The following is a 115,343-nucleotide window of genomic DNA, read 5'->3' as shown; positions in this document are numbered from 1 at the left end:
CAACAGGAAGTAGAGTTGGAGTTATAAATGGATTATCTGTATTAAGTACAGGTGAGTATTCATTTGGTAGACCATCTAGGATTACAGTAACAACAAGTGTAGGAAGTAAAGGTGTAATTAATATAGAAAGAGAAGTAAAAATGAGTGGATCTATACATGATAAAGGTGTAATGATTTTATCAGGATATTTATCTGAAAACTTTGCACAAGAATCTCCATTATCAATGAATGCATCTATATGTTTTGAACAAAGTTATGGAGGTGTTGATGGAGATAGTGCATCAGGAGCAGAGTTATACGCGATTTTATCGTCTTTATCAGGAATACCTTTGAAACAAAATATTGCAGCAACCGGTTCTATAAATCAAAAAGGGGAGATTCAAGTAGTTGGTGGAATTACGGAAAAAATAGAAGGTTTTTATTTTACATGTAAGCAAAAAGGATTAACAGGTATTCAAGGTGTTATAATTCCGCAAAATAATAGTAGAAATATAGTATTGTCAGATGAAGTAACAGATGCAGTTAATAAAGGATTATTTCATATATATACAGTTAATAATGTTGAGGAAGCAATGGAGATACTTACAGATGTGAATTTTAATAAAATTAAAGAATTAGTTAAAAATCGTTTAGATAGCTTTAATCAAATAAGAAATTCAGTAAATAAATGATTTATACTGTAAAATTAAGGGTAATATATAAAATAAAAAAGCAGGAACTGTAAAGTTTTTGCTTTTTTTATTTGTAATAGATTAGGAAATTTGATAGATAATATAAATAATAAGTTAAATTAAAGGGGAATAAAACTATGAAAGATGTAAATGAAATATTAGATAAACTAGAGGAATTATATCCTGATGCAAAATGTGAGTTAGATTATACAACTCCATTTGAATTATTAATAGCAACAATATTGTCAGCTCAATGTACAGATATAAGAGTTAATATTGTTACAGGTAAAATGTTTAAAAAATATAATACACCATATGATTTCAATAAATTAAGTGTTGATGAAATTATCAAAGAAATAAAAACATGTGGATTATATAAAAGTAAGGCAGAAAAAATAAAGCTAACATCCAAAATTATATGTGAGGAATATGATGGACAAGTTCCAAATACATTTGAGGAACTAGTAAAACTTCCTGGTGTAGGAAGAAAAACAGCTGGTGTTGTATTAAGTAATGCATTTAATGTACCTGCAATAGCTGTAGATACTCATGTTTTTAGAGTTGCAAATAGAATAGGAATAGTACATACTACTACTCCAGAAAAAACTGAATTTGCACTTATGAATACTATACCAAAACAAAGATGGTCACACTCTCATCATTTATTAATCTTTCATGGAAGGAGGATATGTAAAGCTAGAAAGCCAGAGTGTGGTGATTGCCATATAAAAAGCTATTGTGACTATTATAAAGAAGGGAATGACAACCTTGAAAAAAAATAAAATTATATCATTATTAATAGTAGCTATATTTTTTTTAGGAAATATAAAGTTAGTACAAGGTTTTGAAAGAGAAGGTAAAATTCATAAAAATATATATGTAGAGGACATAGACTTATCTAACTTAAGCAAAAAAGAAGCGAAGGATAAAATTACTAAAGTAATAAATGAAAATAATGAATTAATTTTAAAGTTTAGTGAAGGCAATTATAATATAAATAAGAATGATTTAGGTGTAAGTTATATGGTAAATGAAGCTATTGATGAAGCCTATAATGTATGTAAGGAAAATAAATTCCTTGAAGATATTAAAGTTAAAATAAATTTAGATTTAGGTAAGAAAAAAATAATAACCTTAAAATATAATTATGATGACCAAAAATTAAATGAATGCATAGAGAATATTGGTAATGAATTATATATATCTCCAGTTAATGCTACTATAAGGGTAGATAATGGAAAATTTGTAAAAACAAAAGAAGTATATGGGAGAAATATAAATAAAGATATTTTAAAAGAAAAGTTTATACAAAGCTTTGAAGATATTTATGTCAATTCAATAGATATACCAGAACAAAACATTGAACCAAAATATAAAGAAGATGAGTTATCTAAAATAGATACTGTATTAGGAACTTATGAAACATATTTTAATCCTAAAGTTATAAATAGGGTTGAAAATATAAAAATTGCATCAAATGCTACAAAAAATATACTTATTGGAAAAGATGAGGAATTTTCTTTTAACTCTATAATTATAAAATCTAAAGCAGCAAAGGAGATGAAGGAAGCTCCTGTAATTATAAATGGCAAAGTAGAAAAAGGATTGGGTGGAGGAATTTGCCAAGTATCTAGTACTATATATAATGCAGCACTTTATGCGGGTATGAATATAACTAATGTAAAAAATCATAGTATACCAAGTGCATATATTTCAAAAGGAAGAGATGCTACAGTATCACTAGGTGATATAGATTTTAAATTTAGAAATAAATTTAATACACCTGTCCTTATTTATAATGAAGTTTTTGATAATAGAATAGTTTCTACAATTTATGGAAATAAAGAGGATAAGAAAGAAATAGAGATAATAACAGAAGTAACAGAAACTCTTCCAAATAAAACTATTGAGAAAGAAAGTAAAGATTTATATGAAGGAGAAAGAGTTGTAGAACAAGATGGAAGGATAGGATATAAAGTTAGTACATTTAGGATATATAAATCTGAATCCCAAGAAAGAAAAGAGCTTATATATAATAGTTTTTATCCTCCTATGGATAAAGTTATAATTAATGGTTCAAAGAAAAAAGAAGAACATAAACAACCACATTATAAGGGTTTAAATATATTTACGGAATATGTATAATTTCTAATAGTAAGTAATAGTGTGATTATAAATATTTTCTGATATAATAATATTTAGAAAATAAAACCAAAATCAAAGTTTAAATAAAAAGTTTTTAAATTGGCTAGGAGGATTAGTATGTCATTAAATATAGTTTTAGTAGAGCCAGAAATACCACAAAATACTGGTAATATATTGAGAACATGTGCAGCTACAGGATCTACATTGCATTTAGTTAGACCATTAGGATTTTCGTTAGAAGATAAATATTTAAAAAGAAGTGGGTTAGATTACTGGGATATAGCAAATATTCAGTATTATGACAGTTTTGAAGAAGTAAAAGAAAAAAATCCAGATGGTGTATTTTTCTATTCAACAACTAAAACAAATAATTTCCACTCAGATATGAATTTTGTAGAAAATTCATTTTTAGTATTTGGTAAAGAAACGAAAGGATTACCTGAAGATTTATTAAAGGAAAATCCAGAAACTTGTATGAGAATACCTATGTTAGATCATGAAAGAGCAAGATCGTTAAACTTATCAAATGCAGTTGCGATAGCTGTATTTGAGGCTTTAAGACAAATTGGGTATCCAAATATGAAGTAAATTTAAAATATAGAATGTAAAGTATAATTTGATGAGGGGGTATAATGTATAATGAGTAACTTAAAAATTGTATGTGATAGTTTATCTGATATATCTATAGAATTGGTTAATAAATATGATATAGAAGTAATTCCACTTACTGTAATTATAGATGGAAAAGAATATAAAGATGGGATAGATATTGCAAAAGAAGAATTTTATAAGAGATTAAGAAAAGAACACATATATCCGAAAACATCTCAAGCTACTTACGCTCAATTTAAAGAAGTTTTTACAAAGTACGTAAATCAGGGGAAAGAAGTACTTTATGTTGCAGGTTCATCTACTGCAACAGGAACGTATCAAAGTGCTAATATGGCTAAGAATGATATAGATGGAAAGATTTATATGTATGATTCACAAAGTTTTTCTTATGGAATAGGTGTTTTAGTTGTAGAAGCAGCTAGGTTAGCAAATGAAGGTAAAACTGGAGAAGAGATAATTCAAAGGCTTCAAAATTTAAGAGAAAAATCCTATTTATTATTTTCAGTAGATACATTGGAATATCTGCAAAAAGGTGGTAGGATATCGTCAACAAAAGCAACTATAGCAAATATATTAAATATAAAACCTATATTAGATGTAAAAGATGGACTTGTATCTCCTGTAACTCAAGTTAGAGGTAAAAAAAATGTTGTATCTAAGATGATTGAACTGATAAAGGAGAATTGTGGTGATGACTTATCGGATCAAGTTATTTACATAGGATATAGTGATGATGAAAAAGAAAAATTAAAATTAATAGAAGCTGCAAAAGAAGAATTAAATCCAAAGGATATACAATTCTTTATGGTTGGTACTTGTATAGGTTCACACTCAGGTCCAGGAGTAACAGGAATTTTAACTTTTAAAAAATAAAATGTAGAATATATAAAATAGATGGTCTTAAAATAAATTATATTTTGATATCATCTATTTTAATTTTTTATAGAAAATATATAAATGAATTATAATTATTACTATTAAGAATATATAAAAGTTAGAAAAATAACTAAAATAATAAATAGTATGTAATAAAGGGCATAAAAACACATACTAATTAGACTTCTAACTATTAAGTGCAACACATATTTACAAAAAAATTAAAAAAAATACATAAAAAGTATGGCTAAAAAAGAAAAAATAGTGTAGAATGGAGTTAATTATTACATATATAGAATAATTTGGAGGAAATTTATGAAACTTAAAAAATTATTAGCACTAGGTTTAACTACAGTTATGACTGCTGGATTACTAGTAGGATGTGGTTCAAATTCAGGAGATGCTGATGCATCATCAGAAGATAAGGTATACAAAATAGGAATGATAACAGATACAGGTGGAGTAAATGACGAATCTTTCAACCAATCTGCTTGGGAAGGTCTTCAAGACTTAAAGAAAGAATATGGAGATAAGGTAGAAGTTAAGTATTTAGAATCAACTCAAGATGCTGACTATACACCAAATGTTGAAACATTTGTAGATGATGAATATGATTTAATAGTAGGTGTTGGATATAAATTAGAAGATGCAATAAAAAGCGCTGCTAAGTCTTATCCAGAACAAGAATTTGCTATAATAGATGCTGTTGTAGAAGCTGACAACGTAAACTCTTTAACATTTGAAGATAATGTATCTTCATTCTTAACTGGATTAGTAGCAGGTAAGATGACTGAAACTGGTAAAGTTGCATTTATAGGTGGTATAGAAAGTGATTTATTACGTACATTTGAGTATGGATACAAAGCTGGTGTCTTAACTGCAAACCCAGATGCTACAGTATCATCTCAATATGCAAACAGCTTCTCAGATGCTGCTAAAGGGAAATCAATAGCTAACCAAATGCACAGCGACGGAGTTGATATAATATTTACAGCTGCTGGTGCAACTGGAACAGGTGCAATAGAGGCTGCTAAGGAAAATAATAAAAAAGCTATAGGTGTTGACTCAGATCAATATAACTTAGCTCCAGACAATATGTTAACATCAGCTATGAAAAACATAGATGTTGCAATATTCAACTTATGTAAAGATATGGTAGAAGGTAACTATGAAGGTGGAAAAGTTATAGTTAATACATTAGCTACTGGAGGAGTTGGTATAGCTCCAACTAGTGATAAAAATGTAGCGCCAGATGTATTAAAATACGTAAATGAAATGGCTGAAAAAATAAAGAGTGGAGAAATAAAAGTTCCTTCAACTAAGGAAGAATTTGAAGCTCAATTTGCTCAAAACTAATTAAATAATTTATATAAAGAAAAAAACTACCCTAAGTTTAGGGTAGTTTTTTTCTTTATATAAATTATTGGATAAAAGAATTATAAAATGAGAAACCTACAATTATACATAAATTTCTTTCAAGGAGGTATAAGTATGAAATTAAAAAAACTGTTAACCTTTACAACATCTTTAATTTTATCAACATCTATGATGGTTGGGTGTAGCAACAAAGGTAATGAAAGCTCATCAGGTAATTCATCAAATGTTATAAAAATCGGAATGGTAACAGATACAGGTGGAGTAAATGATGAATCTTTTAATCAATCAGCATGGGAAGGTCTTCAAAGACTAAAAAAAGAATATGGTGATAAAGTTAATGTTAAATATCTTGAGTCTAAACAAGATGCTGATTATACTCCAAATGTAGAAACTTTTGTAGATGAAGAGATGGATTTAATAATTGGAGTTGGATATAAGTTAGAAAATGCAATTAAAGAAGCTTCTAAAAACTATCCAGATAATAACTTTGCTATAATAGATACACAGGTAGATGCAAAAAATGTAGATTCATTATTATTTGCAGATAATGAGTCATCATATTTAACAGGATTAATAGCAGGTAAAATGACTAAAACTGGAAAAGTAGGATTTATTGGAGGTATGGAAAGTGAAGTAATAAGTAAATTTGAATATGGTTATAAGGCTGGTGTGTTGGACTCTAATCCAGAAGCTAAAATATCCACTCAGTATACAAATAGTTACACTGATTCAGCTTTAGGAAAATCAATAGCAAACCAAATGCATACAGATGGAGTAGATGTAATATTTACAGCAGCAGGTGCATGTGGAACAGGAGCTATAGAGGCAGCTAAAGAAAATAATAAAATGGCAATAGGTGTTGATCAAGATCAAAATAAACTAGCACCCAAAAATGTAATTACATCTGCTATGAAAAATGTAGATGTAACAGTATATAATATATCAAAAGATTTATTAGAAGGAAAATATGAAGGTGGAAAAGTAATAGTAAGTACTTTAGAAACTGAAGGTGTTGGAATAGCACCAACTACAAAAGATAATGTTCCTCAGGATATATTAGATTATGTCAATGAAATTAAAAACAAAGTAAAATCTGGAGATATAAAAGTTCCAGCAACTAAGGATGAATTTGAAAAAACATATCCTAATAATAAATAGATAAAAAGCTTTCTTACTTTATGATTATTAATAAAATAATTATTTTGTAAGAAAGCTTATTTAATTAATAAGTTAATTAGAATACAGACTATTTATTATATGAAAAACTTATTGTTTATTATTTTTTATATGAAATTTAATTAAAAATAATTATGTAATTAAATTTAATCATAATGAAACAAATAGATTAGGAGTTTTATGGATAATATATAAGTATATACAATTATATTTACTAATTTTGTAAATAGTATATAACAATGATAAAAGAGAGAGGCTAAATTAATTAAAATAATTTAAATAATGTGCATCTTTTAAATAAAATACAAAAAAATGTCGAAAAAAGTTTGTTATATGAATTATATTTTAGTATAATAAAAAGTGCTGATTAGTAAATAAGGAGGGTAATAAAGAGCGATGAATAAAAGTAATGTGGATTACAGTCAAAAAGTTGTTGAGATGAAAAAGATAACTAAAAAGTTCGGAAACTTCGTGGCAAATGATAATATAGATTTGACTGTACATAAAGGAGAAGTACATGCTCTTTTAGGAGAAAATGGAGCAGGAAAATCTACACTAATGAATATATTATATGGTTTATATCATCCAACTTCTGGAGAAATACATATAAATGAAAAATTAGTAAATATCGATAACCCAAATGTAGCGATTGAAAATGGGATAGGGATGGTTCATCAACACTTTATGCTTGTTCAACCATTCACAGTAGCACAAAATATAATACTAGGTACTGAGCCAGTTAAAGGTTTAGGTGCTGTAGATATGAAAAAAGCTACTGAAGATGTTAAAGCATTATCGGAAAGATATGGACTATATGTAGATCCAAATGCAAAGGTTGAAGATATAACTGTAGGTATGCAACAAAGAGTAGAAATATTAAAAGCCTTATATAGAGGAGCTGAGATATTAATACTTGATGAGCCGACTGCTGTTCTTACACCTCAAGAAATAAATGAGCTTATGCAAATTATAAGAAATTTAACTAAAGAAGGTAAATCTGTAATAATAATAACTCATAAGTTAAAAGAAATAAAAGCAGCAGCTGATTACTGTACTATAATAAGAAGAGGTAAATATATAGATACAGTTAAGGTTTCAGAAACAAGCGAAGATGACTTAGCAGCAATGATGGTAGGTAGAGAAGTAAACTTCAAAGTAGATAAAGATGAACCTAAGTTAGGTGATGTTGTTTTATCAATTGAAGATTTAGTAGTAAGAGATAATAGAAATATAGCAGCTGTTGATGGATTATCATTAGAAGTTAGGGCTGGTGAAATACTAGGTATAGCAGGTATAGATGGTAATGGACAATCTGAATTAGTAGAAGCCCTTACTGGACTTAGAAAATCTGAATCTGGAAGTATAAAAATAAATGGACATGAAGTTATAAATAATAAGCCTATAGAAGTTTTCAAAAAAGGTATAAAAAATATACCAGAAGATAGACAAAAAAGAGGTTTAATATTAGACTTTACAATAGCTGAAAATACAGTATTACAAAATTATAAGGATCCTAGATTCTCTAAAAATGGAATTTTAAATAAATCAGCTATAGAAAAACATGCAGAAGAAATAATAAAAAGGTTTGATGTAAGACCTACGGATTATACTACAAAAGCGAGAGCTTTATCGGGTGGTAACCAACAAAAAATAATAATAGGTAGAGAAGTTGACAATATAGAGGTTTCAAGAGCAGCAACAAAAGAGCCACAATTATTGATAGCAACTCAACCAACTAGAGGTCTAGATGTTGGGGCGATAGAATTCGTTCATAGTTCTTTAGTTAAACAAAGAGATGAAGGAAATGCGGTACTTTTAGTATCTCTTGAATTAGATGAAGTTATGAATGTATCTGATAGAATCGCTGTAATATACGAAGGTAAAATTGTAGGTATAGTTGATGGTAAAGATGCAGATGAAAATACATTAGGATTTATGATGGCAGGAGGTGCAGAAGATGAGCAATAATAAGATTAAGAAAAAATCTGCTGCCAATAATGCTATTCTATTCTCACTAATATCAATAGTATTAGGTTTAATAGTTGGAGCAATAGCATTATTAATAGCTGGATTCAACCCAATTGATGCATATTCAGCTATGATAACAGGTGTAATTGGTAAGCCTAAATTCATAGCTTGGACTATAATAAGATCGACTCCGCTTATATTAACAGGTCTTTCTATTGCATTTGCATACAAGACAGGATTATTCAATATAGGAGCAGAAGGTCAGTTTATAATAGGTGCATTATTTGCAACTATAGTAGGTGCGGGTATTGAATTACCAGCAATAATACACATCCCATTAACTCTTTTAATAGCAGCAATAGCTGGTGCAGTTTGGGGTGGAATTGCAGGATGGTTAAAATCTAAATTTGGAATAAATGAAGTTATAGCTACAATAATGTTAAACTGGATAGCATTCTATTTAAGTAACTACTTAATAAGAACTAGCTTCTTAGCTCAAAATAATAGTGAAACTTCAATTAGTATACATGATAGTGCAAGCATAGGTATAGACTGGTTAAAAGGTTTAGTAGGTCCAGCTACTTCAGTAAACTGGGGAATAGTTATATCTATAGTAGTTATATTAATAGTATCATTCATATTATTCAAAACAACTTTAGGATTTGAATTAAGAGGTGTTGGACATAACATGTTTGGTGCAGAATACGGTGGAATAAACGTAAATAGATCTATACTACAATCTATGGCCATAGCAGGTTTAATAGCAGGTCTTGCTGGTGCAATACAAGTAATGGGTGTATCTCATAACATATCAGTATTAGCAGCACAAGAAGGTTATGGATTTGATGGTATAGCAGTAGCATTAATCGCTAATAGTAATCCAATAGGAGTTATATTCTCTGGATTATTATTCGGAGCATTTAAGTATGGAGGAACTAAAATGCAAGCCGTTGGAGCTCCTTCAGAAGTTGTAAGTATAGTTATTGGATCAATAGTTTACTTTATAGCATTAAGTAGTGTATTAAAAATGTTATATGATAAAATGAAAGAAAAAAGAAGTAAAGGGGGTAATGCATAATGCAACAATTAGCTTTAATAATCAGTACAACTTTAATGTACTCTACACCCCTTATATTTACAGCATTAGGTGGAGTATTTTCTGAAAAATCAGGTATAGTAAATATAGGTCTAGAAGGTATGATGGTTATGGGTGCATTTGCGGGTGCAGCATCAGGATACCTTTTAGGAAATCCATGGTTAGCGTTTATAATTGGTGGACTTGCAGGTGGATTATTTGCTCTAATCCATGCTATAGCAACAGTTAGTTTTAATGCAGACCATACAATATCAGGTGTTGCTATAAACTTACTTGCACCAGGGGTAGCATTATTTGTATCAAAAATAATGTTTGATGGAGCAACAATGACTCCAACAATACCAATGGAAAATAAGATACCAAGACCATTAAATGGATTATTTGAATCAGGAAGTATCTTAGATACTATATTTAACTCATATGCTACAGTTTATTTAGCATTTATATTAGTTTTTGTAGTATGGTATGTACTATATAAAACTAAGTTCGGTCTTAGAGTGACAGCGGTTGGGGAACACCCAGGTGCAGCAGATACTTTAGGTATAAATGTTACTCGTGTTAGATATGCTGCAGTTATAATATCTGGTATACTAGCTGGATTTGGTGGAGCATCCATGAGTTTAGCTGTTGTTTCATCATTCAGACCAACATTAATATCTGGTCAAGGATATATTGCTATGGCAGCAGTTATATTTAGTAAATGGAGACCACAATGGGCGATGGTAGCTTGTTTATTATTTGGTTTCTCAACTGCTTTAACTGTTTTCTTTGGAAATCCAGAATTACCATTTGTTATAAATGAAAACTTATTATCAATGATACCTTATATAGTAACTTTAATAGTACTAGTATTATTTGTTAAGAGTTCTAAGGCTCCATCAGCGCTTGGAAACCCATACAAAAAAGGTGAAAGATAATTAATATAAAACTCGTTATTTGTACAATATAGTACATATAGCGAGTTTTTTTATTATAAATAAAAGAGAATAAATATAGTTTAAAAATACTATTTATTGAAATAATAAACTATAAGATAAGATTTTATTATTAGCTAATCCTCTTTTATATAGTTAGAAAGGGGCGATACATTTGACCAATAAAGAAATTCATATAAGTTTCTCACCTCATCCTAGGATTAAGGCCCAAGAAATTTTGGAATCTAAGGAAGTAGATAAAAATGTGAGTTTAAATGGAGGTATGGTAGAATTAGTAATCAATCTTGATATGAAAAATGATATTGACTTAGAGGAGATAGGACAGGAAATTACCGATTTAATAATATGTATAGTAAAAGATAAATACTTAAAAGAATATATAGATAAAAGATACAAGGATAGTTATTTAAATGAGCTTGATATTATATATCAATATTCATTAGAAGTCTTTAATCGAATGGAAAATTTAATTAAAGATAGTATTCTAACGAAAGTATCTAATTATTTAAAATATGAAAATTACATAAATATAGAAGGTTTTTTAAAATTTAGGTTAAAAGAAGTTATTGTGTATTTATCTTCTATAATAGAAATTGCAATAGAGGAATATCAAGAGGAAAAAGACCAAAGTGAGTTTATAAATGTGCTAAAGTATTTTGTAGATATGCAAGATACTAAAATAGATTTACTTGTAGTGAATATATTAGAGGATAAAACATTTAAATTGTATGATAGTCAAGGTAAAAAAATAGATAATCTTGATAATGAAGACATTATAAATATGGTTATAAAAGAAGAGTTAAATTATGAAGATTTTTTAATAAGCACATTACTAGCGCTTTGTCCTAGAAAAATAAAGATACTAGATTATTTAAATGATAACTCGTCTAAATTGGTAATTGAAACTATAAAATCTATCTTTGAAGAAAGAGTTAGCGTTATATCAAAATATAAATAGTTATATATATTGATAGTAAAAAAATTCTTTTTTTAATTTATCATAAGCTTTATAATTGTATATATCTAAAATAAATATACAACATTATAAGGAGATTTTTATGAGCAATATATTAAAAGTGATGCTATTAGCAAGTATTGGTGGAGTTATTGGATACATAACTAATGTTTTAGCTATAAAATTAATATTTAGGCCAATACAACCTATAAAAATACCGATATTAAACTTTGAAATAATAGGTCTTATACCGAAAAGAAGGAATGAAATATCTAAAAATATAGGTGAAATAATTCAAGATGAGTTTTTATCTATGGATGAGATACTAGAGAGTATAATGACCGAAAATGATAAAGAAAAAATTATAGAATACATAAAAGAAAAAATAAATAATATAGCACAAGAAAAAATGTCTTTTGTACCATTTCCAATAAGAGGAATGATAGAAGGATATATTATGGATGCAGTTGACTCAGAAGTAAGAGTTGCTATAAATGAGTTAAGTGAAGAAATGATAAATAAAGCGAAAGAACGTATAAATATACAAGAAATGGTAGAAACTAAGATAAATGAATTAGATCTATACGAGCTTGAAGATTTAATTATAAGAGTTGCTAAAAAAGAATTAAAACATATAGAAGTATTAGGATTAATATTAGGATTTTTAATAGGGATAATACAAGGCATTATCGTAATATTCATATAAAATATTAAGGTTGATACAAATTTTACTATCTGATATAATAGTGATAATAACTCAAGATTATTGCTAAGATAAGGACGAGTAAAGTAGAACTAATTTACAGAGAGGAAGGGTCATCGGCTGTAAGCCCATCTAAATATAGCTATTTGAAAACTACCTTTGAGCAGAACTTATTAGCATAAATTTATGTGAAAGTGTTCGGTTGACAACCTTATAGTCAACAAGAGGATTTATATTATTGTTATAAATCAACTTGGGTGGAACCACGAATTAATACTCGTCCCAATATTTTTATTGGCGACGAGTTTTTTTAATATATAAAATAAATAGGAGGCACTAGGTATGATAAAGATTACATTAAAAGATGGATCTGTAAGGGAATTTGAAAATGAACTTTCAGTTATGGAAATAGCTAAATCTATCAGTGAAGGATTAGCTAGAGCAATAGTTGCAGCTTCTGTAAATGGTAGAGTTGTAGGACTTGACTACATAGTAAAGGAAGACTGTGAATTAAACTTATTTAAATTTGAAGATGAAGAAGGTAAAGATGTATTTAGACATACATCAGCTCATATGTTAGCACAAGCTATAAAGAGATTATACCCAGAAGCTAAGTTTGCAATAGGACCAACTGTTGAAAATGGATTCTATTATGATATAGACTTAGAACACAGATTAATTAATGAAGATTTAGAAAAACTAGAGAAAGAAATGAAAAAAATAGCTAAAGAAGATGTAGCTATAGAAAGATATGAATTACCAAGAGAAGAAGCTTTAGCTTGGGCTAAAGAAAATTCAGAAATATATAAAGAAGAACTTATATCAGAATTACCTGAAGGGGAAGTAATATCATTCTATAAGCAAGGTGATTTTACTGATTTATGTAGAGGACCACATTTACCTTCAACTAAGAAAGTTAAAGCTGTTAAGTTATTAAGTGTTGCAGGTGCATACTGGCGTGGAGATGAAAAGAATAAAATGCTTCAAAGAATTTATGGTATATCTTTTGAAAAAAATAAAGATTTAGAAGAATACCTACACATGTTAGAGGAAGCTAAAAAGAGAGACCACAGAAAATTAGGTAAAGAATTAGATTTATTCTTTATACCAGAAGAAGGTCCAGGTTTCCCATTATTTTTACCAAAAGGTATGGAACTTAAAAATGAATTATTAAAATTCTGGAGAGAAATACACAGAGCAGATGGATACCAAGAAATAGAAACTCCAATAATATTAAATCAAAAGCTATGGGAGACTTCTGGACACTGGTTCAACTATAAAGAAAATATGTATACTGTAGATATAGATGACCAACAATTTGCTATAAAACCAATGAACTGTCCAGGTTCACTAATATACTATAACTTTAAACCACATTCATATAAAGAATTCCCAATGAAAGTTGCGGAACTTGGTAGAGTTCATAGACATGAATTATCTGGTGCATTACATGGACTTATGAGAGTTAGAGCATTTACTCAAGATGATGCTCATATATTCATGTTGCCAGAACAAATAAAAGATCAAATAAAAGGTGTTGTAGATTTAATAGATAGAGTTTATAAGACTTTTGGATTTGAATATCACTTAGAGTTATCTACTAGACCAGAAAACTCAATAGGAAGTGATGCAGACTGGGAGATAGCTGAAAATGGATTAAGAGAAGCTTTAGAAGATCTTAACTTATCTTATATATTAAATGAAGGTGATGGAGCATTCTATGGACCTAAAATAGACTTCCATTTAAGGGATTGTTTAGGTAGAACATGGCAATGTGGAACAATACAATTAGATATGCAGTTACCTCAAAGATTTGACATAACTTATGTTGGTCAAGATGGTGAAAAGCATAGACCAGTAATGATACACAGAGTTGCTTTTGGAAGTATAGAAAGATTTATAGGTATATTAATAGAACACTATGCTGGTAAGTTCCCAGTATGGTTAGCGCCAACTCAAGTTAGAATACTTCCTATATCAGATAAATATAATGATTATGCTAATGAAGTTAAAGATACTTTATTTGCAAAAGGTATAAGAGTTGAAATAGATGATAGAGCTGAAAAAACAGGATTTAAAATAAGAGAAGCACAACTTCAAAAAATACCATACATGATAATAGTAGGAGAAAAAGAAGAAGCGGATAAGACTATATCTGTAAGATCAAGAGATAAAGGCGAAATAGGAGCTGTATCTGTAGATGAATTCGTTAACACTATAACTGAAGAAGTAGTAAATAGAGTAAATGTAGAACAGTTTTAATTTAATAAAATAAAAATAAAAATCCACTGATATGTAACACTATATCGGTGGATTTTTTAATTAATATTAATTTACGATTTCTTTTTTTATTAAAGATTGTAATTCTTCATGAGTCATAGTCTCCTTGTCATGAAGATACTTAGAAACTATATGTAAGTCATTTATATTATTGTTTAATAGATCTAGAGTTTCCTTATAACAATCCTGGACTATACTATTTGCTTCTTTTTGAACTTGTTCGGATAAAATTGTTTTGATATTTCCATCAATAGTCATAAATCCTAATTTACTCATTCCATATTCACATACCATTTGGTTTGCTATATCTGTTACTTTTTTCAAATCATCCTTAGCACCTGTGGATTGATGATTAAATATTATTTCTTCTGATGCTTTTCCTGCTAATAGAATTTTTATTTTACTCATTAATTCTTCTTTAGTATAAATATATCTATCCTCATCAGGTAGTTGGAGAACATATCCAAGTGCTTCTCCTCTTGGAACTATTGAAATTTTTTGAATAGGACAAATTCCTAAAATATTGCTGACTATAGCATGACCAGCTTCATGATAAGAAACTATTTCTTTTTCTTTTGCTATTAAAGTAGAATTTTTAGATTCTAATCCTGCAATAACTCTTTCTAAAGCTTTATCAAAATGAAGAGCAGTTATAATAGGGCTATTGTCTCTTACAGCAAATATAGCGGCCTCATTTGCAATATTAGATAAATGAGCACCATTGAAACCATGAGTTTTTTTTGCTAGAAGCTCTAAATCAACAGATGCATCTAAAGGTTTATTATTAGTATGAACTTTTAAAATTTCAAATCTAGTGTGGAAGTTAGGTGATCCTATATGAATATGTCTATCGAATCTTCCTGGTCTAAGTAAGGCTTCATCTAATAAGTCAAGTCTATTTGTAGCTCCAACAACTATTACATTAGAATCTTTATTAAAACCATCCATTTCTACTAAAAGTTGATTTAATGTTTGATCTTTTTCATTATTACTCTCTAAGTGTCTTTTTGCTCCTATGGCGTCTATTTCATCAATGAAAATAATACTTGGTGCTTCTTTTCTAGCTTTTTCAAATAAAGTTCTGACACGTTTTGCACCAACACCTACATATTTTTCAACAAACTCAGAACCTGTTACGTTAAAAAATGATGAATTAGTTTCTCCAGCTACTGCTGATGCAAGAAGTGTTTTTCCGGTACCAGGTGGTCCGTAAAATAAAACACCCTTAGGTATTTTAGCACCCATTTTTTTGTACTTATCTGGGAACTTCATAAAATCCACTATTTCAAACAACTCTTCTTTTACTTCGTCAAGTCCAGCTACGTCTAAAAAAGTGGTTTTAGGTTTTGTACTATTTGTATCTTCGTTTTGCGTATCCTTTTCTATTTTTGTTTGTGCAAATACAGGAACAGGATTATTAAATTTTTTAAAGAAATTATTTAACATTTTCATAGACATACACCTCAGATAATAAAAATTATTAATTTATTTTATATTTTCCATAGTTACTAATATTTATTATTTAAATTTTTCCATAAATAAATTATTTATGTGATATTTTTAAGTATAGCCACAAATTGTATAATAATTACTCAATTAAGCAAAATAATAATATAATATAAATAGTAAGTTATAATAATCATTAAATAAAATTAAAAATAAAAGTTAATATATTCTTGACACAATAAAAAATATGTAGTATATTATATGAAGTAGTTAAGAAAAAACAAAGAAGAAGTCCGCTTCTCACCTTGCAACGCAAGTTCGTAAGGTCAATATAAGTTTAACCTTTATTTATAAAGAGGTTATGATTATTATGACTTATATTAGCGGATGATTTAAATATCATTCGCTTTTTTTAATATATATATAAAATTTTGGAGGTGTCCTACCATTAGCAAAGAATTGTCAATGAATGATCAAATAAGAGATAAGGAAATAAGAGTTATCTCAGAAACTGGAGAGCAACTTGGAATAATGTCATCTAAAGAAGCTCAAATATTAGCAAATAATAAAAATTTAGATTTAGTTAAGATTTCACCAAATGCTAATCCACCAGTTTGCAAAATAATGGATTATGGAAAATATAAATACGAACAAGCGAGAAAAGAAAAAGAAGCAAGAAAAAACCAAAAAACAATAACAGTTAAAGAAATAAGACTTAGACCAGGTATTGAATCTAATGACTTACAAACTAAGGCTAACAATGCTATAAAATTCCTTAAAAAAGGAGATAAAGTTAAAGTTGAACTTAGATTCAGAGGTAGAGAATTAGGACATAAAGATATTGGTAAAGAAGTAATGCTTAAATTTATAGATATAGTAAAAGAGTTTGGAGAACCAACAAAAGCCCCAGCATTCGAGGGGAATAATATGGTTGTAATTATAGATCCAAAAAAATAGATAATTAACTGAGAGGAGGAATTTATCATGCCAAAAATGAAAACTCATAGAGGTGCTGCTAAAAGATTCAAGAAGACTGGAACTGGAAAGTTAAAGAGAGCTAAAGCTTTCAAAAGACATATACTAACTAAGAAAAATGCTAAGACTAAAATGAACTTAAGAAAGTCTGCAATAGTTAGTGAAGGTGATGCTAGAAGAATAGCACAATTATTACCATACTAAGATTTAAAACAAAAGACAAAAAATAGATTAACGTAAAGATTATTAAAGGAGGTCACGACGATGGCAAGAGTTAAAAAAGCTATGAACGCTCGTAAAAAGCATAAAAAAGTATTAAAACTTGCAAAAGGATTTATAGGATCTAGAAGCAAATTATATAGACCAGCAAATACTTTCGTAATGAAAGCATTAAAGAACGCATATATAGGTAGAAAGTTAAAGAAGAGAGACTTCAGAAAACTTTGGATACAAAGAATAAACGCTGCAACTAGAATGCACGGATTATCTTACTCAAGATTCATGAACGGATTAAAATTAGCAGGTGTTGAAGTTAACAGAAAGATGTTATCTGAAATGGCTATACAAGATCCTCAAGGATTCGCTCAATTAGTAGAAGTTGCTAAATCAAAATTAGCTTAATTATACGATAAAACGGTAAACTGATATGAAGTTTACCGTTTTTTTATGTAATTTTTTAAGTTTGAATAGAGAATATTATAAATAAAATGTGTATAATATTATTAAGCAAAATAAATGATAATTAAATCAAATCCTCCTATTATTGTTTTTAGGTTAAATTTGGAATATAATAAAATAATGGTTACTAAAGCGTACTTATATAAGGAGGTCAAGAAATTGAAGTCGTTATTAAAAAGGACTATGGGTTACATAAATAATTTAGATCCTGCTCAGATAATGGTAATGGGATTTGCAGCTGTAATATTATTTGGTGCTTTTTTATTGAACTTACCAATAGCAACTAAAAATGGAGAAAGTATAGGATTTTTAGATGCAGTATTTACAGCTACATCTGCAGTGTGTGTTACAGGACTAATTGTAGTAGATACAGCAACATATTGGAGTCATTTTGGTCAAATAGTAATTATAACATTAATACAAGTAGGTGGACTAGGATTTATGACTATAGCCACTATGTTTGCACTTTTAACAAAGAAGAAAATTAATTTAAGAGAAAGACTACTGATTCAAGAATCTTTAAATCAAAGAGATTTATCAGGTATGGTAAAGTTAACTAGATATGTAATATTGATAACTCTTTTAATAGAAGGTATAGGTGCGATTCTATTATCATTTACTTTTATACCACAATTTGGATTAGGTAGAGGTATTTGGTATAGTATATTTCATGCCATATCAGCATTTTGTAATGCTGGATTTGATTTGATGGGTTCTGTTAGTGGACCATTTACATCTTTAACATCATATGTAGATAATTTTATGATAGTTATGACTATATCTATGCTTATAATACTAGGAGGAATTGGATTCCCAGTAATGCTAGATGTGATAAATACTAAGAAATTATCAAGATTGAATATGCATTCAAAGATTGTTTTAGTAACAACATTAATACTTATTGCTATTGGGACAGTATTTATATTTATTGTAGAATTTAATAATCCTAAAACTCTAGGACCATTAAGTATTTTTGGCAAAGCTTTAGCAGCGTTCTTCCAGTCAGTTACAGCTAGAACAGCTGGATTTAATACAATAGATTTGACCTTAATACAAGAAAGTAGTTTATTTATAATGATAATACTAATGTTCATAGGAGCATCTCCAGCATCAACTGGTGGTGGTATAAAAACTACTACGTTAGCATCTCTAGTTATAACAGTTAAAAGCTTTATATCTGGAAAGGCTGATATAGAAGCTTATGAAAGAAGAATAAGTGCTTCAGTTGTAACTAAGGCTGTAGGAATATTCTTTATAGCCATATCACTTGTAGTACTTGGAACTTTAGCACTATCGCTAACTGATCCAGGATTTACTTTAGTTGAATGTGGATTTGAAATAGTTTCAGCAATAGCTACAGTAGGTTTAAGTACAGGGGGAAGCCCTAATTTAACATCAATGGGTAAAATAGTAGTAATGATAGCTATGTTTATAGGTAGAGTTGGATCTTTAACTATTTTTGTGGCATTATTATCAAGAGGAGCTAAGAAAAAGCCACCAGTTAGATATCCAGAAGGAAAAATAATAGTAGGATAAATTATACATATTGAGAGGATAAAATCATGAAACAATATATAGTTATTGGTTGTGGAAGATTTGGTGCATCTGTAGCTACTACAATGCATCTTTTAGGTCATCAAGTTATGGCTATAGATAAAGGTGAAGAAATAATTCAAAATATATCAGATAAAGTTACTCATGCAGCAATTGTTGATGTGACTGATGAAGCTGCTCTAAGATCCCTAGGACTTGGAAATTTTGATGTTGCTATAGTTGCTATAGGTTCGGATATAAGGGCATCTATAATGGCTACACTTATAGCTAAAGAGATGGGTGTAAAGCAAATTGTATGTAAAGCAAAAGATGAATTACAAGCAAAAGTACTTTATAAAATAGGAGCTGATAGAGTTGTATTTCCAGAGAGAGATATGGGAGTTAGAGTAGCTCACAACTTAGTATCAGATAATATATTAGATCATATAGAGTTAGATCCAGAATATTCTATAGTAGAAATTGTTACTCCAAATAAATGGGTAGGAAAAACATTAATCGAGTTAGATTTAAGAGCTAAGTATGAGATAACAGTTCTTGCTATAAAATCTGGTAAAAGGATAAATGTAACACCTTCTCCTCAAGAAGAATTAAAGGCTGGGAGTATATTAGTTGTAATTGGACAAAATAATAATATAAGTTCTATTGCTTCAGAAAATAAGGACTTGATTAGGAGAAGATAATAATCATGACAGTTATGATAAGCAGTAAAGATAATGAAAAAGTTAAATATACAAAATCGTTGCTAAAAACTAAAAATAGAAATAAAGAAAATAAATTTATAATAGAAGGATATAGAATCTTAACCTTAGCAATAGAATGTAATGCAGATTTAGATTATGTATTTATTAATGAAGATTTTGAAAATAAAAAAGAGCATTCTCAATTTTTAGATGTTCTTAAAAATAAAAATATAAAAATATATAAAGCTACAAATAAGATATTTAATGAATTAGTTGACACAGAAAATACTCAAGGTATTTTAGCTGTTGTAGGTTTTAAAAATAGAGATATAGATAATAATATAGAAGATTCGCATAAATTTGTATTGATTTTAGATAGAATACAAGATCCAGGTAATATGGGAACTATAATTAGAACAGCAGATGCAGCTGGTGTAGATGCAATAATAAATTTAAAAGGATGTGTAGATATATACAATCCAAAAGTTATACGCTCAACTATGGGGTCTATTTTTGATATGAATATAATACAATCAACACAAGAAGAGGCTCTTAGAGTTTTGAAAAATAATAATTTTGAAATTGTATCGAGTTATTTAAATACAGATAATTATTATAACACTGTAAGTTATAATAATAAGGTAGCATTAGTTATAGGAAATGAAGCTAATGGAGTTAATGATGAACTAATAAGTATCTCAGACACATTAGTTAAGATACCGATATATGGAAATGCAGAATCTTTAAATGCAGCTATAAGTTCAGCTATATTAATGTATGAGATAAAGAAATCTTTAGTATAGAATATTGTAAGTATATATATTGATATGTTATAATATTGTATCAGTATATACATAAAATATAATTCAAATACAGTGAAAGAGAAAAGTATTTTAGATTAACTTAGTATAGAGATAAGTACCTTGGCTGGAAGTACTTTCTAAGTATTTAAAAGAAGTTCCCTCTGGAGTTTTAAAGCTGAATTAATAGTAGGCTTTAACGTTAAAACGCGTTAAGTTTATACGAGGTGGTTTAGAATATTAATTTTCTAAGCTACTAGGGTGGTACCGCGAAATTATAACCTTTCGTCCCTAGACAGGGATGAAGGGTTTTTTTTATATTTAAATAAGAAAAATTGAAAGGGTGATAAATAGTGCAAGAAAAATTACTTAATCTAAAAGATATCGCTTTAGGTGAAATACAAGATGCTTCTACTATAGAAGAATTAGAAGGTTTAAGAGTAAAATACTCAGGAAAAAAAGGTCAATTAACTGCTATCATGAAAGAAATGGGTAAATTATCGGCAGAAGAAAGACCTGTTGTAGGTAAAGTAGCTAATATAGTTAGAGAAGCTATTGAAGGTGGGATAAACACTAAAAAAGAAGAAATAAAAGCAATAGAAAAAGAAAAACAATTAGCTAGCGAAGTTATAGATGTTACAATGCCAGGTAAGACATTTACAGTTGGTAAAAAACATCCTATAAGCCAAATAATAGATGAAGTATCAGAAATATTTATGGGACTTGGATTTTCAATAGCGGAAGGTCCTGAAGTTGAGACAATAGAAAATAACTTTGATGCATTAAATGCTCCAAAAGACCATCCATCAAGAGATATGAGTGATACATTCTACATAAATAGTGAATTATTACTTAGAACTCAAACATCTCCAGTTCAAGTTAGAACTATGAAGAGTCAGGATTTACCGATAAAAGTAATATCTCCAGGTAGATGTTTTAGATTTGACTCTCCAGATGCTACACATTCACCAATGTTCCATCAAATAGAAGGATTAGTTGTTGGTAAGAATGTTACAATGGCACAGCTTAAAGGAACTTTAGATAACTTCGTTAAGAAACTATTTGGAGAAGAAACTAAAACTAAGTTTAGACCACATAACTTTCCATTCACAGAGCCAAGTGCAGAGGTTGATGTTACATGCTTTAAGTGTGGTGGAGAAGGATGTGCAATGTGTAAACAAGAAGGATGGATAGAAATATTAGGAGCTGGTATGGTTCATCCAAACGTACTAAGAAATTGTGGAATAGATCCAGAAGTATACAGTGGATTTGCATTCGGTATGGGTGTAGAGAGAATTGGTATGCTTAAATATGAGATAGATGATATAAGATTATTATTTGAAAATGATATGAGATTCTTAAATCAATTTTAATTAGGAGGTAGATAATATGTTAGTATCTTTAAAATGGCTTAGAGATTATGTTGATATAGATATGGACACTAAAGAGTTTGCTGACAAAATGACTATGACAGGAACTAAAGTGGAAAAAGTAGATTTCTTCGGAGAAGAAATAGAAAATGTTGTTGTTGGTAAAATACTAGAAATAACAGAGCATCCAAATGCTGATAAATTAATTGTGACTAAAGTTGATGTAGGAACTGAGGTTATACAAATAGTAACTGGAGCTAAAAATGTATCTGTAGGGGATTTTATACCAGTTGCAAGAATAGGTGCGAAGTTACCTGGTGGAATAAAAATTAAAAAAGGTAAACTAAGAGGAGAGCTTTCAGAAGGTATGATGTGCTCTGCTGAAGAATTAGGAATAGATGAGCATTTTGTAGCTGAACATAAGAAAAATGGAATATACATATTAGATCATGAAGATTCTTATGAATTAGGAAAAGATGTAAAAGAAGTAATGGGAATAAATGATGCTTTAATAGAGTTTGAATTAACATCTAATAGACCTGATTGTAGATCTATGATAGGTATAGCTAGAGAAGCTGCTGTAACTATAAACTCTAAATTAAAGTATCCAGAAATAGTTGTAAAAGAAGAAGGACAAGATATAAACTTTGATATAAAAATAGAAAATGAAGACTTATGTAATAGATATTGTGCAAGAACAGTAAAAAATGTAAAGATAGGTCCATCTCCATATTGGATGCAAAGAAAACTTATAGAAGCTGGTGTTAGACCAATAAATAATATAGTAGATATAACTAACTATGTAATGATAGAACTTGGCCAACCATTACATGCATTTGATTTAAGCAAATTAACTACTGGTAAAATAGTTGTTAAAAATGCTCAAGATGGAGAAAAGTTTACTACTTTAGATGAAGTTGAAAGAACTCTAGATAAAGATATGTTAGTTATAACAGATGGAGAAAAATCTTTAGCACTTGCAGGTGTTATGGGAGGACTTAACTCTGAAATAGATGATAATACTACAGAAGTTTTATTAGAAGGTGCAAGCTTTAAGAGAGAAAATATAAGAGCAACATCTAAAAAATTAGGTCTTAGAACTGAAGCTTCAGGAAGATATGAAAAAGGAATAGATACTAACCTTGCAAAAGAAGCTGTAAATAGAGCTGCTCAATTAATAGAAATGTTAGGTTGTGGAACTGTTGATAAAGGAGTAGTAGATATATATCCAACTAAGCCAGAAGTTAAGAAATTAGTAGTTAATCCACAAAGAATAAATAAATTATTAGGTGTAGAAGTGCCTATGGATCAATTTGTAGGAATATTAGAATCTTTAGAATTTAATTGTAACTTAGTTTCTAGTGAAAAATTAGAAATAGAAGTTCCAAGCTTTAGATTAGATATGGAACAAGAAGCAGATGTATTTGAAGAAATCGCAAGAATATATGGATTTGAAAATATACCTTCAGCACAATTAGAAGGAAATGCTACTGCTGGAGTTAAAACTGCTAAACAAAAGTTCATGGATAATGTAAAAAATACTGCTACATCTATAGGATTAAATGAAATATTAACTTATTCATTTGTAAGTCCAAAAGGAGTAGATAAAATACAACTTCCAGAAAATGATCCAAAGAGAAGCTTTGTAACTCTTATAAATCCATTAGGTGAAGAAACTTCAGTAATGAGAACTACAATGATGCCAAGTATGCTTGATGTTTTATATACAAATATATCTCGTAAAGTAGACAGTGCATGTGCATTTGAATGTGGTCACACATTTACTCCACAAAATGGATTACCTAAGGAACATAATCATGTATGTATAGGAATGTATGGCAAAGATGTAGATTTCTTTGCATTAAAAGGTGCTATAGAGGTTATATGTAAGAGTGTTGGATTTAAAGATTATGAAGTAATACCAGAAAAAGAAAATTCAACATTCCACCCAGGAAGATGTGCAAGATTAGAATATAATGGAATGTATGTAGGTACATTTGGAGAGTTACATCCGAATGTAATAGAAAACTATAGTTTAGGTCAAAGAGTTTACATAGCTGAATTAGACCTTGATGTAATATTTGAAAATAGTAGCAATAATATAGTTTATAGCCCATTACCAAAATTCCCATCTACATCAAGAGATATAGCTTTAATAGTTAAAGATGATGTATATGTAAAAGACATAGAAGATATAATAAAATCTAATGGAGCTGGACTTGTTGAAGCTTATAAATTATTTGATGTATATAAAGGTGCACAAATAGAGGAAGGTCATAAGTCAATAGCGTATTCTATAACATATAGAAGTAAAGAAAAAACATTAACAGATGAAGATGTGGCTAAAGTGCATGACGTAATACTAAAAGAATTAGCAGAAAAATTAAATGCAAATTTAAGATCAAACTAACTCATCTGTATAGGGGGGATTAGTGTGAATAATGTTAATAAAGTAACTGTGAAAATTCAAGGTGTAGAGTATCCAATGGTTGGAGATAAACCTGCACATGAGATGATTAAAGTAGCAAGCTATGTTGATCAAGAAATGACAAAAGTTGTAGAAAGTAACCCTAAATTAAGTACAGTTATGGCTGGAATAGTTACTGCTATAAATATAACAGATCAACTGTTTGAATGTGATAATTATAGTAGTGAATTAGCAAAAGAAAATGATGATTTAAGACGTAGAGTAGATCAAACTGATGAGGGTCTTAAGTTAGAAATAAAAAAATTACAACTTCAATTAGACAGTAGAGATAAAGAAATTACTGAAAAAGTATCTAAAATAGAAAGTTTAAATAAATTAATTGAAGAGAAAAATAAAGCGTTAGAAGCAAAAGAGGCTGAAATAGATAACTTAAGTATTTCAACAGAAGGATCTCAATCAGAAGTAGAAAATTATAAATCAGAAATAGAAGATTTAGAAATGCTACTTAAAGGAGCAGAAGAGAGAGCAAAAATTGCAGAAAGCTTATCATCAGAGTTCCAAAATAAAGCATACAAGCTACAATTAAAGTATACTGAATTAGAAAATGAATTGAAATATTTAAGAGCTATGAGATAGTTAGAAATTAGGGGATGTCTAAAATGAGTTAAATCATTCAAAGGCATCCTCTTTTAATTTAAAAATTTAAAGTAAAGTTTATATGTTTTTAATGTATACTTAAGTGGGTATAAAACTTTATTAGACTTAAAAATTAAAATATAGGAAAATAGAAGATACTATTAATATTATAAATTTCCTTGAAGGAGGATCAAAATGAAAGACATAGAATTACTAGCACCTGTTGGTTCCTTTGAAGCTTTAAAGGCAGCTGTACAAAATGGAGCAAATGCGGTTTATTTAGGAGGAAAAGATTTTAGTGCAAGAGCATCTGCAAATAACTTTGATAGAGATGAATTAAAAGAAGCTGTTAGATATGCACATATAAGAAATGTACAAGTTTTTGTTACTGCAAATACATTAATCAAGCAAGATGAAATTGAAAGCTTTGTAGAGTATGCTAAATTTTTATATGATATAGATGTAGATGCAATAATACTTCAAGATATAGGAATTGCAAAATTAATAAAGAAATTACTACCAGATTTTGAATTACATGCAAGTACACAAATGGTAGCACATTCACTAGAAGATGTTAAATATCTTGAAAATGCAGGATTTGATAGAGTTGTACTAGCTAGAGAATTAACGGTAGAAGAAATAAAAGAAATTTGTGATAATACAAGTGTTGATATAGAGGTATTTGTACATGGAGCATTATGTGTATGCTATTCAGGGCAATGTTTAATGAGTAGTATGCTAGGAAATAGATCTGGAAATAGAGGTAGATGTGCACAACCTTGTAGACAAAAATACGAATTAATTGATATACACACAGGAGAAGTAATAAATAGCAATGGAGATTACTTGTTGAGTCCAAGAGATTTAAGTACAATAGAAGAAATAGATAAGGTAATAGATGCAGGAGTTCACTCTTTAAAAATAGAGGGTAGAATGAAAAGACCAGAATATGTCGCAACAGTTATAAGTAGTTATAGAAAGACTGTAGATAACTATTTAAAAAAACATAAAGTAAATGTTTTAGATGAAACTATTAATGATTTATATACTATTTTTAATAGAAAATTTACAAAAGGTCTTATACTAGGTGAAGTAGGTAAAGGTGTAATGAACCCTGAGATTCCTAATAATCAAGGTTTATACGTAGGAAAAGTTTTAGACTTTAATAAAAAGGCTAAAAGGCTAAGATTAAAGTTAGAAAATACCCTTAAAAAAGGCGATGGTATAAATCTAGGAGGAGGAACTATTGGTAGAATAATAAAAGAGGGTGAAATAACTACAATAGCTCATAAGGGAGATATAATTGAATTAGATTTTGTTGGAGAAGCAAGAAAGCATCAAGTAGTATTTAAAACTTCAGACAGTGAGCTTATGGACAGGGTTCAAAGTACGTTCCAACAAGATAAGGAACTAGTGAAAAGCAATATAGATGCCAAGTTAACTATAAAATTAGGTCAAAAGCCAGTATTAACCTTCATAGATTCAAAAGGAAATAAAGCTTCTATAGAAGGCTATAAAGTTGTAGAAGAAGCTATGAAGGTAGCTTTAAGTAAAGAGAAGGTAGAATCTCAGATTCAAAAGCTTGGAAACACTCCATATCAATTAAATAAAATAAATACAATTCTTGATGAAGGTGTAAGTTTACCAATAAGTATAATTAATCAAATGAGAAGAGATTGTATAGATTTATTAAATGAAGAAAGAGTAAAAGTAAAAGATAGAAAATATAAACATGAAAAAATATCATATAGACCAGTTAAGGTTAGAAAAGATGTAAAACCAAAGCTTAGAGTAAAAGTTAAAAACTTAGAACAATTAAAATCTGCATTAGAATGTGAAATAGATGCAGTTTATTATGAAGATATATTAACTTTAGATAAAGCTTTAGAAATGGGGATTAAGTATAATAAAAAGGTTATATATTCATCCCCTAGAATAATTAGAAATAGAGAATACAAGAGTTTAGAAAAAGCTAATAAATTAAATTTAAATGAAGTACAAGTAGGTACATTAGGTGGAATAGATTACTTTAAAGGTAAGAAATTAAGTATAGATTACTTCTTAAATGCATTCAATAGTGAAACAATAAACCATTTTAAAAATGAAGGTGCGCAATCTCTATGTATATCTCAAGAGCTTAATTTACAAGAGATAAAAGAAACTCTACAATATACTGATATGGAAATTGAAGGTGTAGTATATGGATATGCAACCATGATGGTAACTGAATATTGTCCAATGGGAGTTTTAGTTCGTGATTGTAAAAAAGATAAAAGAGCAGCTAAATGTAATCAAAGTATATATGCATTAAAGAGTTTTAAGGGAGATATGTTCAGAATATCTCAAGATATATTCTGTAGAAGTACAATATATAATTCAAATGTTACTTGCATGTTAGATAATTTAGAAGAGATAATAAAATGTGGAATAGATGTGTTGAGATTAGATTTTACACAAGAAAATGGGCGAATGGTTAGAGATATTATAGAAGCTCATACAGAAGTACTAAATAATAATTATAGGTTGGGAGCAAAGGCAACTAATTTATATAATTATTTAGATTCAAAAGGAACTACATCGGCTCATTACTATAAAGGTGTAGAATAAAGATATGAAAAAAATTATATTAATAACTGGTTTATTACTGTTGATAATAACATTAATATCCACAATAGTATTAAAAAGTATATCATCAAGAGATAATAATACACAGTTTGCAGAGAAAAAAGCTGAAGATTTAAATCCAATATCAAAAGAAAGTGCAATAAAAGTATTAAAATCTGAATTCGGTGATGGTGTAATGAATACAATAGAAGATATAGAGGAAGAAAATGATAATTATATCATAGATGTAAATATTAATTTAGGTGCTTCAGAAGAACATACCCACACAGAAGAAGAGTTATCAACAGAAGAAGTAAGTATATCAGAAGATGGAGAGCATATAATCAACTTAGGTATTCACAAAATTAACAAATACACAGGTGAATTAGTATATAACAATTAAACATAATAAATTAATTAAAAATCAATTTATTATTTGGTAAATAAAAAATAGATTCAAATATATCTGTTTTAATGATAAATTTGAATCTATTTACTTAAATATTAATTAACGAATTGATTTTAATATTTCTAATAAGTAATTCCATGTATTTTCAGTAGATTTTATATTTAAATGTTCATTAGGAGTATGAACATCAAACATATCAGGACCTAACGATATAGCTTCAGCATTAGGCATTTTGTCTAATAATAATCCACACTCAAGTCCTGCATGAATTGCCATTATTATAGGTTTTTTGCCTGTTAATTTTTCATAAGTTTCAACACAAATTTTTTCAAGTTCAGATCCCTTTGCATATTCCCAAGCAGGATAATCACTTTCAACAACAAACTTACCACCTAAAGAGTTTGTTAATAAATCCATTCTATTTAAAATGTCATCCTTTAAAGTACTAACAGAACTTCTAACTGCACTTTCAAATAATATTTCATTATCGTTATTAACTACAACACCTAAATTAGTAGAGCTTTCTACAAGACCGTTTATATCCATACTCATAGTTTGAATTCCATTTGGAATTAGATTATACATTTTGATTATTTTATCTTTTAATTCATGCGTGAATACTTTATCAACGTTTGTTTCTTTAACTTCTACAATAAGTCCTGGATCAGAAGTACTAAACTCATGCTTAAATAAACTTTCTATTTTTGATATTTGATTTTTAGTTTCATCAAGTAAGTTTTTATCAATTACTATTACACATTCTGCCTCACGAGGAATAGCATTGTTTTTAGAACCACCATGAATATTAGCTAAATCATAATCAACCTTTAATAAATTTAGAAGTCTACCTAATAATTTATTTGAATTAGCTCTTTGTTTTATGATATCCATACCAGAGTGACCACCTAAAAGTCCTTTTATATCTATTGATAGACCTACTTTATTATCTGAAACTTGAGTATATTCAACTGGTAATGTAGTTTTAGCTGTAGCTCCACCAGCGCAGCTTACTAATATATATCCTTCTTCTTCAGAATCTAAGTTTAATATATACTTAGATTTAAGTTTAGAACTATCTAAATTCATAGCACCAGTCATACCAGCTTCTTCATCTACAGTAACTAAAAACTCTATTTCAGGATGCTCAATAGAATTATCAGCAAGTACTGCCATCCCCATAGCTACAGCAATACCATTATCTGCACCTAAAGTAGTTCCACTAGCGTATATCATACCATCTTCAATTCTTAATTTTAAAGGATCTTTAGTAAAGTCATGAACAGTATCTTTATTTTTTTCACAAACCATATCCATATGACCTTGTAACATAACACAAGGAGCATTTTCATATCCCTTAGTTGCAGGTTTTCTTATTATTATATTTAAATATTCATCTTGAATTGTCTCTAATCCTAAATCCTCCCCAAATTTACGAAGAAAATCACTTATTCCTTTTTCGTTTCCAGAGCCTCTAGGTATTTGAGAAATCTCTTCGAAATATTTAAATACTAATTGAGGTTTTAAATCTTGTAAAACTTTTTCCATAAGATAGAATCTCCTTTATTATAATTTGTATTAAAATACTTATTTTAAGTTAATAATTAAAAAAATACGCTACAAATAATACATGTTTATGTATAATATATAAATAGCTATATAAATAGTATAATACAAATGTACATAAAATAAACGATATAAAAAGAAAGAAAAAATAAAGGAGGAAGTATGAATCAAAAATCATTAAGAGTTTTAGAGTTTAACAAAATTGTTGACATATTAAAGACAAAAGTTTCATCTTCTTTAGGTTTAAAATATATAGAAAACTTAACACCAAGTTCAAATTATGAAGAAGTTAAATATATGCTAGAAGAAACTAGCCAAGCACAGGGAATACTTCTAAAAAGAGGTGGAATAGCTTTAAATGGAATACATGATATAGAAGATAAAGCAAAGAGAGCAGAAATAGGTGCATCTCTAGATCCTGGAAGTTTAATTAAAATAGCAGATACTTTAAGGGGTTCGAGAAATTTAAAAAATACACTATCAAGTAGTGAAGAAGAAGAGTTCAATTATCCAATAATTCAAGGATTATCAAATTCTTTATATGCTTATAGAGATGTAGAAGATAAAATTTATAATGCAATTATAAGTGAGATAGAAATTTCTGATAATGCTTCAACAGAGCTTAGAAATATTAGAAGGAGAATAGTTCAAAAGAACCAATCTATAAGGTCTAAACTAAATTCTATTATTACATCAACTACATATCAAAAGTACTTACAGGATGCAATAATATCTGTTAGAGGAGATAGATTTGTTGTTCCTGTAAAAGCAGAATACAGATCATATGTGTCTGGAATTATTCATGATCAGTCATCATCAGGAGCAACTTTATTTGTAGAGCCTATGAGTATAGTAGACATGAATAATGAACTTAGACAATTAAGGTTACAAGAACAAGAAGAAATAGAAAGAATATTAGCAGAACTATCAGCAATTGTAGGTGAAATTAGTCATGATATAATTTCAAATCAAGAAATACTAGGAAAATTGGATTTTGCATTCGCAAAAGGTAAATTATCTATATCTATGAAAGCTGTTGAGCCTAATTTAAATAATGATAAATATATAAATATAAAAGCAGGAAGACATCCACTTTTAGATGCAGAAACTGTTGTTGCTAATAACATTTACTTAGGAAGAGAGTTTCATACATTACTTATAACAGGACCTAATACAGGTGGTAAAACTGTAACTATAAAAACAGTAGGTTTATTTGCTTTAATGACTCAAAGTGGACTTCATATACCAGCTAACTATGGAAGTAGCATGTGTGTATTTGATAATGTATTTGCAGATATTGGTGATGAACAAAGTATAGAACAAAGCTTATCTACATTTTCTTCTCATATGACTAATATAGTTTCTATACTAAGAGATGTAACTGAAAATTCATTAGTTATATTTGACGAACTAGGTGCAGGAACTGACCCAATGGAAGGAGCTGCTTTAGCTATTGCAATATTAGAAGATGTAAAGATGGCTGGTGCAACTTGTATAGCTACAACTCACTATACAGAGCTTAAAAACTATGCTTTAACAAAAGAAGGCGTAGAAAATGCTGCAGTTGAATTTGATGTAGAAACATTAAGTCCAACATATAGGCTTCTTATGGGGATACCAGGAAAGTCAAATGCATTTGCAATATCTAAGAAATTAGGTTTAAGTGATTATATAATTTCAAGGGCTAGAGAATTCATAGATGATAGCAATATAGAATTAGAAGATGTTCTTCAAGAAGCAGAAAAAAGTAGGCTTAAAGCTATTGAAGAAAGAGAAGAAGCAGAAAAGCTAAAATTAGAAATAGAAAAAGTTAAGAAAGAGTATGATGAACGATTAGAAAAAATTATATCTCAAAAAGATAAGATGATAGAACAAGCTAAATCTGAAGCATTTAGAATAACTAGAGGTGCTAAAGAAGAAGTTGATAGTATAATAAAAGAGCTTAGAGCTATGGAAAATGAAATGGCTTCTAAAGAGAAAAATCGTAAAATAGAAGCTCTTAGAAAAGAATTAACAAACTCTATGGGGGCACTTCAGCCAACTGTTGAAAGTATGATAGTTCCAAAAGTTGCAAGTAAAGAAATTAAGAACTTAAAACCAGGAGATGAAGTTAAAGTAATAACTTTAAATCAAAATGGTAGTGTAATATCTGTTGATGATAAGAAAAAAGAAGCAGTAGTTCAAATCGGTATAATGAAAATGACTTTACCATTTAAATCATTACAAAGAGCTAAGGCTGAAGCAAAAACTACCGTAACAAAAGGAACTAGAAATATAATTAAGTCTAAATCAGGTAGAGTTAAGAGTGAAGTTGACCTTCGTGGTATGACATTAGAAGAAGCTATAATGGAAGTTGATAAATACTTAGATGATGCATGTGTAGCAGGGCTTGAATATGTTACAATAATACATGGTATAGGTACGGGAGTACTTAAGTCTGGGCTTCAAGATGTACTTAAGAAAAATAAACATGTTAAATCTCAAAGACCTGGTCAATATGGTGAAGGTGGAGCAGGTGTAACCATAGCTGTATTAAAATAATTTAAAAAGAGGTTTTTAATTATGATAATAGTATCAGCATGCTTATTAGGTATAAATTGTAAGTATAATAATTTAAATAATGATAATCAAAAAGTAAGAGAATATTTAAATGGAAAAGAATTTGTAATCGCATGCCCAGAACAGTTAGGAGGACTTAGTACACCTAGAAATCCTTCTGAAATTATTAATATAAGTAAACAAGAGGTTAGCAGATGTAAAGTTATTAGCAATAAAGGTGAAGATGTAACTGAAAACTTTGTAAAAGGTGCTAAAGAGACGTTAAAAATTGCGAAACTATACAATTGTAAAGAAGCCATAATGAAGGATGGAAGTCCTTCATGTGGCTCTAAATATATATATGATGGTAGTTTCACGGGAAAAAAAATTCTTGGTGAAGGAATTACATCAGCATTACTTAGAAAAAATAATATAAAAGTAATTAGTGAAAACGAACTATAATGGCTAAATATCTTGAAAAAACTCAAGATTTGATTTACCATAAGAAGATAAGAGAAAGAGAGAGGAGCAATGACATGCAAGATTTCAAGGTAGCAATAGGAAATTGCCTTAAAGAAAAGATAGACGATTTATCTTTAGAAGAAATATTAGGACTTATAGAAATACCACCAAATAAAGATATGGGTGATTATGCTTTCCCATGTTTTAAATTAGCTAAGGTATTTAGAAAAGCTCCTAACATGATAGCAGCAGACTTAGCAGAAAGTATAGAAGCAAAAGGAGATATAGCAAAAGTTATGCCAATGGGCGGATACGTAAACTTCTTTGTTAATAAGTCTCAATTAGCTACTAATGTTATAAATGATGTATTAACTCAAAAAGATGCATACGGAAAATCAAAATTAGGTGAAGGTAAAACTGTAGTAATAGATTTTTCATCTCCTAACATAGCAAAGCCATTCCATATAGGGCATATAAGAACAACTGTTATAGGAAATGCTTTATATAAAATATACGATTCACAAGGATATGATACTGTAAGAATAAACCACTTAGGAGATTACGGAACTCAATTTGGAAAACTTATAGTAGCATTTAAATTATGGGGAGATAAGGATGCAGTAGAAGCTAATCCAATCCCAGAACTATTAAAATTATATATAAGATTCCATGACGAAGCAGAAGAAAAGCCAGAGATGGAAGATGAAGCTAGAGCATGGTTTACAAAATTAGAAAATGGAGATCCAGAAGCTAAAGAATTATGGCAATGGTTCAGAGATGAAAGTTTAAAAGAATTTGCTAGAGTTTACGATTTATTAGATATACAATTTGACTCTTATAATGGAGAAAGTTTCTACTCAGATAAAATGGATACTGTAATAGAAACTATAAAAGAAAAAGGATTATTAAAAGAATCTCAAGGTACAAATGTTGTTGATCTAGAAGAATATAACATGCCACCAGCACTTATAACAAAAAATGATGGATCTACATTATATATGACAAGAGATTTAGCTGCAGCTGTATATAGAAAGAATACATATAATTTTGATAAGTGTATATATGTAGTTGGTTCACAACAATCATTACACTTCCAACAATTATTTAAAGTTTTAGAACTTGTAGGTTTTGAATGGGCTAAGGATTTAGTTCATGTTCCATTTGGAATGGTTGCATTAGAAGAAGGAACTATGTCTACTAGAAAGGGTAGAGTAGTATTCTTAGAAGATGTTTTAAAACAAGCTATAGAAAAGACTAAAGAAACTATGTTAGCTAAAAATCCAGATGCTAAAAATGTTGATGAAATAGCTAAGCAAGTTGGAGTTGGAGCAGTAGTATTCCAAGAATTATCTAATAGTAGAATAAAAGATTATACTTTCTCTTGGGAAAGAACATTAAGCTTTGAAGGTGAAACTGGACCATATGTTCAATATACACATGCTAGATGTTGTGCAGTTTTAAGAAAAGCTAATGAAGAAGTAAGTGCAGATATAGACTATAACTTATTAACTAACGAAGATAGTGTTGAAGTATTAAAGACTATAGCATCATTTAATAATAGTATAGTATCTGCTATGAATAGAAATGAACCACATATAGTAACGAGATTTGTTTTAGATTTAGCTCAAGCATTTAATAAATTCTATCATGACAATCCAATATTAGTAGATGATGTTGAGACTAGAAAAGCTAGACTTGCTTTAGTTGCTGTAACTAGACAAACTCTAGAGAATGGACTTAAATTATTAGGAATGCAAGCACCAGAGAGAATGTAATTAGTGTTTTAGTGCTTGTTATAACGGAGGCGTTCGGGCTGATATAATATATCCAAAGCATGCAGCTGAAAATGCTGAAAATGTAATTGGATATATTTATATCAGCCCTTCGCTACGTTATAAAATATACTACTTTAAGTAAATAATAAATAAAGTGAGAACATATACACTTATTTGAGAGCGTTGTTATAAGGTATATTATGAATAATTGTTGATAAGAATAATTATTATAAGGTATTACGAGGAGTGTAATATTTATGAAAGATAATATTATAAAAAAGTGTTATTTATCGGCTTTCGATGTAAATGATAAAAATCTTAGAGATTTGATTATTGTGAATACTAAATGTTTAGTAGATGATGGGAAGAATAGATGTGTTTTTGTTGATGTTAATAGACTAAAAGATGAGTTGATTTACTTTAAGTTTTATGGTGAAGCTTTAAGTTACAACTCTATTTTAAACTTGATATTACCTGTAATACTTGCTAATACAAATATTGATAGATCTCAAGATGAGTCTATTTCCTTAATCCAGAAATATGCTAAGTACTTTAAAAAAGAAATTAAAATGTTTGATTTTATATTAAGTGCTGTTATTTATAATGGTGTTATACATAGTTTGATTGAAAATAAAAATATAGAATATGAAGAGTTATTGCAAAGCGCTAAGGAGAGAATAATAGGGCTAGCTATAAATTTAGAAAAACCTCAAATGATTAAGTTTCAAATGAGTAGAATTAATACATTACAAATTATAGATAAATTTATAGATGGAAAATATGAAGATTATGATGATAATAATATAGTTTCTACAATTTTAAATATATTATATGATATTTATATTGAAGATAGACAGCCTGTTAATGATGGTATTATGAGTATAAAAAAATCTATATTATCTATTCTAGGAGTTGAAAGTGACCTAAATATAGAGAATATAGATTTTATTAATTCAATGTCTGAATACATAACAAAATTAAGGTTATATAAAATCAATAAAAAGATATACGATAAAACATCTGACCCTAGAAGCTTAATTAAATTAAATGAAAATGATGTTTATGTAGATCCTATATTTAACCAAATTCAGGTTGTTTCAAAAGAATTTAGTGAAAATATACTTAGCGTAAAGATAAAAGCTAAATCTGGAATCTATACATTAAAATTTAAAAAGTCTTAAAATTAATTATTAGCTTCTAGATAATTTATGAAAGCTTCTTCTGAAGTCTCAGTTAAGAAGCATAACTCTTTTACTATACTATTTCTAAGTTCAATAAAATCATTAAGGTTTGTATTTTCAGTAGTAAATTCTAGTGCTTTTATTATAAGCAATAAGTCCCTTTTTGATAATGAATTGATAGATACGTGGTCGATTAATTCCATAATAAACTTCCTTTCTTAAATATATAGTAACTAATAAACTAATATTCTACAAAATGTAATAAAAACCCTTTTAAAAAGTAGAATTTTGATAGTTTATATAAATTATTTTAACTTAAATAGCAAATAAAATATAGACAATATTGATAAAGAGGTGAAATATTTGAAAATATTATTAACCACATTAAATTCTAAGTTTATACATACAAACTTAGCAATTAGATATTTAAAAGAATTTGTAAGAGATTTAACTTCAGTAGACATAAGAGAATATACAATAAATAATGATTTAGATTATATATTAAAGGATATATATAGAAATGATTATGATATTGTACTTTTTTCGACATATATATGGAATGTATATGATATAGCTAAAGTTTGTGAAAACTTAAAAAAGGTAAAACCGAGCATAAAGATAGCTTTAGGTGGACCAGAGGTAACTTATGATAGTACTGATGCTATGAAGAAATATCCTTTTATAGACTACATACTATGTGGAGAAGGAGAATTGGTATTTAGAGATTTAGTAGAATATTTTCTAGATAAAAGAAAAATAGAAGATGTAGAGGGTATTGTATATAGAAATAATGATGAGATAATAACTAATAAACCTAAAGCATTATTGCAAAACTTAGATGAGATACCAAGCCCTTATGAAAACTTAGATCCAAAAGAATATGAAAATAGAATCGTTTATTATGAAACATCAAGAGGGTGTCCTTTTAATTGTCAATATTGCTTATCTTCAACACTAAAAGGATTAAGATATTTTAGTATAGATAGAGTAAAAAGAGATCTAAAGAAATTAATCGATGCTAGAGTTTCTCAAATTAAATTTATAGATAGAACATTTAATGCTAACAAAAAGTTTGCTCAAGAGATCATGAAGTTCCTTATGGAGAATGATAATAACTATACAACATATCATTTTGAAGTTACAGCTCACTTATTAGATGATGATACTTTAGAGTTTTTAAAAGATTGTAAAGAAGGATTATTCCAGTTTGAAATAGGGGTACAATCTACTAATCAAAAAACATTAGATGCAGTTGGAAGAAGAGATGATTTTAAAAAATTATCTTATGTTGTTCAAAAAGTTGCATCTTATAGAAATATACACCAGCATCTAGATTTAATTGCAGGTCTTCCTTATGAAGATTATGCTAGTTTTGAAAACTCATTTAATGATGTATTTAATTTAGGTATAGAGCATCTACAATTAGGTTTCTTAAAAATGATAAAAGGTACAGGTGTAAGAAATACAGCTAAAGAGCATGGATATAAATATAAAGATTATGCACCATATGAAATTTTATATAATGATTATATAACTTATGACCAAATATTAAAGTTAAAAGATATAGAAGAGATATTAGAGAGATACTACAACTCTAAAAACTTTGTATTATCAATGAGATATATAATAAAGAATTTTTATAGTAAAAGTCCATTTAAATTCTTTGAAGAGTTTGCAACATATTTTGATAAAAATGGATATTTTGACATGGCACAAGGAAAAAATCAATTATATAAGATATTATTAGATTTTTATAATGAAAAAATAAATGTAAATAATGAACTATTTAATGATATACTAAAGTACGATTATATATCATTAGGAAAGACATCTAATTTACCACAATTTTTCAATAAGGTAGAAATGGAAGATTTTAAAAATAGATGTCATATATTTTTACAAGATCAAGACAATGTGAAGTTATATCTACCTAAGTTTGAAGATACTCCAGCCAAGTTTATGATAAAGTATGTTCATTTTGAGCCTTTTAATTATAATGTAATAGAGTTAAAAGAAGATATACATAAAAATATACAACCTAATGAAAATGTAATTTTATTTGTATATGATGACAAAAAGATTTTTGAAAAGTCAAAATCATATAGTGTAATGATTTAGGAGGTTAATATGAAGTTTAGGATTGAAAAATATTTATTAAAAAAAGCAGATGAATTAGCTTTCATAACAATAAAAAATGATGGAGACTTTAAGCTACAAGGCTATACACTACCAAGTGGAGGACTTGATGTACCTATAAAAAATGAGGTACTTGTAAAAGGTATAAAAGAAAATACTGCTCAAGAAGGAATAAACTCAATGTCTATAGCAGATGCTATGATATACATTATGGGGATTGATAGTAATTTTAAGTATAATGATGAATATAGAAAGTTTCTTAAAGCATTAGAACAGAATATAAACTTAGATTTAAAAGCTTATATGGGATATATGTCTAGAAAATATTTTGAAATTGGTGAAAGTACAGATTCTTTAATATATCTAAAAGCACTTATAACAATGTTCCCAGAAGATTTAGAAGGAATGTATCACTATGCTATAGTATGTCAAGAACTAGCACAACAATATCAAAAAGACTCAGATAATGATGGAATGAATAATTTCTTACTTGAAGCATTAGATAAACTTGAAAAAGTAATAGATTTAGATGAAAGTTTTGCACTAGCATACTATCACTTAGGATATCATTATTATAATCAAGGACAATATATAAAAGCCAAAGTTATTTGGGAAGAAGCTTTAAAATTAGGGTTAGAAGATGATTTAATAGCAGAGGTTCAAGAAAATATCGGTAAAATGGATTTTAAAGTTCAATACGAAGAAGGATATAGCTTAGTATTCCAAGGAAGAAATGAAGAAGCATTAGAAAAATTATTACCATTGGAGGCAGAGCATTCTGATTGGTGGAACTTATTGTTTATGATAGGTCTTGCATATAAAAATATGAATGAAATAGAAGATGCTAAATCTTATTTTGAAAGAATATTAATATTAAAGCCTCATCAAGTTGACACTATGGTTGAATTAGGACTTTGTGAAGCAGCATCATATAATTTAGAAAAAGCGATAGAACACTTTAGCACAGCTGCAAAAATAAAGGAAGATCCTGAAGTATTATGCAATTTAGGTATGGCATATTTAAATAATGGAGAATTAGATGAAGCTATTTATTATATAGAAAGAGCATATGAATTAGATCCACAAGATGAAATAACAGTAGCATGCTTAAGAGAATTAGATAATTATAGATAATTGAAATAAAAATAGATATTATTAAAGTTCATTTTAATAATATCTATTTTTTATTAAAAAAATTTTATCTGGTATAAAATAATTAAAAAAATATATAATATTTGAGGCAGTAATTACGGTAAAAGATATAATTCAACGATTTAAAAGTAAAGCTTATAAATATAAAAGAGAGAGATTTATATCAATTTATCAAAATGATAGATAAAAATAAAAATAATATAATACATTGAAAGGAAATAGTGTTAATATTATATATGAGATCGCAATTAATAGGAAAATTAGATAATATAATTAATCATTTAAACTGTAACCTTTAACATTATTTATGTATGTTTCAAACATAAGACATTAAATTGTTGTAATGGATTTAAAATACCTATTTTATTGACTTACAAATCAGACAAACCACAATCAAAACTATATTCTATAATATATGAAATACTTATATCTAATCATATCTGATATTTATTAAACTCAAATCAAATCATAAAGTTATAAAAGTAAATTATAAAATAATGAAAAATATAAAATATGAAAGATAAGAAAATGTTTTCTGCAATGTTTTAACAAGGTAAATTTTGTTAAAAAAATATTTAAATTTTTTACCAAGCAATAGCAATTTAGTATATAATCAAATTAGGGTTTTATTAAGACATATTATAATGAGTATCACCTAGGGGGATTTTAAAATTAGAATCAAAAGGGGATAGAGATATGGATAAAAAAGCAATGACTATTGACTTAAACAGTCAAATATTATTAGACAAGGCTGAAAAAGATGGCGTAGAAACAATGTATGACAGAAAAATAGGCTTTAAAAATCAATGTGGATTTGGTTTGCAAGGTACTTGCTGTAGAAACTGTGGTATGGGACCATGTAGAATAAGTCCAAAAACTCCAAGAGGGATATGTGGAGCTGATGAACATGTTATAGTTGGTAGAAACTTTGCAAGAATGGTTGCAGGTGGAACAGCAGCTCACTCTGATCATGCTAGAGATATAGCTCATACAATGGCTTTAAGTTCAAGAGACGGTAATTATACTATAAAAGATGAAGTTAAATTAATAGCTTTAGCTAAAGAATGGGATGTTGAAACTGAAGGCAGAGATATATATGATATAGCTCATGAAGTTGCTGATGTTGCTTTAATGGAATTTGGTAAACCACATGGTGTAGCAAGGTTCTTAAAAAGAGCTCCTAAACAAAGACAAGAACTATGGAAAAAACTTGGTATAGAACCAAGAGCTATAGATAGAGAAATTGCAACAATAATGCATTCAACTCATATAGGATGTACAGCAGATATAGATAGCTTAATGCAGATGTCATTAAGAACTGCTTTAGCAGATGGTTGGGTTGGATCAATGATAGGTACACAATTTAGTGATATATTATTTGGAACACCAACAGTTAGAGAATCAGAAGCAAACTTAGGTGTTTTAGAAGAAAATAAAGTAAATATAATATTACATGGTCATGAACCTTCATTATCTGAAATGATAGTTTTAGCATCAGAAGATCCAGAATTAGTAGAATTAGCTAAATCTGTTGGAGCAGATGGAATAAACTTAGCAGGCATGTGTTGTACTGGTAATGAGGTTACTATGAGACATGGTGTAAAAACTGCAGGGGACTTCCATCAACAAGAATTAGCAATAGTTACAGGTGCTGTAGAAGCTATGATCGTTGATGTACAATGTATATTCCCAGCACTTGCAAGAGTAGCAGACTGTTATCATACAAAATTCATAACTACATCTCCAAAAGCAAAAATAACAGGATCTACATATATGGAATTCAAAGAAGAAGATGCGTTTAATATAGCTAAAGAGATAGTTAGAACTGCTGTATTAAACTTCCCTAATAGAGACAAATCAAAAGTTTTAATCCCAGAACATAAATCAAGCTCAGTAGTAGGGTTTAGTACTGAAGCGATAGTAGGACAATTAGATAGAGTTGTAAACTCTCAAATAGATCCAGCAGGAACTGTAAAACCATTAGCTGACTGTTTAAAATCAGGAGTATTAAGAGGAGCAGTTGCTGTTGTTGGATGTAATAATGCTAAAGGTGTTTCTAACTTAGCACACACAACTGTTATGAAGGAATTAATTAAGAATGATATATTAGTTGTTACTACAGGATGTGGAGCGTCAGCAGCGGGAAAATTTGGATTAATGGCAAAAGATGCTGCTAAAAAATATGCAGGTAAAGGATTAGCAACTGTATGTGAATTAGCAGATATACCACCTGTACTGCATTTAGGTTCATGTGTTGACTGTAGCCGTATACTAGATGTTGTAGGTGCAACAGCTAAGTACTTAGAAATGGATTCATCTGATTTACCAGTAGCAGGTGTTGCTCCAGAGTGGATGTCTGAAAAAGCTGTTGCTATAGGAACTTATGTTGTTGCAACAGGTATAGACGTTTATTTAGGAATAATGCCTCCAGTAGGTGGTTCATCTAGAGCAGTAGAAATATTAACTAAAGAAATGGAAGATATGGTTGGAGCTAAATTTATAGTTGAAGAAGACCCTGTATTATTAGCTCAAAAAATAATAGAAGGAATAGAAAAGAAACGTGTTCACTTTGAAGCTTTAGTAGAAGAAAAAGTGCTTCAAGGAGCAGAAGCTTAAGATTTAAGTTTTATTATAAAAGAATATAATCAGGTAAGATACATATTATGTGTCTTACCTATAGATATATATAAAATAATAAGATCTAAAAGTATTAGACAGAAGGTGGTAGAATATGAAAATAGCAGTTACAGGTAAAGGTGGAGTAGGTAAAACAACTTTTTCTTCAATGCTTTCTAGAATGTTTGCTGAAGATGGATATAGAGTTGTTGCTGTAGATGCAGATCCAGATGCAAATTTAGCATTAGCTTTAGGATTTCCAAGAGATGTTTATGAATCTATAGTACCTATATCAGAAATGAAAAAGTTAGTTTCAGATAGAACAGCAGCAGAAACAGGAACATTTAATAAGATGTTTAAATTAAACCCAAAGGTAGATGATATTCCACAGACATATTGTCAAGAGTATAATGGTGTAAGATTATTGACATTAGGAACTGTTGACTCAGGAGGTTCGGGATGTGTTTGTCCTGAACATGTATTATTGAAAAGACTTTGCAGCCATTTAATAATACAAAATAAAGATGTAGTCGTTATGGATATGGAAGCTGGAATAGAACATTTAGGTAGAGGAACTGCGCAAGGTGTAGATGCTTTTATAGTAGTTGTAGAACCAGGAGAAAGAAGTTTACAAACATATAGAAAAGTAAAAAAACTTGGAAAAGATATAGGTGTTAATCAAGTTTTTGTTGTTGGAAATAAGATAAGAAATAAAGAAGATGAAGATTTTATTATAAGTAACTTAGAAGATGGGGAAGCTTTAGGATTTATATACTATAATCAAGATGTTATAAACTCTGATAGATCAAATCAATCACCATATGATGTAAGTATTAAAACTAAAGAAGAGATTAAAACAATCAAAGATAAATTACTTGAGATAAAAGAAAGTAAGAAGCAATTAAGTTTATAAACACTTACATAAGTGTATTAAAATAAAATTAAAATTTATGGGGAGGATTCAATTATGGGATTTAAATCTGATATTGAAATTGCACAAGAAGCACAACCTCAAGATATAAGAGAAATAGCAAAAAAATTAGGGTTAGAAGAAGATGATATAGAATTATATGGTAAGTATAAAGCTAAAGTGGATTATAACTTACTTAAAAGAGATAATGGTGGTAAAAAGGCTAAGTTAATATTAACTACAGCTATAAATCCAACTCCTGCAGGAGAAGGAAAAACTACAACAACAATAGGTGTTGCAGATGGATTAGCTAAGTTAGGTGAAAATGTATTAGTTGCTTTAAGAGAGCCATCTTTAGGACCTGTATTTGGTATTAAAGGAGGAGCAGCAGGTGGAGGATATGCGCAAGTTGTTCCAATGGAAGATATAAATTTACATTTTACTGGAGATTTCCATGCTATAGGAGCTGCAAATAACTTATTAGCTGCAATGTTAGATAATCATATACATCAAGGAAATGAATTAGGAATAGATTCAAGAAGTATAACTTGGAGAAGATGTGTTGACATGAATGATAGACAACTTAGAAATATTGTTGATGGACTTGGTGTTAGAGCTGATGGTGTAGCTAGACAAGATGGATTTGATATAACTGTTGCTTCTGAGGTAATGGCTGCTTTCTGTCTAGCTAGTGATATAACAGACTTAAAAGAAAGACTTGGAAGAATTATAGTAGGATATAATTTCCAAGGGGAGCCTGTAACTGCAGGACAACTAAAAGCTAATGGTGCAATGGCTGCTTTATTAAAAGATGCATTAAAACCAAATTTAGTTCAAACTTTAGAAGGAACACCTGCATTTGTTCATGGTGGACCATTTGCAAATATTGCACATGGATGTAACTCAGTTATAGCTACAAGAATGGCTATGCATTTTGCAGATTATGTAGTAACAGAAGGAGGATTTGGTGCAGATTTAGGTGCTGAAAAATTCTTAGATATAAAATGTAGAATGGCAGATTTAAAACCAGATGCAGTTATAATCGTTGCTACAGTTAGAGCTTTAAAATATAATGGTGGAGTTCCAAAAGATCAATTAAATAAAGAAAATTTAGAAGCTCTTGAAGCAGGACTTCCAAACCTATTAAAACATGTTGAAAATATAACTCAAGTATATAAATTACCGGCGGTTGTTGCTATAAATGAATTTCCAACAGACACAGAACCAGAGGTTAACTTAGTAAGAGAGAAATGTAAGGAACTAGGCGTTAATGTAGCACTATCTCAAGTTTGGGCAAAAGGTGGAGAAGGTGGAATAGAGTTAGCTAAAGAAATTATTAGATTAACTAGTGAACCAAATGAATTCCAATTCTGCTACGAAGATGATTTAAGTATAGAAGAAAAAATAAATGCAATAGCTACTAAGATATATGGCGCTGATGGTGTTGACTTTACACCTCAAGCTAAAAAAGAATTAGATAGATTAGAAAGTTTAGGATTTGGAAAAATGCCTATATGTATGGCTAAAACTCAATATTCTTTAACAGATGATCAAACTAAACTAGGTAGACCAACAGGATTTAGAATAACAGTTAGACAATTAACTGTTTCAGCTGGTGCTGGATTTATAGTTGCTTTAACTGGTGCAATAATGAAAATGCCAGGTCTTCCAAAAGTTCCAGCAGCTGAAAAAATAGATGTTGATGAGAATGGAGTAATATCTGGATTATTCTAGTACTTGATAAGAACATAGGTTAAGGTAGTACATTTGGTACTACCTTAATTAAAATAGAGACCTTTTGTAGAATTAGGGGGAATTTTAATGAGTATATCAGGAAAAACTTGTGGAGAATTTGTAGAAGTTCTAGCTTCTAAAGCACCAGTTCCAGGTGGTGGAGGTGCATCAGCTTTAGTTGGAGCAGTTGGTATGGCTTTAGGTAGTATGGTATGTAACCTTACTATAGGTAAAAAGAAGTATGCAGAATATGAAGATAGTGTAAAAGAAATATTAAATAAAGCATCAGAACTAGAAAAAGATTTATTGGAAATGATAGACAAAGATGCAGAAGGATTTTATCCACTATCTCAAGCTTATGGACTTCCTACATCAACTGATGAAGAAAAGAAAATAAAGGAAGAAACTATGCAAAAAGCCTTAAAGGTTGCATGTGAAGTTCCTATAAATATAGTAAGAGCATGTTATAAGGCAATAAAATTACATGAAGAATTAGTTGATAAAGGATCTAGACTTGCTATAAGTGATGTAGGAGTAGGAGTTCAATGTTTAAGAGCTGCTATACTTGGAGCAGAGTTAAACGTTGTTATAAATGTTAACTCTATAAAAGATCAAGAATACATAAATAAAGTCAATGCGGAAATGAAAGAACTTATAGAAGATGGAGTTAAAATTTGTGATGAAGTATTTAAAAAGGTAGAGATTGCTTTAGGAAAATAAATAAATTTTATATTTAAGGGGGATCTTGAAAATGGAAGTATCAGTAGCTAAAGGTCAAATAATAAAAGGGAAACCAGTAGCAGATGAAATGAGCGAAAATTTAATAAAAGAGGTTAATGAATTAAGTAAAGAGGGTATAATACCTAAATTAGCTATATTAAGAGTTGGAGAAAAAGCTAATGATTTAGCTTATGAAAGAGGAGCACTTAAGAAATGTGAAACAATAGGTATTGAGACAGAGGTAATTGTTTTAGAAGAAGGTGTTACTCAAGATCAATATATAGAAGCTTTAGAAGATCTAAATAAAAATCCAAAAATAAATGGGATATTAACATTTAGACCATTACCTAAAGGTATTGATGAAGAAGTTATAAAGCATGTTATAGACCCTAAAAAAGATGTGGATTGTTTCAACCCATTAAATACAGCGAAAGTAATGGAAGGAGATAAAACAGGATTCCCACCATGCACTCCTACAGCAGTTGTTGAAATATTAAAACATTATAATGTGGATTTAAATGGAGCTAACGTGGCTGTACTTGGTAGATCTATGGTAGTTGGAAAACCGGTAGCAATGCTTTTATTAGGTGAAAATGCTACTGTTAATATATGTCACTCTAGAACTAAGAATTTATCAGAAGTAACATCTAAAGCTGACATACTAGTTGCTGCTGTTGGTAGAGCTAGAATGGTAACTCCTGAGTATATAAAAGAAGGTGCGGTAGTAATAGATGTTGGTATAAATGCTAAACCAGAAGGTGGAGGAATTTGTGGAGATGTTGATACAGATTCAGTAATAGAAAAAGCATCTATGATAACACCAGTTCCAGCAGGTGTAGGATCAGTAACTACATCTGTACTTGCAAAACATGTTATAAAAGCTTGTAAGTTACAAAATAATAAATAGATGTACTTTTAAGGGGGAATAAGGGTATGGTAATTTCTGATAAAAAGCCGATAGAAGAAGTATTAGGTTTCTTAGAAGGTGCTCAAAATATTATATTAGTTGGATGTAACCAATGTGCTGCAACTTGTAAAACTGGTGGAGAACCAGAATTACAAGCTATGAAGGAAAATTTAGAGGCTAATGGAAAAACTGTATTAGCTTGTAAAGTAATAGATCCTTGCTGTAACCTTTTGCAATGTAAAAAAGATTTAAAAGCTGTTAAAGAAGAGTTAAAGGAAGCTGATGCTATATTATCTTTAGCTTGTGGAGATGGAACACAAACTATAGTTAAAAATACTAAAAATATGCCTGTATACCCAGCAAATAATACATTATTCATAGGTGAAGTTGAAAGAGTTGGTCAATATGAAGAAGCATGTAAAGCCTGTGGAGAGTGTGAGCTAGGATGGACTGGTGGAATATGTCCAGTAACTATGTGTGCTAAAGGATTAATAAATGGTGCATGTGGTGGAGCTAAAGATGGAAAATGTGAAATAAGCCATGAAAATGATTGTGCATGGGTTAGGATATATGAAAGACTTAAAGATTTAGGTCAATTAGATAACTTAACTAAAGTTAGACCGCCAAAAGATTATTCAAAACAAAATAATCCAAGAAGTTTAGATCTAAAGAAAAAAGCACAAGAAGCTGCTAAAGCTGAAGCTTAATAACTTTTAAAGGTTAAAAAGGGGGATTTTATAAATGAGCTTATTACAAGAAGTATTAGAAAGAGGCGAATTTGCAATAACTGCTGAGATGGCACCTCCAAAAGGTACAGATCTTTCTCACCTTTTAGAATGTGCAAAAAAATGTGTTGGTAGAGTTCATGCTACTAATGTAACAGATTTCCAATCAGCAGTTATGAGAGCAACTTCTCTTGCTACATGTAAAATGTTAAAAGATATAGGGCTTGAACCAGTAATACAAATGACTGGTAGAGATAGAAATAGAATTGCTATAGAAGGTGAGATGCTTTCAGCTGGTGTATTTGGAATAGAAAACTTACTTGCTTTAACAGGAGACCATACTTGTGTTGGAGACCATCCACAAGCTAAAAGTGTATTTGATTTAGATTCTGTAAGTATATTAACTACAGCAACTACATTAAATAGTGGTGTAGATAGTGTTGGACTAGAGCTAAAAGGAAAAACTAATTTCTACTTAGGTGCATCAGTTACGCCTGAATATGCTCCAATAGAAGTACAATTGTTAAAAATGCAGAAGAAAATAAATGCTGGAGCTAAGTTCTTCCAAACTCAAGCAGTTTATGATATAGATCATTTAAGAAAATTTAGAGAGCTTACTAAAAATATGGATTGTAAAATATTAGCTGGTATAGTTCCGTTAAAATCACCAGGTATGGCTAGATTTATGACTGCTAATGTTCCTGGTATATTCGTGCCAGATGATCAAATAGAAAGATTAAAATCAGCTGGAAAAGGAAATTATGTCCAAGAAGGTATTAAAATGGCCGGAGAATTTATAAGACAAATAAAAGAAGAAAACTTATGTGATGGTGTTCACATAATGGCTATTGGAGCAGAAGAGAATGTTCCGTTAATACTTGATGCTGCAGGTTTATAAGATTAAGGGGGCGAATTAAATTTATGAAAATAGCAGTAGTAGGTGGAGGTCCAGGAGGATATGTAGCAGCTATAAAAGCAGCTATGCATGGTGCTGATGAAGTTGTAGTTATAGAGAAAAAAAGACTTGGAGGAACATGCTTAAATGTTGGTTGTATACCAACTAAGGCATTGCTAGCATCTTCTTCAATGTTAATGAATGTGAAAGAAGCTAAAAGTTTTGGAATAAATATAGAAGGTGAAATAAAACCAGATTTTTCTGCTATAATGGCTAGAAAAAATAAGGTTGTAGATCAACTTATATCTGGTATTGAATTTTTATTTGATAAAAGAGGAATCCAAACAATTAATGGATTTGGTAAATTAATAGATAAAAATACTATAGAAGTAACTAAGGAAGATGGATCAAAAGAATTAGTAAAGGCAGATAAAATAATATTAGCTAATGGATCGGTTCCAGTAGTACCACCAATGTTCCCATATGATGGAAAAATTGTAATAACTAGCGATGAAGTCTTAGGTTTAGAAGAACTTCCACAATCTATGTTGATAGTTGGAGGTGGTGTTATAGGATCTGAAATAGGTCAATTTTTTCAAAATTTAGGCACTCAAGTTACTATAGTAGAAATGGCAGAACATATTTTAGGAAATGAAGATAAAGATGTAGCTAAACAGTTGCAGAGACAGTTCAAAAAGGATAAAATTAAAGTGTTAGCAGGTGTAGGGGTACAGACTTGCGGGATAGTAGATAATAAAGTTGTAGCAACACTGTCAAATGGGAAGTCAGTGACTGCTGATACTTGTTTAGTTGCAGTTGGTAGAAAGCCAAACTTAAAGAATTCAGGAATAGAAGAATTAGGTATAGAATTAATTGGAAGAGGTAAGGTTAAAGTTAACGAATACCTAGAAACTAATGTTGAAGGTATATATGCAATAGGGGATATAATTGATACTGCAATGCTTGCACATGTTGCCTCTAAAGAAGGTGAAGTAGCAGCTGTTAATGCTTTGGGAGGCAAAAAAACAGTAAATTATAATGCAGTACCAAGATGTGTATATACCCAACCAGAAGTTGCTGGTGTTGGTAAAACTGAAAAACAACTTCAAGCTGATAATGAAGAATATAAGGTAGGTCAGTTTGATTTTAGAGCATTAGGAAAAGCTCAAGCTATCGGACATATCCAAGGATTTATAAAAGTTCTTGCTGGTAAAGATGATAAAATTATAGGAGCTTCAATAGTAGGACCTCATGCTACAGACTTATTAACTGAATTATCTTTAGCAGTTGGCTTAGGGCTAACAGTAGAACAAGTAGGAGATATAATACATGCACATCCAAGCTTATCAGAAGGATTAATGGAAGCTCTTCATGATGTACATGGAGAATGTGCTCATGCAGCTCCAAAATTAGTTAAAGCATAATACAAAACAGAGTAAAATAAATAATTTAACTTTAAGCTCTGTTTTGACAATGACAAGGGGGAAGTCTTAATATGGGATATAATATAGCTGTTGCAGGAAAAGGTGGAACTGGGAAAACAAGTCTTACAGGGCTTTTAGTTAATTCTTTAATAGAAGATAAAAAGTCACCAGTATTAGTTGTAGATGCAGATGCCAATGCTAATATAAATGAGGTGTTAGGCATAGATGTAGAGGCATCAATAGGTCAAATCAGAGAAGAAGTCAATCAAAGAGAAAAATTAGGTAATTCATTCCCTGGAGGTATGACAAAAGCACAATTTTTACAATATAGATTAAACTCTATAATTGAAGAAGGAGAAGGCTATGACTTATTAGTTATGGGGCGTTCTGAAGGAGAAGGTTGTTATTGTTTTGTCAATGGGATCTTAAGAGAACAAGTTCAAAAAATTTCAAATCATTATAATTATGTAGTCATAGACAATGAAGCTGGTATGGAACACTTAAGTAGAAAAACTACTAGACATGTAGACACACTACTTTTAGTAAGTGATTGCTCAAGACGTAGTATACAAGCTGTTGCTAGAATAAGAGATTTAGCTGAAGAATTGAACCTAAGTGTAGGAGATACAAAACTTATAGTAAATAAAGTTCCTGATGGGATTTTACATGAAGGTGTAAAAGAAGAAATAGAAAAATACAAGCTAGACCTTATAGGAATCGTACCTTTAGATGAATTAATATATGAATATGATTCAACAGGTAAACCATTAGTAAGCTTACCTGAAGATTCAAAAGCTAAAAAAGCTATTAAAGAAATAATAGCAAAATTAGAATTAAAATAGGCTTAAGGGGGAAATAATTATGGCATTTAAAATGTCTGTTCAAAAGTATTCTGGTAAAATATCAGAAGTGGAAATAGGGACAGGAGATAAGGCAATAAAGTTAGGTGGAGAAAATGTTTTACCATTTTATGGTTTTGATGGAGAGGTAGGAAATAAACAAGCAGTAGGTATACAAATATCTGATGTATATCCAGAAAGCTGGTTAGATTGTTATAAAGAAATGTATAAAGGTGTAGCTAACGATCCAGTTGAATGGGCTAAATATGTAGAAGCAAATACAGAAGCAGATTTTATATGCTTAAAATTTGATGGAGCAGATCCAAATGGATTAGATAAAACTCCAGAAGAATGTGCTACTGTTGCTAAAGCTGTTGTTGAAGCTATAAGCGTACCATTAGTTGTAGCAGGAACAGGAAACCATGAAAAAGATGGAAAATTATTTGAAAAATTAGCTCAAGCTTTAGATGGTCACAATTGTTTATTTATGTCAGCTGTAGAAGATAACTACAAAACTGTAGGTGCTTCAGCTGGTATGGCATATAGCCACAAAGTAGGAGCTGAATCTTCAGTTGATATAAACTTAGCTAAACAAATGAACGTATTATTAACTCAGTTAGGAGTTAAATCAGATAATATAGTTATGAACGTAGGATGTTCAGCTGTTGGATATGGATATGAGTATGTTGCATCTACTATGGATAGAATAAGACTTGCAGCATTTGCTCAAAATGATAAATCATTACAAATGCCAATAATAACTCCAGTTGCAATGGAAGTAGGTCATGTTAAAGAAGCTATAGCTCCAGTTGAAGATGAGCCAAGCTGGGGATGTCCAGAACAAAGATCAATAGCTATGGAAGTTTCTACAGCTGCAAGTGTATTAGTTGGTGGATCAAATGCAGTAATACTTCGTCATCCAGAATCAATAAAAACTATAAAAAATTTAATTAGCGAATTAGCTTAATTTATTTGTAAGGTTAGGGGGATATAAAAATGGCATTAAAAGCTTTAGATATATTTAAATTAACACCAAAGAAAAACTGTAAAGATTGTAGTTTTCCAACTTGTATGGCATTCTCTATGAAGGTTGCTTCAGGAGCAGTAGAAGTAGGTAAATGTCCACATATGTCAGATGATGCAATAGCTAAATTATCAGAAGCTACTGCACCTTTAATGAAAGCATTAAAAGTAGGTACAGGAGAATCTGAATATACTTTAGGTGGAGAAACTGTATTATTTAGACATGAAAAAACTTTAGTAAGTAGAAATAGATTTGCTGTTCAATTCTGTGATGGAATGAGTGAAGAAGCAGTAAATGATAAGATAGCAAACATGAAGTTAGTTGACTACGTAAGAATAGGTGAAGAAATGAAAGTTGAGTTTGCATTATTAAAATATAATGGAAACAAAGATGCTTACGTGTCATTAATAAATAAATTAAAAGATAGTGAATTAAAAATAGCATACATAGTAGATTGTGAAGATGCTGATGTTGCTAAAGAAGCTGTAGCTTTATTAGAAGGTACTAATCCAATAGTATATGGAGCTAATAAAGATAACTATAAAGCTATGATAGATGTAGTTAAAGCTGCAAATTTAGCATTAGGTGTTAAAGCATCTAGTTTAGAAGAATTATACTCTACAGTAGAAGCTATACAAAGTGCTGGTTATAAAGAATTAGTTTTAGATGTAACTGGAGAAAATATAAAAGATACTTATACTAATGCAGTTCAAGTTAGAAGAATTGCATTAAAGGAACAAGACAGAACATTCGGATACCCATCAATAATATTTGCAAATAAATTATCTAATAACAATCCAATGATGGAAGTTGCTTTATCTTCTGTATTTACAATAAAATACGGATCAATAATAGTATTAGATGATATAGATTATTCAAAAGCATTACCTTTATTTGCATTAAGACAAAATATCTACACTGACCCACAAAGACCAATGAGAGTTGAGCCTAAGATATACCCAATAAATAACCCAGATGAAAATTCTCCAGTATTAGTCACTGTTGACTTTGCATTAACTTACTTTATAGTATCAGGAGATATAGAAAGATCTAAAGTACCATGTTGGTTAGTAATACCAGATGCAGGTGGATACTCAGTTCTTACTTCATGGGCTGCTGGTAAGTTTGGTGGAAACTCTATAGCAGCATTCGTTAAAGAATGTGGTATAGCAGAAAAGACTAATAACAGAGATTTAATAATACCAGGTAAAGTTGCTGTTATAAAAGGAGACTTAGAAGAGAATCTACCAGATTGGAATATAATAATAGGTACAGAAGAGTCTATGGAAATACCTAAGTTCTTAAAAGATTATCAAGCTAAGAAAGCTCAAGAATTAGCTAACGCTTAGTATAAATAATTATTTAAAATAAATTAATTATTAGTCCATAAGGGGGAAATAGATAATGGAAAAATTTATGATTATAGGTGAAAGAATACACTGTATATCGCCAGAAATAAGAAAAGCACTAGCAGAAAGAGATCCTGAGCCAATATTAAGAAGAGCTAAAGCTCAATTAGATGCCGGTGCTCATTATATAGATTTTAATATAGGCCCAGCTGAAAGGGATGGAGAAGAAATAATGACTTGGGGAGTTCAAATGCTTCAATCTGAACTTAATAATGTTCCACTAGCATTAGATACTGCAAATAGAAAAGCTATAGAGGCAGGTCTTAAAGTTTACAATAGAGAGCATGCTAAACCAATTGTAAACTCTGCAGATGCAGGAGGAAGATTAGACATGATAGATTTAGCTGCTGAATATGAAGCTAAAGTTATAGCTTTATGTGCTAAAGATGGTATACCTAAAGATAACGATGAACGTATGGCATACTGTCAAGAAATGTTAGAAAAAGGTTTAATGCTAGGATTAGATCCATCTGACATGTTATTTGACCCATTATGCTTAGTTATAAAAGGTATGCAAGATAAGCAAGTAGAAGTATTAGAAGCAATAAGAATGATGACAGAGATGGGACTTCCAACTACAGGCGGATTATCAAATGTATCTAATGGTTGTCCAAAACATATAAGACCTATATTAGATAGTAACTTCTTAGCTATGGCAATGGCTAACGGATTTAGTTCTGCAATAGTAAACCCATGTGATGAGTTATTAATGCAAACTATAAAATCTTGCGACATAATAAATGGAGCATCTTTATATGCAGATTCATTCTTAGAAATAAACGAAGGTGCATTTGAATATAACGTATAAGATATAAACTAGTTTAAATTATTAAGCCTCAGCTATAAAGCTGGGGCTAAAAAGGGGGAAGTAGAGTGAATTTATATAATATAATTTTTACAGGTTCAGAACAAGCGTTAGATGCTGCTAAAGGAATGCTTGCTGATGCTATAGCTCAACATGGGAAGGAACATCCAGTATCATTCCCTGATACTGCATACTCATTACCTTGCATATATGCAGCAACAGGGCAAAAAATGAGTACTCTTGGAGACTTAGAAGGTGCTTTAACAGTAGTTGAATCTCTAATAAATAGAACTCATTTATTAGAGCATGCTTTAAATTCTGGTTTAGCTACAGCTTTAGCTGCAGAAGTTATAGAAGCTATAAAGTATGCAACTATGGAAGAACCATACCAAGCTCCATGTGCAGGTCATGTAGGTGACCCAATAATAAGATCTTTAGGTGTACCTTTAGTTACAGGAGATATACCCGGGGTTGCAGTTGTACTTGGTGAATGCCCAGACTCTGAAACTGCAGCTAAAATAGTTAAGGATTATCAATCTAAAGGTTTATTAACTTTCTTAGTTGGTAAAGTTATAGATCAAGTTATAGAAGCAGGAGTAAAAATGGGAGTTGACTTAAGGGTTATACCTTTAGGATATGATGTAACTTCTGTTATACATGTTGTATCAGTTGCTATAAGAGCAGCATTAATATTCGGAGCATTAACTCCAGGAGATCTTTCAGGATTATTAGAATATACTTCTAAGAGGGTTCCAGCATTTGTTAATGCATTTGGACCACTTAGTGAGTTAGTTGTTTCTGCTGGAGCTGGAGCAATAGCTTTAGGATTCCCAGTTATAACTGATCAAACTGTTCTTGAAGTTCCAATGAACTTATTAACTCAAAAAGATTATGATAAATTTGTAGCTACTTCTTTAGAAGCTAGAAATATAAAAATAAAAATAACTGAAATACCTATACCAGTATCATTTGCTGCAGCTTTCGAAGGTGAAAGAATAAGAAAAGGTGATATGATAGCTGAATTTGGTGGAAATAAAACTGAAGCTTGGGAGCTTGTTGTACATAAAGAAGCTTCTGAAGTTGAAGATCATAAAATAGAAATAATAGGACCAAATATAGATGAAGTAGAACCAGTAAATGGATTAATAAGATTACCACTTGCTGTAATAGTTAAAATAGCTGGTAAAGCAATGCAAGATGACTTTGAACCAGTTCTTGAAAGACGTTTCCATTACTTCTTAAACTATATAGAAGGTGTAATGCATGTTGGTCAAAGAGATATGTCTTGGGTAAGAATATCTAAAGATGCTTATGAAAAAGGATTTAGATTACAACATATAGGTGAAGTTCTATATGCTAAAATGAAAGATGAATTTGATACAGTTGTTGATAAATGTGAAATAGTTATAATAACTGATCCAGAACAAGTTTCTGCTAGAAAATCTGAAGCTGTAGCTAGATATGATGCTAGAGATGAAAGATTAGCATCATTAGTTGATGAGAGTGTTGATACATTCTATTCTTGTAACTTATGTCAATCATTTGCACCAGCTCACGTTTGTATAGTAACTCCTGAGAGACTTGGTCTTTGTGGAGCTGTTAGTTGGTTAGATGCTAAAGCAACTAAAGAATTAGATCCAACAGGTCCATGTCAACCAGTTGTAAAAGGAGATTGCTTAGATGATAGATTAGGTAGATGGAATTCTGTAAATGAAACAGTTAACCAAATATCTCAAGGTGCAGTTGAAAGTGTTACATTGTACTCTATACTTGAAGACCCAATGACTTCTTGTGGATGTTTCGAGTGTATATGCGGTATAATGCCTGAAGCTAATGGATTTGTTATAGTAAATAGAGAATTCCCTGGAATAACTCCAGTAGGTATGACATTTGGAGAACTAGCATCTATGACAGGTGGAGGAGTTCAAACTCCAGGATTTATGGGACATGGAAGACACTTTATATCTTCTAAAAAATTCGCGTATGCAGAAGGTGGACCAGAAAGAATAGTTTGGATGCCAAAAGAATTAAAAGATTATGTAGCTGATAAATTAAATGCTACTGTCAAGGAAATGACAGGAATAGAAAACTTCACAGATATGATTTGTGATGAAACAATAGCTAATGATTCTGAAGGTGTACTTGCATTCTTAGAAGAAAAAGGCCATCCAGCATTAGCAATGGAAGCTGTAATGTAATATTACTTAGGAGGAATAATATGAAGGTTATACCAGAATTAAGATATAGTGATAAGCATACTTGGGTAAGAGTTGAAGGAGAATATGGTTATATAGGAATAACTGATTTTGCTCAAGAACAATTAGGAGAAGTTCTATTTGTAGAAATGCCTGAAGTTGAAGATACACTAACTCAAGGGGACGACTTTGGTGTAGTAGAATCTTCTAAGGTAGCATCTGATTTAATTGCTCCAGTATCAGGTGAAGTAGTAGAAATAAATGAAAAATTAGAAGATGAACCTGAATATATAAATGAAGATCCATATGATGCATGGATAGTTAAAGTTAAATTTTCTGATGCTGATGAATTAGAAAGTTTATTAAATTCAGATTTATATGAAAGCACATTAGAGTAATTTTATTAATTAAAGATAGGAATTCGACTGCAGCGAATTTCTATCTTTAATATAGTTATATATATTATAAGGTGAAATATTTATGGCTTTAAAACTACTTTTATACAATTATCTAGCTTACTATCAAATATATCATAGGCATATTTACCCTCAGATAAAGATAGTTTATGAGTAATTATGTCAGTAGGATCATATTCACCTTTTTTTATTATGTCTAAAATCTTAGGAATATAAGCTTGTGCAGGACATTGTCCCATTTTTATAGTTATATTTCTAGAAAAGAAGTCACCTAGCGGGAATAAATTATATCTTGCACCATAGACTCCAACCATCATGACTGTTCCACCTTTTCTAATACAACGAGAAGATATTTCAATTGCTGATTTTGAGCCACCTTGTAATTTTAATAAAGTTTCTACTTTTTCAAAATTTGACATTACACCATCCATACCAACACAATCTAAGACTACATCAGCACCTCCTTGAGTAATTTCTTTTATATACTCACCAGTATCATCATGATCTTCAAAATTAATTACTTCAACGCCTTTATATGAAGATGCATGGTTTAGTCTATATGAAACTCTATCTACGGCAATAATTCTTTTTACATTTTTTAGCATAAGCCACTTTATAGCAGAAAGACCTATAGGTCCACAACCAAGAACAACTACAGTATCCCCCTTTTTTACATCTGCGTTATCTACTCCCCAATAAGATGTTGGTAAAACATCAGTAAGGAAAAGTGCCTGATCATCAGATAATTCTTCGGGAATTATTATAGGACCAACATTAGCATAAGGTACTCTTAAATACTCTGCTTGTCCACCATCATACCCACCAAATGTATCGCTATATCCAAATATTCCACCACATTCACCATATTCATTTGAGTTATCACATTGGCTATATAACTTGTGTTCACAATAAAAGCAATGTCCACATGCTACAGGAAATGGAACTATAACTCTGTCACCTTTTTTTACTTTATTAACATCTTTTCCCACTTCCTCAACTATTCCCATTGTTTCGTGACCTAAAATTGAATTCTTTTTTAGATTAGGAATCATGCCATGAATTAAATGAAGATCTGAACCACATATAGCGGTAGATGTTACTTTAACAATAATATCATCATTTTTTTCTATTTTTGGATCTTCTACATCACGTACATTTACCTTTTTTATTCCTTCATATACAATAGCTTTCAAAAAATTGTCCTCCTGTATAGTAAAATTAATTTATATTTAGTTTTAATAAAATTGAATTTAAATATTCTTGAAAAGGTATAGATTAGTTTCTTATTTAATATATATATTGTGGAAATTTATGCTAAAATTATAATAGAGACTATAATAGGGGGAATAGAGTATGATAAAGGTACTTTTTAAGTCTCATAATAAAGAGACTTATTGCAAAGAAGGGGATTTATTACTTGATGTAGCAAGGGCTGCAGATATATTTATAGATGCACCATGTAATGGTAATGTGTCATGTGGGAAATGTAAGGTTAAGGTTTTAAATGGAAATGTAGATACAGAGAAAACAAGGCATATAACTGACGATGAAGTTAAGCAAGGTTATGTATTAGCATGTAACTCTAGGGTAGTTTCAGATATTGAGGTAGAAGTACCATCTAAGTTGTCTTCATCTATGTATGGTATGAAAATTGAAGGTGGGGGGAAAGAAAAGGACGAGGCTATTTTTAATAGAGCTAAAGATATTGCTTCAAATCATAACTTAGAATTTCGTACAAATATTAAGAAAAAATATATTGAATTAGATGAGCCTACATTAGATGATAATATAAGTGACGTTGATAGATTACAAAGATATATTAGAAATAATTTGGGCTATAATGAAATTGATTTTAGATTAGATATATTAAGAAAAATACCTAAGGTACTTAGAGAAAATGATTTCAAAGTAACATTAACATACGTACAAAAAAAGAATAAGCTAACAATAATAAATATAGATTCAGGTGATACAGGAGAGTCTTTATACGGAGTAGCAATAGACATAGGGACAACATCAGTTGTAGTTTGTTTAGTAGAATTAGAGAATCAAGTACTTATAGATAAAGCATCATCAGGTAATGCTCAAATAAAATACGGAGCAGACGTGATTAATAGAATAGTATTTGCAACAAAGAAGGATGGTCTTGATATTTTATATAAAGCAATTATACATGAAACCATAAACCCATTACTTAGATCTATATATGAAAAAAATAATATAAATAAAGATGATGTTATAAGTGTTGTAGCATCTGGTAATACGACAATGTCTAGTTTGCTTTTAGGAGTTTATCCAGATTTCTTAAGAAGAGAACCTTATATACCACCTTTTTTAAGATCACCTAAACTAATGGGAGAAAATGTAGAACTAGAAGTTAATGATAGTGCATATGTTTACCTAGCACCGAATGTATCTAGTTATGTAGGTGGAGATATAACTGCAGGTGTATTATCAGCAGGGATATGGGCTAATGAAGAAAATGTATTATTTATAGATTTAGGTACAAATGGAGAGATTGTATTTGGAAATAAAGACTTTATGATGAGTTGTGCTTGTTCTGCAGGCCCTGCCTTTGAAGGTGGAGGTATTAGGTGTGGAATGAGGTCATCTTGTGGAGCTATAGAAGGGATTAAAATTAATTCAGATACATTAGAACCAACTTTAAAAATTATAGGTGATTGTGAACCTATTGGTATATGTGGATCAGGAATAATTGACTTGATATGTCAGATGATTATAAATGGAATTATAGATAGAAGAGGAAAGATACAAAAAGATATAGATAATCCAAGAATTAGATTTGATGAAAATGAAATAGGGGAATATGTATTAGCATTTAAAGAAGAATACAATTTAGAAAATGACATAATTGTAAATGAAGTAGATATTGATAATTTTATAAGAGCTAAAGGGGCTATATACTCAGGTGCATCCGTACTTTTAGATAGTTTAGGAATGGACTTTAGTGTATTAGATAGAGTTTATATTGCCGGAGGTATAGGAAATAGCTTAAATATAGAAAATGCAATAACTATAGGATTGCTTCCAGATGTATCTAGAGATAAGTTTAAGTATATTGGAAATAGTTCATTAGTAGGATCTTACTTAGCGTTAATAAGCAGAGATGCTAAAAATAAGTTAGAGGAAATTGCGAGCCAGATGACTTATGTTGAACTTAGTGTTTATCCTGGGTATATGGATGAATTTGTATCTGCATGCTTCTTACCTCATACAAATATAGAGGAATTTCCATCAGTAAAAGAACTTTTAAAGATATAGTAAGAAGTATTATAATTTATATATAGAATTGTATAACTATACATATTATAGTAATTCATATGATAGATTGTAAAAATATTAACAATACACCCTTATTATATAAATAAAATGTAAATATAAAAATAGATAATATAAGCACCAAAAATATCCAAATTAAATTGACTTTGGATTAAATAAAGTGATATACTTTATTTAAATAAGAGTATATTTTAATTGAGATCATGAAGATTTCTTTGGTGTATTGTAATGCCTAAAGGAGTCTTCTTTTTATTTTTAAAATAATATGGAGGGGATTATATGTGTGAATCAGCAGCATTTATGTTAAAAAATAATGAATTAAAAAAGGTTATGGATAATGTTGTTAGCGTAGACCCAGTTGAAGGTAAGGTTTACTTAACAGATTTACTTGGGGATCAAAAAATAGTAGATGGAGTAATAAAGGAAATAAGACTTATGGATCATAAGATAATATTAGAAGAATCAAAATAATTTATAAAATAATAGGGGTAAATTAATATGATAATAGCAGTTATAGACGGAATGGGTGGAGGAATTGGAGCTCAGATAGTATCATCATTAAGAGATGAGCTACCTACATATATAGATATATATGCATTAGGTACAAATTCAATAGCAACTAGTGCAATGATGAAATCTCATGCAAATAAGGGCGCTACAGGCGAAAATGCAATTGTAGTTTCATCTAAAAAAGCAAACGTAATAGTAGCACCAATTTCGGTCATAATGCCTAATTCTATGATGGGAGAAGTTACATGCAATATTAGTGAGGCTGTTGCAAACAGTGAAGCTTTAAAAATTTTACTACCTATAATGCCAGAAAATATAGAACTAGTTGGACTAGAAAATAAGCCACTTGCATTATTAGTAAAGGATGCAATCAAAGTTATAAAAAAGGAATTTAATATAAAATAATTAGGGGGAAATAATATGTTTACTAAAGATAGAATAAGATTTCATCATGCAGATGACCATGACCATGGGGATTTAGGAGGACATGATCATCATCATCCACATACACATAGCCATGGTGATAATGAAATAAACAAAGATGAAAAAACATTAAAAATATTGCTAGCTCATTGGGTAAATCATAACGAATCTCATGAAGAAGGTTTTAGAGAATGGGTAGATAAAGCTAGAAATATGGGTAAAGATCAAACTGCAGAAAATATAGAAAAAGCAATTGAATGCATGCAACAAGCAAATCAAATGTTATTAGAAGCAAAAAAACATATGTAATTTATATAAAAAAGATAATAGACTTAAATCTATTATCTTTTTTATATAAATTTAATTAATAAATTACGATATTATAAAATATAGGGGAATATGAAAAATATAAGTAGAATACTAAATATAATGTAGAAGTATGTATAAAACTAAATTTTCTGAAACTTAGAAAATATATTTACAAAAAAATCCATAAAATATAATATAAATATGAGGAAATATTGAAGTTTTTCAAAACAAGGGAAAATTAAGTGAGAATTATATGTTTGTCAGAAATAGTTTAATGTTATATTATAATAGGCATATAGATTGATGCTGTGCATATAATCATAGTTATGACCGTAAACATACTCAATAGTTAAACATAATAGAGAATAAGACCATGAAGGTTTAATACAAGAGATAATATATTATATCTTTTGTTAACTTCATGGTTTTTTTATAAAAAAATATATACAAATATGAGGGGGAAAATAAAGATGGTAAAAAATAAGAGTTTAAAAAGATTTCTAGCAATATTAACAATAACAGGATTATCTTTATCTGTAATAGGATGTTCTAATAATTCAAATAATAAATCAGAAACACCAGCTTCATCAGTAGAAGCTAGCAATTTTGAGACGATAGAGTTTGTTTATTCGGATGGAGCTAAAGATTATGATGTTAAAGTTGATAGCCCAAGAAAAAAAGCAGTTACATTATCTCAATTCATGACAGAGATGTTACTGGCATTAGATTTAGGGGATAAAATGGTTGGTACAGCTCTTTTAGATAATCCTATACTTCCTGAATTTGAAGAAGATTACAAAAAAATACCAGAACTTGAAGTAGGAGAAGGTCACTCTATATCTAAAGAAGCATTTTTAGCTACAGGTGCAGACTTTGTAAGTGGTTGGGACATGTCTATAAGTGAACAAACTACAGGGTCACCTGATGAACTTATAGAAAAAGGTATAACACCATTTTTAGCAGCATCATATAAGTCAGATGCAACAATAGAAACAGTTTATGAAGATTTTGAATTATTAGGAAAAATATTTGATGTACAAGACAAAGCTAAAGAAGTTATAGATAATATGAAAGATGATATAAAAGTTGTAACTGATAAAGTTGGAGAAGTTAAAGATGAAAATAGAGTAAAAATGATGGTATATGATTCAGGAGAAGATAAAGCAATGGCTGTTGGATCAGGTCTTGCAAATAATTTAATAGAGCTTGCTGGTGGAAATAATATATTCTCAGATCAAAATCAGCCATACATAAATGCTACATGGGAAAGTGTGGTAGCTGAAAATCCTGAAGTTATAATAGTAACTGATTATTTAGCAGGATCTCCAGTAGAAGAAAAAATAGAATTTTTAAAGAATCATCCAGCACTTAAAGAGGTAGATGCAATTAAAAATGATAGAATATATGTTGTAGGATTAGCTGACTTATCTCCAGGAGTTAGAAATTCTCAAGTCATAGAAAAAATGTATGGATATTTCTACGGAGAAAATAAATAATGGATTTAAATATTAATAGAAGTAGAAATCTCTCTAAAAAGAGAGGTTTCTTATTTTGGTTTTTAGGGCTGAGCATTTTTTTAGTAATGACTATAATAGGTGCGATAGCTATTGGTAGTACTTATATAGAACCTGGAGTAGTATATAAGGTACTACTTAATAAATTATCTAATGGAGCTTTATTTAATACGGAGTGGAACACAATGTATGAGAGTATAATATGGGAAATCAGACTTCCAAGGGTAATACTAGGAGCAATTTGTGGAGCAGGTCTTGCTCTTTGTGGTGTTCTTATGCAATGTGTTACTAAAAATCCAATAGCAGAACCATATATACTAGGAATATCATCTGGAGCATCTTGTGGAGCTGTTGCAGTAATAGTATTAGGTGGAATATCAACATTAGGTATAACTAGTATAACAGGTGGTGCTTTTTTAGGATCTATATTATCAGGTGTATTAGTATTTGCTATAGGTACTCAAATGGGACGAACTACATCAACTACAAGATTAGTTCTTTCTGGTATGGCTATATCAACAATATTTAGTGCTTTGACAAATTTGCTTATATATTCAGCAAAGAATTCTAATCAAGCAAAGAGTGCATTGTTTTGGACTATAGGAAGTTTGGGAGGAGCAAAGTGGGATGTATTATTACTACCATTTGTAGCATTAATATTTGTAATTATAATATCACTTATAATGTCTAAATCTTTAGATGTGTTACTATTAGGGGATGATAGTGCAGTTATACTTGGTATTAATATAAAGTTAGTTAAATCAATAATAATATTATTAGCAACCCTACTTACATCTACATTAGTTGCTATAACAGGGGCAATTGGATTTATAGGTCTTGTTGTACCACATATTTGTAGAACTATTTCTGGAAGTGACCATAAAAAGCTTATAGTCCTATCAAGCTTATTTGGAGCTATATTTTTAATTTTATCTGATGTTGTAGCGAGAGGGTTATTTCCACCAATAGAAATACCTATAGGAATAATAACATCATTAGTTGGAGGTCCATTCTTCTTATATCTTATTTCTGCAAAAAATTATTCTTTTGGAGGAAATGAGTAATGTTTAAAATCGAAGTTAAAAATTTAAAATTTAGTATAGATAAAAAGGAAATTCTAAAAGACATTTCATTAGAGGTTCCTAAAGGAGCATTTGTTGGAATTATAGGGCCAAATGGTTCTGGAAAATCTACTTTACTAAAAAATATTTATAGATTATATAAACCGTCAAGTGGAAGTATATTTTTAGATAATAAAGACTTATCTAAGGTGAAGGATAAAGAATGTGCAAAGGAAATTGCAGTACTAGCGCAAGAAAGTACATCACAATTTGATTTTACTGTTGAACAAATAGTTAAAATGGGAAGATACCCATATAAGAGTGTTTTTGAGGATTACTCTAAAAAAGATTTGCAAATGGTTAAGGACATGCTTAAAAAAGTTGGATTAGAAAATTATAGTGAAAGAAGTTTTTCAAAGTTATCAGGGGGAGAAAAGCAAAGAACGTTAATCGCTAGAGCTTTAGTTCAAGATACTGATTTTTTAATACTTGATGAACCTACAAATCATTTGGACATAGGATATCAAATTCAGCTTATGGATTTAGTTAAAAGTTTAAACATAACAACATTATCAGCAATACATGATATGAATATAGCAGCTATGTATTGTGATTACTTAATAGTCATGAAGGATGGTAAAATAAAACAGTTTGGTACAGTTGAAAAGGTTATAACAAGTGATATGTTAAAGGAAGTATTTGGGGTAAATGCATACGTAGGCACGAATCCTATTAATAAAAAATTGCAAGTATCTTTTATGCATAGTCATGTACATATAAATGGTATAGGTCATGATCATATTCATGAAGATGGATTTAGTGGAGAACATAGTCATTTCCATGAACATGTGTAGTACTTAAAAGGAGTTTACTTTTATTTTAGTAAATTCCTTTATTTATTTTGTATACATAAACAAAACATATAAATAATATAATATACTTTTAATATAAAATAATGTTTTAGGGGGAGATTTTATGAGAGATGGTCATATACATACTCAATACTGTCCACACGGTAGTAATGATGAGATTGAAGATTATATAAAAAGAGCTATTGAGATTGGGTTAAATGAAATAACTTTTACAGAACACTTACCATTACCTGAAGATTTTAAAGATCCATCGCCTGAAAATGATAGTGCTATGGATATAGAGAGTTTACATATGTACATTGATGAAGTAAATAAGTTTAAGAAAAAATATAAGAATAAAATAAAAATAAACTTAGGTATAGAAGTTGATTATTTAGAAGGATATGAAGAGGAAACTAAGTCAATGCTAGATAAGTATGGTAAGTATTTTGATGATTCTATTTTATCTGTTCATATGTTAAATATTAATGATAAATATTATATAATGGATTATAATAAATATGAATTCGGAAATATAATAGATATATTAGGAGGACTTAGCAGTGTTTATTATAAATATTATAAAACTGTTAAAAAAGCAGTAAGTGCTGACTTAGGAGATTATAAGCCAAAGAGAATAGGTCATTTAAATTTAATTAGGAAATTTAATAAGGTATACCCATACAATTATGAAAATAATATAGTACTTGAAGAATTATTAATGCTTATAAAAGAAAATGGATATGAATTAGACTACAATGTATCTGGACTTTTAAAAGAAGATTGTGGTGAAGCATATATAAGTGGTGAATTACTAGAGTTAGTAAAAAAATATAAAATACCTGTAGTTCCAGGTTCTGATGCACATAGTGTAAATAATATGAAGAATTATGATAAGATAGAATGTTTGATAACAGAATGAATTAATTTAAATTTGGAATTAAATTGTAAATATATTATTGACTTATTATAAATAATAATATATAATTAAGTTATATTAAGGAGAAGTACTCAAGTGGCTAAAGAGGATCCCCTGCTAAGGGATTAGGCTGGGTAAACCGGTGCGAGGGTTCGAATCCCTCCTTCTCCGCCAGTAAAGACTATCGATTTAGATAGTCTTTTTTTTATGCTTAAACAAAAAGATGGGTAATACCCATCTTTTATAATTTTATTCTTACTCGGGGAAAGTAGAATATAGATAAAATTTAGTTACAGTTTCATATAAATAAAAAAGTCAGAAGGAATAGCCTTCTGACTTTCTAAAGATATTTTCAAATATCTATTATTTTTATGAACTTTTTATCTTAGTTAAATAGTATCTGAATAAATATATAAAGTCAACTGAAAATCTATAAATAATATAAATTATATTTATAGATAATAAATAGATTATAATGTATAATATAAAGTATAAAAATTATTACTTATATATATTAATAATTAAATTTGATAATAAATTTGGTAACTCATGAAGGGTTACTATTTAACCATGAAGGGTCTATGGATATTGTTATAAATATCTATAGACTTTTTTATTTGAAAATTAATTTTATATATAAAAATAAAGTATAAAATGAAGGTGGTATATGGATGAAAAAAGAAAATATTGAAAAATTATGGTCTTATTCATCTAAAGGGTACAGTGACATTATAAAAAATGAATTAAATAGTTTTAGACCAAAGGTATGGACAGAGTTAATTGAAAAACAAGTAGATAATAAAGATAAACTAAATATTTTAGATATAGGAACTGGACCTGGATTTTTTTCTATAATATTAAGTAAAAGAAATCATAATGTTATGGGTATTGATTGTACTAAAAATATGATTGATGAAGCTAGAAAAAATGCAGAGTTTGCAAATGTTAATCCTAAATTTATGGTAATGGATAGTCATGAATTAGAATTTGAAGATAATACATTTGATTTAGTATTAAGTAGAAATGTAACTTGGACATTAGTAGACCCTATTAAAGCATATAAAGAATGGATGAGGGTGTTAAAGCCAAATGGAACTTTATTGATATTTGATGCTAATTGGAACTTGCATAAATATGATAAGTCCATACTTAAAGAAGTAGAAGAAAGAGAAATTAAATTTAGAAATAAGTATGGTAAACCTTATGATACTTATGAAGGTCCTAATGAAAATAAGGATATAGGTTTTAAATTACCACTAGAAGATAAAATAAGACCTAGTTGGGATAAGGTAGTTTTAGATGATATTGGATTTTATAATATAAACTATGACTTAGATATTACAAAAAAGGTATGGGATGAAAAAGAGCAATTACTTTATGGAGCTACTCCAATGTTTATGGTAAAAGCAAAAAAATTATAGATAAATTTATATTAATAGAGAATAAATAAAGTCATGAAGATTTTGCAAATAGTATTTTGCATTTGAATTCATGATTTTTTTAGGGGGTATGGATAATTATGGATTTAAGTGAAAGAATTAAGGAATATTGGAATGGAAGAAGCGATGAATTTTGTAACTTGCGTATGTCAGAGTTAAATAGCCCTAAAAGAAATTTATGGCTAAAAGAGATAAAAAATAATTTTAATTATATAGACAATGTAAAGTTAAAAATTTTAGATATAGGAACTGGAACTGGATTCTTTGCAGTTATATTAGCGTCACTAGGACATGATGTAGTTGGAATTGATTTATGTGAGAATATGATAAGTAATGCAGGTAAGACTGCAAAATCGCTTGGCTATAATATTGATTTTAAGGTTATGGATGCACAGAAACTAGATTTTGAAAATGAAACATTTGATATTATAATTTCACGAAATTTAACATGGACATTGCCTGATGTGAAAAAAGCTTATAAAGAATGGCATAGAGTTCTTAAGAAAAATGGTCGATTAATAAACTTTGATGCAGATTATGGAGATGTATCATTTTCAGAGGAAGCTAAAACATTGGACATAAATCATGCTCATTCTAAAATAGATAATAAAATTTTAAAGGAATGTGATGATATAAAAAATCAATTATATATTAGTGGAAAATTAAGACCTAATTGGGATATTGAAGTTTTAGATAATATAGGATTTATTAACTGTGAGACTGATATCACAGTTAGTAATCGTATTTATCATGATGAAGATGAATTCTGTAACCCAACAAAGATGTTCAGTATATGTGCAATAAAATAATATACAAAAACGACATTCAAGTATATTATTCGACAAAAAGAGGTATATATAGGTTGAAATACAGTATTGTAGCCTTTTAAATGCCATAAAGTTGAGCTATTAATGACACAATAATGACATAATCAAATAGTATAATTTATTTTGTAAATAAAGTTGACAACAAAAATTAAGTATAAGTCAAAAAATAAGGTGAGAATATATGAGATTAAAAAAATTAGCAGTCACAGCACTATCTACTATAATGTGTTTATCTATAATTGGCTGTAGTAGTAAAAATAGTGGAAAAGCAGATGCAGGGGAAAAAGATCAAATAGTATATGCAAGTACAAAAGATATAAGGGATATAAATCCACATCTTTATTCTGGTGAAATGGCAGCTCAAAATATGGTATTTGAGTCACTTGTAAAAAATACAGACGATGGTGTTGAACCATGGTTAGCCAAATCATGGGACATATCAGAAGATGGAAAAGAGTATATTTTTTATTTAAGAGATGATGTTACATTTACTGATGGAGAAAAGTTTAATGCAGAAGCCGTAAAAATGAATTTTGATGCAATAATAGAAAATGTAGAGCGTCACAACTGGCTAGACCTAGTAAACGAAATAGAAATAACAGAAGTAGTTGATGAATATACATTTAAATTGACATTAGAACATCCATACTATCCAACACTAGAAGAGCTAGCATTAACTAGACCATTTAGAATGTTATCTCCAAATTGTTTTATAGATGGAAGTACTAAAGATGGAGTTAATGGATATATAGGTACTGGTCCATGGGTACTTTCAGAACATAAGGAAGATCAATATTCAATATTTATAGCAAATGAAAATTACTATGGTGAAAAGCCAAAGGTAAGTTCTATAAAGTGGAATGTTATGACAGACCACCAAACAATATTATTAGCACTTGAAAAAGGTGAAATAGATTTAATATTTGGTTCTGATGGAGATATGATAGACCTTGATACATTTGTAGCTTTAGAAGAGCAAGGTAAATATGAAACACAGATGAGTGAGCCAGTTGCATCAAGAGCCATACTTCTAAATTCTAATAAAGAAATAACTGGAGATGTAAAAGTTAGACAAGCTTTACAATATGCAGTAGATAAAGAAACTATATCTGATGGTGTTTTAAATGGAACTGAAACTGTTGCAGATACTTTAATGGCAAAATCAGTACCTTATTGTGATATTGATTTAGAAGTTCGTTCTTATGATGTAGATAAAGCTAATTCATTATTAGAAGAAGCTGGTTGGATATTAGGTGACGATGGTTATAGATATAAGGATGGTAATAAATGTTCTATGACTATATACTACAATTCAGATAATGCTCAAGAAGGAACTATAAGTGAATACTTACAAAGTGATTTTAAAGCAGTAGGTGTAGAACTTAAGGTAGTAGGTGAAGAAAAACAGTCATTCCTTGATAGACAAAAGTCTGGTGATTTTGACCTTCAATACTCATTATCTTGGGGAACTCCATATGATCCACAATCATATGTTTCATCATTTAGAATACCAGCTCATGGAGATTATCAAGCTCAGCTTGGAATGGACAAGAAAGAATGGTTAGATGAAACTATAACTAACCTTATGATAGAATCTGATGAAGAAACACGTACAGAAATGTATAAAGAGGTATTTACATATTTACATGAACAATCAGTATATATACCACTTACATATTCAAGAACCAAAGCAGTTCATGTACCTAATTTAAAAGGAGTAACATTTAACCCTTCTCAATATGAAATACCATTTGAGAAAATGTATTTTGAGGCTAAGTAAGATTCAAATAAATTTAAATATAAATTTTTATGCTAGGTCAATGAGGCTAAGAATATAATTTGCAATAAAGTTTATATTCTTAGCTTTTTATTTTCTAGTAATGACTAACAAGGGGGAAGTATGAGAGATTTTATTACTAAAAGATTAATTAGTATGATACCTATATTAATAGGTATATCATTTTTATCATTTGTGATAATAAACCTTAGTCCAAGTGATCCAGCAGAAGTTGCTCTTCGTGTTAATGAGATAACAGTTACTGAAGAAGCGGCACAACAAATGCGTGAAGAATTAGGTTTAGATAAACCATTTTTTGAAAGATACACGACTTGGTTAAAAGACTGTTTAAAAGGTGATTTTGGTAATAGTTATGTTAATAAAAAGCCAGTTGCTAAGGAAATAGTGGAGGCCCTACCAGCAACTCTTAAATTAGCAGGTGTATCATTAGCGATAACAATAATAATTAGTGTAATAGCGGGTGTACTTTGTGCCGTTTATGAAGGAAGCATAGGAGATAAAATAACAAGAGGGGTAATATTTTTAGGAACAGCAATGCCTAGTTTTTGGGTAGGACTTCTTTTAATGTGGTTATTTGCAGTTAAGTTAAATTTATTTCCAACAAGTGGGATGGAGACTGCAAATTCTGTAGTTTTACCAGCAATAACTTTATCTCTTGCATATATTTCAACATATGTAAGACTTATAAGAAATAATATGGTAAAAAATAAAAAAGAAAATTATGTACTTTATGCTAGAGTCAGAGGTCTTAAGGAAAGCACAATAATCAAGCATGTATTTAAGAATTCATTACAATCTTCAATTACAGCTTTAGGTATGTCTATACCAAAATTAATAGCAGGAACTGTAGTTGTAGAAAATATATTTGCATGGCCAGGTATAGGAAGACTATGTGTAAATGCTATATATAATAGAGATTATCCAATTATACAAGCTTATATATTAATAATGGCTATTTTATTTGTTGTATGTAACCTATTAGTAGATGTGATATCAGTAATGATTGATCCAAGAATGAGATTGGAGGCATAATATGAAGTTTTGGAATAGATTCAAAAAAGACAAGCTTGGCATACTAAGTATGATAATAATACTCGTTGTTATGGCACTAGGTATATTTTCGCCAGTAGTTGCACCACATGATCCAACTGAGGTGAATATTAAAATAAAACTTATGAGAATGTGTGCAGAGTATCCATTTGGTACAGATCAATTAGGAAGATGCGTATTATCTAGATTATTATATGGAATAAGAACAACTGTATTTTTATCATTAATAGCAATGTTTTTAACTATAGCTATAGGTACTACACTTGGAGTTATAGCAGGATTCTTTAGAGGATGGTTAGATGAAGTAATAATGAGAATTTGTGATATAATGCTTTCTTTCCCAAGCGAAGTTATGATACTTGCTATAGTTGGTATTTTAGGTACAGGAATAGAGAATATAATAATTGCCAATATAATTGCAAAGTGGGCATGGTATACTCGTATGATTAGATCAATAGTTATTCAATATACTGATAAAAATTATATAAGATTTGCAAAAGTATCTGGATGTAGTACTTTCCATATAATTAAAAAACATTTAATACCAGGGGCAATAGGTGAAATAGGTGTTCTTGCAACATTAGATACTGGATGGGTTATATTAAATATTTCAGCATTATCATTTTTAGGGTTAGGTGTACAAGCTCCAACTCCAGAGTGGGGGATGATGTTAAGTGAAGCTAAGAATATAATGACTATATATCCATCTCAAATGCTACCAGCAGGAATTGCAATATTAGTTGTAGTTGCAGCCTTCAACTTCTTAGGTGATAGTTTGCAAGAAGCACTAAATCCTAAAAAGAGTATAAATTAAATGGGGGTAAGAGTATGAGTTTATTAGAAGTAGAAAATTTAAAAGTTTTAGATATAAAAACAAAAGAAGAAATAGTTAAAGGGGTTAGCTTTAAGTTAGAAAAAAATACTTGCTTGGGTATTGTTGGTAAGAGTGGTAGTGGAAAATCTATGACTACTAAAGCTATATTAGGTCTTATTAGCCCAAATTTAAAAACTGAAGGATTAGCTATATTTGATAATAAAATAAATTTACTAAAGTCTAATAGAGAAGAACTTAGAAAAATAAGAGGGCAAAGAATTTGTATGATTCTTCAAGATGCTATGTCAGCTTTTGATCCACTGTATACAATAGGGTATCAGATGATAGAAACTTTGATAGAAAATAAAAATTTATCTAAGTTTGAAGCTGAAGAATTATCTATAAAATCTTTAGAAAAAATGCTTATAAATGAACCTAATGAAGTAATCAAAAAATACCCTCACCAATTATCTGGTGGAATGTTGCAAAGATGTATGATAGCTTTAGCTTTATCTATGAACCCAGATGTAATAATTGCAGATGAACCAACAACTGCTTTAGACTCTATAAATCAACGTGAAGTAGTAGAGGAGTTTAAAATATTAAGAGAAGTAACTGGAACATCTCTTATATTTATATCTCATGATTTAGGAGTTGTTCAGCACTTAGCTCAGGATATACTTGTCATGAGAAAAGGTGAACAAGTTGAGTATGGAAAGGTTAATGATGTATTCTCTAATCCAAAGCATGAGTATACGAAGTATTTGGTAGAAACAAGGTTAGAACTAACAAAATCCTTTGCCAAGTCTATGAATAAGGAGGTAGCAGTTTAATGCTATTAGAAGTTCAGAATGTACATAAGAGTTATTCAAAATTAGGTAAGAGAGAAAAACAACATGTATTAAAGGGGATTAGCTTCTCTATAAAAGATGGTGACTGTGTAGGCCTTATAGGTGAAAGTGGAAGTGGTAAAAGTACATTAAGTCGTTTAGTATTAGGTCTTGAAAATCCTGATAGTGGGATTATAAATATAGAAGGTAAACCTGTAAAAAGGTGGATAAAGGGAAATAAAGGAAAGATGAGTGTAGTTTTTCAGGATTATACTTCTTCAGCAAATCCTAATTTTACAGTGAAAGAAGTTATAAGTGAGCCTCTTAAGGCATTAGGAAAAAAAGATAATCTAGATAAAGTAGTATTAGAATTATTAGATAAAGTTGGATTACCAAATAACTTAGTGGACAGGTATCCACATGAATTAAGTGGAGGGCAATTACAAAGAGTGTGTATTGCAAGAGCTATATCAACAAAACCTAAATTTATGGTTTTAGATGAAGCGATAAGTTCGCTAGATGTATCTATACAAGCTCAGATATTAGACTTATTAAAAGAATTAAAAGATGATTTAAATATGACATACTTATTTATAGCACATGATCTACAAGCTGTTACTAATTTATGTGATAATGTAATGTTTTTATATAGAGGAGAAATAGTAGAAAATATAGACAGCTCAAATCTTGCAAATGCAGAAAATGAATATGCTAAAAAATTACTAGACTCAGTAATACCTTTTACAGTTTAACTATATACTAAGATGGAATATGATTTTTCATATTCTATTTTTTTATGTTTAAGTAAATTAATATAAATTTAATATAACTGGATATAAGAAAATTTTCAACAAAAAGATTGACTCTTGTGTTACAAAAGACTTTATAATGTGTAATAGAAAATAGGAGAGGAGACAATAATATGATAAATGAATTTTTAAAATACGCTATTCCATCCGCATTTTCTATGTTTATATCGGCATTATATACAATTATAGATGGAATATTTGTAGGACAAGGTGTAGGAGATGCAGCACTTGCAGCGGTTAATATAGTTTTACCATTTACAGTAATCTTAGTTGGTATGGCAAATATGATGGCTGTAGGCGGAGGTGCTTTAGTTTCGAAAAATATAGGAGCTAAAGACATTGATAAAGCAGTTAATATATTTAGACAGGTATGTAAATTTCTGTTAATATTAAGTGTATTTATCAGTATAATATGTGTAATTTTTACTAAGCAAATAGTACAATTACTAGGTGCAACAAATAATTTACAAGGACTATCTATAGAATACTTAAGATTCTATGCGTTATTCTCTATACCAAATTTAATAGGTATAGTTTTAAATAGCTTTGTTAGAAATGACAATAAACCTAAATTAGCTATGGTTTCAATAATATCAGGAGCTATAACTAATATAATACTAGATTATGTATTTATATTTAAGTTTGGATTTGGAATAAAAGGTGCAGCAATAGCTACAGGATTAGGTCAAATAGTAACTGTAAGTATATTATTACCTCATTTCATAAGAAAAAAAGGATATCTAAGTTTTGGACAGGTAAAATTAAAAATAGATACTATAAAAGAATTTTTAAAGATAGGATTCCCATCATTTTTTGCACAAGCAAGTTTCTCTGTTATAGTATTACTTCATAATGTGATAATAACTAAAACTATAGGAGAAATAGGTGTTTCTGCATATAGTATAATTAACTATATAGGTACCAATATATACATGGTATTATTTGGTCTAACACTAGGTACGCAGCCACTAATAAGTTATAATTATGGAAGAAAAGACAGTGAAAAGATGATGCAATTTTATAAAATAAATTGTATTTCATCTATCTTATTTACTTGTATAGCTACTATAGTTTGTTATTTATTTGGAAGAAATTTAATACAAATATTTACATTAGATAAGGAAATAATAGAATTAGCGTATATAGGAATAAGAGTAACTGTTTTAAGTTATTTCTTTGTAGGATTAAATTTAAATACAATAGTTTATTATCAAGCTATAGAAATGCCAAAGTATTCAAATTTAATTTGTTTATTTAGATCAGTAATATTCTTACCAATAGGACTTATAATGCTTTCTAAGGTATTTGGTATAAATGGAGTATGGGGTGGAACTTTATTCTCTGAAACTATTACATTTATATCTATAAATTTAATTACTAATATCAAAAGAAATACATCAAAATCTACTGAATATTATAATGTTACAGAAATGGCATAGAAAATAATGGGTGTGAAATAATATATTCACACCCTTTTTGATTAGGAGAGAATAATATGAAAAAATATTTTTCGATAGGAGAAATGTCAAAATTACATAATATATCAATTGAAACACTAAGACATTATGATAGGGTTGGAATACTTAAGCCAGAATATATAAATGAAAAAACAGGATATAGATATTATTCAACACAAAGCTTTATAACAATAGATCTAATTAAAAAATGTAAAGCAATTGGATTATCCTTAGAAGAAATAAAAGAAATAAAGAATGATTATACGTCACTAGACTCAATATTAAATATCATAAAAAATCAAAAACATATTATAGATAAAAAGATAGTAGAATTAAATAATATTAAAAAAAGTATACAGAATCTTGAAAGTAGCATAAGTGAAGCTTTAGACGTTGGGATAAATAAATTTTTTATAAAATATAATAAAGAAAGAAAATTAAAAAAATATACATATACAAGAAGATATACAGAGGAATTTGAAATACAATTAAGAAAATCACTAAGAGAAATAGAAAAAGAATATAATTGCTCAGATGTAAAAATAGCATTTGAGACGTCTTATGATGGAATAGTAAAACAAAATGAATTGATATACACAAAAGCAATGTTAGAATTAGATTATAATGTATTAATTAATGAAGAAGATATAGTAACTCTTAAAGAAGGTAATTATTTGACTTTTTATTTTGATGATAATTTTTATGATAATAAAAAGTATTATTATAATGTAATTGAGTATATAAAAAATAACAATATAGATGTTATTGGGGAATTTTATGAAATATATGAGATGACCAGAGTTAGCAGTAATGGAGAGGTAAAATCATTAGCAAAAATTGAAATACTACTAAAGTAAAATTGTAAATCAATTAGAATTTGTATAAAATTATTTTGAGGGGATGAGCAAATGAGAAATAGTAGAAACAGAGTTTTTAATATGTTAAAGAGGATTCAAAACTTAAAATACAAATTAGTTTTGGACTCGTTAATTGTAGGTGTTTTAGTTGGGCTAACTATTGTGGCTCATAGATTAATTTTAAATAATATTTCACCTATATTTTTAAACTTATATAAAAAGGCTAATGAAAGTTATATATTTATAGGATTAGTTTTTTTATTAATGATAGCATTAGGATATTTAGTTGGTAAATGTGTAAAAAAAGAGCCCATGATAAGTGGAAGTGGTATACCACAAGTAGAAGGTATATTAACTAGAAGATTAAGTATTAATTGGTTTACGACACTATTATATAAGTTTGTTGGGGGACTTATTTGTTTATGTGCAGGGTTATCTGTTGGTAGAGAAGGTCCTTCTGTTCAAATGGGAGCTTGTATTGGAGAAGGAGTATCTAAAAAGTTAAAAAATCTAGATAATGAGGAAAAATATTTAATAACTAGTGGAGCTAGTGCAGGGTTATCAGCAGCATTTAATGCACCAATATCAGGAGTTATGTTTGCATTAGAAGAGACTCATAAAAATTTCTCACCATTAGTTTTATTATCTGCAATGATAGCATCTTTAGGTGCAGATTTTGTATCTAAGCAATTCTTTGGAGTTACACCGTCATTATATTTTGAAAAAGTAAATAATTTGCCGTTAAAGTATTATTGGTCATTAATTATTTTGGGATTAGTAATAGGAGTTAGTGGCGTTATTTTTAATAGAGGAATATTAAAGACTCAAGAAATATTCAAAAAATCTAAATTGAGTACAGAGTTAAAGTGCATAATACCATTTATTATTACGGGAATAGTAGGTATATTATGTCCTATATTACTAGGTGGTGGACATGATTTAATAATGGATTTAAAAAATCAAAATTTCTCATTATCAATATTATTAAGCTTTATAGTAATTAAATTTTTATTTACATTTATATGTTTTGGATCAGGCGTGCCTGGAGGAATATTCTTTCCACTATTAGTTTTAGGTGCATTAGTTGGTAATTTAACAGGAGATTTATTTGTTACCTACTTAGGTATAGAGAATACTTATATTGTTAATTTTATTATTCTCGCAATGGCAGCTCATTTTGCAGCAATAGTAAAGGCTCCTATAACAGCAATAATTCTAATATCAGAGATGACTGGATCATTAGATCATTTATTGGCACTAGCTATTGTAGTCGTTGTATCTCAGTTAACGTCAGATATATTAAATTCCAGTCCAATTTATGAAAGTTTACTAGAAAGAATATTATTAAAGTCACCATACAAGTATGATGTAAATGAAAGTAAAAAGTTATTATTAGAAATGGCAGTACATATGAATAGTGATATAGATGGAAGGAAAATAAAAGATGTATCATGGCCTAAAAATTGCTTAGTAGTTTCGATTTTAAGGGGGAATAAAGAAATAATACCTAGAGGTGATACTGAAATAATAAGTGGAGATTATCTTACAATAATGATGGATGAGAGTATGTACTCTAAAGTAATGGATGAAATAGAGTTAATATCAACTATTAATTAAAAAAAGAGGGCAATTAACCCTCTTTTACTATATCTTTTTCTAAAACATTTAACTTTTTAGCTACAATACCTGTAGTGCTAGCTTGAACTAAAAGTGTAAATATAATCGCCATAAATACTGTAGATGAAATCACATTATACCCAGGTATTTTAGACGATACTACAATACCTGATAATGCTGCAGGTATAACTCCAGTTTCTCTCACCCACATCATAAATATTTTTTCATTCCAGCTCCATTCAACTTTCCTATCAAAAGCTGTACAAATCATTACAACTATTGGTCTAGTTACAAATGTAAAAACTAGTATAACTAAAAATACTTTATTACCATATTTAATTAGGGAATTCAAATCTAAATGAGTACCTAATATTATAAATATACACATTCTAGCGATTTTTGATATATTTTCTCTAAAATGAATTCCTTCCATATAAATTTCATCAGCAATCCAAAATCCAAATACTTTTTTATTTCCAGCAACTAAACCTGATATAAAGACAGACATATATCCACTACCACCAAGTTTTTCTGAAATTTCATAAGCAAATATTACTATTATTATAGAAATTAAAGCCTCATATTTTGCAAATACACCATATTTTTTTTCTGATGTTAGTGCTGTAGCTATTAGTGCAATGATAGTACCTACAACTATTCCAACTACTATCATATAAAATAGTTTAAAAATGATTTGAGATAAATACATTTTTCCAGATGATGTAAGGCCTACAAATACAGTTGAAAATAATATAGCTCCAAATGCATCATTAAATGCAGACTCACTTATTACAGTTTGCTTTAACCTATTTTTAACTGGAAATTGTTTGAATACTGGTATTAAGCTTGCAGGATCAGTAGAAGCTATTATAGAACCTAAAAGCATACTAGTACCAATTGGTAAGTCTAATATAAAATAAGATGGTAATGCTACTATTCCAGCTGTTATAAATACCCCAAGAGATGATAAAAGTAAAACTGTTATTTTAACTTCATTTAAAATTTTTAATTTTACCTCTCTACCACCTTCATAAAGAATAAATGCAGAACCAAATGTTAGTATAAGTTCGTTGGCAACTGGAAAAGCATCTATATTAACTGCATTTAAAAATGTAGGTCCAAATGCAACTCCAAACAAAAGGTATATAACAACATCAGGTATTTTTAATTTTTCTCCTATAAATCCACCAATTACACCTAATACTGTAATTGATGCTATTATGAGAAGTAATTCGTTAGAACTTATTTCTGCAAGATTCATTTCGCCCATAATTCTACCTCTTCTATAAATATTAAAATATCTATATGAAGTTAGTATATACAAAAAGTATTATTTATATAAATTTAATTATTTAATGTATATAGTTATAAATTTAGATACTAAAAGCCTATATTAAAGTTAATTCCTTTTTTACTAAAAAATTACATAATGAGTTTATATTATCTTCTAAAATATCAGCATTAAATTTTAATGGTATTATAGTTGATAATTTATAAAATAATATTTCATTGTTATTTGAATCTATTCCTTTGTTTATATCTATATCAATATTTAAATTATTTTTTTCAGAGAAGATAGAATAGTTGTCTTTATAAATTTTTATATTATATATATCACCTGAAAAAATTTTATACTTCATAATTAAATTAGTTTTAGTTATTTTATAATTTGTAGGAACTAATTTTAGTATTTGATTATTTATATCTAATATTAATGGATTTAAATTTTTAATAATAATATCTTGTATTTTAAGCATTTTAGAAAGATAATAAATATCTTCATAATTATGAAGTAATATATTGCTTTTAATAGTTTCATTTTGTGAAGCTTCAAACTCTTTATAAAGTTCTACACTTTCTTTTCCAGATATAGTATCATTTCTATCTATTCCAAGGTATTTTTCTATAGTTTTAAGTTTACAATCTAAAAGACATAGTTTTTCTTTATAAGGTTTAACGATTCTTAATATATCTATATCATCATCTTTATTTAAGTGAAAGTCTATGTTATGTTTTTTTAACCTAGAATTTAAAAAAGGTATATCAAAAGTAAATCCATTAAAGGTTATATGTTTTTCAAATGAATTTATATTATTTATAAATGCTAACAATAATTCTTTTTCTTCATTTTCATTTAAAGCAAAGAATTGTTTTATTATTGTTTTATTATTTTCATTATAAACAATTCCAATTAATATAACCTTACTAAATTTGGGACTAAGACCAGTTGTTTCTATATCAAATACAAAGTGATTTTTAGGGATATCTATAAAATCATCACATATATGCTTAATTATCTCCATAAAATTTCTCCTTTTTTAGATTCTATATTATAATAGTTTGGTAATATTATAAAATATTATATAAACATTATAAAGTAAGAAAATAATACTTCAAGGTGGTAATTATGATAAATATAGATACATTAAATGAAAATCAAAGGCAGGCAGTATGTCACTTAGATGGCCCTTGTATGGTTCTTGCAGGTCCTGGTTCAGGAAAGACAAGAGTTATTACTCATAGGATTGCAAATATGGTTGTAAATAACAATATAAAACCAACGAGCATACTTGCTATAAGCTTTACAAAAGCATCTTCTATAGAAATGAAAAATAGATCTATGGCTTTAAGTAAAGATTTAAAAATGAACAAAGTTACATATGGAACATTCCACTCAGTATTTTTTAGGATATTAAGACATTTTGAAAAATATAGCTTAGATAGTATATTAGACGAGAAGTCTAAAAGACTAGCAATAAAGGGAATTTTAAAAAGCTTAAATATTGAAAATGGAGAAGATGATGAAGTAATTGGGCAATTTATAAATGAAATTTCCTTTGTCAAAAACGAATTAATGGATAAAGTTGATTTTAATTCAGAAGTTATGAGTAAAGATGAGTTTATTAAAGCCTATAATTTATATGAGGAGCATAAGCATCAAGTGAAAAAAATAGATTTTGATGATATGCTACTTAGAACTTATTTTTTGCTTAAAAATAATATGAAAGCTTTAGAAACAGTAAGAAATGCATATAGATATATTTTAGTAGACGAATTTCAAGATATAAATAAAGTTCAATTTGAGGTATTAAAGTTAATAGCTAATCCTTTAAATAATATATTTGTTGTTGGAGATGAAGATCAAAGTATATATGGATTCAGAGGGGCAAGACCAGATTTTTTATTAGAATTTGAAGAATACTTTGAAGGAACTAAAAAGATTCTATTAGATATAAATTATAGATCTAAAGGTGAAATTATAGATATTGCAAATAGATTAATAGAAAAAAACTCAAATAGATATGAAAAAGTAATAAAATGTAGTCAAGGAAATGGAGGAAATATAAATTATATAGCTCCAAAAGACTCAGAAGAAGAAGCTGTTATTATTGGAAAAGAAATATTAGATGAGGTAAAAAAAGACTTTGTAGAGTACAGTGATTTTGCTGTTATATATAGAACTAATATACAATCGAGAGCTTTAGTGGATGTATTTATGGATATGAGGATACCTTTTGTAGTTAAAGATTCTATAGTTACTATATATGACCATTGGGCATCTCAGGATATACTTGCATATTTAAGATTAGGGCTTGATCCTAGTTCAACTAAAGATTGGGTTAGGATTATAAATAAGCCATTTAGATATATATCTAGAGATAGTATAAATAGTATAAAAGATGAGAAAGACTTTATAAATGCTTTAATAACTAAGTGCAACCTTCATCCAAAACAAGTAAAAACTATAAATGACTTAGATATTGATTTAAGTTACTTAAAAACATTAAGTCCTCAAAATGCAATTTCTTACATTAGGACAAGTTTAGAATATGATATATATATCTTAGATTATTGTTCAAATAGAAAGATTAAAACAAATGGATTAATTGAGATTTTAAACGAATTAGAAAGTTCTGCAAGTAATTTTAAAACGATAAAAGATTATTTAGATCATATAGATAGAGTGAAATCAGAAGTTGCAGATAATAAACACAAAGATCAAAGCGATGGTGTAATATTTACAACAATGCATAGTGCCAAAGGATTAGAATTTAAGAACGTATATATTATAGGAGTAAATGAGGGAACTATACCTCATGAAAAATCATATGATTTAGATGATGACGATAAAAAAGATAACCAAATTGAAGAAGAAAGAAGACTTATGTATGTTGCTATTACCAGAGCTGAAGAAAATTTATGTATAAGCTCACCACAAAATAAGTATGGAAAAAAAGTATCTGTATCAACTTTTATAGATGATATTAAAGCTCCTACTAAAGAAGAAATGGATAATATAAATATAGGTGACACAATATACCATAAGAAATTCAAAGAGGGAACTATAGTATCTAAAGATGGAGATTCTATTAGAGTTAAGTTTTCTGATGGAACAAGAATTTTAAATTATAGAGTATGTGTATTAAATAATGTTATACATATTTAAATATGTAAATATTTAATAATGAATACATTATTCATAAAATTAAAAAAATATATATAATTCAAAAAATAAAATTGACACTTAAGGCTTATAACACTACAATTGTATTAACAATTTCAAATAAGAAATCCTAAGAAAAAGAAAGTAACCTAAGTGGATTTTCAGCGAGCTAGGAATTGGTGTGAGCCTAGTATTGAAGTTTAGAGTGAAAAGAGCTTTGGAGGAGATTATCAGAAATTAATAGTATGATAATTGGATAGCCCGCCTTAAGGGTTTGAGAGGATAAGTTAAACTTATCAAAAAGAGTGGTAACGCGGATATAATTCGTCTCTTAGTCATTATGACTAAGAGGCTTTTTTATTTGTAAACATTATTTTGATATGAATGATTTATCAAAAAGAGTGGTAACGCGGATATAATTCGTCTCTTAGCTATTATAGCTAAGGGGCTTTTTTTATACTCAAATAAATTTTTTATTATAAATAGGGAGGAATTATTATGAAGATATTAAAGAAATTAATGGGTTTAGGTATAGTATTTACACTATCATTAGGAATGGCAGCATGTAGTTCATCAAATGAAAGTAAAGATGAAGCTAAGGATGAATTACAACAGATAAAAGATTCTGGGAAATTAGTATTAGCAACAAGTGCAGAGTATTCACCATATGAATTCCATAAAATGATAGATGGTAAAGATACCATAGTTGGCTTTGATGTTATGATAGCTAAAGAAATAGCCGATGAGATTGGCGTTGATTTAGAATTTATGGATATGGATTTTGATGGATTATTAGGAGCGTTAAATGCAGATAAGGCAGATATAGTATTAGCCTGTATGACACCTAATGAAGAAAGAGAAAAAAGCGTTGATTTTTCTAATTTATATTATGAAGATAAAAATGTAGTAATAGTAAAAAAAGGTGATGAAGATAAAATAAAATCTGATGAAGATTTAAAAAATATAAAGATTGGAGTTCAAAGAGGAAGTACTCAAGAAGCATTTGTAGTAGACGAATTAGGTTGTACAGACTATAAAAGTTTAGCTAAAACACCAGATTTAATGTTAGAACTTCAAAATGGAAATATAGATGCTATAGTAACTGGAAAGAATGTTGCTGCAATAAATATTGAAAACTATGATAATGTTGCAATAGGAAATAGTAATGTAGGAGAAGATTGTGAAGAAAGTGCAGCAGTAGCATTTAAGAAAAGTGATAAAAATGAATCTTTAATAGAATTAACTAACAATGTTATAAAGAAATTACAAGATGAAGGCAAAATAGATGAATATATGCAAGATGCTATAAAATTAGATGATGAACAATAAGGATTAATGATTTAGGAGGTGGGAACATGGATTTTAGTTTTTTAAGTAAATATGGAAGCTTATTTTTAGAAGGAACATCTGTAACAGTAATAATTTCACTAGTGGCATTATTATTTGGGTGTATTATAGGTATGTTAATTTGTTTAATGAAATTATCTACATTTAAGGTATTAAAAGCTGTAGCAATAACATATATAGAAATTTTAAGAGGAACACCTCTATTTGTTCAAATATATATAATTTACTTTGGGTTACCACAGGTTGGAATAGATTTTCCAAGTATATTAGGGATATCTAGTGATTTTATAGCAGGTGCATTTGCTTTATCAATAAACTCAGGAGCCTATGTGGCTGAAATATTAAGATCAGGAATACAATCAGTTGAAAAAGGTCAAATGGAAGCAAGTAGATCTTTGGGGTTAGGCTATGCAGCAACAATGAGATATGTAATAGTACCACAAGCTATAAAAAATATATTACCATCTTTAGCTAATGAATTTATAACTCTAGTGAAAGAGTCTGCAATAATATCAGTTATAGGTGTACGTGAGATAATGTTTACTTCATCAATAGTTAAGAATGCCACATATAAACCATTAGAGCCACTTATAGTAGCAGCTATTATATACTTTATATTAACGTTTACATTATCTAAGTTAGTAGGTAAATTTGAGAAAAAGCTAGCTAAAGCTAATGCATAGATTATAAAAAAAGGATAGTGATAATATGATTACAATAAAAAATTTAAAAAAATCATTTGGAGATGTACATGTATTGAAAGGTATAGATTTAAAAGTTGATAAGGGAGAGATAATGGCTATAGTAGGTCCTAGTGGTTCTGGCAAGAGTACATTGCTTAGATGTATGAATTTATTAGAAGAACCAACTGAGGGAGAAATAATATTTGAAGGAACTAATATAGCTGATAAAAAAGTTAATATAGATGAAATAAGACAAAAAATAGGAATGGTATTTCAAAACTTTAATTTGTTTCCTCATAAGACAATATTAGAAAATATCACTTTAGCACCAGTAATATTAAAGAAGATGAACCAGTCAGAGGCTAATAAGAAGGCAGAGTATTTATTAGATAGAGTTGGGCTTTTATATAAAAAAGATGCTTATCCAGCACAATTATCAGGAGGACAAAAACAAAGAATAGCTATAGCTAGAGCTCTAGCTATGGAGCCTGATATGATGTTATTTGATGAGCCAACTTCAGCTCTTGATCCTGAGATGGTAACAGAAGTTTTAGATGTTATAAAAGAATTAGCAGAAGATGGGATGACTATGGCTATAGTTACACATGAAATGGGATTTGCAAAGGAAGTTGCTGATAGAGTTATATTTGTGGATGGTGGCAAGATAATTGAAGATGATTGTCCAGAAAATGTATTTAATAACCCTACACATCAAAGAACACAAGAATTCTTAGCGAAAATATTAGCTTAGTAGTAAGAAGAGATAAAGATATTTTAGCTAAAAACTAATGGATTTTTTTTTATATTTTAAGTTGAATTATAAACCGGGGGGATATATTATATGAAATTAAAAAAATTAATTATATTTGGATTAAGTTTAGGAATGACATTATTTATGATTGGATGTAGCTCAAGTAGTGATGAAAATACATCAGAAAGTAATAAATTAGAAGAAATAAAAAATAGAGGTAAGTTAATTGTAGCAACTAGTGCAGATTATCCTCCGTATGAGTTTCATAAAATAATAGATGGAAAAGATACTATAGTTGGATTAGATGCTATGATAGCTAAAGATATAGCAGATGGAATAGGTGTAGAATTAGAATTTTTAGATATGGATTTTGATGGGGTACTTGGGGCAGTAAATGCAGATAAAGCGGATTTAGTTTTAGCTGGTATGACTGCTACAGATGAAAGAAAAGAAAGTGTAAATTTCTCAGAACCTTACTATCATGAGAAAAATAAAATAATAGTAAGAAAGGGAGATGAAGATATAGCTAAAACTGAAGATAATGTAAAAAATATGAAAATGGGTGTACAAAAAGGAAGTATTCAAGAAACTTTTATAGCTGAAACTTTAGGATCTATTAATTATAAAAGTTTAGCTAAGATACCTGATCTAATTTTAGAACTTCAAAATGGAAATATAGATGGAATACTTTGTAGTGAGAATGTAACCAATATAAATATAGATAGCTATGAAGGAATATCGGTAGCAAATTCCACAGTAGGAGAAGATATACATAAAGGTGCATCTGTAGCATTTAAGAAAGATGACAGCACAAAAGAACTTGTAGAAGTAGTAAATAAGATATTAAAAGGCCTTAATGAAAGTGGGACTATAGATAAATATATGGAGGGAGCTAGAAATTTAGCTAAAGAAGAGTAGTTTATAAATTTAATTAAACTAAAATTCCTTTATGGCAGTGATAGAAGTATAAAATCAGTGCATAAAGGAATTTTTTTATTAATAAAACAATTATTAAACTCTAGAGAATAAATCTTCTAATAAATTTATACTATCACCATAAAATGTTGTAAATTCTTCATTTTTACTATCAGCTATAGAAGCAACTGGTATAGAAAGTGACACATCGGACATTAGGCTGATACTGCTATTAGGATTTGAAGTTATGCAGATAATATCTCCTCCAAGGTCAGATAACTGTTCAATCTTTCTTATACATGAAAAGTTTTCTCCAGATTTTGATACTACTATTAATGTAGGAGAATGATCTCTTTCATACACTATAGGTATTTCTAAGCCATGTAATAATATAACATTGTATTTCTTTACTAAAAGCTTTCTGTGTATGTATCCAGTTACAAATTCACAAAAGCCCTCTCCATAAAGATAAATATACTTTTTCTTGTTTAAATATTTTTTTGATAGCTCATCAAGATCAGCTAAAGGGATTTTAGAACACCAGTTGAAATAATTTTCCTGTTCATTATTATTAGTTAAACTATCTGATGTCATTCTTTTTATATCAAAAATCAACTCATTATAACCACTGTATCCAAGTTTTTTTGAAAGTCTAATAATGGACGCTGTAGAAGTAAAGTTTGACTTAGCAAGTTGCCTTATACCTTCTTTTTTTACCTTATCTGGATTTGTAAATATGTATTCAAGTATTTTTGTTTCTGAATCTGATAAATTTTGATTCTTAAAGATTCTCCCAACATGAAATGTTTTGATCATATATATCCCCTTTTTTAAATTTTTACATTTAATATATAAATATTATATCATAAAGAATTTATATTTTGAAACATGTTACGCTATTGTACATATGTTACAAAAGTAGTTAGAAGTATATTAATGTAGTAAAAAAGGATATATAATTTAAATATATCAAAGAAAAGGGGGAGAATGATATCAAGAGACTAATTATTAACGCAGATGACTTTGGATATTCTAATGCTGTAAACTTAGGAATAATTAAGAGTCATATAAAAGGTGTTTTAACATCAACAACATTAATGGCAAATATGTCAGGTACAGAACATGCAATTGAACTATCTAAACAGACACCTACATTGGCAGTAGGGGTACATTTAACATTAACATGTGGTAAACCTATTTTAGGTAAAAATGTAAGATCGTTGATAAAAAATGATGGAAGTTTTCATAATTTAAGTGATTTTGAAAATGAAAGTATAGAAATTGATAAAAATGAACTTTATGATGAATGGAAATCTCAGATAGATAAATTATGCTCACTAGGGATTAAATTAAGTCATATTGATTCACATCATCATATACACACATTTAAACAAACATCTGAGGTAGTAAAAACACTTTCTAAAGAATATGATTTACCAGTTAGAAACTGTAATAGAGTAGTAAATGAGGATGATATAAATTTTTTAGATTTGTGCAATTATGAACCAATTAGAGATATGTCTAATAAGTATATGTCAGTTAGAGATAAGTGTTTTAAAATTATAGAGTCAAATATACTTAAAAATATAGAATTTAAAAAAAGTGAGGCGATGTGTCATCCTGCATTTATAGATAGCTGTTTATTGGAAGGTTCATCTTTCAACATTCCTAGAGCAAGAGAAGTAGATATTCTATGTGATCCATATATGAGAGAACTTATAGATAAGTATGATATAAATCTTTGCAATTATAATAATATATAAATTTAAAGGGGGATATTATTTTGGCTAATTCACTTAGATTAGTAAGTAATCAATTATCTAAATTAGGAAAAGCAATGCTAATTCCAGTTGTTGCTATGCCTGTTGCAGGTCTTTTATCTAGACTTGGGCAACCAGACTTATTAAACTTAGATATATTAAAGATAGCGTCAGACGTTATATTTGGAAACTTAGATTTATTGTTTGCAGTTGGATGTATACTAGCATATACAAAAAGTAAAGATAAATCATCTGCAGTTTTAGCAGGAGTACTATCAGTTATGGTATTTAGGCAAGCGCTTACATACTTAAATGAAAGTATTAGCATGGGGGTATTTGGAGGTATAGTATCAGGTATAAGTACAGCTGTTATATATAACTATAGTAAAGACTGGAAAGTTCCTAGTATGTTTTCTTTCTTTGCAGGTGAAAAATTAGCTATAACTTTAGGTCCAATATTTTCACTTGTTTTAGCTGGAGTTTTTAGCTTTATATGGCCTCCAATAGAAGCTGGATTAGATACTTTTGCAATAGGACTAGGATCTATGGGAATCTTTGGAGTATTCTTATTTGGATTTTTAAACAGAGCTTTAATACCAACAGGATTACATCATGTTTTTAATGCTTATATATTTTATGAGTTAGGTAGTTATACAACAGCCAATGGAACAGTAGTAACAGGTGAAATGACAAGATTTTTAGCAGGGGACCCAAGTGCAGGATCATTTTTAGTAATGTTTTACGTAATAATGGTATTTGGAATACCTGGTGTGGCTGCTGCAATGTATAAAACAGCACGCCCAGAAAATAAAGAAGAAGTAAAAGGATTAGCAAACAGTGGAGCCTTAACTTCAATAGTGGCAGGTGTAACAGAGCCGATTGAATTTTCATTCATGTTTACATCTCCACTTCTATACCTTATACATTCAGTATTTACAGGTTTGGCTGGAGCAGTATTATACATATTTAATTCAAGACTTGGTTTTGCATTTGGATTTAATATTATAGATTTAGTTTTAAACTGGAGTATGGGTAATAATGTAATTTATATTATACCCGTTGGTGTAGCATTTTTCTTCTTATATTACTTTACATTTAAAACAATCATTCTTAAAAAAGATATAAAAACTCCAGGAAGAAGTGAAGCTATATCTGAAGATATTGATGAAGAATCATTAAAACTATCACACTCAAATTATGGATATATGGCAAAAAAATTATTACAAAATGTTGGTGGAGCAGAAAATATAATAAATGCAGAAAATTGCGTAACAAGAATGCGTTTAGAAATAAAAGATATAAATTTAATAAATGAAAATAATATAAAAAATACAGGAGCAAAAGGTGTAGTAAAGGTAAGTAAAAATAATATACAAATCATAATAGGTACAGAAGTAGTTCATGTTATGAAGGCATTTAATGAACTATTAAGTGAATCAGTAAGTGAGGGAGTGAGATAATATGGGAAATAAAATTGTAATAGTAGGTGGAGGATCTACACATACACCAGGTATAGTGGAGGTACTTAGAAATAGATCAAAAGATTTAAAATTAGAAGAATTAGTACTATATGATACAAATGAAGAAAGAAACAATCTTATTGGAGAATTTACAAAAATTTATTATAGAGATAATAAATCAGATGTTAAAGTTTCTTACACTACAGATATAAGAGAAGCTTTTAAAGATGCTAATTTTTTATATGTTCAAATAAGACCGGGTCTTAATAATCAAAGAGAAATTGATGAAAAGATATGTTTAAAACATAATGTTGTAGGACAAGAAACATGTGGTTTAGGAGGATTCTCTTTTGCATTAAGAGTTATACCTGAAATTTTAAAAATAGTAGAGGTAGCTCAAGAAGTTTGTCCTGATGCTTGGATATTAAATTATACGAATCCAGAAGCAATAATTTCAGAAGCAATATATAAGAAATTCCCTAAGGCTAAGTGCTTATGCATATGTGATATGCCAATAAGCATAGAAGAAACATTAGCAGATTATTTGAATATTCCTTATAAGGATTTAACTTTTAAATACTTTGGTTTAAATCATTTTGGATGGTGGACTAATATTTATGATAAGAACGGAAATGATTTATTACCAGGAATAAGAGAAAAAGTACAATCAGGAGAACTAAAGGGATTAATTCAAACAAACGAAGAAATTATAGGCGATGACTATTGGACTAAGACATTTCAAAATGTAATTAAAGCATTTAAAATGTATCCTCAGTATTTCCCTAATTGTTATTTACAATATTATTATTTTGCAGATGAAATGGTTGAATCAGATAATATCGAATTTACGAGAGGGTCTTATGTATTAAGCACTAGAGAAATTACAGTATTTGAAGAGTGTAAAAAAGTTATAGAATTAGGTACAGCTAAAGATTCAAAATTATTAGGTGGAGTTCATGGAAATTATATAGTAGATATAACTAATGCTATAATACATGATACAAAAGAAAGATTTATAGTAAATATAAAAAATAATGGGGCAATTAATAACTTTAATAGTGATGCAGTAGTAGAAGTACCTTGCTACGTTGGAGCAACAGGAGCAGAACCTGTGACTGTTGGAAATATACCGACATTCCATAAGAGTATGATGGAAATGCAAAAAGGATATGAAAAGTTAACTGTTGAAACAGCACTTACTGGATCTTATGATACTGCTATGGAAGCTATTTTACTTAATAAGACAATACCTTCTTACAGAGTAGGAAAAGCTGTTTTAGATGATTTAATGAAAGCTAACAAAGATTATTGGCCTACATTTAAATAAATAAATTATTAATACATATAAACACTCAGATTCTTGTGAATAGGGGTGTTTATATGTATATATTATAAATATTTAGCATGATTAATAATTGAGGGAAGATTACTATTAAAAAGGAGACTATATTATGTTAAAAATTTTAAAACGAAGTTTAGTAAGCTTAATGACATTATTGACGATTGTATCAACTTTATTTACTTCATTAGTCTATGCAGAAGATCAACCACCTAATCCGACAACAAAAGATGGATATACACTAGATTTTTCAGATGAATTTGATGGTCCAGAGTTGGATAAGACAAAGTGGACAGATTACTATTTACCTAACTGGGCAGAAAATCCAGAAAATGCAAAAGCAAATTATAGATTTGAAGATGGTTCCTTAATAGAGTATATAACAGAAGATCAAAAACCATGGAGTCCTGAACATGATGGAAAAGTTCGTTCATCAGCTATAATGTCATTCGATAAAAATTGGATTCATAATTTTAGTGGTACAACTGAAAATCAAGATAGAGATCCTTGGATAGGATATGCTACTACTTATGGATACTTTGAAATTCGTGCAAAGTTTGCTGACTGTGGAGGTGGGGGTCATCAAGCTTGGTGGATGGTAGGAATGCAAAATGATACTGATGATTGGTTTAATTCAAAAGAAACTGGGGAAATAGATATTATAGAATCATTTTTTAGCAAACCGGATACTTGGAGGATTGCAGCATATGGATGGAATGATCCAAACTTTCAAACAAGTTGGATGATTTCTGAAGAATCTGTACCATCAGGAGATCCAACATCAGAATATCATATATATGCATTAGATTGGTCACCAGGAAGCTTAAAATTCTACTATGATAATGAACTATATAAAGTAATAGATCAATCTCCTAATTATCCTATGGGAACAATATTAAACATATATACAGATGCAGGTTCAGGAGAACATAATGATGTTTGGCCAAAACAATGGGCAATAGATTACTTCCGTGTTTGGAAAAAAGACGGAGGATATGAAGAACCTCTATATCATATAAAAAATAGAGAGACAGGAAAATATTTATACATAGAAGAAGATAAAAATGAAGTTTTATATGGAGATATTAATGAATTTGATACAAATGGGGTATGGAAAAAAGAAGCTGCGGGTGAATATGTTCGCTTAAAAAATGAAAAAACTGAAGAATATTTACATATAGAAAATCAGACAAGTTTTTTAGAACATGGTAAAGTACTTCCGACATATTATAGTGCTCAATGGAAAATGGAAAAAGAAGGTAATTACTTAAGGTTTAATAATAGATGGAAAAATAACATGTATATTCATACTGAGGATGAAAACGGTTTAGTTCAGTATGGGAATGTACCGAACAGTTATTGGAGCAGTCAATGGGAGCTAATCCCTGCAAATTTAGATATTAAATAGATATATTTATTGCAAAAGGATCTAGAACTTTCTAGGTTCTTTTGCAAAAGAGAAAGGGAATATGCTATGAAGATTTTAAATATATTGATATTTTGTATTATTATTTCAACTTTTGCAGGTTGCTCGGAGAATGGGAATATTACTAATGCAGATAGTAGTAGTTTACATAATATAAATTTAAATGAAGAAGAAAAAAAACAATTAGAAAGAGAAAGTCAAACACTATGGACTGTACTAGATAAAGATGGAAATGACAAAGAGATGCTACAAAGTAATAATGAGGATGTAAATAAGATAATAGATATTATAGAAAAACATTGCTTAACTGTAGATAATAGAGACTTTAAGGATTTAGATGTAGAAGACGAATATGATTTATATAGTTATAATTTTATTAAGAAATTAGAAAATGAAAATTATAAAGAATTAGTAAATAATATGTATAAAGATAATAAATTAGTATTGAATCATAAAAATTTAATATGGTATCGTAATTATTTTAATGAAGACATGACTACTTGTAAAGTAACTATTGAATCAGAATTTGTAATTGATAAGGCTAATAAAGATTATCTTGATAAAAATAAAATGAATTTAGACGAAGTTTATCAAGAGAAAAGAGTATATTATGTAGAAAAGTTAGAAAATGAATGGAAAATTGTTAATATAGAAAAAGGTGCTTTGACGAAAAGAAATCAGGCAGGATAAAGCAAAGTCCACTTTTACATAAATAGAAAATATTATGTGAAAGTGGACTTTAAATTTTATTATATTAAAAAATAATTTATTAATTTTAATAGTATATACCTTTTTCAAAGTAATCTTTTATTTCTTCTAAATTATTTGTTTTTCCTAAAGCTAAAATTAATTTTAGTCTTGCTTTGTGACCTGGTAAATCACCACCAAATATACAACCTAGGTTTCTTAAGTCTCTACCTGAACCAAGGTATCCGTAACTATCAAATACTCTACCAGAATTACATCTTGACACTATAACAACTGGAATATTGTTTTCTCTAGCATATTTGACACCCTCATACATTTTTGGAGGTATGTTTCCTCTACCCATAGCTTCGATGACTATACCTTTATATCCATTATCTACAGCTAATTTTAAAAATGTTTCATCCATTCCAACTGCAGACTTGAATAAAGCAACTTTATTTTCTACCTTATCAGTGTCAATTATAGTTCTATTTGTTATTTTCTTATATAAAAGAAATTCATTACAGTCTATAACTCCTAGTGGTCCGCCAGTTACTGATTGGAAGGTATTTAAAGCTAGAGTATCAGTCTTAGTAGCTTCAGAAGCAGCTATAACCTCATTGTTTAAAACAATAAGAACTCCTTTTTTACGGGCACTATCTGATATAGCAGTACAAACTGCACCAGATAAGTTACTTGGACCATCATATCCAAGTTCAGAGCTACTTCTCATAGCCCCTGTAACTATTACAGGCTTTTCATTATCTATAGTTAAATCTAAGAAATAAGCAGTTTCTTCTAAACTATCAGTACCATGAGTTATTACTACACCACAAATATCTTCTCTTTCTAAAAGATTATTTACGTAGTGTTTTAATTCCATCATTCTTTCTGGTGTCATATGAGGTCCTGGTATTTCATCAAAATTTAAAACTTCAACATTAGCAACTTTATCAATATTTGTTACCATAGACATTATTTGTTCACCAGATAAAGTAGGTATTGCTGCACCGACTTTTTCGTCAACTGTCATAGATATAGTACCTCCAGTGAAGACTATAGCTACTTTCTTCTTATTAGTCATAATATCCCACCTCTTAATTAAAAATTTATTTTATACTAAATATAAATTATATCAAAAAGAATAAAACTAATCTATGTTATGGAATGATAAATAAAATCCTTTAATGTAAAAAAATGCAAAAAAAAAGAGCTGGGGAAGCTCTTCTTTTTTGTTTAAGATGATTTCCGTTATCATCTTAAACTAATGGATATAAAGTATATCCGTTCAAAAGGGGTATTGGGAATAGAGATTTTAATTAAGGTTATCAGGGGGATAACCATGTATTAATAATAACAATATTCGACAAGAAAATCAATAGTTTTTACAAAAAAATTGTCATAAATATGTTAAATCTATGTTAAATTTGAAAAAATCAAAGTAAGCTTATATTTATTAAAAAAATATAAAAAAATAACCTACTTCTTTTCCGATCTGAAGTAGGTGTCAAATGAATATAAAAGTATTCATTTAAAAGGGGTATTGGGAATAGAGATTTTACTAAGGTTATCAGGGGGATAACCATGTATTAATAATAACAATCTTCGACAATAAAATCAATAGTTTTACAAAAAAACTTTAAAAACTTTTCGACAAATTGAAAGCTAAGAAAAATATTAAAAAACTAGGTTTTTAATGGTATAATAAGAAGATATGAATAAATCCAATAAAAATAGATATTAGCTTAAAAACATTGGAATACTAACAATGAGAAAATTTTATTTAACCTGATAATTAATTTATGAAATTGTCAAAACTAAATAAAAGGCTAAAGGTAATATATTAATGAAAGAAAGTTGGTGTATTATATGGAAATATATTTAGATAACAGTGCTACAACTAAACCATATAAAGAAGTTGTAGATAAAATGGTTTATGCCCTTACTACTGATTATGCAAATCCGTCTTCATTACATAGAAAAGGTATAGAAGTAGAGAAAAATATAAAAGCAATAAGACAAGGTATCGCTAGAACTATAGGTGCAAAGGATAAGGAAATATACTTTACATCAGGTGGTACAGAATCTAATAACGCTATAATAAGAGGAGTTGCTAATTTATATAAAAAGAGAAAGAACCATATAATATCAACAGAAATTGAACATCCATCTGTTTTAAATACTTTAAAAGATTTAGAAGAAGATGGGTTTGAAGTTACATATTTAAAGGTTGATAAAGAAGGAAAAATAAATATAGATGATTTAAAAAATGCTATAAAGTCAAGTACAATATTAATAACTATAATGCATGTAAATAATGAAATAGGAAGTATACAGCCAATAGAAGCTATAGGGAAGTACTTAAAATCATTAAGTGATAAAATTTATTTACATGTTGATGCAGTTCAATCTTATTCTAAGATAAACTTTAAGCCATCTAGATATAATATAGATTTTATGAGCGTTAGCGGTCATAAATTACATGGTCCTAAAGGAATAGGATTTATGTATATTAAAGAAAGTAATAGACTAAAACCAATACTTACAGGTGGAGGACAAGAAATAGGAATAAGATCAGGTACAGAGAATGTTCCTGGTATATATGGAATAGGTGAAGCTGTAAGAATTTTAAATAAGGACCTAAATCAAACAATAGATAAAATTAAAGAACTTAAAAATTTATTAAAAGAAGAAATTATAAAAAATATAGATGACATAAAAGTAAACTCTCCTGAAGATGGAGTTTGTCATATATTAAATATATCCTTTAAAGATGTAAGAGGAGAAGTTTTACTTCATTATTTAGAGCAAAAAGGTGTTTATGTATCAACAGGTTCAGCATGTTCATCTAAGAAAAAAGGAAGTCATGTATTAAATGCAATAGGACTTACTGCAAATGAAATAGAAGGTGCAATAAGATTTAGTTTATCAGACTTAAATACAAAAGATGAAATATTAGAAGTTGTAAATATATTAAAAGAATCGGTAAGTGATTTAAGAATGATTATAAGAAGACGATAATTATTAATAAATTTGAATTATTAATTATAAATAAAGAAAACCTATAATAATAGGTGAAGACATAAAAATTTATCTAAGAGGTGACAAATTTGTATAATATACTAATAGTTAAGTACGGAGAAATAGGTGTAAAAGGAAAAAATAGATACCTATTCGAAAATAAGCTTGTTAAAAATGTAAAGAATATGCTTAAGCCACTAGGGAAATTTGATGTATATAAGGAATACGGAAGAATATACGTTAATTTAGAAGATTATGATTATGAAGAAGTAGCAGAAGAAGTAAGAAAAGTTTTTGGAATTGTTGGAGTTTGTCCTGCTATAAGAGCTGAAAAAGATTACGATAAATTAAAAGAATTAGCACTTCAAGTTCTAGAAGAAAAGATAGAATCAGGAGCAAAGACTTTTAAAGTAGAATCAAAAAGAGGAGATAAAGATTTTAAATTTACTTCTCAAGAAATGAGTATAGATATAGCAGGATACTTAGTATCAAAAGTTCATGATAGAATAGGTGTAGATATAAGAAATCCAGAGACTAAGATAATATGTGAATATAGACAAAATCATGTAATGGTATATAGTGATACAGTGCCAGGATATGGTGGATTACCATTAGGTACTAATGGTAGAGCAATGTCACTTTTATCAGGTGGTATAGATTCTCCAGTTGCATCTTGGATGGTTGCAAAGAGAGGTATGGAAATAGAAGCAATACACTTCCATACATATCCGTTTACTAGTGAAAAATCACAAGAGAAGGTAAGAGATTTAGCAAGAATATTATCTAAATACTGTGGAAGGCTTAGACTTCACAAAGTAAATATACTAGAAATACAAAAAGCTATTGGTATGAATTGTAATGATGAAGAAATGACAATCATATCAAGAAGATTTATGATGCAAATAGCACAAAGAGTAGCAGAGAGTAGAAGATGTGATGCTTTAGTTACAGGTGAAAGTATAGGACAAGTTGCTTCTCAAACAATACAAGGTTTAACTTGTACTAATGCTTCAGTAACTATGCCAGTATTTAGACCATTAATAGCAATGGACAAAACTGAAATAATAGATATAGCTCAAAAAATAGGTACATTTGAAACATCTATATTACCAGAAGAAGATTGTTGTAGTGTATTTGCTCCTAAAAAGCCAGTTACTAAGCCTAGACTTGAAAGAATAGAGAAGTCAGAGTCGAAATTAGATGTAGAAAAATTAATACAAGATGCTATAGATAATATAGAAGTAGAAGATATAGAATTTTAATAAAAAAGGGTTTTTAGCTTTATAGCTAAAGGCTCTTTTTGCCATTTAAGGATATTGATATTTTGTAACGAAAGCAATTTAAAATACATATAATACTAATGTAAAAAAATTAAAGGGGATGTCTTATATGACAAGAAAGGAATTAAAATTTAGAGCAAAACAACAATTAAAAGGTAATTGGTGGACTGCAATAGGAGTAATATTAATCATTGCTATTATTGAAGGTTTATTAGGATTCTTAGGTACTAAATATGAGGAAAGTGTATGGTATCCAACAATAATCGGAATAGTAACATTTTTAATTGTAACACCATTAGTTTTAGGTAAAACTATATTCTTTTTAAAATTATCTAAATCTGAAGAGGGAAGATGTTCAGATGTATTTTTAGGATATAAGAATTATTTGAAGGTAATTGGAGTATCAATTTTAAGTGAAATAATTATATGTATAGGATTTATTGTATTTATAATACCAGGAATTATTTTATCTCTTATGTATTCACAAGTTTATTATATATTAGCTGAAAACCCTGATATAGGCATAGTAGAATGTCTAAAGAAAAGTAGAGTGATGATGCAAGGTCAAAAATGGAATTACTTTGTATTGATGTTAAGCTTTATATTATGGGGAATATTAACAGCTATTACAGCTGGAATAGCTGGTTTATATGTAATACCATATTACGAAGCTACATTTACTAATTTCTATTTAGATATAAATGATAAAAAGGAATTAGCATAATATATAAAAATAAAAGATCAGCTTATGCTGATCTTTTATTAAATATTTCTACATCGTATTTAGACATTATATCTATTGCTCTATCTATATCTTCTTGAGTTCCGTCCTCAATTTCTTTTAATTCATAATCTAAGCCCATGTTCTCCCATTTATGAACACCCATAGTATGATATGGAAGTATTTCAAATCTATCTACGTTATTTAAAGTGCTTACAAATTGAGCTAACTTTTCTAAGTTTTCAACATCATCAGTTACACCAGGTACTAATACGTGTCTTATCCAAACTGGTATATTCATATCGCTTAAATGTTTAGCTAATTTTAATGTTTTTTCAATTCCAACACCAGTTAAAGCTTTAGACTTTTCTTCAACCATATGCTTTATATCTAGAAGTACTAAGTCTGTATTTTCAAGAACTGGAGCTATAGTATCTATATTTACAAAACCTGAAGTGTCTAAGCATGTATGGATTTTGTTCTTTTTAGCTTTAGCAAATAATTCTGCTAAGAACTCTGGTTGTAATGTAGCTTCTCCGCCAGATACAGTTATACCTCCACCAGATGCTCTCATATATGAAGAATATTTAAGTGCTTGTGATATTATTTGATCTGTTGTATATTCAGTTCCGCTTTTAGTATCCCATGTATCTCTATTATGGCAGTATTTACATCTTAATGGGCATCCTTGCATAAATACTATAAATCTTATTCCTGGACCATCTACTGTACCAAATGTTTCTATTGAATGAACTCTTCCTTTTATCATCTTATTCACCTCATAAGTATATATTTAATCTTAATATTTTTATAATTTGTTAGGTTATAGCTTTATTTATTATTGAATACATATAAATTTAATAGTTGGTTACAATATATTGTATACAAAGTAACCATAAATAAATTATATGATATTTATTAAACAAAGTCTATAAATTATCTTAAATTTATTGTATTGTATTATATTACATTAATACCCATAAAAAGGTACCTAAAACTATTTTTATTATATTTTATAAGAATTTACAGAATATTATAAATTGGAATATAAGTAGTAGAGTATATATATATATAAAAAGAGTACAGGTGGATGAATCCTGTACTCTTTTAAGACGTAAGTTTTAAATATTATTGGATGATTGTAATATTTAAATTTTAGTTTTTTATTTAAAAATTAGTATAGTTTATTTAAATTAGTATAGTTTATTTAAATTAGTATAGTTATTTGATGTTATAAATTAAGCCATTTTTCCGTGGAATGTTCTGTTTATAACGTCTAATTGTTGTTCTCTAGTTAATTTTATGAAGTTAACAGCGTATCCTGAAACTCTTATTGTTAATTGTGGATACTCTTCTGGATGTTCCATAGCATCTTCTAAAGTAGCTCTATCAAATACGTTAACGTTTAAGTGATGAGCTCCATCTGCAAAGTATCCGTCCATCATTGCTGATAGGTTAGTTATTCTTTCATTCATATCTTTTCCTAAAGCACCTGGTACTATAGAGAAAGTATTAGATATACCGTCTTGAGAATGCTCGTATGGTAATTTAGCAACTGATGCTAATGAAGCTAAAGCTCCGTTAGTATCTCTTCCGTGCATTGGGTTAGCTCCTGGAGCAAATGGTTCACCAGCTCTTCTTCCGTCAGGAGTGTTACCAGTCTTCTTACCGTAAACAACGTTTGAAGTTATAGTAAGAACAGATTGAGTATGAACAGAATCTCTGTAAGTTTTGTTCTTTCTTATTTTGTTCATCATAGATTCAACTAAGTATACAGCTATTTCATCAGCTCTATCATCGTTGTTTCCGTATTTTGGATAGTCTCCTTCTATTTCGAAGTCAACAGCTATTCCTTGCTCGTTTCTTATAGTTTTAACTTTAGCATATTTTATAGCTGATAATGAGTCAGCACAAACTGAAAGTCCTGCTATACCACAAGCCATAGTTCTGAATACATCTCTATCATGTAAAGCCATTTCTAATGCTTCATAAGAGTACTTATCATGCATGTAGTGGATTACGTTTAATGTATTTACATAAAGGTTAGCTAACCAATCAGTGAATGGTTCGAATCTAGCCATAACTTCATCATAGTCTAAGTATTCAGAAGTTATTGGTTCAAATCTTGGTCCAACTTGAACTAATGATTTTTCATCCACTCCACCGTTTATTGCGTATAATAATGTCTTAGCTAAGTTAACTCTAGCTCCGAAGAACTGCATTTGCTTACCTATTCTCATTGCAGATACACAACAAGCTATACCGTAGTCATCTCCCCAGTATGGTCTCATTAAATCATCGTTTTCGTATTGAACTGAACTTGTATCTATAGATACTTTAGAACAGAAGTCTTTAAATCCTTGAGGGAATTTAGTTGACCATAATACTGTTAAGTTTGGTTCTGGAGATGGTCCAAGAGTGTAAAGAGTATTTAAAACTCTGAATGAGTTCTTAGTTACTAATGGTCTACCATCAACACCTATACCACCGATTGATTCAGTTACCCAAGTTGGATCTCCTGAGAATAAATCGTTGTAATCTGGAGTTCTTAAGAACTTAACCATTCTTAATTTCATTACGAAGTGGTCCATTAATTCTTGAACTTCTTCTTCAGTTATAGTTCCGTTAGCTAAATCTCTTTCGAAGTATATATCTAAGAAAGTAGAAGTTCTACCTATAGACATAGCAGCTCCGTTTTGATCTTTTATAGCAGCTAAGTAAGCGAAGTATAACCATTGAACAGCTTCTTTAGAGTTAGTAGCAGGTCCAGATATATCAAATCCGTAAGAATTTGCCATTCTCTTTAAAGCTTCTAAAGCTCTTATTTGTTCAGATATTTCTTCTCTTAATCTTATAGTATGCTCATCCATGCAAGAAACTTCTAAAGAATCTTTTTGAGCCATTTTATCTTCTATTAATCTATCAACACCGTAAAGTGCAACTCTTCTGTAGTCTCCTATGATTCTACCTCTTCCGTAAGCATCTGGAAGTCCTGTTATTATACCAGATCTTCTTGCAGCTCTCATTTCAGAAGTGTAAGCATCGAATACACCTTGGTTGTGAGTTTTTCTGTATTTAGTGAATATTTCGCTTATTTCTGGATCGCATTCGAATCCGTAAGCCTTACAAGAAGTTTCAACCATTCTTATACCACCATAAGGCATAACAGCTCTTTTTAAAGGTGCGTCAGTTTGGAATCCAACAACTGTTTCTAATTCTTTATCTAAGTATCCTGGAGCGTAAGCATCTATTCCAGAAACTGTTTTAGTATCAACATCTAGAGTTCCGCCATTGTCTCTTTCTTGTTTGAAAAGAACCATAGCTTTTTCCCATAATTTTTTAGTGTTTTCTGTAGCTCCAGCTAAGAAAGAATCATCTCCCTCATATGGAGTGTAGTTATCTTGGATGAACCCTCTAACATCTATTTCTTTAGTCCATCTACCAGTTTTAAAGCCTTCCCATGCATTCATTGTCATAGTGAAATCCTCCTTGTTTAAGATCAGGTATAATTTTGAACTTAAAATAAGTTTTATTATATAAATTTTATCTAGCTAGATTTATTTTTAACAATTAGATAATACCATATATTTAGTATTTTGTATACAAAATTTATAAGTAATTTTGTATTTATATTTAATTAAAAGTATAAGGTCTATACCTGTATTTTTTATTATTAATTTCTATGTTATATAGATACCCCTATTTTTTGGTATTAAAACAAAAATATTATAATATTTAGAAAATATAAAAAATTTTTTGAAAATACATTAACTATATAAATATTAATTTGGCATATATTGGACAAAACTGAATAACTATTAAATATGAGGGGAGGGGATTTTGTGTTAATAACAATAGTTTTATTTTTAATAGGATTTGTATTAATAACTAAAGGTGCAGATATTTTTATAAATTGTACAGTAGAAATAGGGAAGAAAACTCATATATCAGAACTTGTATTAGGAGCTACTATAGTTAGTTTTGCGACAACACTTCCAGAACTTACAGTATCATTATGTGCTTCTATAAATAATCAAACTACTATGAGTCTAGGAAATGCAGTTGGATCTATAATATGTAACACAGGTTTAATATTAGGACTAGTTGCGCTTATAAGTCCATTTAAAGTTGAAAGAAAAATGTTTATATCAAAATCTACATTATTATTAATTTCAATTTTAGCATTAATTATATCTGGTCTAGATGGAGGTATAAGTGGAATAGATTCTATAGTACTTTTAGCAATCTTAGCTATATTTATGTATAACAACTATAAGAGTGTTGTATCTAGACCGGTAAGAAGTGATAATATCAGTAGTTCATCAGCTAACGCAAATGGATTTAAAAAAGGAGAATTAGCCAAAACAATAATATTGTTCTTACTAGGATTAGCTATGATGGTAATAGGATCAAGATTATTAGTAGATAATGGATCAGATATAGCTAAGATGATAGGCATACCAGAAGGGATTATAAGTTTAACTATAATAGCTCTTGGAACATCTTTACCAGAATTGGTATCATCACTAACAGCAATAAAAAAGAAACATCATGCTATTTCTGTTGGTAATGTACTTGGAGCTAATATACTTAATATAACATCAGTTATATCTTTATCATCAGTGGTAAATGATATACCTATATTATCTCAAAACTCATCAATAGATTATCCTTTTATGATAGCTTTAGTTTTAATGCTTATACTTCCTACAATTAAAAATAACAAAATATATAGGTTACAAGGATTGATGTTATTACTAATTTATGGATCATATATAGTTACTTTATACTTCATGTACATGGCATAATTTAAATTAATAAAAGTAAAATATTACATATTTAAATTATAAGGTTCCTCAAATTGTACATAATACATATATAAAGAGGTAAAATACTAATTGCATATTAACTGAAATAAATATATAATGGATAGGTTAATATAAATTGATTACGGAAAGGAAACAATATATGAATATAACTAAATTTGAAGATTTACCAATTAGCGACAGTATAAAAAGAGCAATAGCAGATATGGGGTTTGAGGAGCCATCACCAATACAATCACAATCAATACCTGTAATATTATCAGGGAAAGATGTTATAGGGCAAGCGCAAACTGGAACGGGAAAAACAGCTGCGTTTAGTATACCTGTATTAGAAACTGTTGATCCTGAAGATAAAAGCTTACAAGCAGTAGTGCTTTGTCCAACAAGAGAACTTGCAATTCAGGTATCGAAAGAAATAAAAAAATTATCTAAGTACATGCACGGAATAAAATCATTACCAGTTTATGGTGGACAACCAATAGATAGACAAATAAAATCATTAAAAGGTGGAGTACAAATAGTAATAGGAACTCCAGGACGTGTAATAGATCATATAAACAGAAAAACATTAAAAATGGACAATGTTAAAATGCTTATATTAGATGAAGCTGATGAAATGTTAGATATGGGATTCAGAGAAGATATAGAAATGATATTAAATAAAACTCCTGAAAATAGACAAACTACTTTCTTCTCAGCTACTATGCCAAAGGGAATATTAGATTTAACTAGAAAATATCAAAATGACCCAGAACATATAAGAATAGTAAGAAAAGAAATAACTGTACCAAATATATCTCAATACTATATAGAAACTAGAAACTCTAATAAATTAGAAGTTTTATGTAGATTAATAGATGTATATAACCCTAAATTATCAGTTGTATTTACTAATACAAAAAGAGGTGCTGATGAATTAGTAAGTGAGTTACAAGCTAGAGGATACTTTGCAGATGCTCTACATGGGGACTTAAAGCAAACTCAAAGAGATATAGTAATGGATAAGTTTAGACAAGGAACTATAGATATATTAGTTGCTACAGACGTTGCAGCTAGAGGTATAGATGTAGATGATGTTGAAGCGGTATTTAACTATGATTTACCACAAGATGAAGAATACTATGTACACAGAATAGGTAGAACTGGTCGTGCTGGTAGAACAGGAGTATCTTTCAGTTTCGTATTTGGAAAAGAAATGAGAAAAATGAGAGATATAGAAAGATATACTAAAGCTAAATTAGTTAAGCATAGTATACCATCTGTAGCAGATGTTGAAGAAAAGAAAGTAAGTGCATTCTTCCATAAAGTTAAAGGTGTAATGGATGAAGGTAACTTAACTAAGCAATTACAATGGTTAGAAGGATTCTGTAATGAGTCTGAAGTTGAAATAATAGATGTAGCAGCAGCTTTAGTTAAATTAGCTTTAGGTGATGAAGAAAAACAAGAAATAATAGAAGAACCATCAAGAGATAGAAATAGAGATAGAAGAGACCGTAAAGGTGGAGACACTGGTGCTAAAGAAGGTATGGTTAGACTATTTATAAATGTTGGTAGAAGCCAAAGAGTTCAAGCTAAAGATATATTAGGTGCTATAGCTGGTGAAGCTGGAATATCTGGTAAATTAATAGGAACTATAGATATATATGATAAATATACTTTCGTTGAAGTACCAAAGCAAAATGTTAAAAAGGTATTAGAAAGCGTTAAAGATATAAAAATAAAAGGAAATAAAGTTAATATAGAAAAAGCAAACTCTAGAAGAAAGAAGTAATTTTTTAGAGTTAGTATTTAAGAGGTGTAAATATAAATTATATTTACGCCTTTTTTATTAATAACACTGAAAATTTGTATTTAAGAAAGAATATAAAATAAAAATAATGTATACTTAAAACTAAAATGATATGACAGGAGGTTTTGCATGAAGGTTTTTAGTACAGGTTGTACATTAGATTGTTTTGATGCTTGTAGAATGAATGTTTATGTGGATGAAGGAAAAGTTGTTAAAATAGAAGGTGATAAAAATCATCCTTTTACTAAAGGGTTTATTTGTAATAAAGGGAGAGCTCATTTAGATAGATTAAATCATCCAAATAGAATTTATAATCCGCTATTAAAAGTGGATGGAAACTGGAAGGAAATTAGCTTTGAAGAAGCTATAAAAATAATGTCTGACAAGTTAAATTTTTATAAGGATAATTATGGATCAAAATCAGTTTTATATTATGAGCAGTATGGAAATGGATCACTATTAAAATCAATTGGTGATATATTTTTTAATTTTTATGGTGGAGTTACTAAGCAAAAGGGAGGACCCTGTTGGAGTGCAGGTATTAAAGCTCAAGAGTATGATTTTGGAAATGTTAAAAGCCATAGTCTTGAAGATATGAAAAATAGCAAGAATATATTTATATGGGGAAAAAATCCTGCGTATACAACTATTCATACTATGCAAATATTACAACAAGCTAAATCAAATGGGAGTAGGGTAATTGTTATAGATCCAATTAAAACGCATACAGCCAATATAGCTGATTATCATATTCAATTAAATCCAGGAACTGATGGAGCATTAGCTATGGCTATTGCTAAAATTATCATAGAAGATAATCTTGTGGATAAAGATTATATAGATTCATGTGTATTAGGTTATGAAGAGTATAAATCATATTTAAATACACTAGAATTAAATTACTTATCCACAGAATGCGGGGTAGATTTAGATATTATAAATGAGTTAGCTAAAATCTATAGTGAAAAATATAGCTCTATTTGGTTAGGATATGGACTTCAAAAATATAAAAATGGAGGAAATACAATTAGAGCAATTGATGCATTGGGAGCCATTACAGGACAAATTGGACATATAGGTGGAGGTATTAATTATGCTAACAAATTATATCCAAGTGTATTAAAAACTGATCCATACGATAGTAACAGTTATGCACAAAATAGAGAGGTATATGTGCACAATTTGAGTGAATTTATTGACAATTCATATAGAGATATGGTGGATAATGTGAATAACGCTTTCATAAAGATGGCTGTAATTGTAAAAAGTAATTTGCTAAATCAGTTGCCTAATCTAAATAAATTAGAAAAGTCATTTGAGTCTATTGATTTCAAGGTTTGTTTTGATATATTTATGACTGATACAGCTCAAAAATGCGATTTATTTATTCCTTGTTCAAGTACTCTTGAAAGTGAAGATTTACTGTTTAGCTCTATGTGTAATCCTTATATAACTTACAATGAAAAGGTGATAGAACCAAGTAATAAACTTATGGATGAGTATTATTTCTTTAGAGAATTAGCTAAATATATGAATATAAAAGAGTATCCACAAGTATCTAAAAAGGAGTATTTAAATAAAGTTATAGAACCTCTAAAATCTGTGGATAAAGAAATAAATCTTGATAGAATAAAAAATGATTATATAACTGTATATAAGGATATTCCATGGAAAGATAAGAAGTTTGATACTATATCAGGAAAATATGAATTATATTCAGAAAAGATACAAGATTTGGGGTTAACACCTATTCCAACATATATTCCGCCAGAAAATTTAGAGGGTAAGAAATTACGATTAATAACAACTCACCATAAAGATACTTTATTTAGTCAACATTATATGGATAAAAAAGGAATTTCTAAGGCATATATTAATAAAAATATGGCAATAATTAGGAATATAGCCGATGATGAGATTGTTTGCCTTCAATCCAGGAATGGTAAAATTAATGTACAAATAAAAATTAATGACAATATAGGTGATAATACTATTTTAATGTATGTAGGTTGGTGGAAAAAACATGGCAACCCTAATTTTGTTACAAATAGCGGTGTATCAGATTTAGGAGGACAAGTAACATATAATGAAACTTTAGTAGACATAATAAAACAAAACTAGTTAAAATTCATTGAAGGATAAAAAATTAATCTAATAGAATTGATTATCATTGGAGTTTTGATTATTTACTTTAAGATGAATTTTAATTAGGGGGGACAAATAATGGTAAAATATTCTTTGAATAATAAAAACTTGCTAGTTAAATTTGAGATGACAGAATTAGATCATCATATAGCAGGTGCTATAAGAGAAGAAATTGATGATATTTTAATGACAAGATCAGTTAAAAATATAGTTTTTGATTTTGAAAATATTAACTTCATGGATTCTTCAGGAATAGGTGTGATAATAGGTAGATATAAAAAAATATCAAGTGAAAAAGGTACTGTATCAGTTATAAACATAAGTCCTAGAGTAAAAAAGGTTTTTGATTTATCAGGAATGAACAAAATTATAAAAGTTTGCAGTACATATGAAGAAGCATTAAGTTCTTTGTAAGGGGGAAATGTTTATGAGTAATATTATGGAAGTTAAGTTTTCTGCTAAATCTGAAAATGAAAGTTTAGCTAGAGTTATAGCAGCATCTTTTGCAGCAAAGTTAGATCCTACTTTAGACGAAATAGCGGACATAAAGACAGCTGTATCAGAAGCTGTAACAAATGCTATCATACATGGTTATGATGAAGATGAGTCCAAGTTTGTATATTTAAAATGTAAATTAGAAGGCAATAAGATAGAGATTATAGTTGAAGATAAAGGGAATGGAATAGAAGATGTAGATTTGGCTATGCAACCGTTATATACGTCAAAGCCAGAGCTTGAGAGATCAGGAATGGGATTTTCTGTTATGGAAAGCTTTATGGATGATGTAAAGGTAAGTTCTATAAAAAATGAAGGTACAAAAGTTATTATGCTAAAAAATATAAACTTACCTAAATAAAATCCAAAAAGAATAGAGGTTTTATTATGGGGATAACTGCAAATAAAGAAGAAAAAAAGAAATTACTCAGCCATGAAGAGACGTTAGATTTAATAAAAAAGGTTCAAAATGAAAATGATGAAGAAGCCAAAGAAATTTTAATAAAAAATAATTTAGGATTAGTTAGAAGTGTAATATCTAAGTTTTCTAATATAGGATATGATAGAGATGATTTATTCCAATTAGGCTCAATAGGCCTTATTAAATCTATATATAAATTTGATCCTAAATTTAATGTGAAATTTTCTACATATGCTGTTCCAATGATATTAGGAGAGATAAAAAGATATCTAAGAGATGACGGGATGGTTAAAGTTTCTAGATCATTAAAGCAAACAGCTATAAAAGCAAAATCACAAAAAGAAATTTTAACTAAAAAATTAGGAAGAGAGCCTACTGTAGATGAAATAGCTAAGGAACTAGATGTTGAAAAAGAAGATTTAGTAATGGCTATGGAAGCAAACTTTTCAGTTGAATATTTACATGGAGTAATTCATGAAGAAGAAGGATCTCCAATATGTTTAATTGATAAAATAAGCTTAAAGGGTGAGAATGAAGAAGAGAAGTTAATTGATAATTTACTTCTTAAGCAAGTTCTTAATAAGCTAGAAAAAAGAGAGAGACAAATTATTGTTCTTAGATATTTTGAAGATAAAACACAAAGTGAAATAGGAGATATATTAAATATATCTCAAGTTCAAGTTTCTAGAATAGAGAAAAAAGTACTGTCGAAATTAAAATCTTATATTAGTTAATAAAAATTAATATTAAATACAAAAATAAACCTTTTAATAGTTATTTATGATTAGTGCAATACTAATAATTAGCTATATAAAAATAAGGTTTATTTTTTTTTATATAACAAATAATAGAAATAAAGGGAGGGTGCAAACTATGGATTATATTTACTTAATACCTAAAAAGTTAAAACCTTTTCATTCAAATACAAAGAATATATATATTAAAGATATTTATGAAGTTTATCCTAAAAATAAAGATGCAACAATAAATGAGATATGTATAAGAGAGTATAAAGATAATGACTTAAAATATGATGTTATACATTTAGGTGAAATTATAGAAAGGATAAATGAAAATCTACCAATGGTAAGTATAAACTTTTTGAAATGTGATGATATAGTTATCTTTTTTGACAAATTTAAAAAAGATAGAACTAAATACATAAGAGTAGTAATAGTATCAATAATAGTATTTATGGGGTCTATTATGGGAATTATGAATTTTCATGCAGATGTAAATATGTATTCATCTCAATATAAAATGGTAGAAGTATTAACTAAAGATGCTAAAAAATATTTGCCATACTTTCAAATTCCATACTCAATAGGAATTGGTATAGGTGTGGCTATGTTTTTTAATAAATTTATTCCCAATTATTCAAAATACGAGCCTAGTCCTATGGAGTTGAAGATGGTTTCTTTGAACAAGGAAATAGAAAATCAATTAAGAGGTAAGGAAGAATAATGTGAAATTTTTTTTAGTGGTTTATGGAATATCATCGGGAATAATCGTTGGAGCTGGAGTAATATCAATACTTATTTTAATAGGTATTGTACCTAGAATATCTCATGTTACAAATACAAAACAGTTTATAAGCGTATATGAAAATTTATTAGTAATAGGTACATTCATAGGTAGCATACTATCACTTCATAATTTAGGAATACATCAAGGTAGGGTAATAACTATAATTTCAGGATTATCTTATGGTGTATTTTTAGGTTTTTTAAGTTCTGGATTAACTGAGGTAATATATTATATTCCCGTTATATCAAGACGCTTAAAACTACCAAAGAATTATTTAAAATATGTAGTAATATCCTTGATGATAGGCAAAGTAATAGGATCTCTTTTAGGATGGGCAATAATATAAGGAGGTAGTAATTATGGGAAAAAAAGATGACTATAATAAATATGTCGATGAGATAAGTCCTAAACCTACGTATATAAAAAATTATATTCTTGCATTTATAATAGGTGGATTAATTTGTATGGTAGGACAAGGAATTAATGATTTTTTTAGTAATGTTGTAAATTTGGACAAACTAGCTGCATCTTCAGCAACATCGATAACATTAGTCTTTCTAGGATCTTTTCTTACTGGTCTAGGTGTTTATGATTTACTTGGAAAGAGGGCAGGAGCCGGGTCAATTATACCTATAACTGGATTTGCAAACTCTATAGTATCTCCAGCTATGGAATTTAAGAGAGAGGGATATGTATTAGGTGTTGGAGCAAATATGTTTAAAATTGCAGGCCCTGTATTAGTTTATGGAATAGGTTCTTCTATATTATTTGGATTTGTTTATTATTTAGTTAAAATGTTTATTTAATTTATTCAGTGGTAAGGAGTGAGACAATGAAGAATAAAAGAATTGGAAAGAGAACAGTAGAATTGCAACATAAACCAGCTATAATTAGTACCGCATCAATAGTTGGACCTAAAGAAGCTAAAGGTCCACTTAGAGATTATTTTGATAAAATTTTAGATGATGATTTAGATGGTGAAAAAACTTGGGAATTAGCAGAATGCAAGATGATGAAAGACACTATAGAATTAGCTGTAAAAAAATCAGATAAAGGTATGAAGGAAATAAATTATCTTATAGGTGGAGATTTAATTAATCAGATATGGCCATTTTCTTTTGCAGCAAGAGATTTAGACGTACCTTTTATTGGAGTTTATGGAGCATGTTCTACTATGGCTCAAAGTATGTGTCTTGGAGCTATGTTAATAGATGGAGGTTTTGCTCAAAATATATTAGCAGGAACTTGTAGTCATTACTGTACAGCTGAAAGACAATTTAGATATCCATTAGAGTTAGGAACTCAAAAACCTATGACTGCTCAATGGACAGTTACTGGAGCTGGATGTGTACTATTATCTGATCATGGCGATGCTCCTAAGATTAAATATGTAACAATAGGTAAAATTATAGATAAGGGAATAAAAGATGGAAATAATATGGGCGCAGCTATGGCTCCAGCAGCTGTAGATACAATATTAGCATATTTTAATGATACAAATGATGATCCAAATAGTTTTGATTTAATTGCAACAGGTGATTTAGGAACAGTAGGTAAGACTATAACTTTAGACTTACTAAAAGATAAAAACCTAGATATATCAAAAGTATATACAGATTGTGGATTAGAAATATTTAATTTAAAAGAACAAGATGTTCACTGTGGAGGAAGTGGATGTGGATGTTCAGCAGCAGTATTTTCTGGATATATCTATGATAAGTTAAAAAAGAAAGAATTCAATAAAGTAATGCTAGTATCAACTGGAGCTATGTTATCACCAAATAGTACATTGCAAAAGCAAACTATACCTTGTATAGCAAATGCAGTTGTAATAGTTAATGAATAGGAGGTGATTTTCTTGATAATGGATTATATTAAGGTATTCCTTGTTGGAGGAACAATTTGTTTAATAGCTCAGATAATGATGGACTATTTTAAAATGCAGACACCTTATGTAATGGTAACTTATGTAACTAGTGGAGTTATATTAACATTCTTAGGTATATATGAACCTATAGTTGATTTTGGAGGTGCTGGAGCTACAGTTCCTTTAATAGGATTTGGTTATTCATTGGCAAAAGGTGTTATAAAAGGCATAGGAGAAAATGGACTTTTAGGAGTCTTTACAGGTGGAACAATAGCTACTGCAGGTGGTATAGCTGCTGCTATCTTCTTTGGTTATAGTATGGCTGTAATTTTTAATCCAAAGGCTAAGCCATAAAATTTAAATTATATTTAAATAATCAAAAAGCGATAAACTAAATTTAGTTTATCGCTTTTATCATTATATCTAATATTTATAAGTTTTCTATTGAGCTGGAGGTATAGGTTCTGTTCCACCGTTATCAGTAGCACCATTACCAGTGCCGTTGTTTGTACCAGCGTCAGTACCGCCAGTAGTACCATTACCAGCACCATTATTTGTTCCATTATCAGTAGTACCATTACCAGTACCAGTACCGTTGTTTGCACCAGTATCTGTATTAGTATCAGATGGAGGTGTAGTTGTTCCACCTTCATTATCTGGAGGATCAGAAGCTGTGTCATCAGTATTATCTGGTTCTTCTTCTACATCTTCATCTTGTGTATTTGTCTGAGTTTGGTAAGAGCTTACTCTTCTAGGAGAAGTTCCATTTATAAATGCAGCTCTTGCACCACCTGAAGATGTTCCTCCATCTATTAAGTTTATATTTGAGAAATAGATGTTAGAAGGTACTGTAAAGCTTGCTTTTGTAAGCCCAGAATGAACTTTCTTCATAACTGCAGACCATAATCTAGCAGCTGTACCACTACTTCCATCAACACCTCTACGTGCTATTGTTTCACCAGTATTAGGGTCTTTTGTACCAGCATCATCACCTATATAAGTTGATGCAACGTAATATGGAGTATATCCGACAAACCAAGCATCTAACTTACCGTTAGTAGTACCTGTTTTACCAGCAACCTCGATACCTCCACCGATAGCAGCTGAACCACCGATACCTTCAGTTATAACAGATTTTAGCATATCAGTTATAACGTAAGCCACATCCTCAGATACAACTTTGTGTTCATCTGGAGTAGCTTTTACTAATAATTGTCCATCGTAAGTTGTTATAGTTGTAAATATAGTTGGCTCTATATATACACCGCTATTAGCAAGTGTACCATATGCAGAAGCCATCTCTAGTGGAGATACACCGTATGTCATACCACCTAATGTTAAGGCAGGGAAACGTCTATCTCCTTCATTTATATCACCAGTTTTACTATCTTTTAAAGTTGTAATTCCAAAGTTCTTTAAATAATCAAGCATTATATCTACACATTCTTCGTAACTATCGCCTAGCATTTCAGCTGTTTTAATAGCGATTGTATTTGAAGAATAAGCAAGAGCTTTACGAAGTGTCATATATCCGCTTCCTGCAGTTGTAGTAGCTGGATTCCATTTGTTATTTTGGCTAAATTTATATCCACCTCTAGCATCACTTAGTGAGTCTGCTTGGGTAATTTCTAAAGTATCTATAGCTGGAGTATAAACTGATAGTGGTTTTATAGTAGAACCAGGTTGCTGAGCGGTTGTAGCTCTATTAAGAGTTTTTCTTCCTTTTATGTTTCTACCACCAACTAAAGCTTTAATTTGTCCAGTTTTATAGTCTAATATAACCATTGCAGATTGAGGTTGAGGTATACCATTTATATATTTTGTTCCAGGGAAGTTATTAGTATTTTCATATTCGCCTTCTAATATATCTTGCATACTAGAATCTATAGTAGTGTATATGTTTAAACCACCATTACGGAATAAGTTATCAGCTTCATCCCAAGTATGTCCTTGATTCATTAAAGCGCTAATAACCTCAGACTCTATAAGGTCTTGTACTGATGTAACTACAGTATCCTCTGTTTTAGGTAAACAAATTTTTATTTCTTCTGCTACAGCCTTATCATGTTCTTCTTGTGTTATGTATCCTAACTCTAACATTTTAGCTAAAACAACTTCTTGTCTTTGTTTAGCCTTAGAATTATTAACAGCTTTTCTAACTATTAACGTACCTTTCTTTAACTGAGTATGTGTATCTGTATCAATAAGTTTCCAGTCATAATAAAGCTTATCTATAATGTTAAAGTCAACATCAGTTGGATCATCCCAATTATCATCTGTAGTATTTGTATAGAATAATAATCTATTTTCTAAATCTTCTTTAGTTTCACTTCCATTTAGCTTGTCTGGAATATAAGCAGAGTACGCAGATGGATTTTTAGTAGAACCTGCAAGTAAAGCTGATTCTGCTAAACTTAATTCACTGGCATCTTTACTAAAGTAACCATGAGCACCTGCTTGTGCTCCAATAAGCCCTCTTCCAACGAAGAAGTTATTTAAATAAGCTTCTAATATTTCGTCTTTAGATAAAGTTTTACTCATTTCATATGCATAATAAATATCTTTTACCTTACGAGGTAAAGTTTGTTCTGAAGATGTTAGTAGCATTTTTGAAACCTGCATTGGTATTGTACTACCACCTTGTGTTTTTCCTAATAAAGTTTTAACAGCAGATCTGAAAAGCCCCTTTATGTCTACACCGCTATGCTCATAGAAACGTTCATCTTCTATAGCAACTATAGCATTTTTTAAGTGATCAGACATATCATCTAGTGATACTGGTTCTTTTTTATTTGTGCTTGGAGCATTTGATAAAAGTGATCCATCAGCATAATAAATTTTTGTTGTTTGATAAGTTTTCTCATCTAAAAGAGCTTTTGTAACTGGCTCTACATTTCTCAGAGAAGAGAATACTAATCCAGTTCCTGCCGCTGCACCAACTACTAACAAGGCTAAAATAAATACACCTGTTAACCTAAAAAATCTAAATTTATCTTTTTTATTATTTGATTTTCTAGACTTTGATCTGCTACTACTATCATTTTGAGTAGAGTTAGTAGTAGTCTTAGTAGGGTTATTAGAGGAACTAACCTTTTTTCTTCTTATTTTATTTTGATCTTCATTATTGCCATTGCTCATAAGTTAAACCTCCTTACTTAATGCAATATTATAACATATATAGCGATGTTTTTGTAAAATATACATAAAAATGAATATAGTGTAACTTATATTACTTTTTATATGTCTACTTACAGTATATAAGTTAAATTACTTAACTTTCTACCTACATATAAATTATATTATTATTTTTTACTAATATTATAATTTTTATGTTAAGGTCAAATATTAATAAGGCATAAACTATTATGGGGGTGATTAATTGAATAAATATAAAAAGACAGGAATAATATTTTTATTACTATTTATACTTTCTTTTTTTATAGGAAGTTTTTTATACATAGATAGAACATTACGACCAACAATTACAGTACTTGCTGAAACAAAAGCACTTGAGATTGCAAATAAGTCTATAAATAAATCAGTATCAGAAGTTGTAAAAGGACAAATAAATTATACTGATTTAGTAAACGTTCAAATGGATTCTGAAGGGAAAATAACCATGCTACAAGCTAATACTGTATTAATGAATTCGTTGGCATCAGATATAGCACTAGAAATACAAGATGAATTAAAAAAGATTAAATCTACAAGTTCATATATTCCTATTGGAACAGCTTTAGGAAGCCCTATACTAGCAAAATATGGTCCACAAATAAAAGTATCAATTGAGCCAATAGGAACAGTATCTGTAGATTTTAAAACCAAATTTGAATCATCTGGAATAAATCAAACTAGACATACTATTTATATAGAAGCAAATACGAAGGTAAAAGTTGTAATTCCACTGACAACTTCAACTCAAGAAGTTAATGTACAAATACCTGTATGTGAAACTATAATAGTAGGGGATGTTCCACAAAGTTATGTAAATATACCTGAAACAGGAGTGCAAAGCGTGATACCAAATTTAAATAATACAACAAACAATAAAAATAATTAAAAAATATAAGGGATGTTTAAATTTTAATTTTTACATCCCTTATAAATAGAAGATATATATAATGCGTATTTAATTATTCATAATCCATCCAATAAAAACACCATAACCTATAGATGGATCATTTTCAACTGCGTGAGATACAGCACCGATTATTTTATTTCCTTGTACTATAGGAGTACCACTCATTCCTTGAACAATACCTCCTGTTAATCCTAGTAAATCTTTATCAACAATACGTATTTTAAATGTTTTAGGGCTAGGAGTTCTTTGGTTTTCGATTCCAATTATTTCTATATTATATTTTTGACAAACATTAAATTGATTTTGTAAAATTATTTGAGCTTTTCCTAACTTAACTTCATCTAGAGAGGCTACTTTATATTTTTTTAATTTTGAAGTATCTAAATTATCTATACTCCCTTTTATTCCGTAGTTATCATTTTTTGTAAAATGTCCAACGGTAAAGTCACGTCTTGCATTTATACAACCAACGCTACCTTTACAAGACTTTTGAATTGTAATATCAGTTGTAGTAGATATTGAGCCATCTTTTATAGCTATCCTTTTTGAGTTACCTACATTTATAGGATGACCAACAGCTGCAAATTCTTTATTATTACAATCAATATAGGTTAAAGTAGCAAATCCGGAAATTAAATTGTTGAAGTTAATTTTTTCTAAAATTTCTTTATTACATTTAATACTTAGAGTGTTTCCTCCTCTATTTACTAAAATGGAAACATCACTATCTTTTGGTAGAGAATAAAGTATAGATGAAAATTCACCATAATTACTTATAGGTTTATCTTGTAATTTTAAGATTGCATCACCAATTTGTAATGGACAATTTTCAACTTCATTTCTTACTATAATAGTTTTTAATTCTGCATCAATTTGTAACACGTTGCCCATTGGAACTAAATACTCTGTATCTAATTTATCGGCATTTTGTGCATAAATAAAACTATTTGGCAAAGAATATAAGCAAAATAATAAACATGAAAAAATTATAATTTTTGACTTAATCTTTAAATTTTTTATATTGAAATTTTTATTAATCATAAAACACCTTCTTTCTGAGCAACTTTGATGATTAATGGTGCTTTAATATTATAGTGCACATTAATTAAGTTTTAATCCTTGGAAAAGAGATTCAATAAAACCGTACTTTTCAAAAAAAAACAAAGGATATTTATAAATAAAGCATTTTCAATTAGTGTAATAAAAAAAGAAATAAAACACTTTAAATTTTTTGAAAGTGTATTTATTTCTTTTTTATTTTTCTTCTAGTAACTTTCTTTATTCGAGTTTTATTTTTTTTTGAAGCTCGTGTAATAGCTACGTCTGGAATAGGAGGAACAAATACCTCGTCTGAACTATCAGGATTACAACTTTTAACTGAGGAGACTAAGGCAAGCTCATCTGATAACACTGCTAAAAAAGTAGATAATATATTCAAATCATTAACATTTAATTCCTCAGCTAAAGCAACTGCTAGAGTAGAGGCTAGAACTATGTAATCTAAATATCCAAAACAACAAAGCTTTGAATCACTGCTATCATCATTATTACTATTACCGTTATTATTATTAAAGCCATTAGAATTATTACTAGTATTACTAGAACTATTTGAATTAGAGTTAGAACTACCATTATTACCATCATTAGAGTTAGAATTATTTTCGTTTGTTTGATTATTACAAGTACTACTAGTTTGACTTGTAGATGTATTATTAGAGTTACTTCTTTTGATTATTTTTTTTTTATAGCATCTATTATTAGACGAAGATACATTTTTAGGCATACTTTTAATCTCACCACCTAAATTTACGATATATAAATATATATGCATTAAATAGCAAATATAAATGAAAAACTAAGTAAAAATAAAATTTAAATAATCTGGGGAGAATAAACTAGAAAATAACTTTATACAAATTTAAAAGTGAAAGGAGAATAAAATGAAAAAATATAGAGTGATAATAATGGCAATAATAGCTATGGGAATAATTCTTATAGGTACATCAGACCCATTAAATAGTCTTTACAAAGCAACAGGGTTAATAAGTAAGGGAATAGATAACGATAAAGATAAAAATAGAGAACAAAAGGTCGAGGATAAAAAACCTACATCAGAAAAAGATGATGAAAATAGTATAAAAGATAATTCAAAATATTTAATATGTATAGATCC

At 29.0% G+C, this 115,343-nt stretch carries 101 protein-coding genes, 1 tRNA gene and 3 other annotated features (2 of these 105 running past the window's edge); of the genes, 89 read left to right on the top strand and 13 right to left on the bottom strand.

All coding sequences use genetic code 11. The features are described from left to right. The 13 genes from EIH23_RS06065 to thrS form a co-directional block, all read left to right on the top strand. On the top strand, positions 1-671 hold the 3' end of the coding sequence (locus tag EIH23_RS06065; protein WP_122639333.1) for a Lon protease family protein. The gene continues 1,567 nt to the left of window position 1, outside the view; only the last 671 of its 2,238 coding nucleotides appear in the window; its start codon lies off the left edge, out of view; its stop codon occupies positions 669-671. Between the two features lie 137 nt (positions 672-808). Further along, on the top strand, positions 809-1,453 hold the full coding sequence (gene nth, locus EIH23_RS06060) for an endonuclease III (protein WP_122639332.1): 645 nt from the start codon (positions 809-811) through the stop codon (positions 1,451-1,453). Further along, positions 1,440-2,816 (top strand): VanW family protein, encoded by a 1,377-nt coding sequence (locus EIH23_RS06055; RefSeq protein WP_164488999.1) that lies wholly within the window; start codon positions 1,440-1,442, stop codon positions 2,814-2,816. Before nth ends, EIH23_RS06055 begins: the two co-directional genes overlap by 14 nt. Before the next feature lie 117 nt (positions 2,817-2,933). After that, positions 2,934-3,404: a tRNA (uridine(34)/cytosine(34)/5-carboxymethylaminomethyluridine(34)-2'-O)-methyltransferase TrmL gene (gene trmL, locus EIH23_RS06050; RefSeq protein ID WP_122639330.1), complete on the top strand. Its 471-nt coding sequence runs from the start codon at positions 2,934-2,936 to the stop codon at positions 3,402-3,404. Between the two features lie 51 nt (positions 3,405-3,455). After that, the gene (locus EIH23_RS06045) at positions 3,456-4,301 is read left to right on the top strand and encodes a DegV family protein (protein WP_122639329.1); all 846 of its coding nucleotides are present in this window, start codon (positions 3,456-3,458) and stop codon (positions 4,299-4,301) included. Between the two features lie 318 nt (positions 4,302-4,619). Beyond that, entirely contained in the window at positions 4,620-5,660 is a 1,041-nt protein-coding gene (locus EIH23_RS06040) for a BMP family lipoprotein (protein ID WP_122639328.1), read from the top strand. 135 nt (positions 5,661-5,795) lie between these two features. Then, the gene (locus EIH23_RS06035) at positions 5,796-6,839 is read left to right on the top strand and encodes a BMP family lipoprotein (protein WP_122639327.1); all 1,044 of its coding nucleotides are present in this window, start codon (positions 5,796-5,798) and stop codon (positions 6,837-6,839) included. 414 nt (positions 6,840-7,253) lie between these two features. Continuing rightward, on the top strand, positions 7,254-8,825 hold the full coding sequence (locus tag EIH23_RS06030) for an ABC transporter ATP-binding protein (RefSeq protein ID WP_122639326.1): 1,572 nt from the start codon (positions 7,254-7,256) through the stop codon (positions 8,823-8,825). Then, positions 8,815-9,903, top strand: a complete 1,089-nt coding sequence (locus EIH23_RS06025) for an ABC transporter permease (RefSeq protein ID WP_122639325.1) — start codon at positions 8,815-8,817, stop codon at positions 9,901-9,903. The genes EIH23_RS06030 and EIH23_RS06025 overlap by 11 nt, the downstream gene beginning before the upstream one ends. Further along, a complete protein-coding gene (locus EIH23_RS06020) occupies positions 9,903-10,838 on the top strand; it encodes an ABC transporter permease (protein WP_122639324.1) in 936 nt (311 codons plus the stop codon). The genes EIH23_RS06025 and EIH23_RS06020 overlap by 1 nt, the downstream gene beginning before the upstream one ends. A gap of 172 nt (positions 10,839-11,010) precedes the next feature. Beyond that, on the top strand, positions 11,011-11,814 hold the full coding sequence (locus EIH23_RS06015) for a putative sporulation protein YtxC (RefSeq protein ID WP_122639323.1): 804 nt from the start codon (positions 11,011-11,013) through the stop codon (positions 11,812-11,814). 100 nt (positions 11,815-11,914) lie between these two features. Next, positions 11,915-12,517, top strand: coding sequence for a DUF445 domain-containing protein (locus EIH23_RS06010; RefSeq protein WP_122639322.1), 603 nt, complete (start codon positions 11,915-11,917; stop codon positions 12,515-12,517). 56 nt (positions 12,518-12,573) lie between these two features. Continuing rightward, positions 12,574-12,802 (top strand) — a binding site (T-box leader). A gap of 54 nt (positions 12,803-12,856) precedes the next feature. Beyond that, positions 12,857-14,776 (top strand): threonine--tRNA ligase, encoded by a 1,920-nt coding sequence (thrS, locus tag EIH23_RS06005; RefSeq protein ID WP_122639321.1) that lies wholly within the window; start codon positions 12,857-12,859, stop codon positions 14,774-14,776. Positions 14,777-14,842: 66 nt separating this feature from the next. Here the strand turns inward: thrS and EIH23_RS06000 are convergent, their stop codons facing one another. Further along, a complete protein-coding gene (locus EIH23_RS06000) occupies positions 14,843-16,246 on the bottom strand; it encodes an ATP-dependent metallopeptidase FtsH/Yme1/Tma family protein (protein WP_122639320.1) in 1,404 nt (467 codons plus the stop codon). 459 nt (positions 16,247-16,705) lie between these two features. On the opposite strand from EIH23_RS06000, the gene infC reads away from it, so the two are divergent. The 11 genes from infC to EIH23_RS05945 all read left to right on the top strand — a co-directional run bounded on the left by infC (position 16,706) and on the right by EIH23_RS05945 (position 28,368). Next, positions 16,706-17,197, top strand: coding sequence for a translation initiation factor IF-3 (gene infC / locus EIH23_RS05995; RefSeq protein ID WP_164488998.1), 492 nt, complete (start codon positions 16,706-16,708; stop codon positions 17,195-17,197). A gap of 27 nt (positions 17,198-17,224) precedes the next feature. Next, positions 17,225-17,419 carry a 50S ribosomal protein L35 gene (gene rpmI, locus EIH23_RS05990; RefSeq protein WP_122639318.1) on the top strand — a complete coding sequence of 65 codons (195 nt, stop codon included), beginning with the start codon at positions 17,225-17,227 and terminating at the stop codon, positions 17,417-17,419. Between the two features lie 60 nt (positions 17,420-17,479). Next, on the top strand, positions 17,480-17,836 hold the full coding sequence (gene rplT / locus EIH23_RS05985) for a 50S ribosomal protein L20 (RefSeq protein ID WP_122639317.1): 357 nt from the start codon (positions 17,480-17,482) through the stop codon (positions 17,834-17,836). 240 nt (positions 17,837-18,076) lie between these two features. Continuing rightward, positions 18,077-19,429 (top strand): TrkH family potassium uptake protein, encoded by a 1,353-nt coding sequence (locus tag EIH23_RS05980; protein WP_442970287.1) that lies wholly within the window; start codon positions 18,077-18,079, stop codon positions 19,427-19,429. 26 nt (positions 19,430-19,455) lie between these two features. Then, the gene (locus tag EIH23_RS05975) at positions 19,456-20,127 is read left to right on the top strand and encodes a potassium channel family protein (protein ID WP_122639315.1); all 672 of its coding nucleotides are present in this window, start codon (positions 19,456-19,458) and stop codon (positions 20,125-20,127) included. A 5-nt stretch (positions 20,128-20,132) separates the two neighbouring features. Then, a complete protein-coding gene (locus tag EIH23_RS05970; RefSeq protein WP_122639314.1) occupies positions 20,133-20,930 on the top strand; it encodes a TrmH family RNA methyltransferase in 798 nt (265 codons plus the stop codon). Positions 20,931-20,993: 63 nt separating this feature from the next. After that, positions 20,994-21,223 (top strand) — a binding site (T-box leader). 57 nt (positions 21,224-21,280) lie between these two features. Beyond that, a complete protein-coding gene (gene pheS, locus EIH23_RS05965) occupies positions 21,281-22,300 on the top strand; it encodes a phenylalanine--tRNA ligase subunit alpha (protein ID WP_122639313.1) in 1,020 nt (339 codons plus the stop codon). Between the two features lie 16 nt (positions 22,301-22,316). Then, positions 22,317-24,707, top strand: coding sequence for a phenylalanine--tRNA ligase subunit beta (pheT, locus tag EIH23_RS05960; RefSeq protein WP_122639312.1), 2,391 nt, complete (start codon positions 22,317-22,319; stop codon positions 24,705-24,707). Between the two features lie 24 nt (positions 24,708-24,731). Beyond that, positions 24,732-25,361, top strand: a complete 630-nt coding sequence (gene zapA / locus EIH23_RS05955) for a cell division protein ZapA (RefSeq protein WP_243113331.1) — start codon at positions 24,732-24,734, stop codon at positions 25,359-25,361. Between the two features lie 195 nt (positions 25,362-25,556). Further along, positions 25,557-27,968, top strand: a complete 2,412-nt coding sequence (locus EIH23_RS05950; RefSeq protein ID WP_122639311.1) for a DUF3656 domain-containing U32 family peptidase — start codon at positions 25,557-25,559, stop codon at positions 27,966-27,968. A 4-nt stretch (positions 27,969-27,972) separates the two neighbouring features. Next, complete coding sequence (locus EIH23_RS05945; RefSeq protein ID WP_122639310.1) at positions 27,973-28,368, top strand: hypothetical protein; 396 nt, start codon at positions 27,973-27,975, stop codon at positions 28,366-28,368. 105 nt (positions 28,369-28,473) lie between these two features. Here the strand turns inward: EIH23_RS05945 and EIH23_RS05940 are convergent, their stop codons facing one another. Continuing rightward, the gene (locus EIH23_RS05940; RefSeq protein WP_122639309.1) at positions 28,474-29,919 is read right to left on the bottom strand and encodes an aminoacyl-histidine dipeptidase; all 1,446 of its coding nucleotides are present in this window, start codon (positions 29,917-29,919) and stop codon (positions 28,474-28,476) included. Positions 29,920-30,099: 180 nt separating this feature from the next. Between EIH23_RS05940 and EIH23_RS05935 the strand changes: the two genes are divergently transcribed. From EIH23_RS05935 to EIH23_RS05920, 4 genes are all read left to right on the top strand, one after another. After that, positions 30,100-32,478: an endonuclease MutS2 gene (locus EIH23_RS05935; RefSeq protein WP_122639308.1), complete on the top strand. Its 2,379-nt coding sequence runs from the start codon at positions 30,100-30,102 to the stop codon at positions 32,476-32,478. A 21-nt stretch (positions 32,479-32,499) separates the two neighbouring features. Further along, on the top strand, positions 32,500-32,937 hold the full coding sequence (locus EIH23_RS05930; protein WP_122639307.1) for a DUF523 domain-containing protein: 438 nt from the start codon (positions 32,500-32,502) through the stop codon (positions 32,935-32,937). 74 nt (positions 32,938-33,011) lie between these two features. Then, positions 33,012-34,712, top strand: a complete 1,701-nt coding sequence (argS, locus tag EIH23_RS05925; protein ID WP_122639306.1) for an arginine--tRNA ligase — start codon at positions 33,012-33,014, stop codon at positions 34,710-34,712. Positions 34,713-34,969: 257 nt separating this feature from the next. Continuing rightward, positions 34,970-35,893 carry a hypothetical protein gene (locus EIH23_RS05920; RefSeq protein ID WP_122639305.1) on the top strand — a complete coding sequence of 308 codons (924 nt, stop codon included), beginning with the start codon at positions 34,970-34,972 and terminating at the stop codon, positions 35,891-35,893. A gap of 2 nt (positions 35,894-35,895) precedes the next feature. Here the strand turns inward: EIH23_RS05920 and EIH23_RS05915 are convergent, their stop codons facing one another. Further along, a complete protein-coding gene (locus EIH23_RS05915) occupies positions 35,896-36,096 on the bottom strand; it encodes a hypothetical protein (RefSeq protein WP_122639304.1) in 201 nt (66 codons plus the stop codon). A gap of 160 nt (positions 36,097-36,256) precedes the next feature. Between EIH23_RS05915 and EIH23_RS05910 the strand changes: the two genes are divergently transcribed. From EIH23_RS05910 to gcvH, 16 genes are all read left to right on the top strand, one after another. Continuing rightward, positions 36,257-38,011 carry a B12-binding domain-containing radical SAM protein gene (locus tag EIH23_RS05910; protein WP_122639303.1) on the top strand — a complete coding sequence of 585 codons (1,755 nt, stop codon included), beginning with the start codon at positions 36,257-36,259 and terminating at the stop codon, positions 38,009-38,011. Between the two features lie 9 nt (positions 38,012-38,020). Next, a complete protein-coding gene (locus tag EIH23_RS05905; protein ID WP_122639302.1) occupies positions 38,021-39,163 on the top strand; it encodes a tetratricopeptide repeat protein in 1,143 nt (380 codons plus the stop codon). A 714-nt stretch (positions 39,164-39,877) separates the two neighbouring features. Then, complete coding sequence (gene cooS, locus EIH23_RS05900; protein ID WP_122639301.1) at positions 39,878-41,797, top strand: anaerobic carbon-monoxide dehydrogenase catalytic subunit; 1,920 nt, start codon at positions 39,878-39,880, stop codon at positions 41,795-41,797. Positions 41,798-41,912: 115 nt separating this feature from the next. Then, positions 41,913-42,710: an ATP-binding protein gene (locus EIH23_RS05895; protein WP_122639300.1), complete on the top strand. Its 798-nt coding sequence runs from the start codon at positions 41,913-41,915 to the stop codon at positions 42,708-42,710. Positions 42,711-42,764: 54 nt separating this feature from the next. After that, positions 42,765-44,441 (top strand): formate--tetrahydrofolate ligase, encoded by a 1,677-nt coding sequence (locus EIH23_RS05890; RefSeq protein ID WP_122639299.1) that lies wholly within the window; start codon positions 42,765-42,767, stop codon positions 44,439-44,441. 87 nt (positions 44,442-44,528) lie between these two features. Next, a complete protein-coding gene (locus EIH23_RS05885) occupies positions 44,529-45,161 on the top strand; it encodes a cyclodeaminase/cyclohydrolase family protein (RefSeq protein WP_122639298.1) in 633 nt (210 codons plus the stop codon). Positions 45,162-45,192: 31 nt separating this feature from the next. Next, positions 45,193-46,068, top strand: a complete 876-nt coding sequence (locus EIH23_RS05880; protein ID WP_122639297.1) for a bifunctional 5,10-methylenetetrahydrofolate dehydrogenase/5,10-methenyltetrahydrofolate cyclohydrolase — start codon at positions 45,193-45,195, stop codon at positions 46,066-46,068. 26 nt (positions 46,069-46,094) lie between these two features. Continuing rightward, on the top strand, positions 46,095-46,775 hold the full coding sequence (locus EIH23_RS05875; RefSeq protein ID WP_122639296.1) for a methylenetetrahydrofolate reductase C-terminal domain-containing protein: 681 nt from the start codon (positions 46,095-46,097) through the stop codon (positions 46,773-46,775). Positions 46,776-46,809: 34 nt separating this feature from the next. Next, positions 46,810-47,691, top strand: a complete 882-nt coding sequence (locus EIH23_RS05870) for a methylenetetrahydrofolate reductase (protein ID WP_122639295.1) — start codon at positions 46,810-46,812, stop codon at positions 47,689-47,691. A 23-nt stretch (positions 47,692-47,714) separates the two neighbouring features. Then, complete coding sequence (lpdA, locus tag EIH23_RS05865; RefSeq protein WP_122639294.1) at positions 47,715-49,112, top strand: dihydrolipoyl dehydrogenase; 1,398 nt, start codon at positions 47,715-47,717, stop codon at positions 49,110-49,112. A gap of 71 nt (positions 49,113-49,183) precedes the next feature. Next, positions 49,184-49,954, top strand: coding sequence for an ATP-binding protein (locus EIH23_RS05860; protein WP_122639293.1), 771 nt, complete (start codon positions 49,184-49,186; stop codon positions 49,952-49,954). A 19-nt stretch (positions 49,955-49,973) separates the two neighbouring features. Further along, the gene (gene acsD, locus EIH23_RS05855; protein WP_122639292.1) at positions 49,974-50,918 is read left to right on the top strand and encodes an acetyl-CoA decarbonylase/synthase complex subunit delta; all 945 of its coding nucleotides are present in this window, start codon (positions 49,974-49,976) and stop codon (positions 50,916-50,918) included. 29 nt (positions 50,919-50,947) lie between these two features. Continuing rightward, a complete protein-coding gene (acsC, locus tag EIH23_RS05850) occupies positions 50,948-52,324 on the top strand; it encodes an acetyl-CoA decarbonylase/synthase complex subunit gamma (protein WP_122639291.1) in 1,377 nt (458 codons plus the stop codon). A gap of 55 nt (positions 52,325-52,379) precedes the next feature. Then, complete coding sequence (acsE, locus tag EIH23_RS05845) at positions 52,380-53,192, top strand: carbon monoxide dehydrogenase/acetyl-CoA synthase methytransferase subunit (RefSeq protein ID WP_122639290.1); 813 nt, start codon at positions 52,380-52,382, stop codon at positions 53,190-53,192. A 65-nt stretch (positions 53,193-53,257) separates the two neighbouring features. Then, positions 53,258-55,387 carry an acetyl-CoA decarbonylase/synthase complex subunit alpha/beta gene (gene acsB / locus EIH23_RS05840; protein WP_122639289.1) on the top strand — a complete coding sequence of 710 codons (2,130 nt, stop codon included), beginning with the start codon at positions 53,258-53,260 and terminating at the stop codon, positions 55,385-55,387. A 20-nt stretch (positions 55,388-55,407) separates the two neighbouring features. Continuing rightward, the gene (gene gcvH / locus EIH23_RS05835; protein ID WP_122639288.1) at positions 55,408-55,782 is read left to right on the top strand and encodes a glycine cleavage system protein GcvH; all 375 of its coding nucleotides are present in this window, start codon (positions 55,408-55,410) and stop codon (positions 55,780-55,782) included. An 80-nt stretch (positions 55,783-55,862) separates the two neighbouring features. Here the strand turns inward: gcvH and EIH23_RS05830 are convergent, their stop codons facing one another. Continuing rightward, on the bottom strand, positions 55,863-56,993 hold the full coding sequence (locus EIH23_RS05830) for a zinc-dependent alcohol dehydrogenase (RefSeq protein ID WP_122639287.1): 1,131 nt from the start codon (positions 56,991-56,993) through the stop codon (positions 55,863-55,865). A gap of 160 nt (positions 56,994-57,153) precedes the next feature. Here EIH23_RS05830 and acsV point away from each other — a divergent pair, with 160 nt between their 5' ends. From acsV to EIH23_RS05735, 19 genes are all read left to right on the top strand, one after another. Continuing rightward, a complete protein-coding gene (acsV, locus tag EIH23_RS05825; protein WP_122639286.1) occupies positions 57,154-59,082 on the top strand; it encodes a corrinoid activation/regeneration protein AcsV in 1,929 nt (642 codons plus the stop codon). Between the two features lie 297 nt (positions 59,083-59,379). Next, positions 59,380-59,571: a CooT family nickel-binding protein gene (locus EIH23_RS05820; protein ID WP_122639285.1), complete on the top strand. Its 192-nt coding sequence runs from the start codon at positions 59,380-59,382 to the stop codon at positions 59,569-59,571. A gap of 27 nt (positions 59,572-59,598) precedes the next feature. Continuing rightward, positions 59,599-60,015: a DUF3842 family protein gene (locus tag EIH23_RS05815; protein WP_122639284.1), complete on the top strand. Its 417-nt coding sequence runs from the start codon at positions 59,599-59,601 to the stop codon at positions 60,013-60,015. A 15-nt stretch (positions 60,016-60,030) separates the two neighbouring features. Further along, the gene (locus EIH23_RS05810; RefSeq protein WP_122639283.1) at positions 60,031-60,342 is read left to right on the top strand and encodes a hypothetical protein; all 312 of its coding nucleotides are present in this window, start codon (positions 60,031-60,033) and stop codon (positions 60,340-60,342) included. A gap of 470 nt (positions 60,343-60,812) precedes the next feature. Next, positions 60,813-61,838, top strand: coding sequence for an ABC transporter substrate-binding protein (locus tag EIH23_RS05805; protein ID WP_122639282.1), 1,026 nt, complete (start codon positions 60,813-60,815; stop codon positions 61,836-61,838). Then, positions 61,838-62,920, top strand: a complete 1,083-nt coding sequence (locus EIH23_RS05800) for a FecCD family ABC transporter permease (RefSeq protein WP_122639281.1) — start codon at positions 61,838-61,840, stop codon at positions 62,918-62,920. Before EIH23_RS05805 ends, EIH23_RS05800 begins: the two co-directional genes overlap by 1 nt. Then, the gene (locus EIH23_RS05795; protein ID WP_122639280.1) at positions 62,920-63,771 is read left to right on the top strand and encodes an ABC transporter ATP-binding protein; all 852 of its coding nucleotides are present in this window, start codon (positions 62,920-62,922) and stop codon (positions 63,769-63,771) included. Before EIH23_RS05800 ends, EIH23_RS05795 begins: the two co-directional genes overlap by 1 nt. 121 nt (positions 63,772-63,892) lie before the next feature. Further along, on the top strand, positions 63,893-64,690 hold the full coding sequence (gene hisJ, locus EIH23_RS05790) for a histidinol-phosphatase HisJ (protein WP_122639279.1): 798 nt from the start codon (positions 63,893-63,895) through the stop codon (positions 64,688-64,690). Positions 64,691-64,769: 79 nt separating this feature from the next. After that, a tRNA-Ser gene (locus tag EIH23_RS05785) sits at positions 64,770-64,861 on the top strand. Positions 64,862-65,358: 497 nt separating this feature from the next. After that, positions 65,359-66,108, top strand: coding sequence for a class I SAM-dependent methyltransferase (locus EIH23_RS05780; RefSeq protein WP_122639278.1), 750 nt, complete (start codon positions 65,359-65,361; stop codon positions 66,106-66,108). Between the two features lie 98 nt (positions 66,109-66,206). Then, the gene (locus EIH23_RS05775; protein WP_122639277.1) at positions 66,207-66,935 is read left to right on the top strand and encodes a class I SAM-dependent methyltransferase; all 729 of its coding nucleotides are present in this window, start codon (positions 66,207-66,209) and stop codon (positions 66,933-66,935) included. A gap of 199 nt (positions 66,936-67,134) precedes the next feature. After that, positions 67,135-68,733 carry a nickel ABC transporter substrate-binding protein gene (nikA, locus tag EIH23_RS05770; protein ID WP_122639276.1) on the top strand — a complete coding sequence of 533 codons (1,599 nt, stop codon included), beginning with the start codon at positions 67,135-67,137 and terminating at the stop codon, positions 68,731-68,733. A 120-nt stretch (positions 68,734-68,853) separates the two neighbouring features. After that, on the top strand, positions 68,854-69,783 hold the full coding sequence (opp1B, locus tag EIH23_RS05765; RefSeq protein ID WP_122639275.1) for a nickel/cobalt ABC transporter permease: 930 nt from the start codon (positions 68,854-68,856) through the stop codon (positions 69,781-69,783). A 1-nt stretch (position 69,784) separates the two neighbouring features. Next, a complete protein-coding gene (opp1C, locus tag EIH23_RS05760) occupies positions 69,785-70,615 on the top strand; it encodes a nickel/cobalt ABC transporter permease (protein ID WP_122639274.1) in 831 nt (276 codons plus the stop codon). 14 nt (positions 70,616-70,629) lie between these two features. Further along, complete coding sequence (locus EIH23_RS05755) at positions 70,630-71,448, top strand: ABC transporter ATP-binding protein (RefSeq protein ID WP_122639273.1); 819 nt, start codon at positions 70,630-70,632, stop codon at positions 71,446-71,448. Next, positions 71,448-72,197: an ABC transporter ATP-binding protein gene (locus EIH23_RS05750; protein WP_122639272.1), complete on the top strand. Its 750-nt coding sequence runs from the start codon at positions 71,448-71,450 to the stop codon at positions 72,195-72,197. Before EIH23_RS05755 ends, EIH23_RS05750 begins: the two co-directional genes overlap by 1 nt. Positions 72,198-72,367: 170 nt before the next feature. Next, positions 72,368-73,693, top strand: coding sequence for an MATE family efflux transporter (locus EIH23_RS05745; protein WP_122639271.1), 1,326 nt, complete (start codon positions 72,368-72,370; stop codon positions 73,691-73,693). 56 nt (positions 73,694-73,749) lie between these two features. After that, positions 73,750-74,568, top strand: a complete 819-nt coding sequence (locus tag EIH23_RS05740; RefSeq protein ID WP_122639270.1) for a MerR family transcriptional regulator — start codon at positions 73,750-73,752, stop codon at positions 74,566-74,568. A gap of 51 nt (positions 74,569-74,619) precedes the next feature. Continuing rightward, positions 74,620-76,185 (top strand): ClC family H(+)/Cl(-) exchange transporter, encoded by a 1,566-nt coding sequence (locus EIH23_RS05735; protein ID WP_122639269.1) that lies wholly within the window; start codon positions 74,620-74,622, stop codon positions 76,183-76,185. Between the two features lie 13 nt (positions 76,186-76,198). Here EIH23_RS05735 and EIH23_RS05730 read toward each other — a convergent pair whose 3' ends face one another. Beyond that, a complete protein-coding gene (locus tag EIH23_RS05730; protein ID WP_122639268.1) occupies positions 76,199-77,455 on the bottom strand; it encodes a cation:proton antiporter in 1,257 nt (418 codons plus the stop codon). Between the two features lie 118 nt (positions 77,456-77,573). Beyond that, the gene (locus EIH23_RS05725; protein WP_122639267.1) at positions 77,574-78,488 is read right to left on the bottom strand and encodes a ribonuclease H-like domain-containing protein; all 915 of its coding nucleotides are present in this window, start codon (positions 78,486-78,488) and stop codon (positions 77,574-77,576) included. Positions 78,489-78,592: 104 nt separating this feature from the next. Here EIH23_RS05725 and EIH23_RS05720 point away from each other — a divergent pair, with 104 nt between their 5' ends. From EIH23_RS05720 to EIH23_RS05700, 5 genes are all read left to right on the top strand, one after another. Next, positions 78,593-80,632 carry an ATP-dependent helicase gene (locus tag EIH23_RS05720; protein WP_122639266.1) on the top strand — a complete coding sequence of 680 codons (2,040 nt, stop codon included), beginning with the start codon at positions 78,593-78,595 and terminating at the stop codon, positions 80,630-80,632. Positions 80,633-80,752: 120 nt separating this feature from the next. Then, positions 80,753-80,964, top strand: a binding site (T-box leader). Positions 80,965-81,127: 163 nt separating this feature from the next. Next, positions 81,128-81,958, top strand: coding sequence for a transporter substrate-binding domain-containing protein (locus EIH23_RS05715; protein WP_122639265.1), 831 nt, complete (start codon positions 81,128-81,130; stop codon positions 81,956-81,958). 26 nt (positions 81,959-81,984) lie between these two features. Further along, entirely contained in the window at positions 81,985-82,659 is a 675-nt protein-coding gene (locus EIH23_RS05710; protein WP_122639264.1) for an amino acid ABC transporter permease, read from the top strand. A gap of 25 nt (positions 82,660-82,684) precedes the next feature. Beyond that, positions 82,685-83,410 carry an amino acid ABC transporter ATP-binding protein gene (locus tag EIH23_RS05705; RefSeq protein ID WP_122639263.1) on the top strand — a complete coding sequence of 242 codons (726 nt, stop codon included), beginning with the start codon at positions 82,685-82,687 and terminating at the stop codon, positions 83,408-83,410. A gap of 90 nt (positions 83,411-83,500) precedes the next feature. Next, the gene (locus tag EIH23_RS05700; protein ID WP_122639262.1) at positions 83,501-84,328 is read left to right on the top strand and encodes a transporter substrate-binding domain-containing protein; all 828 of its coding nucleotides are present in this window, start codon (positions 83,501-83,503) and stop codon (positions 84,326-84,328) included. A gap of 93 nt (positions 84,329-84,421) precedes the next feature. Here EIH23_RS05700 and EIH23_RS05695 read toward each other — a convergent pair whose 3' ends face one another. Further along, on the bottom strand, positions 84,422-85,141 hold the full coding sequence (locus tag EIH23_RS05695) for a MurR/RpiR family transcriptional regulator (protein ID WP_122639261.1): 720 nt from the start codon (positions 85,139-85,141) through the stop codon (positions 84,422-84,424). Positions 85,142-85,293: 152 nt separating this feature from the next. Here EIH23_RS05695 and chbG point away from each other — a divergent pair, with 152 nt between their 5' ends. The 5 genes from chbG (at position 85,294) to EIH23_RS05670 (ending at position 91,000) form a co-directional block, all read left to right on the top strand. Next, positions 85,294-86,088: a chitin disaccharide deacetylase gene (gene chbG, locus EIH23_RS05690; protein ID WP_330566183.1), complete on the top strand. Its 795-nt coding sequence runs from the start codon at positions 85,294-85,296 to the stop codon at positions 86,086-86,088. 20 nt (positions 86,089-86,108) lie between these two features. Then, complete coding sequence (locus tag EIH23_RS05685) at positions 86,109-87,545, top strand: PTS transporter subunit EIIC (RefSeq protein WP_122639259.1); 1,437 nt, start codon at positions 86,109-86,111, stop codon at positions 87,543-87,545. 1 nt (position 87,546) lies between these two features. Further along, positions 87,547-88,872 (top strand): family 4 glycosyl hydrolase, encoded by a 1,326-nt coding sequence (locus tag EIH23_RS05680; RefSeq protein ID WP_122639258.1) that lies wholly within the window; start codon positions 87,547-87,549, stop codon positions 88,870-88,872. A gap of 124 nt (positions 88,873-88,996) precedes the next feature. Next, the gene (locus tag EIH23_RS05675) at positions 88,997-90,292 is read left to right on the top strand and encodes a glycoside hydrolase family 16 protein (protein ID WP_243113330.1); all 1,296 of its coding nucleotides are present in this window, start codon (positions 88,997-88,999) and stop codon (positions 90,290-90,292) included. Positions 90,293-90,358: 66 nt separating this feature from the next. Continuing rightward, complete coding sequence (locus EIH23_RS05670) at positions 90,359-91,000, top strand: hypothetical protein (RefSeq protein WP_122639257.1); 642 nt, start codon at positions 90,359-90,361, stop codon at positions 90,998-91,000. Positions 91,001-91,085: 85 nt separating this feature from the next. On the opposite strand, the gene EIH23_RS05665 is transcribed toward EIH23_RS05670, so the two are convergent. Continuing rightward, the gene (locus tag EIH23_RS05665) at positions 91,086-92,081 is read right to left on the bottom strand and encodes an asparaginase (RefSeq protein WP_122639256.1); all 996 of its coding nucleotides are present in this window, start codon (positions 92,079-92,081) and stop codon (positions 91,086-91,088) included. A 785-nt stretch (positions 92,082-92,866) separates the two neighbouring features. Between EIH23_RS05665 and EIH23_RS05660 the strand changes: the two genes are divergently transcribed. The 3 genes from EIH23_RS05660 to EIH23_RS05650 all read left to right on the top strand — a co-directional run bounded on the left by EIH23_RS05660 (position 92,867) and on the right by EIH23_RS05650 (position 96,022). Continuing rightward, complete coding sequence (locus tag EIH23_RS05660) at positions 92,867-94,018, top strand: cysteine desulfurase family protein (RefSeq protein WP_122639255.1); 1,152 nt, start codon at positions 92,867-92,869, stop codon at positions 94,016-94,018. An 89-nt stretch (positions 94,019-94,107) separates the two neighbouring features. Then, entirely contained in the window at positions 94,108-95,280 is a 1,173-nt protein-coding gene (gene thiI / locus EIH23_RS05655) for a tRNA uracil 4-sulfurtransferase ThiI (RefSeq protein WP_122639254.1), read from the top strand. A 127-nt stretch (positions 95,281-95,407) separates the two neighbouring features. Then, the gene (locus EIH23_RS05650; protein WP_164488997.1) at positions 95,408-96,022 is read left to right on the top strand and encodes a DUF975 family protein; all 615 of its coding nucleotides are present in this window, start codon (positions 95,408-95,410) and stop codon (positions 96,020-96,022) included. 22 nt (positions 96,023-96,044) lie between these two features. On the opposite strand, the gene pflA is transcribed toward EIH23_RS05650, so the two are convergent. Together pflA and pflB are read right to left on the bottom strand one after the other, a co-directional pair. Then, a complete protein-coding gene (gene pflA / locus EIH23_RS05645; protein WP_122639252.1) occupies positions 96,045-96,788 on the bottom strand; it encodes a pyruvate formate-lyase-activating protein in 744 nt (247 codons plus the stop codon). A gap of 469 nt (positions 96,789-97,257) precedes the next feature. After that, positions 97,258-99,489, bottom strand: a complete 2,232-nt coding sequence (pflB, locus tag EIH23_RS05640) for a formate C-acetyltransferase (protein ID WP_122639387.1) — start codon at positions 99,487-99,489, stop codon at positions 97,258-97,260. A gap of 372 nt (positions 99,490-99,861) precedes the next feature. Here pflB and EIH23_RS05635 point away from each other — a divergent pair, with 372 nt between their 5' ends. The 11 genes from EIH23_RS05635 to spoVAE all read left to right on the top strand — a co-directional run bounded on the left by EIH23_RS05635 (position 99,862) and on the right by spoVAE (position 109,443). Next, positions 99,862-100,827 (top strand): calcium/sodium antiporter, encoded by a 966-nt coding sequence (locus EIH23_RS05635; RefSeq protein ID WP_122639251.1) that lies wholly within the window; start codon positions 99,862-99,864, stop codon positions 100,825-100,827. Positions 100,828-100,987: 160 nt separating this feature from the next. Continuing rightward, positions 100,988-102,616, top strand: a complete 1,629-nt coding sequence (locus EIH23_RS05630; protein ID WP_122639250.1) for a DEAD/DEAH box helicase — start codon at positions 100,988-100,990, stop codon at positions 102,614-102,616. 147 nt (positions 102,617-102,763) lie between these two features. Continuing rightward, the gene (locus EIH23_RS05625) at positions 102,764-104,755 is read left to right on the top strand and encodes a molybdopterin-dependent oxidoreductase (protein WP_122639249.1); all 1,992 of its coding nucleotides are present in this window, start codon (positions 102,764-102,766) and stop codon (positions 104,753-104,755) included. Positions 104,756-104,857: 102 nt separating this feature from the next. Further along, positions 104,858-105,193, top strand: a complete 336-nt coding sequence (gene spoIIAA / locus EIH23_RS05620) for an anti-sigma F factor antagonist (RefSeq protein WP_122639248.1) — start codon at positions 104,858-104,860, stop codon at positions 105,191-105,193. Positions 105,194-105,206: 13 nt separating this feature from the next. Beyond that, positions 105,207-105,635 carry an anti-sigma F factor gene (gene spoIIAB / locus EIH23_RS05615; RefSeq protein ID WP_122639247.1) on the top strand — a complete coding sequence of 143 codons (429 nt, stop codon included), beginning with the start codon at positions 105,207-105,209 and terminating at the stop codon, positions 105,633-105,635. Between the two features lie 26 nt (positions 105,636-105,661). Next, the gene (locus EIH23_RS05610) at positions 105,662-106,429 is read left to right on the top strand and encodes a SigF/SigG family RNA polymerase sporulation sigma factor (protein WP_122639246.1); all 768 of its coding nucleotides are present in this window, start codon (positions 105,662-105,664) and stop codon (positions 106,427-106,429) included. A gap of 139 nt (positions 106,430-106,568) precedes the next feature. Further along, positions 106,569-107,159, top strand: a complete 591-nt coding sequence (locus tag EIH23_RS05605) for a stage V sporulation protein AA (protein WP_122639245.1) — start codon at positions 106,569-106,571, stop codon at positions 107,157-107,159. A 1-nt stretch (position 107,160) separates the two neighbouring features. Continuing rightward, on the top strand, positions 107,161-107,568 hold the full coding sequence (locus EIH23_RS05600; RefSeq protein WP_122639244.1) for a stage V sporulation protein AB: 408 nt from the start codon (positions 107,161-107,163) through the stop codon (positions 107,566-107,568). 13 nt (positions 107,569-107,581) lie between these two features. Further along, positions 107,582-108,028, top strand: coding sequence for a stage V sporulation protein AC (gene spoVAC / locus EIH23_RS05595; RefSeq protein ID WP_122639243.1), 447 nt, complete (start codon positions 107,582-107,584; stop codon positions 108,026-108,028). 26 nt (positions 108,029-108,054) lie between these two features. Then, a complete protein-coding gene (gene spoVAD / locus EIH23_RS05590) occupies positions 108,055-109,068 on the top strand; it encodes a stage V sporulation protein AD (RefSeq protein ID WP_122639242.1) in 1,014 nt (337 codons plus the stop codon). A gap of 12 nt (positions 109,069-109,080) precedes the next feature. Then, a complete protein-coding gene (spoVAE, locus tag EIH23_RS05585; protein WP_122639241.1) occupies positions 109,081-109,443 on the top strand; it encodes a stage V sporulation protein AE in 363 nt (120 codons plus the stop codon). Between the two features lie 87 nt (positions 109,444-109,530). Here the strand turns inward: spoVAE and EIH23_RS05580 are convergent, their stop codons facing one another. After that, positions 109,531-112,227 (bottom strand): transglycosylase domain-containing protein, encoded by a 2,697-nt coding sequence (locus EIH23_RS05580; protein WP_122639240.1) that lies wholly within the window; start codon positions 112,225-112,227, stop codon positions 109,531-109,533. 241 nt (positions 112,228-112,468) lie between these two features. Here EIH23_RS05580 and yunB point away from each other — a divergent pair, with 241 nt between their 5' ends. After that, a complete protein-coding gene (gene yunB, locus EIH23_RS05575) occupies positions 112,469-113,149 on the top strand; it encodes a sporulation protein YunB (protein ID WP_122639239.1) in 681 nt (226 codons plus the stop codon). A 69-nt stretch (positions 113,150-113,218) separates the two neighbouring features. Here the strand turns inward: yunB and EIH23_RS05570 are convergent, their stop codons facing one another. Both EIH23_RS05570 and EIH23_RS05565 read right to left on the bottom strand, forming a co-directional pair. After that, positions 113,219-114,211, bottom strand: coding sequence for a SpoIVB peptidase S55 domain-containing protein (locus EIH23_RS05570; protein ID WP_122639238.1), 993 nt, complete (start codon positions 114,209-114,211; stop codon positions 113,219-113,221). Positions 114,212-114,413: 202 nt separating this feature from the next. Then, entirely contained in the window at positions 114,414-114,953 is a 540-nt protein-coding gene (locus EIH23_RS05565) for a hypothetical protein (RefSeq protein WP_122639237.1), read from the bottom strand. A gap of 157 nt (positions 114,954-115,110) precedes the next feature. On the opposite strand from EIH23_RS05565, the gene EIH23_RS05560 reads away from it, so the two are divergent. Continuing rightward, positions 115,111-115,343, top strand: partial view of an N-acetylmuramoyl-L-alanine amidase family protein gene (locus EIH23_RS05560; protein ID WP_122639236.1) — the 5' portion only. The gene runs 604 nt beyond the window's last position; only the first 233 of its 837 coding nucleotides appear in the window; the start codon lies at positions 115,111-115,113; its stop codon lies beyond the right edge, outside the window.

Source organism: Romboutsia sp. Marseille-P6047 (assembly GCF_900604535.1).
In the GTDB taxonomy this organism is placed as follows: domain Bacteria; phylum Bacillota; class Clostridia; order Peptostreptococcales; family Peptostreptococcaceae; genus Romboutsia_E.
Note: the sequence above shows the minus strand (reverse complement) of the source record. Positions and strands in the feature narration are given on the sequence as shown.

Coding starts and splice junctions, on each gene's coding strand:
- nth (WP_122639332.1), top strand. CDS start 809: ATGAAAGATGTAAATGAAATATTAGATAAACTAGAGGAATTATATCCT.
- trmL (WP_122639330.1), top strand. CDS start 2,934: ATGTCATTAAATATAGTTTTAGTAGAGCCAGAAATACCACAAAATACT.
- EIH23_RS06045 (WP_122639329.1), top strand. CDS start 3,456: ATGAGTAACTTAAAAATTGTATGTGATAGTTTATCTGATATATCTATA.
- EIH23_RS06040 (WP_122639328.1), top strand. CDS start 4,620: ATGAAACTTAAAAAATTATTAGCACTAGGTTTAACTACAGTTATGACT.
- EIH23_RS06035 (WP_122639327.1), top strand. CDS start 5,796: ATGAAATTAAAAAAACTGTTAACCTTTACAACATCTTTAATTTTATCA.
- EIH23_RS06030 (WP_122639326.1), top strand. CDS start 7,254: ATGAATAAAAGTAATGTGGATTACAGTCAAAAAGTTGTTGAGATGAAA.
- EIH23_RS06025 (WP_122639325.1), top strand. CDS start 8,815: ATGAGCAATAATAAGATTAAGAAAAAATCTGCTGCCAATAATGCTATT.
- EIH23_RS06020 (WP_122639324.1), top strand. CDS start 9,903: ATGCAACAATTAGCTTTAATAATCAGTACAACTTTAATGTACTCTACA.
- EIH23_RS06010 (WP_122639322.1), top strand. CDS start 11,915: ATGAGCAATATATTAAAAGTGATGCTATTAGCAAGTATTGGTGGAGTT.
- thrS (WP_122639321.1), top strand. CDS start 12,857: ATGATAAAGATTACATTAAAAGATGGATCTGTAAGGGAATTTGAAAAT.
- EIH23_RS06000 (WP_122639320.1), bottom strand. CDS start 16,246: ATGAAAATGTTAAATAATTTCTTTAAAAAATTTAATAATCCTGTTCCT.
- infC (WP_164488998.1), top strand. CDS start 16,706: ATGAATGATCAAATAAGAGATAAGGAAATAAGAGTTATCTCAGAAACT.
- rpmI (WP_122639318.1), top strand. CDS start 17,225: ATGCCAAAAATGAAAACTCATAGAGGTGCTGCTAAAAGATTCAAGAAG.
- rplT (WP_122639317.1), top strand. CDS start 17,480: ATGGCAAGAGTTAAAAAAGCTATGAACGCTCGTAAAAAGCATAAAAAA.
- EIH23_RS05980 (WP_442970287.1), top strand. CDS start 18,077: ATGGGTTACATAAATAATTTAGATCCTGCTCAGATAATGGTAATGGGA.
- EIH23_RS05975 (WP_122639315.1), top strand. CDS start 19,456: ATGAAACAATATATAGTTATTGGTTGTGGAAGATTTGGTGCATCTGTA.
- EIH23_RS05970 (WP_122639314.1), top strand. CDS start 20,133: ATGACAGTTATGATAAGCAGTAAAGATAATGAAAAAGTTAAATATACA.
- pheT (WP_122639312.1), top strand. CDS start 22,317: ATGTTAGTATCTTTAAAATGGCTTAGAGATTATGTTGATATAGATATG.
- EIH23_RS05950 (WP_122639311.1), top strand. CDS start 25,557: ATGAAAGACATAGAATTACTAGCACCTGTTGGTTCCTTTGAAGCTTTA.
- EIH23_RS05945 (WP_122639310.1), top strand. CDS start 27,973: ATGAAAAAAATTATATTAATAACTGGTTTATTACTGTTGATAATAACA.
- EIH23_RS05940 (WP_122639309.1), bottom strand. CDS start 29,919: ATGGAAAAAGTTTTACAAGATTTAAAACCTCAATTAGTATTTAAATAT.
- EIH23_RS05935 (WP_122639308.1), top strand. CDS start 30,100: ATGAATCAAAAATCATTAAGAGTTTTAGAGTTTAACAAAATTGTTGAC.
- EIH23_RS05930 (WP_122639307.1), top strand. CDS start 32,500: ATGATAATAGTATCAGCATGCTTATTAGGTATAAATTGTAAGTATAAT.
- argS (WP_122639306.1), top strand. CDS start 33,012: ATGCAAGATTTCAAGGTAGCAATAGGAAATTGCCTTAAAGAAAAGATA.
- EIH23_RS05920 (WP_122639305.1), top strand. CDS start 34,970: ATGAAAGATAATATTATAAAAAAGTGTTATTTATCGGCTTTCGATGTA.
- EIH23_RS05915 (WP_122639304.1), bottom strand. CDS start 36,096: ATGGAATTAATCGACCACGTATCTATCAATTCATTATCAAAAAGGGAC.
- EIH23_RS05905 (WP_122639302.1), top strand. CDS start 38,021: ATGAAGTTTAGGATTGAAAAATATTTATTAAAAAAAGCAGATGAATTA.
- cooS (WP_122639301.1), top strand. CDS start 39,878: ATGGATAAAAAAGCAATGACTATTGACTTAAACAGTCAAATATTATTA.
- EIH23_RS05895 (WP_122639300.1), top strand. CDS start 41,913: ATGAAAATAGCAGTTACAGGTAAAGGTGGAGTAGGTAAAACAACTTTT.
- EIH23_RS05890 (WP_122639299.1), top strand. CDS start 42,765: ATGGGATTTAAATCTGATATTGAAATTGCACAAGAAGCACAACCTCAA.
- EIH23_RS05885 (WP_122639298.1), top strand. CDS start 44,529: ATGAGTATATCAGGAAAAACTTGTGGAGAATTTGTAGAAGTTCTAGCT.
- EIH23_RS05880 (WP_122639297.1), top strand. CDS start 45,193: ATGGAAGTATCAGTAGCTAAAGGTCAAATAATAAAAGGGAAACCAGTA.
- EIH23_RS05875 (WP_122639296.1), top strand. CDS start 46,095: ATGGTAATTTCTGATAAAAAGCCGATAGAAGAAGTATTAGGTTTCTTA.
- EIH23_RS05870 (WP_122639295.1), top strand. CDS start 46,810: ATGAGCTTATTACAAGAAGTATTAGAAAGAGGCGAATTTGCAATAACT.
- lpdA (WP_122639294.1), top strand. CDS start 47,715: ATGAAAATAGCAGTAGTAGGTGGAGGTCCAGGAGGATATGTAGCAGCT.
- EIH23_RS05860 (WP_122639293.1), top strand. CDS start 49,184: ATGGGATATAATATAGCTGTTGCAGGAAAAGGTGGAACTGGGAAAACA.
- acsD (WP_122639292.1), top strand. CDS start 49,974: ATGGCATTTAAAATGTCTGTTCAAAAGTATTCTGGTAAAATATCAGAA.
- acsC (WP_122639291.1), top strand. CDS start 50,948: ATGGCATTAAAAGCTTTAGATATATTTAAATTAACACCAAAGAAAAAC.
- acsE (WP_122639290.1), top strand. CDS start 52,380: ATGGAAAAATTTATGATTATAGGTGAAAGAATACACTGTATATCGCCA.
- gcvH (WP_122639288.1), top strand. CDS start 55,408: ATGAAGGTTATACCAGAATTAAGATATAGTGATAAGCATACTTGGGTA.
- acsV (WP_122639286.1), top strand. CDS start 57,154: ATGATAAAGGTACTTTTTAAGTCTCATAATAAAGAGACTTATTGCAAA.
- EIH23_RS05820 (WP_122639285.1), top strand. CDS start 59,380: ATGTGTGAATCAGCAGCATTTATGTTAAAAAATAATGAATTAAAAAAG.
- EIH23_RS05815 (WP_122639284.1), top strand. CDS start 59,599: ATGATAATAGCAGTTATAGACGGAATGGGTGGAGGAATTGGAGCTCAG.
- EIH23_RS05810 (WP_122639283.1), top strand. CDS start 60,031: ATGTTTACTAAAGATAGAATAAGATTTCATCATGCAGATGACCATGAC.
- EIH23_RS05805 (WP_122639282.1), top strand. CDS start 60,813: ATGGTAAAAAATAAGAGTTTAAAAAGATTTCTAGCAATATTAACAATA.
- EIH23_RS05800 (WP_122639281.1), top strand. CDS start 61,838: ATGGATTTAAATATTAATAGAAGTAGAAATCTCTCTAAAAAGAGAGGT.
- EIH23_RS05795 (WP_122639280.1), top strand. CDS start 62,920: ATGTTTAAAATCGAAGTTAAAAATTTAAAATTTAGTATAGATAAAAAG.
- hisJ (WP_122639279.1), top strand. CDS start 63,893: ATGAGAGATGGTCATATACATACTCAATACTGTCCACACGGTAGTAAT.
- EIH23_RS05780 (WP_122639278.1), top strand. CDS start 65,359: ATGAAAAAAGAAAATATTGAAAAATTATGGTCTTATTCATCTAAAGGG.
- EIH23_RS05775 (WP_122639277.1), top strand. CDS start 66,207: ATGGATTTAAGTGAAAGAATTAAGGAATATTGGAATGGAAGAAGCGAT.
- nikA (WP_122639276.1), top strand. CDS start 67,135: ATGAGATTAAAAAAATTAGCAGTCACAGCACTATCTACTATAATGTGT.
- opp1B (WP_122639275.1), top strand. CDS start 68,854: ATGAGAGATTTTATTACTAAAAGATTAATTAGTATGATACCTATATTA.
- opp1C (WP_122639274.1), top strand. CDS start 69,785: ATGAAGTTTTGGAATAGATTCAAAAAAGACAAGCTTGGCATACTAAGT.
- EIH23_RS05755 (WP_122639273.1), top strand. CDS start 70,630: ATGAGTTTATTAGAAGTAGAAAATTTAAAAGTTTTAGATATAAAAACA.
- EIH23_RS05750 (WP_122639272.1), top strand. CDS start 71,448: ATGCTATTAGAAGTTCAGAATGTACATAAGAGTTATTCAAAATTAGGT.
- EIH23_RS05745 (WP_122639271.1), top strand. CDS start 72,368: ATGATAAATGAATTTTTAAAATACGCTATTCCATCCGCATTTTCTATG.
- EIH23_RS05740 (WP_122639270.1), top strand. CDS start 73,750: ATGAAAAAATATTTTTCGATAGGAGAAATGTCAAAATTACATAATATA.
- EIH23_RS05735 (WP_122639269.1), top strand. CDS start 74,620: ATGAGAAATAGTAGAAACAGAGTTTTTAATATGTTAAAGAGGATTCAA.
- EIH23_RS05730 (WP_122639268.1), bottom strand. CDS start 77,455: ATGGGCGAAATGAATCTTGCAGAAATAAGTTCTAACGAATTACTTCTC.
- EIH23_RS05725 (WP_122639267.1), bottom strand. CDS start 78,488: ATGGAGATAATTAAGCATATATGTGATGATTTTATAGATATCCCTAAA.
- EIH23_RS05720 (WP_122639266.1), top strand. CDS start 78,593: ATGATAAATATAGATACATTAAATGAAAATCAAAGGCAGGCAGTATGT.
- EIH23_RS05715 (WP_122639265.1), top strand. CDS start 81,128: ATGAAGATATTAAAGAAATTAATGGGTTTAGGTATAGTATTTACACTA.
- EIH23_RS05710 (WP_122639264.1), top strand. CDS start 81,985: ATGGATTTTAGTTTTTTAAGTAAATATGGAAGCTTATTTTTAGAAGGA.
- EIH23_RS05705 (WP_122639263.1), top strand. CDS start 82,685: ATGATTACAATAAAAAATTTAAAAAAATCATTTGGAGATGTACATGTA.
- EIH23_RS05700 (WP_122639262.1), top strand. CDS start 83,501: ATGAAATTAAAAAAATTAATTATATTTGGATTAAGTTTAGGAATGACA.
- EIH23_RS05695 (WP_122639261.1), bottom strand. CDS start 85,141: ATGATCAAAACATTTCATGTTGGGAGAATCTTTAAGAATCAAAATTTA.
- EIH23_RS05680 (WP_122639258.1), top strand. CDS start 87,547: ATGGGAAATAAAATTGTAATAGTAGGTGGAGGATCTACACATACACCA.
- EIH23_RS05675 (WP_243113330.1), top strand. CDS start 88,997: ATGTTAAAAATTTTAAAACGAAGTTTAGTAAGCTTAATGACATTATTG.
- EIH23_RS05670 (WP_122639257.1), top strand. CDS start 90,359: ATGAAGATTTTAAATATATTGATATTTTGTATTATTATTTCAACTTTT.
- EIH23_RS05665 (WP_122639256.1), bottom strand. CDS start 92,081: ATGACTAATAAGAAGAAAGTAGCTATAGTCTTCACTGGAGGTACTATA.
- EIH23_RS05660 (WP_122639255.1), top strand. CDS start 92,867: ATGGAAATATATTTAGATAACAGTGCTACAACTAAACCATATAAAGAA.
- EIH23_RS05650 (WP_164488997.1), top strand. CDS start 95,408: ATGACAAGAAAGGAATTAAAATTTAGAGCAAAACAACAATTAAAAGGT.
- pflA (WP_122639252.1), bottom strand. CDS start 96,788: ATGATAAAAGGAAGAGTTCATTCAATAGAAACATTTGGTACAGTAGAT.
- pflB (WP_122639387.1), bottom strand. CDS start 99,489: ATGAATGCATGGGAAGGCTTTAAAACTGGTAGATGGACTAAAGAAATA.
- EIH23_RS05630 (WP_122639250.1), top strand. CDS start 100,988: ATGAATATAACTAAATTTGAAGATTTACCAATTAGCGACAGTATAAAA.
- EIH23_RS05625 (WP_122639249.1), top strand. CDS start 102,764: ATGAAGGTTTTTAGTACAGGTTGTACATTAGATTGTTTTGATGCTTGT.
- spoIIAA (WP_122639248.1), top strand. CDS start 104,858: ATGGTAAAATATTCTTTGAATAATAAAAACTTGCTAGTTAAATTTGAG.
- spoIIAB (WP_122639247.1), top strand. CDS start 105,207: ATGAGTAATATTATGGAAGTTAAGTTTTCTGCTAAATCTGAAAATGAA.
- EIH23_RS05610 (WP_122639246.1), top strand. CDS start 105,662: ATGGGGATAACTGCAAATAAAGAAGAAAAAAAGAAATTACTCAGCCAT.
- EIH23_RS05605 (WP_122639245.1), top strand. CDS start 106,569: ATGGATTATATTTACTTAATACCTAAAAAGTTAAAACCTTTTCATTCA.
- spoVAC (WP_122639243.1), top strand. CDS start 107,582: ATGGGAAAAAAAGATGACTATAATAAATATGTCGATGAGATAAGTCCT.
- spoVAD (WP_122639242.1), top strand. CDS start 108,055: ATGAAGAATAAAAGAATTGGAAAGAGAACAGTAGAATTGCAACATAAA.
- EIH23_RS05580 (WP_122639240.1), bottom strand. CDS start 112,227: ATGAGCAATGGCAATAATGAAGATCAAAATAAAATAAGAAGAAAAAAG.
- EIH23_RS05570 (WP_122639238.1), bottom strand. CDS start 114,211: ATGATTAATAAAAATTTCAATATAAAAAATTTAAAGATTAAGTCAAAA.
- EIH23_RS05565 (WP_122639237.1), bottom strand. CDS start 114,953: ATGCCTAAAAATGTATCTTCGTCTAATAATAGATGCTATAAAAAAAAA.